Genomic DNA, 101,442 nt, shown 5'->3' with positions numbered 1-101,442 from the left:
CGACGAAGGCGATGACCTCGCCGCGTTTGATCTCGATCGAGACCTCGCGCAGGGCGGGCGCCTCGGCGCCGGGGTAGGTGAAGGTGATGTCCGTGGCCGTGATGCGTTCGAAGTTCTCGGGCACCGACGCCTCGCGCGCGGCGGGGACGCGGCGTTCGGCGTCGGCGCAGAACTCCAGGAAGTCGGTGAAGTACAGGCCCTCTTCGTACAGGCGGTTGGTGGCGTACATCAGGTTGGCCAGCGAGGACTGGGCGGACCTGATCGCCAGGACCGCGGTGCCAGCCACCGCCAGCGGGATCGCGGCCAGGGCCAGGAGCACGCCGAGGGCCACGTAGACGAGGGCGGAGCCGAGGCCGCCGAGGGCCTCGCCGACCAGACGGGCGAAGGTCTGGCGCCGGGCGAGCTTGAGCAGGACGTCCTGCTCGGCCCTGGCCACCGCGTCGTACATGCGCAGCAGGAAGCCGCGCATGGTGAACGAGCGCACCTCGGCCGCCGGCTCGCGGTTGGCCAGCAGTTCGGCGATGATCCACTTGCGGCGGTTGGCGGGGATGAGGGCGTAGAGCGTGGTGTAGCGCATCTTGGCGCTGCGGACCGCCGCCCAGGCGTCGGGCAGCACCGCCAGCAGGAGGAGCGGGAGCAGCACCGGATGGAGCACGCCCAGGACGCCGGCCACGGCCGCGATGCCGACCGCGGCCGTGACCACGTTGATGGCCGAGGTCACCACCGAGTCGGCCATGGCCACGCCGCGTAACCTGGCCCGCTGCAGCGCGTCGTGGAATTCGGGGTCGTCGTAGGCCACGAGCTCCACCCGGCTGGTCAGCCCGTACAGGCGCTCCTCGGTGAGCCGGCTCACCTGCGGGTCGAGGCGGGACTGCGCCCAGCCCGCGCCGGCCTGCACGCCGGTGCGGAGCGTCGCGGCCACCCCGACCAGCACGAGGCTGGGCAGCGCGGCCAGCACGCGGTCGGGGGTGGGGCCCTCGCTGAAGAGGGCGCTGAGGACACCGGTGGTCGCCAGCAGGCCGAAGGCCGTGAAGACGCCGCCGAGGAGGTTGAGCGTGATCGTGGCGAGGGTGTCGCGCCGGCCGGCCTGCCAGGCCATGCGCATCGCCTGTGTCACGAGTGACGGCAGCCGCCTGGCGATGGTCAGGAAACCGACCTCCGCCAGCTTGTCCTGATGGGCGTGCCAGTCGGAGAAGGAGATCTCACCGAGCTCGAGCGGCTCATCGACCATGACTTGAGTGTGCCCACGGGCACTGACAGATCTCCACCGATTATGTCTGGGCGCACGGCGTAGTTGGTGACACACTCACAGTGATGCTGCGATTCGCCGACTTCAGCGACCTGCCGGCCGAGCCGAACGCGTTCGTGGGCCGGGAGTCCGATCTAGATGAGCTCGCCCATCTGATGCGCGTCTCCCGGGCCGTGACCCTCTGCGGCGCGGGCGGCATCGGGAAGACCCGGCTGGCGATGCGGCTCGCGGCCAGGGTGGGCCCCGACCACCCGGGCGGCGTGTGGCTGATCGAGCTGGCCGACCTGGAGAAGGGCGAGCTGAGAGAGTACGTCGCCGCCGCGCTCGGCATCGCGGGCGACCTGGCCGAGTCGATCGCGGGCCGGCGCGCGCTCCTGGTGCTCGACAACTGCGAGCCGGTGATCGGGGAGTGCGCGGAGCTGTGCCGTGACCTGCTCTGCGCCTGCCCGGGGCTCACCGTGCTGGCCACCAGCAGGGAGCCGCTGCGCGTGCCCGGCGAGACCGTGTGGCGGGTGCCGCCCCTGTCGGTGGGTGGGGAGGACAGCGAGGCCGTGCGGCTGTTCGTGGCCAGGGCCACCGCCGCCCGGCCCGACTTCGAGCTGACCGACGAGAGCCGGCCGCTGGTCACGGAGCTGTGCCAGGCGCTCGACGGCCTGCCGCTGGCGATCGAGCTGGCCGCCGCCATGGTGCGGGTCCTGTCCGTCCGCCAGCTCGTCGAGCGGCTGGACGACCGGTTCAGGCTGCTGGCGGGCGGCGCGCGTACGGCTCCGGCCCGGCACCGCACGCTCAGGGCCGCGGTGGACTGGAGCTACCGGCTGCTCTCCCCGCAGGAGCGGCTGCTGCTGCGCCGCACGGCGGCCTTCCGCTCCTCGTGGACGCTCGACCTGGCCGAGGCGGTCTGCTCGGGGCCGGGGCTGCCCGAGGAGGACGTGCTGCTCCGGTTGTGCGATCTGGTGGACAAGTCGCTGGTCGCGCTCGACGGCGAGATCGCCGGTCAGGCGCGCTACCGGCTGCTGGAGACCGTACGGGATTATGCGCTGGAGCAGCTCGCCGAGTCCGGCGAGGAGACGGAGCTGCGGCGCAGGCACCTGACGGCGCTGGCCGCGATGGCGAGCGGGTTCAAGGAGGCGATCGCGCCGGGCGCGCGCACGTCGTGGCCGGTGATCGAGCGGTACGTGAACCTGTTCGACGCGCTCAAGGTCGAGGTCGGCTCGGCCTGCGAGTGGTCGATCGCCATCGGCCTGCCGGAGACCGCGTTGAGCCTGCTGACCGACCTGCGTTACCTGCTGGTCGGCAGCGGCAGGAAGCTCGACATGGCCGAGCGGCTCGACCGGCTGCTGGCCCTCGACGTCCCGCAGACGCGGCCGGCGCTGCGCGGCCAGGCCACGATCCTGCGCGGCGAGCTGGCGCTGGCGGCGGGCGATCTCGAGCTGGCCACGTGGTGCACCCGCGCCGGGCTCGATCTGTGCAGGTCCGTCGACGACGCGTACGGCGAGGCCGTCGGCACGATCGTGCTGGCCCAGCTCACCGGCGAGCCCGAGACCCTGACCCGCGCACTGGAGCTGGCCAGGCGCTCTGGCGACCTCATCCTGGAGTCGCTGGCCCAGGGCACCCGGGCGCAGTTCGGCCTGCACCACGGCCGCCTGCGGGAGGCGCAGCGCGGGTTCGAGGAGGTGCTGGCGATCAACGAGGGGCTCGACAACCACGTGGGCCGGTCCTTCGCCCACATCGGGCTCGCCCAGGTCGCCAGGCGCTCGGGCGACCTCCCGACGGCGAAGCGGCACTACGAGTCGGGGCTGAGCCTGCTGCGGCACGTGGACGCCAGGCAGCAGATCGTGAGCTGCCTGGCCGGGCTCGGCAAGGTGGCGCTCGACCAGGGTGACCTGGTGGAGGCCAGGGCCAGGTTCACCGAGGCGCTGGTGCTCAGCCGCGACGCGGGGCTGCGCGCGGGCATCGCCAGGCGGCTGGAGGAGTGGGCGGTCCTGGTCTCCGCCGAGGGCGACCACCGGCGCGCGGTCCTGCTGGCCGCCGCCTCGGTGGCGCTGCGCAGCCGCCAGCCGGACGCGCGTACGGAGGACGTCCTGCGACCGGCGCGGACCGGGCTGGGCGAGGCCGTGGTCGGCATGTTGTGGGCCGAGGGCGCGGGGATGACCGCCGAACAGGCCGTGGCGTGCGCCCTGGACGGCGCGCTGCCCGAACGCCCCACGGAGCCGGTCGTACCGGTCAGCCAGGACAGCAGGCTCACGGTCAGGGAGCGCGAGATCGCCGAGCTGATCGCCCGAGGGCTCAGCAACCGGGCCATCGCCGACGAACTGGTCATCAGTCCGGCGACCGCCGCCCGCCACGTGGCCAACATTCTGTCCAAGCTCGGCTTCTCCACACGTACACAGATCGCCGCATGGGTGATCGAGAGCCGCTGATCCGCGTACCTCTCTACACATCACGGAGCCTGCCGGTTTACATCGTCGAATGGCCATGTCAGCGCATGTGCGGCACCCATCTGCACACCTACCGTTGCTACGTGTGATCGGCCGCACCGACGTTCCACCCTTTGCGGTGCGGCCGATCCATCGGGGACGTCACGCGTCCGCGCGGAGCTGGGCCTCCTCGGAGGGGTGGAGGTCCGGTTCCGGGCGCGTGGCAGCGGGCTCGAGTCGCGCAGGGCTCGGGCCCGCCCGCGGGAATGCACATCTGCCTACATAGATCGGTGGATGCTGTGCATGCCCGGCGGCCGTACGTTGGCGGTCATGAAGCCTGCCGCCTCGACCACCGGGACCGTGATCCACGAGGTGTTCCGCCAGGCGTACGAGCGCGGGGAGCGGCCGGCGCTCGTCGATCTGCGCGGCGGCCACGTCTACGGCTACCGCAGGCTGGTGACCGAGGTGACCAGGGCGGCCTCGGGGCTCGTACGCAGGGGCGCGCGGCGCGACCAGGTGGTGGGCGTGCACGTCTCGACGGCCGGCGCGCAGACGCTGGCCGTGCACACCGTGCTCGCGGCGGGCGGCGTGGCGGCGCCGATCGATCCCGCGCTCGGCGCCGGGGAGATGGCCGCGTGGCTGCGCGAGTGCGACGCGCGCACCTTGATCACCACCCCCGACCTGGCGGAGACGGCGGTGCGGGCGGCCGACGAGTCCCGGGTGCGGCAGGTCGTCTCGCTGGGCACGGCGCTCGACACGATCGACTTCCGCTGCCTGCTCACGCTGGAGCCCACCCCGCTGCCCGCGCTCGACGCCAAGCGCCAGGACGCGCTGCTGACGGCGGACGGCCGCCGGATGTCCCACGCCGACCTGCTGTCCAGGATGGCGGAGCTCGACCTGCCCGTGGGCCTGGCCGAGTCCGACGTCGTGCTGACCACGTGGCCGCCCGACAGCCGGTGCGACCTGGTCGTCCTGGTCTGCCTGGGCGTGTCCAAGGGCGCGCTGGTGGTGGCCGCGGGCGGCGGCGATCCGCCCGGCACGAGCTACGACTTCAGCGTCACGGTGGTGACGAACCCCGACGGCGGGCTCGAGCGCGTCCGCTGAGTATGCGGAGCTGTTATCCGCCCATCCCTTGACGCCGCGCGGCGGGAAGTGGGTAGATGGCCGTTGGTTGACAACGTTGTCAAATCACCAACTTCGGGGGCTTCGAAGGGATGGTGTGCGATGCGACGGTGGTTAGCGACCGTCTCGATCTCGATCGTGAGCGCGTTGAGCCTGGTGGCCTGCGGTGGCGGCGGAGGCGGGCAGGCGTCCCAGTCTCCGGCTGCGAGTGGCGGCGGCGGAGAGAAGAAACAGGTTGAGGTCTTCTCCTGGTGGACGGGCCCCGGCGAGGCCGACGGCCTCCAGGCGATGAAGAAGATCTTCGAGCAGCAGAATCCGAACTACACATTCTTCGACGCCGCCGTGGCGGGCGGCTCCGGTGACAAGGCCAAGGCGCTGCTCCAGTCGAAGCTCCAGGCCAACACCCCGCCCGACACCTTCCAGGGGCACGCGGGCGCCGAATTGCAGGGCTACATCAAGGCCGGCAACCTTGAGGACCTGACCTTCCTGTACGACGAGCTGAAGCTGAAGGACGTCTTCCCCACGCAGCTCGTCGATCAGATCAGCGTCGACGGCAAGATCTACTCGGTGCCGGTGAACATCCACCGCTCCAACGTGCTGTGGTTCAACCCTGCGGTGCTCAAGGACGCCGGCGTTGCCGCCGCGCCCAAGACGATCGACGAGTTCATCGCGGACCTGGAGAAGGTCAAGGCCAAGGGCAAGATCCCGCTGTCGATCGGCTCCGAGTGGACCGTCACCCACCTGATGGAGAACGTCCTGCTCGGCTCGATGGGCACCGACGCCTACAACGCGCTGTTCAAGCCGGGCGCCGACTGGAACAGCCCGCAGGTGACCAAGGCGCTGGAGAGCTTCGCCAAGATCATGTCGTACGCGGGCGACCCGCAGGACGACTGGCAGCCGGCCGCCAAGCAGGTGGCCGACGGCGAGGCCGCGTTCAACATCATGGGCGACTGGGCGTACGGCTACTTCCACAACCCGCCGGAGGGTGGCCTGGGCAAGAAGTCGAAGACGGACTTCGACTGGGCGCCGGCTCCCGGGACCGAGGGCACGTACATGTGGCTGTCCGACAGCTTCACCCTCCCCAAGGGCGCGAAGAACCGTGACGGGGCCGTCGCCTGGCTGAAGGTCGCGGCCGGCAAGGAGGGCCAGGACGCCTTCAACCCCAAGAAGGGCTCCATCCCCGCCCGCAAGGACGCCGACCAGGCCCTCTACACCGACTACCTGGCCGACGCGCTGAAGGACTGGTCGAGCAACAAGCTCGCCGGGTCGATCCAGCACGGCGTCTCGGTCAACCAGCCGTGGCTGGCGGCGATCACCGAGTCGGTCGGCCTGTTCATCGGCAGCAAGGACGTCAAGGCCCTGCAGCAGGGGCTCGCCGACGCGGCCAAGTCCAACGCTCAGTAGCGAGGTCCGGCGGGCGCCGACCGGCGCCCGCCGGGTCCGTGGGAGGGAATGCTTGTGAGGCGGGCACGCACGTGGCTGCCCGGACTCCTCCTCGTCACGCCGTCGATCATCCTGATCGGCGTCTTCGTGTACGGCATGCTCGGCTGGAACTTCCGGCTGGCCATGACGGACAAGCACGATGAGGTGTCCGAGGGGAAGTTCGTGGGGCTGCGGAACTTCATCGACATCTGGGACCAGCCGCGATGGCACCTCTCGGTGAACCACGCGATCGTCTTCACGGTCGCGTTCGTGCTGGGCGCGCTCCTGCTCGGGTGGCTGCTGGCGTTCCTCATGGAGAAGGGGATCAGGGGCGAGGGGACGTTCCGGGCGATCTACCTGTTCCCGATGGCCATCTCGTTCGTCGCGACCGGCATCGTGTGGCGGTGGCTGATGAACTCGGGGACGGGGGAGCGGGCGGTCGGCCTGAACCGGCTGTTCGACTGGATCGGGCTGCCGCAGTGGCAGTGGTTCAGGGATCCGGACTGGGGGATGGCTGCGATGGCGATCCCCGCCATCTGGCAGATGTCCGGATATGTCATGGCACTGTTTTTGGCGGGCTTCCGCGGCGTGCCCGAGGAGCTGCGGGAGGCCGCGCGGGTGGACGGCTGCACCGAGTGGGGCGTCTACCGGCACGTGGTGCTGCCCCTGCTCCGGCCGGTCACCCTGTCCGCGCTGATCATCCTGGGGCACATCTCGCTCAAGGTGTTCGACCTGATCGTGGCGGTGTCGGGCAAGCAGATCATCACGGACGTGCCCGCGGTGTTCATGTGGGTGGCGGTGTTCGACTCGCACGACCCGGCCAAGGGCGCCACGATCGCGTCGTACATCGTGCTGAGCGTGGCGATCTTCGTGATCCCGTACCTGATCTGGTCCGTGCGTAAGGAGAGGCGCTCATGACGGCGGTGGCCACGCGCCGGGCGGCCTTCCCCTGGCTGCGCTTCGGGCTGCTGATCCTCTTCGTGGTGATCTTCCTGATCCCCATCTACGTGCTGCTGGTCACCAGCTTCAAGCCGCTCACGGAGGCCGACCCCGGCCAGGCATGGAACCTGCCGCGGACGTGGACGACCGAGGCGTGGCAGGTGGCGTGGGAGAAGCTGGCCCCCGGCCTGTGGAACAGCGTGCTGCTGGCCGTGCCGGGCTCGCTGCTGTCGTGCGCGCTCGGCTCCATGAACGGCTACGTGCTGTCCAAGTGGCGCTTCCCCGGGGCGGACGTGCTGTTCACGTTGTTCCTGTTCGGCATGTTCATCCCGTACCAGGGGGTCATGATCCCGCTGGTGCAGCTGCTCGTGGGGCTGAACGAGCTGACCGGGCTGCAGGGGGTCTTCTACGGCGGCATCCCCGGGCTGGTGCTGGCCCACGTCGTGTACGGCATCCCGATCTGCACGCTGATCTTCCGCAACTACTACGTCACGATCCCCGATGAGCTGATCGAGGCCTCCCGGGTGGACGGGGCGGGCATGCTGAGGGCGTACTGGTCGGTGGTGCTGCCGGTGTCGGCGCCCGCGATCGCGGTGGTCGTCATCTGGCAGTTCACCTCGCTCTGGAACGACTTCCTGTTCGCCGTCTTCCTGACCGGCCCGACGAGCTGGCCCACGACCGTGATGCTGAACAACATCGCCGGTGCGCAGGCCACTCCGTACAGCCAGCAGATGGCGGCGGCCATCCTGTCGTCGATCCCGACGATGCTGATCTACGTCCTGCTGGGCCGGTTCTTCATGCGCGGGCTGATGGCGGGGGCGCTCAAGGGGTAGCCACGTGGGACAGGGGCTCGCCGCGTACGTAGCGGGCCACGTCGGCGGCCACGATCGAGGCCGCCTTCATGGCCGTCTGCTTGCTGGCCCCGGCCAGGTGCGGAGTCATGATCAGGTTCGGGGTCGTGAGCAGGCGCGAGCCGGCCGGGATGGGCTCCTCCGGGAAGACGTCCATGGCGGCCCCGAACAGGTGGCCCGAGTCCAGCGCGTCGCACACGGCGTCGTAGTCGACCAGCGCGCCCCTGGCGCAGTTGACCAGGACCGAGCCGCGCGGCATGGCGGCGATCTCGGCCGCGCCGATCATGCCGTTGGTCTCGGGGGTGGCGCGGGCGTGCAGGGAGACGAAGTGGGAGCGCCGGAGCAGCTCGTCCAGCTCCACCCGGCCGGGCACGTCCACGTACGGGTCATAGACCAGGACCTCCGCGCCGAAGCCTTCGAGCATGCGGGCCACGCGGCGGCCGATGGCGCCGTAGCCGACCAGGCCGACCGTGTTGCCGTCTAGCTCGGGGCCGACGTTGTCGTACATGTAGTAGTCGCCCCGCCACACGCCCCCCGACAGGTCGCCGTGCGTCTGGGGGATCCTGCGGGTGGCGGCCAGCAGCATGGCCAGGGTGTGCTCGGCGGTGGCCACCGCGTTGCGGCCCGGCGCGAACGTCACCGCCACGCCCGCCGCCGTGGCCGCCTCCAGGTTGGCGTTGACGGGCCCGCCCCGGCTCACGCAGAACAGCCGCAGGTCGGGAGAAGCGTCCAGGACACGCTTGGTCAAAGGGGCCATCTGGGTCACGCAGACCTCGACGCCGCGTAGCGCCTCGATCAGCTCGTCCTCCACGTCCGAGGCCTCGTCCACCTCACCCACCCGGCCGAACGGCTCGACCGGCCACGGCAGCGTCAGCTCGCTGATGTCCAACTCGCCGGGGACCTCGCGCCTGAGCGCGTCGATGAGCAGGCGGTTCTGGACGAAGTGGTCGCCCGCGGCAAGCACACGGATGGTCAACGAACGGCTCCAATCGGGGAGTTGTACTGCAGCATCGCGGCCCGCCGCCCGGTGCGCAGGCGCAGCTCGGTCAGGGCACAGTTGTCCAGGCGCGGGAACAGCCGCCGGTACTCGCCGAGTGGCACCCCGATCAGGCGGCACAGGGCGAGCCTGATGGCGGTCGTGTGCGCGACCACCAGCACGCGCGCGTCGGGGTGGGCGGCGGCGATGTCGTCGAGGGCGGCCACGAACCGGTCGGCGGCCAGGCTCGGGTCCTCACCGCCGGGCAGCGGGTGCGCGGCGGGGTCGGACTCGAACGCGGCGCGGGCCTCGGGGAAGCGGGCCGCCATCTCGGCCGAGGTCAGACCCTCGCCCTCGCCGAAGTTCAGCTCGCGCAGCCTCGGGTCGGTCCGGAGCTCCACCTTCGCCTGGTCGGCGGCGGACGCGGCGGTGATCCGGGCCCGGCTGAGGGTGGAGGCCCACACGGCCGCCAGGCCCGCCTGACCGGCCCACTCGGCCAGCTGGGCGGCCTGGGCGTGGCCGCGCGGGGTCAGCTCGATGTCGCTGATCCCCGCGTAGCGGTTCTCGGCGTGCCAGACGGTCTCGCCGTGGCGGACCAGGACGAGGTCGGTCATCGGGCGGTCCTCTCGCGTGCGTGCCGGGCGGCGGCCGGGTCGAGCCAGCCGCGCCCTTCCAGCTCGGTGACGAAGCGCAGGTAGGGCTCCGTGAAGTCGGCTCCCGACGGGTCGACGACCGCGCGGGTCCTGATCATCCGGCCGGGGTCGCCGCCCGCCAGGACGGCCATGCCCAGGGCGGGCTCGGCGTTCTCCCGCAGCGTCACCGGACGTCCCAGGACGTCCGCCCTGAGCCGGGTCCAGTACGCGCTGCGGGTGGCGCCGCCGGTCAGGATGATCTCGCCGTCCACGGGCGCGCCGAGAAGGTCGAGGTAGTCGAAGCAGAGGCGCTCGACGAAGGCCGCGCCGAGCAGGATCGCCGTGTAGCGCTCGACGTCGTCGGCCGGGCTGCCGAGCGTGAACCCCTCGGCGCCGGGCGCGTCGAACGGGAAGCGTTCGCCCCGCGAGACCAGCGGGTACGTGACGCTCGCGGGCGGGCCCGGGCGGGCGGCGGCCTGGGCGCTCAGCGCGTCGAGGTCGCGGCCGGGCAGGTCGCGGGAGAGCACGCCGGCGCCGGTGCTCGACGCGCCGCCCGGCAGCCACGAGCCGTCCGGTGCGCGGTGCGAGTAGACGACGCCGAGCGGGTCGTGGATCAGCTCCTTCGTCACACCCTTGAGCACCAGCGTCGTGCCGAGCACCGAGTTCCAGCTCCCGACCCGGGTGGCGCCCGCGCCGAGCTGGGCCGCGCACCCGTCGGTGGTCCCGGCGATCACGGGCGTGCCCGCGGGGATGCCGGTCTCCTCGGCGGCGGCCGCGCAGACCACGCCCAGGCGGGTGCCGGGCCGTACGACCTCGGGGAGCATTTCCGCGGGCACGTCCAGGGCGTCCAGCACCTCGGACGGCCAGCGCTCCTCGATGAGGTCCACGCCGGTCTTGAGCGCGTTGCTGAGGTCGGTGGCCACCTCGTGGCCGACGAGGCGCCGGTTGACGAAGTCGTTCTGGTGCGCCAGCCGCGCTCCGGTGGGCGCGTCCTGGAGCAGCCACAGGAGCTTGGGCAGCGCCCAGTTGGGCTGCATGCGCCGGTAGCCGAGCCGCTCCCAGACGCGGGCGCCCGCCTCGTTGGCGCGCCCGGCGTCGGCGCGCCGGTCGTCGTACATGAGCGCGGGCGTCAGCGCCCGGCCGTCAGGGCCGGTGAGCAGGATCGTTCCAGATGTGGCGGCCACGGCGACGCCCGCGACCTGCTCGGGAGGCACGTCGCGCAGCGCCTCGCGGGTGGCGGCGGCCAGCTCGCGCCACCACTGCTCGGGGTCCTGCTCGTGGCGGGGTCCGTCGCGGTGGCTGGTCAGCGGCCGGCCGGCCGTGCCGAGCACCTGCCCGTCCCCGGAGACGGCCATCGCCCGCACGCTCTGGGTCCCAAGGTCGATGCCGATCCAGACACTCATGTACGGCCCCTCATCTCGGCCAGCAGCGGCCAGGAGACCGCGTTCGCCTGGCGCAGGGTCAAGAAGTCGTCGAACAGCCGGTCGTACAACGCCTGGCGGGCGGGGTTGGGTTCGAGCGCGTCGCGCAGCCGTACATGCTCCGAGGCGGCCGCCGCGATGGACGGGGCGGCGGCGGTGGCGGCCAGCCCCACCAGGTACGCGCCCCGCGCGCCCACCTCGGTGTCGGCCGGGCGGCGCACGGGCAGGCCGGTGACATCGGCGATCAGCTGGAGCCAGGCGGTGCTGTTCGAACCGCCCCCGCACACGCGCAGCTCCGTGGGCGCGGCGCCGGTGGCGGCAAGGCAGTCGCGGATGACCATCGTCAGCCCCTCGAGCACCGCCCGCGCCACGTCCGGGCGGCCGTGCTCGAACGACATGCCCAGCAGCGACCCTCTGGCCAGCGGGTCCGAGAACGGCGCCCGCTCACCGGCGGGCGACATATACGGCAGGAATGTCAGCCCGCGCGCGCCCGGCTCGCTCAGCAGGGCCAGGTCGCCCAGCTCGGCCGGGCCGCTCAGCCCCATCATGCGGCATGTCCACTGCACCACCTCGGTGCCCGCGAACGTGGGGAAGGCCCGCAGGTAGCCGCCGGTCAGCGCGATCGTGATCCCGATCGGCTCGCCTTCCAGGTCGGCCGAGTCGACGATGACCTCGGTGCAGAGCGTGGTGCCGAGGATGCCGCACGCCTGCCCGGCCCGCACCGCGCCCGCGCCCAGCGCCGTGGCGGCGATGTCGTACGGGGCCATCACGACGGGTGTCCCGGCGGGCAGCCCCAGCGCGGAGGCCGCGTCCCCGGACAGCTCGGCGACGTGGCCGGAGCGGATCGGGGGCAGCAGCCGCTCGGCCCACTCCGTGCCGAAGAGGGCCAGCAGCGCGGGGGAGTACGCCCGCGCCCGCAGGTCCATGAACGGCGCGGAGGCGTCGGACTCGTCGGCTGCCAGCTCCCCGGTCATCCGCGCGAAGATCCAGCCGCCGCAGGTGAGCATGGCGCTCGACCGCTCCAGCCGCCCCGGGTCGTTCGCGCGCAGCCAGGTCAGGATCGCGTGCGGCAGCCCGGAGGCGGCCGACGAGCCGTTGAGCCGGAACGCCTCGGCCGCGGTCCCGGAGCGGGTCCAGCCGTCCACGGCCGAGGCCGCCCTGGCGTCGTTCCAGAGGATCGCGGGGCCGGTCGGCTCGCCGTCCGGGCCGACCAGCCAGCAGCCGTCGCCCTGGGCGGTCACGGCCACGAAGTCGACCCCGTCCACCTGGGCGGCGACCTCGCGCACGGTGGCGGCGACCGCGTCCCAGACGGCGTTCATGTCCTGCTCGGCGTGGCCGGGCAGGGGCCTGGAGACCACGGTCTCCCGCCGGGCGACGAACGCCTCCGCGCCTTCGGCGTCGTACCCGACCGCCTTGATGACCGTGGTGCCCGCGTCAACGCAGATGATCGCCATCAGGCCCTGCCGTGGGAGGTCCTCGACCGGCGCGACACGGAGTCGACGATCACGGCGAGCAGCAGCACCGCCCCGGTGACCACGAACCTGATCGACGAGTCGAGGTTGAGCAGGGTCAGGCCGCTGGAGATGGACTGGATGACGATGATCCCGAGCAGCGCGCCGAACGCGGTGCCGCGCCCGCCGAACAGGCTCGTCCCGCCGATCACGGCCGCCGCGATGGCGTTGAGGTTGACGTCGCCGCCGCCGCTGGACTGGTTGGCCGCCGCGAGCCTCGCCGCGGCCAGGATGCCGCCGACCGCGGCGAACGTCGAGCAGAGCACGAACACCGAGGTGTAGACGGCCCTGACGTTGATGCCGGCCCGGCGGGCGGCCTCCACGTTGCCGCCGACGGCGTAGACGGCCCGGCCCCACTTCGTCCGCGACAGCAGGTAGTGCATGATCAGCACGAGCGCCACGAAGAAGACGAACATCCAGCCCACGCCGCGCGTCTGGCCCAGGTACCAGACCACGAAGGCCAGCACGACCAGCAGCGCCGCGCTTCTGACGGCCAGCGTGGACACGTTCCTGGCCGACAGCCCGGCCTTGCGCCGCTCCTGCGCGTGCAGGTATCCGGTGACGAACAGCCAGACGGCCCCGACGACCGCGAACGTGTACGACAGCCAGGCCGGCACGAAGTCGAGCTGCGCGAAGTTCACCAGGCCCGAGTCGAAGGGCAGGTTGATCGACCCCTTGGTGCCCAGCACGTACAGCTGGAGCCCGAGGAAGGCGAGCAGGCCGGCCAGCGTGATCACGAAGCTCGGTACCCCGAACCGGTTGAACAGCTGGCCGTACAGCCAGCCGACGACCGCGCCCATGATCACCGCCGCGGCGATGGCCAGCCAGACCGGCAGCCCCTGGCCCACGAACAGCACCGCGAGCACCGCTCCCGACAGCCCGCTGACCGAGCCGACGGACAGGTCGATCTGGCCCACCAGCAGCACGCAGACGATGCCGAGCGAGATGATGCCGACGGCGGCGGACTCCAGGGTGAGGTTCACCAGGTTCGCGCTGGACAGGAAGATCGGGTTCAGGACCTGCAGGACCGTCCAGATGACCACGAGCCCGACCACGACGGGGATGACGCCCAGGTCGCCGCCGCGGGCCCGCTCGATCACGTCGGCGAGCGCGCCGCGCAGGCCGTCGCGGTCCTGCAGCCGCTCGTCCTGGCGGTCGGTCGTCACTGCGCTCATGAGCTGTTCCTCTTGTCCATGGCCTCACTCCGTGAGGCGGGCTCGGTCGCCTCCGATGCCGTCGCCTTCCCCCGCTCTGGTCGCTTCGCTCCCGCCGCTCCTCCAGGCGCCGGCGCTCCCTCGCGCTGCGCCCGCCTGGAGACCACGTTGTCGGTGGCGCCGGTGATGGCGGCGATGATGTCCTCGGTGGAGACCTGGTCCACGTCGAACACGCCGTTGTTGCGGCCGAGCCGCAGCACGGCGACGGTGTCGGCGACGGCCTTCACGTCGGCCATGTTGTGGCTGATCATGATGACGCCCAGGCCGTTCTCGCGCAGCCGCTCGACCAGGTTGAGCACCTCGGCCGTCTGCGCCACGCCCAGCGCGGCGGTGGGCTCGTCGAGGATGATGACCTTCGGGTCGCCGAGCAGCGACCGGGCGATGGCCACCGTCTGCCGCTGGCCGCCCGACAGCGCCGCGACCGGCACCCGTACGCTCGGGATCTTGGCGGACAGCTGGCGGAGCAGCTCCCACGAGCGGGTCTCCATGGCCACGTCGTTGAGGCGCAGCGGGCGGATCTCCTGGCCGAGGAACAGGTTCTGGATCACGTTGAGGTTCTCGCAGAGCGCCAGGTCCTGGAAGACCGTGGCGATACCGAGCTTGTGCGCGGCGGCCGGGGTGGGGATGTGGACCTCGTTCCCCTCGAACGTGATCGTGCCGCCGTCCGGCGGGTGCACGCCCGAGAGGATCTTGACCAGGGTCGACTTTCCCGCGCCGTTGTCTCCCACGACCGCGACGACCTGGCCGGCGGCGACGTCGAGCTCGATGTCGGTCAGCGCCGCCACCGCGCCGAAGGTCTTGCTGATCCCGCGCAGAGAGAGGACGCTCATCACTTGATTCCGAGCTCGCCGCAGCCCTTGGCGTACTCACCGGCGCAGGCCTCGGCGGCCTTCATGATGCCGCTGTCGAACAGCACTTCCTTGATGTTCTCCTTGGTCACCACCGTGGGCACGAACAGCTCCGACGGGGTGTTGTAGAGCGTGGCCTTGCCCGCGGGCTTCTTGCCCTGCATGAACTCCCACGCCACGTTCGCGGAGGCCTCGGCCACGATCTTGATCGGCTTGGAGATCGTGTTGTACTGGTCGCCCGCGATGATGCGCTGGGCGGCGGCCAGCTCGGCGTCGTTGCCGGTGATCGGCGGCACCTTCACGCCCGCGGCCTTGAACGCGGCGATCGAGCCGCCGCCGGTGCCGTCGTTGGCCGCGACCACGCCGACGATCTGGTCCTTGAACTGGGTGATCTGGCCGCTGACCCAGGTCTGGGCCTTCTCCGGCTGCCAGTCGGGGGTGTCGTACTCGGCCAGCACCTTGAACCCGCTCGGGTCGACCGCGCTGTGGATGCCCTTCTTGATCAGGCCGGCCGCCGCGTCCGTGGGCGAGCCGTTGACCTGGAGGATCCCGCCCTTGGCGTTCTCCTTCTTCAGGTGGTCGACCAGGGACTGGGCGATCATGGCGCCGATCTTCTCGTTGTCGAACGAGATGTAGTAGTCGGCGGGCGTGGCCGGGATCGGCCGGTCGTAGGCGATGACCGGCACCTGCTGCGCCTGGGCCGACTTGACGATGGTGGCTGCGGCGGCGGAGTCGACCGGGTCGATCACGATGGCCTTGACGCCCTGGGCGAGCGCGGAGTTGGCCTGTTGCTGCTGCTTGGCGGCGTCGGAGTCGGCGTTCTGGTAGATGACCTGGCAGGTCGGGCAGAGCTGCTTCATCTTGGCCTCGAACAGCGGCTTGTCCGCCAGCTCGTACCGGGTGGAGGCGAGGTCGGGCATGAGGAAGGCGACCTTGGCGTTCTGGACGGCGCCGCTGCCGCCGCCGCTGGTGTCCCCGCCGGTCGAGCCGGAGCCGGAGCCGCACGCGGCCAGCACCGAGCCTGCGAGCACTGCTGCTGCGGCGAACGCGGAGGTCCGCATCTTAGCTCTGTTCACGGGTTTCGTTCCTCACTTGCTACCGGGATCTATGACGCACTGCCCCCCGAAACAGGACAATGCCCCTCACAACCAGGCACATCCTGTGGTGCGGCTCACGGTAGCGCGGGTGCTGAAACTTTGTCCAGCAAAAATGTTCAGAGCTGGCGAGCGGCGGCCACCAGGCCCTCTGCCGTCGGGACATCCGTGACGAGCTGGTTGAAGTAGCCGCCCTTGGCGCCCGCGACGATGGACAGCACCTTCTCGGCGCCTACCGCGACCGCGATCGTGGCGGGGATGCGGCGCAGCTCCTCCGGCTTCGTGGCGACCAGGCGCTCGCTGCCCGGGTACGTGACGGGCTCGCCGTCGCGGTCGTAGACGCGCATGCACACGTCGCCCACGGCCTGGCGCAGGCTGTCGGCGTCGCGCGGCATGAGGGAGGGCGTCATCTGTCGCATCAGCGGGGCCGAGCCGACGCCGACGATGGCGCACTTGGCGTGCGCCCACAGGTCCATGACCCGGCGTACGGACGGCTCGTGCTGCAGCGAGTAGAACAGCTCGGGGCCGGGCAGCGCGGGCGCGTAGAGGTAGGCGGGCACGCCACCGGCGCGTTCGGCCAGGATGCGGGTGGTCTCGTTGGTCTGGAACCAGGGTTGCGGCTCCTCCTGGCCGCCCACGGCGGGCGCGATCGTGACGCCCGGGTACTGGCCGAGCCCTTCGCGGGCGCACTCGTAGACCGTGGTGCCGGACGAGACGAGCACGACGTCGCCGGACTCCAGCCCGACCGCCGCCAGCGCGCGGGTCACGGCGGGCGCCAGCCACGGGCCCAGGGTGGGGCCGCTGACCTTGGGGACCAGGTAGACGCGCTCCAGGTCGAGCGCCTCGGCCACCTCGGCGGCCAGCGGGCCGTCCGCGAGCGCGGCCGGCCGGTGCACCTTGATCTCGACGATGCCCTGCTTGCGGGCCTCGGTGAGCAGCCGGCTCACGGTCGCCCTGGAGACGCCGAGCCGCTGGGCGATGTCGCCCTGCGTGGCCTCCTCGATGTAGTACTGCTGGGCCGCCGCGTACATCAGCTCAAGCGGGAACCTGGCCTGCGTCTCGGGTGCGACGTCGGCGGCATTCATGCGCGCGCTCCTGTGAACATTTTTGCTGAACCGATGCGCAAACGACTATAGGCGGTGATGTCCCCGGGGGCCACTGCCGCGTCCTCCGCTGGAAAGGCTAGCCGCCATGAGGTTCTCCAGACAGGGCTACTACTCTGCGCTTACGATCGGCTGCGCACAGTAATGCGGGGGACAGGGGAGAGGCAATGTCCAAGGGGATGTACGTCGCGGTGGCCGTCGGCCTGGTGGTCGGGAACATGGCGCCGCCCGCCGTGGCGGCGGCCACGGTCCTGCGCTGCGACACCTACGTGCACGCGCAGGACCGAGACCTCGGCATCGCGTCCTGCACCAACCCCACGGGCCAGACCTGGAGGTTCCGGGCCGTGGTGGTCTGCGGCCGGGCGCCGGACGTCGTGGGCGAGTGGGTGACGCTCGCGCCCGGCGCGTCGGGGGAGTCCCGGGGATACTGCGGCGGCATCTTCACCAGCGGCGTGGGCGCCGTGGGCGTGGACGAGCGGGTCGCCTGACCGGTCAGTCCGGTGGGGGGAGCTCGCCGGAGCCGCGGGCGATGAGCCGTACCGGCAGCTCGATGTGCTCCGGCGGGCCCGTGTCGCCGCGCAGGCGGCGGAAGAGCAGCTCGGCCGCCACCCGCCCCATCCACGCGGGGTCCTGCGCCACCACGCTCACCCCGGGGGTCAGCAGGTCGGCCAGCTCGAAGTCGTCGAACCCCACCAGCGCCACCCGGCGCCCCGCCAGCGCGCGCAGCGCCGTCACGGTGTAGCGGCCGTTGCCGGTGAACAGCGCGGAGGGCGGATCGTCCAGGGCGAACATGCGGGCCAAGTCGGCGCGTACGCCCTCCAGTGAGGGCGGCCGCATCGACACCAGCCGCTCGTCGAACAACCCTCCGAGCGCCTGCCGGTAGCCGTTGAGCCGCTCGGCCGCGGTGAAGATCCCCGGGGCGTCCCCGAGGAAGGCGATCCTGCGGTGGCCGTGGCCCATGAGGTGGCGGATCGCCTCCCCGGTGCCGCCCAGGTTGTCGGCGAGCACCGTGTCCACGTCGATCCCCGCTCCCGGCGGCCGGTCGGCGAACACCACCGGCGTGCCGGCCTCCAGCTCGGGCCGCAGGTACGAGTGGTCCTCGCCGGCGGGCACCATGATCAGCCCGTCCACGCGGCGCGCGCAGAACGTCTCGACCAGCTCGCGCTCCCTGAGCGGCTCCTCGCTCGACGACCCGCTCAGCAGCAGGCAGCCGTGCTCGATGACGACGTCCTCGACGGCCCGGCTCAGACCCGAGTAGAACGGGTCCGCCACGTCCTCGATGACCAGCCCGACCGTGGCGGTCCTGCCCCTGCGCAGCACCGCCGCACTCTCGTTGCGGCTGTAGCCCAGCCGCTCGATGGCCGCGCGCACCCGCTCGGCGGTGGCCGGGTGGACGCCGGGCTCGCCGTTCACGACGCGCGAGACGGTCTTGAGCGCCACGCCCGCCGCCGAGGCGACGTCCTTCATCGTCGGTCTCACGCCAGGATCATTCCTCACCTGGACCAGGCAGACAACGTTGTCAGGGGTTATGCGAAAGTGGTTCCCTATGTCGTTGAGATCTGCCGTGCTGGTGACCGGGTTCGTACTGGCCGCGCTCAACCTGCGCCCCGCCATCGCGGGGGTCTCCCCGCTCCTCGACGAGATCATGAAGGACGTGGGCCTGTCGCCCGCCGGCGGCGGCGCCGTCACCACGGTCATGGTGGTCTGCCTCGGCGTGTTCGGGCCGGTCACGCCGCTGCTCGCGCGGCGCTTCGGGCTCGACCGCACGCTGCTGGCCGGACTGCTGGTCATCGCGGCGGGCGTGACGCTGCGCGGCCTCGGCGGCGCGCCCGTGCTCTACCTCGGCTCCGCCCTGGCCGCCACGGCGATCGCCGTCATGAACGTCTCCATGCCCGCCGTCGTCAAGGAGCACTTTCCCACCCGGGTCAACCTGCTGACCGGCGTCTACGTCGCCGCCGTGGTGGCCGGCGCCACCCTCGCCTCCGGGCTGGTCGTCCCCATCGAGCACGCCACCGGGTACGGCTGGCGCGGCGTCTCCGCGCTGCTCGCCGTGCCCGCCCTGCTGGCCGCGCTGCTCTGGCTACCCCAGGCGCTGCGCAAGCAGAGCGGGGCGCAGAACGGGCCCAGGCCGTTCGGAGCGGTGCTCAGGAGCCCCGTGACCTGGTCCGTGACCGCTCTCATGGGCCTGCAGTCGCTCACCTTCTACGTCATGCTGGCCTGGCTGCCGACGATCTTCCTGGAGGCCGGACTCCCTGCCGACCAGGCCGGCTACCTGCTCAGCCTGACGAACCTGGTCCAGGTCGGCACCTCGCTGGCGATCCCCGTGCTGGCGGGCCGGCGGGCCTCGCAGGTGCCGTACGTGGTCGGAGCGGGGGTGCTGACCGTGCTCGGCTACCTCGGCATGCTGCTGGCCCCCACGGCCGCGCCCTGGCTGTGGATGATCGTGCTGGGGATCGGCCAGGGCGCCTCGTTCGCGCTGGCACTGCTGATCATCGCGCTGCGGCCCGCCGATCCGGCCACCGTGACCGCGCTGTCGGCCGTGGCGCAGTCCGTGGGGTACGGGATCGCGGCGGTGGGGCCGTTGCTGTTCGGGTTCCTCAGGGAGGTCTCCGGCGGCTGGACGGTGCCGCTGCTGGCGGGGCTGGGGGTGCTCGTGGTGCAGATCACGGCTGGGTGGTTCGCGGGGCGGCCTGCTACCTTAGGTAAGGCTAACCTTTAGGGGGTTCAGGGTGCTGACCGAGACGCTCCAGCGGGTCGCCGACGCGCGTGGCGGGGTGCTGGGCGTCGAGCCGCGCCTGGTCATCGAGCCCGACGGCAGCTGGACGCCGGTCGCCGAGCTGCTGCGGGGGCCGTACGCGGCGCTGCTCGGGCTGATCGACGAGACGGCCGCGCGCTGGAACGCGCCACGCCACGTCGGCGCGGCGCTGTTCTGGAAGACCTACGGCTACTGGCACACCATGCCCATGGCGCTCGGCTGGGCGCTGGACGGGCAGGTGCCGATCATGCGGCCGGCGGACACGTACTTCAAGGTGTCGGACGCCGGGGTGACGATCGCGGCCACGCGGGTGAGCTGGTCCGAAGGGGCCGCCGCGATCCGCGAGGCGCTCGCCGAGTCGCAGGCGCCGCTAGTGCGGGCCGTCGGGGCGATCGCGAAGGTGGGCGAGCGGACGCTGTGGGGATCCACGGCCGAGGCGCTCGCCCATCCGCTGACGTCGATCGTGCCGGGCGACTACATGCGGCTGCTGAAGGAGATCGGCCCGCCGGTCGACGGGCTGATCGAGCCCGCCGGCGACGGCTACTTCCGCAGGACCTGCTGCCTGTGGATCACACTGCCCGATGTCGAGCCCTGCGGAAGCTGCTGCGTGCTCAGGCCACCACCGCGTCGTCCAGCGGCCTGAGCTCGTCGGCGTAGCTCACCGAGACGCGGCGCATGACGCCGGTGTCGTCGATGGAGTACTGGCCGAGCCGCCACAGCGGCGGCGAGTAGGCGTGGATGGAGACACTTTCGTCCACCGCGCCGTTGAGGCGGTGGATGTGATCGGGCCCGAACGAGAACGACTGCCCCTCCGTGACCACGGTCTCCAGATGCTCGCCGCCGATGCGCGGGTTGCACTCCAGGAGCGCGCCCCGCACCACGTGGACGGCGCCGGAGGAGATGTCGTGGTCGTGCCAGCCGGTGTCGTCCTCGGGGCGCCAGCAGAGCAGCCAGACGTCCACGTACGCGTCACGGTAGAGCGAGGCGTAGTGCCTGCCGCCGTCCTCGGGGAACTGCACCTGGTCCCGCCACTCCTCGGGGTGGGTTGCCAGCTCGTTCACCAGGTCGCGCAGTTCGCGCCGGTCGAGCGTGCGCTCGGGCAACCGGGCACAGGTGCCCCCGTCCTGGATTTGCTGAGTGCTCACGTACGAGTCTCCTTTCCGCTCAATAGACGACGGGGGTTGACGACCCGGATGGCGTGGCCGGCGGCCGCGCCGAGTCCGGGCTCGGGTGCGGTGGCGTAAGGGGCGTCGGAGCCGTTGACGACGACGTCGATGCCCAGCTCGCGGACGATCGCGTCGATCGCCCGCGGGCCGTAGGAGGAGGTCTCCACGAAGAAGTTCGGATCGACCAGGCCGCGGCTGCCGCCGCCCCTGGCGATCAGGCGCTCGGAGTGCAGCGGGGCCAGCCCCGCGAGGAGGGCGAAGCAGACGCGCAGTTCCGGGTGCCTGGGGCGGACGACGGCGTGGAAGTAGTGCCACGCGGCGTGCATCTGCTGGACGTACGGCACCACGGCGGGCCACCAGGGCGGCGTGCCCGGGGTCTTCGCGGCCGGGCCGGGGTGGACGAACAGCGGAAGGTCCAGGTCCGTCAGCACCTCGAGCAGGCCGTCGTCGGGCACGGCCGTCGCGGGGATCTGCAGCCCCGCGAAGCCGCGGCCGAGGTCCCGGGCCAGGCGCTCGGGGTCGGGCCGGCTGAGGCACGTCGACGCCCAGGCCCCGAACGGCTCGCCCAGCGCGAGCGCGCCGTCGTGGTAGGCGTCGATGACCGGCCAGGACTCCTCCGGCGGCAGGAACTCGATGCCGAGCGGGCTCGACGGCGACACCAACGCCAGCTCCAGGCCGGTGGTGTCGCGGTGCTCGAGGTCCTGGGGGTCGATCTCGTACGGGGGCTCGTCGTCGAGGAACAACGTCCAGCCGTCGACGTGGGGAGGGGAGGAACGGGCGCGCAGAGCGTCGACGAGCGGGCGCGTCCAGACGTGCTGATGGACGTCGATGCTCACGGCTTCCTCCTTCCCCTATTCCCTACTAACATTACAGGTAACCCGCGCCACCTTGCGACACTGAGCTGTGAAGCGTTTCAGTGATACGGTTCAGTGAACCGCTTCACAAGCCCGTTGTCAACGGGCCCGACGCCGCCGGAAACGCCGACAGGCCCGGCGTTCCGGGGCGGCGCACGCGCGGTGAGAAGCGCGAATCGTCTGACTGGAATCGGTTCTGTCGGCGCTAGCGAATAGGCTGGCTTAATGCCTCGCAAGAGAGCCACGATCCGGGAGGTGGCTCAGGCCACAGGCCTGTCACCGGCAGCCGTCTCGTATGCGCTGCGCGGCCTGCAGGTTTCCGAGGAGACCATGGAGCGCGTACGCGCGGCAGCCGCCGAGCTGGGCTACGAGGCCGACCCCATCGCCAGGGCCCTGGCCAGCGGGCGCACCGGCATGATCGGCCTGCTGTGCGGCTCGCTGGAGGACCTGTGGCAGCAGTCCCTGGCGGTCGGCATCAGCAGAGGGCTGCGGGAGAAAGACCGCTATGCCCTGATCCTTGACGCGGTGGGCGATCCCGCCCGCGAGCGGGCCTTCGCCCAGCGGCTGCGCGACCAGCGCGTCGATGGCCTGATCGTCCAGCCGATCGATCCGGTGGCGGCGTTCTGGCCCGAGCTGTGCGAGTCGCTGCCGGTGGTCGCGATCGGCGACTCGATCGCGGGCACGGCCGGGGAGGTCGTCTTCGACAACCGGCGCGGCGTGACGCTGGCGCTGGAGCACCTGCGCGCGCTGGGCCACCGCCGCATCGCCGTCCTCACCCCGACCCGGGCCAGCACTCCCGACCGGCCCGCCGACGTGCACGTCACCGCCGAGGCCGACCGGCTGGGGCTGGACATCGTGGTCGCCACCGCCCCGCACGGGCTGGCGGGGGCCACCGCCACGGCGCGGGAGCTGCTGGCGGGGCAGGGGCCGAGCGCGGTGTTCTGCTTCGCGGACTCGATCGCCTACGGGGTTTACGCCGCGGCTCAGGAGCTGGGGCTGGCCGTGCCCGACGACGTGTCGGTCATGGGGTATGACGATCACCCGATGTCCGGGCTGCTCACGCCTGGTCTCACGACCGTCGATTGGGACATCGACGGGATCGTCAAGGCCGCGGTCCGCCTCATCTCGGCGGCGACGGACGGGGGGACCCGGCGGCGGCGTGTCGTCCAGGAGCCCACCCTTCGAGAGCGGGGATCGGTCGCCCGCGTGTCGTGACGCCTTCCCCGGCCTCGGTGCGCATCCGTTGGGGGGCACCCGAGAGCGGGGCCCTCCGAAAGCGGGCAGCCTCGGGGGGTCAGAGGGGTGGGTGGAGGGTCAGGGCGTGGCGGGAGGTGGTGAGGTCGTCGGTGAGGGGGCGGTCCGCGGTGGGGGTGTTGAGGGCCCGGAGGGCGGCGGTGCGTTCGCAGGCCAGGACGATTTCCAGGGGCTCCAGGCAGCGCAGGGCGTTGCGGGCCGCCTGGGTGGCGAAGCCCGCGTGGTCCTCCGTGCCCAGGGAGATCACCGCCGTGCCAGTCGTCACCGGCGTCGCGAGGAGCCGGAGCTCGGCCAGGGCATCCTGGGCCACGTACTCCAGGATCAGCGCCCCCGACGACCCCGGGCGGTCGGCGAGAAAGGGGTGGTGGCCGGTGTAGGCGGGGTCCATGAGGGTGGCCAGGCGAGCGGCGCTGAGCTGGGCCGTCTGTACGAGCGCGGCACGCGACGCGTCGAGCGCCAGCGCCAGCGGGGCCGAGTGGAAGTTGCCGTTGTGCCAGGCCAGGGAGCCGGCGATGAGGGGGTTCTCGGCGGCGGCGTTGAGGTCGATCTCGACGGCGGCCGTGGCCCGGTCGAGGGCGTCCACGGCGGCCCCGTGCACCTGGGCGAAGGCCCGGTAGCCGTACGGGTCCTGCACGCGGGTCGCCAGCTCCTGGGTGAGCAGGCCGCGCAGGCGGGCGGCCACGGCGGCCTGGCCGGGGTGGGGGCGGGCCTCCTGTACGGCGGCCGCCAGCGGCTCCGCCGAGGCGCCCACGGCGGTGAACGACATCGCCGCCACGTCGATGACGGCTTCCAGGAGGAGACGGAGGCGGTGGCAGGCGATGGCGGCGTCGGCCAGCGTGGCGGCCCCCGAGCTGATGAACGGCAGCGCGTCCTCCGGGGCGAAGGGGAAGCGGGGCCCGGCCACGTCGATCGGGGGCGTCCCCGGAGGGAACGGGGGTGGGGGTTCGTGGTGCCACGGGAGTTCGCCGAGCAGGCACAGGGCCGTGGTGGCGAGGGCGGAGAGGTCGCCGGTGCCGATGGCGCCGTACGTCTGGATCGGCGGGGTGAAGCCGCCGTTGATCGCCTCGGCCAGCGCCGGCAGGACGGCCGGATCGATGCCGGAGCCGCCGACGAGGAGCTGGTTGAGCCGGACCACGAGCATGGCCCGGGCGCGGGCCGGCGGGATCATCGGGCCGGCGCCGCACACGTGGCTGCGGAGCAGGTCGAGGCCGGGCTTGTCGAGGATGACGCCTCTGTTGGCGCCCACGCCGGTGCTCCGCCCGTACACGGGGCCCGTGAGCTCCTGAGCGGTGGCCCACGCGGCCCGGGCCCGATCGAGGGAGGCGATCGTGACCCGGGCACCGTCGTACGCGGCCTCGTGGACCTGCGCGCAGGTCAGGCCGGCGCCGTCGAGCTCCACCGGCGGTTCAGTCGCCGTCGGGAATGAACAGGCCCAGCAGCCAGCTCACCACGCTGATGATGATCGCGCCCCAGAAGGCGGCCGGATAGAAGTTGTCGACGTGGAAGGGGATGTCGAGCTGAGTCGAGATCCAGCTCGTCAGCAGCAGCATGGCCGCGTTGATCACGAGGAGGAACAGGCCCAGTGTCAGAACGATGATCGCGCATCCGAGGGCCTTGACGATGGGCTTGACGATCGCGTTCACGATGCCGAAGATCAACGCCACGATCAGCAGCACGCCCCAGTATTTGGCGGAGTTGGGGGAGGTGCTGACCTCGATGCCGGGGACCAGTTGGATGGCCACCCAGAGGGCCGCCGCCGCGGCGATGGTTCTGATGATGAATCTCACGCTGCTTGATCCTCCCACTTGAGATCGGCACTTCGATAGTGGCGCGGCCACTACGATTCTCAGCGGCTACTGTGCGTAGTCGTCGGTTATGATTGGCCCAACTCGGGAAGAGGCGTCCAGGGGGAGGGAGCGAGATGGACGCGAACGGGCTCGAGTCGTTGCCGGCCGACGAGTTGCACGACCGTGCGGTGCGGTACGCCGTACGGCACGGGGACCTGGGGTTTCTCTGGGACCTGTTGAAGGTGATCCCGGCCGCCGAGGCCGCCAGCGGTCACGGGACGGAGGCCGCCAACGACCTCAGCAGGGTCTCCGCGCTGCTCAGCGATGCCATCGCCTCCGGCGAGGGGCAGTTGGGTGAGGCGCTGCGCCCGATCTACATAGAGTATTTGCGTAAACATCCCGACGCCTGACCGTGCTCCCAGGGCGCCGGGGGGTGACCTCGCAAGGCCGATACGGGCCACCCTCCGTAATCACACGGGCGCGCTCAGCCCGCCATGCGGGCCTCGCTGCCGCTGTATTCGGCGAAGCCGGGCGTGCTGACCTCCTGCCCGTCACGGGTGATGATCATCGTCTGGTACGGCCCCGCCGCCGCCAGGTCGGCCGCGAAGCGCCTGGACAGCATGGGCCCCATGGCGTAGATGGCGGTCGCGTACGCGTCGGCCTGGCCCAGGTCGGGACCGACCACGGTGACCGAGCCGAGCCCTTCCTCGACGGCCCCCGTGTGCGGGTTGACTATGGGCGCGCCGCCGGAGGTGGCGATGCCGAGGTCGTGGGCGAAGACGACCTTGCGGATCACGTCCTTGCGCGGATCGCGGATGCCGACCCGCCAGCGCTTGCCCGGGGCGGCCGAGCCGCGCACCCTGATGTCCTCGCCCGCGCTGATGCGGTGGTCGCCCGCGCCCGCGTTGACCAGAGCGCGGGAAAGGCGTTCGAGCGCCCAGCCCTTGATGTAGCCCGACGGGTCGGTGACGCCGTTGATGCGGGCCTCGAAGTAGCCGTCGGTGGCCTGGCTGATCTCGTCGCAGCGGTGGAGGACCTCGATGAGCTCGGGGATCTGCTTGATCGTCTGGCCGCGGTTGAGGCGGCCGATCTGGCTGTCCTCTCTTACCGGGCTGAAGGTGTCTTCCACCCACCTCAGCCAGGAGAACGCGTCATCCAGCAGGGGCGTCATCTCACGCACCGGGAGAGCGGTGCGGATGTCCACACTGACCGGCATGCCCATGACCATCTCGACACGGGCGCTTCCGGGGAAAGTCGTCACCTTGCCTCCTTGTCCGCAGCCCACCGTTGCAGATGGCGCGTAATGTGGAGCTAAACCTTTTACCGTGATTTGAAATGAATCTGTGATCTTGGGACAGCAAGGCGTGACAACGCGCCGCGTACGTACCTCTTGAACTGCCGCGGACCGGCCACCACCACGTCGCGCTCGGCGATGTCGGGAATCTGGCGGCTCAGGCCGGAGGCGCTCAGGCGCTCCTTGGCGCGCGGGTCGTGCTCGGCGCCCTCGACGAGGATGAGCCCGTATCGGGCCTCCAGTTCGCGCAGCTCGTCGGTGGCGCGCTCGGTGCGGTAGACGGCCACGGTGTCGGGCGTGCCGGCCAGCCGTTCGCGCAGGGCGGCCGCGTCGAGGCCGGTGGCGATCAGCAGGGTCGGCCTGGTCGCGTGGGAGAGCTGGTGACTCCAGACCGCCATGACGGCCGCCATCGTGTACAGGACGAGCGAGCCGGCGCGGCTGAGGTCGGTCACGTACGCCGTGGAGCTGAACTGGTGGGCCACCAGCAGCGCGCCGGCGAGATAGCTGCCGAGCCTCAGGCGCTGCCTGGCCTCCTCGGTGCGGAGGTAGTCGGCGGCCTTGACGGTGATCAGGCCGAACGCGACGAGCAGCGCCGCGGCGGCGTAGGCGCTGGGTCGCCACGGGTAGCCGAATCCCGGCTGGATCGCACCGAACTCGGCCACCGCGACCCCGCACCAGAAGAGGATGGGACCTTGGTTCGCATTCGCCTCGCTAGCCATGCCACTCACGATGCTGAATGAACATTAAAGGTTTCTGAGTAGGGTCTGAAACATGGCTAACGTGCGTGTCGAACGAACTGAGGACGGCGGATTCCGGGCCACGAACGCCCGCGGCGCCGAGGTGCGGATGGGCGGCGGGGACGAGGACGGGGTGTTCACCCCGGTGGAGTTGCTGCTGGCGGCCGTGGGCGGATGCAACATCGTGACGGTCGAGCCGCTGACCGCCAAGCGGGGTCACCGGCTGGTCCGCCTGGCGATGACGGTGCAGGCGGAGAAGGTCGAGCCCAGCAAGCTGGGCCCGGTCACCGTCACGTACGACGTCGAGCTGCCCTCGGAGGAGGCCGACGAGGTGTTCAGGGCGGTCGCGGAGCGGGTGCACGAGAAGTACTGCACGGTGAGCAGGTCGCTTCAGGAAGGTACGGAGGTTCGGTTGGAGCTTCCGTAGTCGGATTAAACAGATATTCGACCCCGTTATGACGCGACCGTTGCATTCGTCTCGGTAGCGTTGTAGCAGGTCAAGAGGCCAATAGACCTTCACCGAAGCGGACGCGGAGGGGGACCGCGGTTCGCCAGTGCGGGACCGCCGGCGTTTTGGGGGAAGCGCCGGCCTGGACCGCCGCCGATCGGGCCGGGCAGCTTTGGGGGAACTGCCCGGCCCGATCTATGCGTATCCTCCCCTTTCGTGAAGAAAGTGCTGATTGACTGCGACCCCGGCATCGACGACGCGCTCGCTCTGGCCCTCGCCGCCGGCTCCCCCTCCCTGGACGTGGTGGGCATTACCACCGTGGGGGGCAACGTTGACCTCTCCCTGACCACCGCGAACGCCCTTGCGCTGCGCGAGTTCCTGGAAATGGGGAATGTCCCCGTGACGCCGGGCAGCGCCGGCGCCCTCCTGCGCGAGACCGTGCGCGCCACCCGCGTGCACGGCACCACGGGTCTCGGCGGCGTGGTGCTCCCCGCCCCGCAGCTGGGGCCCTCGGACGGCCACGCGGTCGACTTCATCGTGGAGACCCTGAAGGCCGCTCCGGGCGAGATCACGCTGGTGGCCGTGGGCCCGCTGACGAACATCGCCCTCGCCGTACGCCGCGAGCCGCGCGTCGTGGAGTGGGCCCGCGAACTGGTGATCATGGGTGGCTCGTTCACGCGTGGCAACCACAATCCGGCGGCCGAGTTCAACATGCTGGCCGACCCGGAGGCGGCGGCCATCGTCTTCGGCGCCGGGTGGACGGTGCGGATGCTGGGGCTGGACGTCACCCTGTCCGCCACGGTCACCTCGGACGTCCTGGACCGGATGCGGCCGCTCGGCAAGCTGGCCGAGCTGCTGGTGCCCGCCGCGCAGTTCTACGGAGTGGTGACGGCCGACGGCGGGCCGGCCATCCATGACGCGTGCGCGGTGGCGTACGTGCTCGACCCCTCCCTCTTCACCTGCGTCCCCGCGATGGTGAACGTCGAGACCGCCGGGCTTTACACGCGGGGGATGACCGTGACGGACTTCAAGGTGAGCGAGCAGGACTCGAACGCGCTCGTGGCCACGTCGATCGACGTCAGGGGATTCTGGGAGCTGGTGCTGGGAGCGTACGAGAGGCTGGCGGGGCGGCTCGGATGATGTGCGGTCAGGGCTCGGCGGCTGATACAGTTACACCTGTTGCGCCGCTAGCTCAGTTGGTCAGAGCAGCTGACTCTTAATCAGCGGGTCCGGGGTTCGAGTCCCTGGCGGCGCACAGCGAAAAGCCCAGGTCACTCAGGTGGCCTGGGCTTTTTTGATCAGGCGGGCGCCGGGCATCGGCGCGTCAGGATCGGGAAGGTCTCGGCGCACACCCGGCCGAGGCGCCCGCGGTGGAAGACGAGCGGGTCGTCGTCGGAGTCGTTCACGGTGAGCGACACCACCTTGGCGAGGATCAGCTCGTGGTCGCCCACCACGTGGCTCAGATCGAGGACGCAGTCGATCCACGCGACCGCATCCGTGATCGCCGGATGCCCGCTCTCCCGCACCGACCAGCCGACCCCCGAGAACTTGTCGCTCCCCTTGGCCGCGAACGACCGGCACACCTGCTCCTGCCCGGCCCCCAGCACGCTGATCGTGAAGGCGCCCGCGGCCTTGATGCGGGGCCAGGTGGCCGAGGTGTGGGCGGCGCAGAAGCTCACGATGGGCGGGTCGAGGGAGACGGAGGTGAAGGAGTTGACCGTGAAACCGTGCGGTTCGCCGTCCTCCAGCGCCGCGATCACGACGACCCCCGTCGGGTAGTGGCCGAGCACGCGCCTCAGCCTCAGGCTGTCGATCATCGTGTGCTCCAGCGCCGCTTGAGCTCGTCGAGGTGGCGCAGCCCGTCGAGGACGGTGTCCGTGTCCGGGACGAAGTCGATGAGACAGGCGACCTCGTCCACGCCGATCTCCTGGAGCGAGTTCAGCACCGCCATGCCGTCGTCGACCGTGCCGAACAGGCCGCCCGTGTCGAAATAGCGGTCGAACGAGACCTCCAGGAGGAACTCGATGTCCTCCGGGTCCATCGAGTCCGGGTCGATGCCGGGCATCAGGTCCTCGGCCGCCTTCAGCACCAGGCCGAGAGAGCTGCGCAGGTAGTCGGTGAAGGGCTGGTGGACGATCTCGCGCACGCGGGCGCGGTCCTCGCCGATGAAGGTGTGCAGCATCAGCGCGACGTGGCCGGTGCCACTGTGCGCCCTGGCGTAGTGCTCGCGGTAGTCGGCGACCTTGCGTACGAGGTCGTCCAGGCTCTGGCCGAGCAGGTGCGTCAGGATGCCGTAGCCGAGATCGCCCGCCTGGCGGAACGTCTCCGGGTTGCCCGAGCTGGTGAGCCACGTGGGCAGCTCCGGCTGGACCGGCGCCGGGTAGGCGCGCAGCTTGACCGACTCGCCGGCCCCGTCGACCAGCTCCACCTCCTCCTGCCGCCACAGCCGCCGCACCGTGTCGATGGTGTCCGTCGTCACCTGCCGGCGGCCGGCGTAGTTCTCGGGCCGCAACGCGAAGTCGACCACATGCCAGCCCGGGGCGAAGGACACGCCGACCCGGCCGCCGGACAGGTTGTCCACCATGGCCCATTCCTCGGCGATGCGAACCGGGTGGTGCAGCGGCGCCACGACGCTTCCCGCGCGGATGGCGACCCGCTCGGTCACGGCGGCGACGGCCGCGGCGCTCACGGCGGGATTGGGATATCGGCCGCCGAATTCATGAAAATGCCGCTCCGGTGTCCACACCGCGGAGAATCCATGGGTGTCGGCGAACCTGGCCCCTTCCAGCAGCAGCCGGTACTGGTCGGTTCCCGCCCTGACATCGTCCGCGAAATAGAATAGACCAAAGTCCATCGTTTCTCCTTGCGTGCCGCGTTGATGCGCCCGGTCCGGGTGTCACAAGTATTTGTGAGCGGAGAAAACGGGGTAACCCCTAGCGCCCACTAGGCGTGCCGGCCGTCGGGCGTCCGCCCTGCTGAGCACGGCCTGACGCGCTCGGGCAACCCTTATCGCCCCTTATTTCGACGCGGCTTCACCACGCGCCGGACCGTCGGCGGATTCGTTAGGGGAATACCCCCGGACATTAGGGGGCGAATCCCGTGGCTACGCCGCGGCCGCATGGGCTGGAATGAACGGTGATATCCCGCGGCGTGGTGCCGAATTCCCTGTCGGCAGAGGAAGGAATGTTCAGTGATCACCGAAACCGGAGCGTGGGTACGGCGGTTCTTCGCCGCGCCGGCATCCGCCACCCGTCTGATCTGCTTCCCGCACGCGGGCGGCTCCGCTTCCTATTTCCACCCGGTCGCCAAACAGCTCGCACCGCGGCTCGACGTCCTGGCGATCCAGTATCCGGGTCGGCAGGAACGCCGTCTGGAGCCGTGCATCGACGACATAGGCACCCTCGCCGATCGCCTCACCGGGGAGATCCTGCCCCTGGCGGACCGGCCGATGGCCTTCTTCGGGCACAGCATGGGCGCGGTGGTCGCGTTCGAGGTGGCCAAGAGGCTGATGGGCGACGGCGTCTCGCCGCTGGTGCTCTTCGCGTCCGGCCGGCGCGCGCCGTCGAGCGTACGCGTCGAGACCGTGCACAAGGAGGGCGACCGGGCGCTCATCGCCGAGGTACGGCGGCTCGGCGGCACCGACACGCGGATGCTGGACGACCCCGAGCTCGTGAACATGATCCTTCCGTCGCTGCGCGGCGACTACACGGCGATCATGACCTACCGCTGCCCGCCCGGCATCAAGATCGACGCGCCGATCATCACCCTGGTCGGCGACTCCGACCCGCACGTGTCGCTGGACGAGGCCGAGCGCTGGAAAGAGCACACCAGCGGCCCGTTCGACATGCACGTCTTCCGCGGCGGCCACTTCTACCTGAACTCACATGCGGCAGCGGTCATGCGGAAGATCACCGAGAACATCCCCGCCGTCCAGGCGTAGGTCCCCCTTTCGGTTGCAGGAAGAGTACGAGGCGAGAATGGCTGCGAACGACACCAAGCTCATCGAGGCCCTGCGTTCCTCATTGAAAGAGACGGAACGGCTGCGTGCGCAGAACCGTTCTCTCGCCGAGGCGGCGCGCGAGCCGATCGCGATCGTCGGAATGGCCTGCCGCTACCCGGGCGAGGTCCTGTCACCGGAGGACCTGTGGGACCTGGTGGCCACGGGCGGGGACGCGATCGGGGAGTTCCCCGCCGATCGCGGCTGGGACCTCGACAAGCTGTACGACCCGGACCCCGACAGCCGTGGGACGTCTTACTCGCGGCACGGCGGTTTCCTGTACGGCGCGGGGGAGTTCGACCCCGGGTTCTTCGGGATCTCGCCGCGTGAGGCGTTGGCGATGGATCCGCAGCAGCGGTTGCTGCTGGAGGCGTCGTGGGAGGCGATCGAGCGGGCGGGCGTCGATCCGGCCGGGCTGCGTGGCAGCCGCACCGGCGTGTTCGCCGGGGTGATGTACCACGACTACGCCCCTCAGGTGTCCTCCGTGCCCCAGGAGTTGGAGGGCCTGGTCGGGACCGGTAACTCGGGCAGCATCGCCTCGGGCCGGGTGTCGTACACGTTCGGGTTCGAGGGCCCGGCGGTGACCGTGGACACGGCGTGCTCGTCGTCGCTGGTGGCGCTGCACCTGGCGGTGCAGGCGCTGCGGTCGGGTGAGTGCGACCTGGCGCTGGCCGGCGGTGTGACGGTGATGGCCACGCCGGGCACGTTCGTGGAGTTCTCGCGGCAGCGCGGGCTGTCCCCTGATGGGCGGTGCAAGGCGTTCTCGGCTTCGGCGGACGGCACCGGCTGGGCCGAGGGTGTCGGCATGCTGCTGGTGGAGCGGCTGTCTGACGCGCGGCGTAATGGCCACCGGGTGCTGGCGGTCGTCAAGGGGTCGGCGATCAACCAGGACGGTGCCAGTAACGGTCTGACCGCGCCGAACGGTCCCTCCCAGCAGCGGGTGATCCGGCAGGCGCTGGCCAACGCCGGGCTCGCGGCCGGAGACGTGGACGTGGTCGAGGCGCACGGGACCGGGACCACCCTGGGCGACCCGATCGAGGCGCAGGCGTTGATCGCGGCTTATGGCCAGGAGCGGGATCGGCCGTTGTGGCTGGGGTCGCTGAAGTCGAACATCGGTCACTCCCAGGCTGCGGCCGGGGTGGGTGGCGTGATCAAGATGGTCATGGCGATGCGGCACGGGGTGCTGCCGCAGACGTTGCACGTGGACGAGCCTTCGCCGCACGTGGACTGGTCGGCGGGTGCTGTTGAGCTGCTGACCGAGGCTCGGTCGTGGGACGTTCAGGATCATCCGCGCCGTGCCGCCGTCTCGTCGTTCGGGGTGAGCGGCACCAACGCGCATGTGATCATCGAGCAGGGTGAGGAGACCGACGCGGTCGCCGGCGACGACACGGGGCTGCCGGTGGTGCCGTGGCTGATCTCGGCGAAGACGCCCGAGGCGCTGGCGGGGCAGGCCGAGCGGCTCGCGTCATGGGTGGAGGAACGCCCGGAGCCGGACGCCGCCGGGGTCGCGTGGACGCTGGCGACCGGTCGTACCGTGCTGGAGCAGCGTGCGGTCGTGGTGGGTGCTGATCGTGATGAGCTGCTGGCTGGGTTGCGGGCGCTGGCCTCGGATGGGGTTTCCGGGAGTGGTTCTGGCGGAAAGCTGGCGTTGCTGTTCGCCGGCCAGGGGAGCCAGCGGGTCGGGATGGGTCGGCAGCTGGCTGAGGCGTTTCCGGTGTTCGCCGAGGCGCTGGAGGAGATCGACCAGTTTCTGCCGGTTCGTGAGGTGATGTTCGACGACCCGGATGGGGTGTTGAACGAGACGGGGATGACCCAGCCGGCGTTGTTCGCCTTCGAGGTGGCCCTGTATCGGCTGTTGGAATCCTTCGGGGTCCGGGCAGGTGTGCTGGTCGGGCATTCGATCGGGGAGATCGCCGCCGCGCACGTGGCGGGGGTGTTCTCGCTGGCTGATGCGTGTGCGTTGGTGGCGGCTCGGGCGCGGTTGATGCAGGCCCTGCCGACCGGCGGTGCGATGTTGGCGATCGCCGCGTCCGAGGCGGATGTTCTGCCGCTGTTGGGGGACCGGGTCGGGATCGCGGCGGTCAACGGTCCGGCTGCGGTGGTGATCTCCGGAGATGCCGAGGCGATCGCTGAGATCGAGGAGCGGGTCAGCGTTCGGACGCGTAGGTTGCGGGTCTCGCACGCTTTCCATTCGCCGCTGATGGAGCCGATGCTCGCCGACTTCGAGCAGGCCATCGCCGGGTTGACCTACCACGAGCCCACTCTTGCGATCGTTTCCAACGTGACCGGCCGGCTTGTTGAGCCGGGGCAGCTGACCACCCCTGGTTACTGGGTTGAGCACGTGCGGCAGGCTGTGCGGTTCGCCGACGGGGTGACGGCTTCAGGGGCGAGCCACTTCCTGGAGGTCGGCCCGGATGGGGTGCTGACCGGGCTGGCTCAGCAGAGCATCGCCGACGGTGAGTTCATCCCTGCCAGCCGCAAGGACCGCGACGAGGTCCGCTCTCTGATCGAGGCGCTCGGCCGGCTGCACACCCACAACATCGCCGTGGACTGGACCGCGGTACTGGCACCGGCCAGGCAGGTCGATCTGCCCACCTACGCCTTCCAGCATCAGCGGTACTGGATGTCGGCGCGGGCCGACGCCGGGGACATGGCCGGGGCCGGGCTCGCGGCAGTCGATCACCCGCTGCTGAGCGCGGTGACCGAGATCGCCGGCGGCGAGTCCGTGATCCTCAGCGGCCGGCTCTCCGTGGCCGCGCAGCCGTGGCTGGCCGACCACGCCGTCAACGGCACGATTCTCCTGCCCGGCACGGCGTTCCTGGAGTTGGCGCTGCAGGCCGGGGACGAGGTCGGCTGCCCGGTCGTACAGGAGCTCACCCTGCAGGCGCCGCTGCTGCTGCCCGCCGACGGCGGGCGCCAGCTGCAGGTGCTGGTCGGCAGCGGTGACGACGCCGGAGTGAGGCCGGTCTCGATCCACTCCCGCGCCGACGGCGACGCCCCCTGGGTGCTGCACGCCGACGGCACGCTGGCCGATGCCGCGCCCGCGCAGGTGGAGGGGCTGGAGCAGTGGCCGCCGTCCGGCGCCGCCGTGATCGACGTGTCCGACGCCTACGACCTCCTCCTGGACATGGGATACGAGTACGGGCCCGTCTTCCAGGGCCTGCAGGCGGCCTGGTCCCGAGATCGCGACGTGTTCGCCGAGGTCGCGCTGCCCGAGCAGGCGCACCCCGACGCGGCCAGGTCGGGACTGCATCCCGCCCTGCTGGACGCCGCCATGCACGCGCAGCTGATCGCCGGGGACGGGCAGACCGTCCTGCCGTTCTCCTGGGGCGGAGCGCGGCTGCACGCGGCCGGTGCGAGCAGCGTCCGGGTGCGGATCTCCCGCATCCGGGACACCTCCATCGCCCTGACCATCGCCGACGCCGACGGCGCGCCGGTGCTGTCGGTCGAGTCGCTGGCCGTGCGGCCCGTCTCGGCCGGTCAGCTCACCGCCGCTCGCGGCGACCACGCCGACGCGCTGTTCCGCGTGGACTGGACACCGCTCTCGCTCGCCCCCGCCGGGGCCGAGGAGCTGCCCGAGCTGGCGGCCGTCGCCGAGGATGCCGCCGTGCCCGAGGCGGTGACGTACGTGGTGTCCGCGCCGGAGGGCGAAGTCCTCGACGCCGTCCACGAGATCACCGCCGAGGCCCTGGGCGTGATCCAGGAGTGGCTGGCCGACGAGCGGTTCACGTCGTCGCGGCTGGTCGTGGTGACGCGTGGTGCGGTGGCCGTTCAGGCCGCCGAGGGTCTGGACGTCGGCACGGCCCCGGTGTGGGGCCTGGTACGGGCGGCCGAGGCGGAGAATCCGGGCCGGTTCGTGCTGGTGGACGTGGACGGCAGCGCGGAGTCGTGGCGTGCCCTGGGTTCGGTGGTCGCTTCGGGGGAGCCGGAGGCGGCTGTTCGCGACGGGCAGGTGCGGGTTCCCCGGCTGGTGAAGGCGCAGGCGTCGGCCGGCGAGCCGGTGTTCGGCCCGGACGGCACGGTGCTGGTGACCGGTGGCACGGGCGGGCTGGGTGCCCTGGTGGCCCGGCACCTGGTGACGGCGCATGGAGTGCGCAGGCTGGTGCTGGTGAGCCGGCGTGGCCTGGAGGCGCCCGGTGCCGCTGACCTCGTGGCGGAGCTGGCCGAGCTGGGAGCCGAGGTCGCGGTCGAGGCCTGCGACGTGGCCGACCGGGAGGCGCTGGCCCGGGTTGTCGCTTCGGTGGCGGACTCGTTGACCGGGGTGGTGCACGCGGCCGGGGTGAGTGACAACGGCCTGGTGGGGTCGCTGTCGGTGGAGCGGCTCGGGCGGGTGCTGGGGGCCAAGGCGGCAGCGGCGTGGCATCTGCATGATCTGACGGCGGGTTTGGATCTGTCGGCGTTCGTGCTGTTCTCGTCGGCCGGTGGCCTGGTGCTGGCGGCGGGACAGGCCAATTACGCGGCGGCGAACGTGTTCCTGGACGCCCTGGCGTCGTACCGGCGGTCGATGGGGTTGGTGGCGACGTCGCTGGCCTTCGGCCTGTGGGATACCGACGCGGGCATGGGCGGCGCGCTGAGCGAGGCCGACTTCGAGCGCATGCGGCGCCAGGGCCTGCCGGCGCTGTCGGTGGAGGAGGGGCTGGCGCTGTTCGACGCCGGGTCGGCCGGCGACACGGCGGTGCTGGTGCCGTTGCGGGTGGACGCGACGGCCCTGCGGAACCGCGGTGAAGGGCTTCCGGCGCTGTTGCGCGGGCTCGTACGCGGTCCCGCGCGGCAGGTGGCGCGTGCGGCGGGAACGGGGCTGGCACGGCGGCTGGCAGGGATGGAGGCCGACCAGCGGGACCGGGCGCTGCTGGAGCTGGTCCGGCAGCAGGTCGCCAAGGTGCTCGGACACGCTTCGATGGACGCGGTCCAGCCGGATCGCGCCTTCCAGGAGCTGGGCTTCGACTCGCTGACCGCCGTGGAGTTCCGCAACCAGCTGATCGCCGCCACCGGGCTGCGGTTGCCGGCGACGTTGGTGTTCGACTTCCCGACGGCTGAGGCGGTGGCCGGGTATCTGGCGGGTGAGCTGGTCGGCGGGCGGTCGTCGGAGGCTGTGGCGGCCACCACGACGGCGACGGACGAGCCGATCGCGATCGTCGGCATGGCGTGCCGGTACCCGGGTGGTGTGACCTCGCCGGAGGGCCTGTGGGAGCTGGTGTTCTCGGGTCGGGATGCGGTGGGGGAGTTCCCCGCCGATCGCGGCTGGGACCTCGAGAAGCTGTACGACCCGGACCCCGACAGCCGTGGGACGTCGTATGCGCGGCATGGCGGGTTCTTGTATGACGCGGCGGAGTTCGATTCGGGATTTTTCGGGATTTCGCCGCGTGAGGCGTTGGCGATGGATCCGCAGCAGCGGTTGCTCCTCGAAACGTCGTGGGAGGCGGTTGAGCGGGCGGGGATCGATCCGACGGGGTTGCGGGGGAGCCGGACGGGTGTGTTCGCCGGGGTCATGTACCACGACTACGGGCTGGGCACTCCGGCGAACACCAGCGGTGGGAGTTTGGTGTCGGGTCGGGTCTCTTACACGTTGGGGCTGGAGGGCCCGGCGGTGACCGTGGACACCGCCTGCTCGTCGTCGTTGGTGGCGTTGCATTGGGCTGCTCAGGCGTTGCGGTCGGGGGAGTGTGATCTGGCGCTGGCCGGTGGTGTGACGGTGATGTCGACGCCGGGGATGTTCATCGAGTTTTCGCGGCAGCGGGGCCTGGCGGCCGACGGGCGGTGCAAGGCGTTCTCGGCCTCGGCTGATGGTACGGGCTGGGGTGAGGGTGTCGGTGTGCTGCTGGTGGAGCGGCTGTCGGACGCCCGCCGCAACGGTCACCAGGTGCTGGCGGTCCTCAAGGGATCGGCGATCAACCAGGATGGTGCGAGCAACGGGATCACGGCCCCGAACGGTCCTTCCCAGCAGCGGGTGATCCGCCAGGCGCTGGCGAACGCCGGGTTGTCGGCCGCCGATGTGGACGTGGTCGAGGCGCACGGGACTGGTACGACGCTGGGTGACCCGATCGAGGCTCAGGCTTTGCTCGCGACGTATGGCCAGGAGCGGGACCAGCCGCTGTGGCTGGGGTCGCTGAAGTCCAACTTCGGTCACACGCAGGCCGCCTCTGGTGTGGGCGGCGTGATCAAGATGGTCATGGCGATGCAGAACGGCTTCATGCCCCGGACCTTGCACGTGGATGAGCCTTCGCCGCACGTGGACTGGTCGGCCGGTGCCGTTGAGCTGCTGACCGAGGCGCAGCCGTGGGAGCAGAACGGGCATGCCCGTCGTGCGGCGGTCTCCTCGTTCGGGATCAGCGGCACCAATGCGCATGTGATCATCGAGCAGGGGCCGGGGGCAGAGGAGCAGCCGGAGTCTGTTGACGAGCCGCCGGTGGTGCCATGGTTGGTGTCGGCCAAGGACACGCAGGCGCTTCAGGCTCAGGCGTCTCGACTGGCGTCGTGGCTGGAGGAGCGGCCGGAGCTGAAGACGGCCGATGCCGCGTGGTCGTTGGCCACGGGGCGGGCCGTGTTGGATCAGCGTGCGGTCGTGGTGGGTGCTGATCGTGACGAGCTGCTGGCCGGGTTGCGGGCGCTGGCCGAGGGCTCCCCGGAGGTGGTTGCTGGGGGCAGGCTGGCGTTGCTGTTCGCCGGTCAAGGAAGTCAGCGGGTCGGGATGGGCCGTCAGCTCGCCGAGGCGTTCCCGGTGTTCGCCGAGACGCTGGAGGAGATCAACCAGCTCCTGCCAGTCCGTGAGGTGATGTTCGACGACCCGGATGGGGTGTTGAACGAGACCGGTATGACCCAGCCGGCGCTGTTCGCCTTCGAGGTGGCGCTGTATCGGCTGCTGGAGTCCTTCGGCATCCGCGCCGATGTGCTGGTCGGGCACTCGATCGGCGAGATCGCCGCCGCGCACGTGGCCGGAGTCTTCTCGCTGGCCGACGCATGCGCCTTGGTGGCGGCTCGGGCCCGGTTGATGCAGGCCCTGCCGACTGGCGGCGCGATGCTCGCGATTGCGGCACCCGAGGCGGAGGTTCTCCCGATGCTGGAGGGCCAGGTCGGGATCGCGGCGGTCAACGGCCCCGCGTCGGTGGTGATCTCCGGAGACGCCCAGACGATCGCCGAGATCGAGGAGCGGGTCAGCGCTCGGACACGAAGGCTGCGGGTCTCGCACGCCTTCCACTCGCCGCTGATGGAGCCGATGCTGGCTTCCTTCGAGGAGGCCATTGCCGGGTTGACCTACCACGAGCCCACTCTTGCGATCGTCTCCAACCTCACCGGCCAGTTGGCCGAGCCGGGCCAGCTGACCACCCCTGGTTACTGGGTGGAGCACGTGCGTCAGGCCGTGCGGTTCGCCGACGGAGTAGCGGCTGCGGAGGCCGGTTGCTTCCTGGAGGTCGGCCCGGACGGGGTGCTGACCGGGCTGGCTCAGCAGAGCATCGCTGACGGGGTGTTCATCCCCGCCACCCGCAAGGACCGCGACGAGGTCCGATCGCTGATCGAGGCGCTTGGCCGGTTGCACACCCACGGCATTGCCGTGGACTGGACGGCGGTGCTGACCCCGGCCAAGCATGTCGATCTGCCCACCTACGCCTTCCAGCGGGAGCGGTACTGGGTCAACGCGCAGGTCGAGGCCCGTGAGATGAGTTCCGTCGGGCTGGCGGACGTGGACCATCCGCTGCTGGGCGCCATGACCGAAGTGGCCGCCGGAGAGTCCGTGGTCTTCAGCGGCCGGTTGTCGGTGGCCACGCAGCCCTGGCTGGCCGATCACATGGTCAACGACACCATCCTGCTCCCCGGCACGGCGTTCCTGGAGCTGGCGCTGCACGCCGGGAACGAAGTGGGCTGCTCACGCCTGCAGGAGCTCACTCTTCAGGCACCTTTGCTGCTGCCTGCGGATGCCAGTTGTCAGCTGCAGGTCGTGGTGGGCGCGAGCGACGAGTCCGGGACGAGGCCGGTCTCGATCCACTCCCGTGTCGAGACCGACGCCGCGGGCGCGTGGACGGGGCATGCCGAAGGCGCGCTGACCACGGCTCCGTCGGTGTCGGTGTCGGCGTCCAGGCTGGAGCAGTGGCCGCCGTCCGATGCCGTCGGGATCGACGTGGCAGACGCCTACGACATGCTGCTGGACCGAGGTTACGAGTACGGGCCGGTCTTCCAGGGTCTGCAGGCGGCCTGGCGGCGCGGCGAAGAGATATTCGCCGAGGTCGCGCTGCCGGAGCAGGCATTCGCCGACGCGGGACGCTTCGGGATCCACCCGGCTCTGCTGGACGCCACGCTGCACGCGCAGCTGGTCGCCGGGGACGGGCCGACGGTCCTCCCGTTCTCCTGGGCCGGAGTGGATCTGCACGCGGCCGGCGCGACCAGCGTACGGGTGCGGATCTCCCCCTTGCGCGACAACGCCATCGCTCTGACCATCGCCGATCCCACCGGGGCTCCGGTCCTGTCGGTGGAGTCGCTTGCCGTACGCCCGATCTCGGCTGACCAGCTCGCCGCGGCCAAGAGGAACAGCCTCGAGTCGCTGCACCACCTCGAGTGGAGCACGGTTCCGGCCGATCCCGCGGCGCAGGTACCCACATGGGCATTGCTTGAGGGATTCGCCGAAACCGAGACAGTTCCGGAGTGCGTGCTGGTGGCGGCCCCGGCCGGACGGGGAGCAGTACATGAGGTGCTGGGCCTGCTGCAGGAGTGGCTGGCCGACGAGCGGTTCGCGTCGTCGCGGCTGGTCGTCGTCACGCGTGGCGCGGTGGCGGCGAGTCCGGAGGATGTGCCGGATCCGGCACAGGCGGCGGTGTGGGGTCTGGTACGGGCCGCGCAAGGCGAGCAGCCGGGCCGGTTCGTCCTGCTCGACCTGGATGACGACACACCTGAGGACATGATCGGCCGGGCGCTGGCCTGTGGCGAGGCCCAGGTGGCGGTGCGGGCCGGTGAGGTGTGGGCGCCGCGTCTGGCCCGGGCGGCGGTGCCCGAGGGCCTGAGGCCGGTGTTCGAGCCGGAGTCGACGGTGCTGGTCACCGGCGGTACGAGCGGTCTGGGCGCCTTGGTGGCCCGGCATCTGGTCACGGCGTACCAGGTGGGGCATCTGGTGCTGGTCAGCAGGCGGGGCGGGGACGCTCCGGGGGCCGCAGAACTGGTGGCGGAGCTGTCCGCGCTGGGCGCCGAGGTGAGTGTGGCCGCCTGCGACGTGAGCGACCGTGAAGCCGTTGCCGAGCTGATCGCCTCCATGCAGCGTCCGCTGGCCGGTGTCGTGCACGCGGCCGGTGTCCTGGACGACGGCGTGATCACTTCCCTGACGTCCGAGCGTCTTGACACGGTCCTGCGGCCCAAGGCCGACGCCGCCTGGCACCTGCACGAGCTGACCCGGGATCTGGATCTGTCGGCGTTCGTCCTGTTCTCCTCGATCGCCGGGGTGCTGGGTGGCCCTGGCCAGGGCAACTACGCGGCGGCGAACGCGTACCTGGACGCCCTGGCGGAACACCGAAAAGCACAGGGGCTGCCCGCGATCTCGCTGGCCTGGGGCCTGTGGAACACGGGCGGCATGACCGAAGAGCTGACCGAGGCCGACCTGCGTCGCATGGAGCGCGTGGGGCTGAAGCCGCTGTCGGAGGCAGAAGGGCTGACGCTCTTCGACGCCGCGCTGTGCTCCGATCGGCCGGTGCTGGTCGCGGCGCGGTTCGCGCAGGCCAGGAGCGTTCGCACCCAGCCGCGGCGGGCTGCCGCGGTCAACGGGCTCGCCGACCGGCTGGCCGCGATGGAGCCGGCCGAACGCCAGTCGGCACTGTCCAACCTGGTGCGCCAGGAGGTGGCGACCGTCCTGGGCCACGCCTCGGCCGACGCGGTACAGCCCGGTCGGACGTTCCAGGATCTCGGCTTCGACTCCCTCACCGCGGTCGAGTTCCGCAACCGGCTCACCACGGTCACCGGGCTGCGCCTGCCCGCAACGCTGATCTTCGACTACCCGACCGCCGCCGCGGTCGCCGATTACGTGGACTCGGAGCTGACGGGTGCCGCGTCCGCGGCGTCCGTCGCCGTGGCCCGGACGGTGATCGACGACGAGCCGATCGCGATCGTGGGGATGGCCTGCCGCTACCCGGGTGGCGTGGTGTCTCCCGAAGGGCTGTGGGAGCTCGTCTCCTCCGGTACGGACGCGATCGGGGAGTTCCCCACCGACCGTGGCTGGGACCTCGGCAGGGTGTACGACCCCGACCCGGAGAGCAAGGGCACCTCCTACGTACGCCACGGCGGGTTCTTGTACGAGGCCGCCGAGTTCGACCCCGGGTTCTTCGGGATCTCGCCGCGTGAGGCGTTGACCATGGATCCGCAGCAGCGACTGCTGCTGGAGACCTCGTGGGAGGCGCTTGAGCGCGCCGGGGTCAGTCCTGTCGCGCTGCGCGGCAGCCGGACCGGTGTGTTCGCCGGGGTCATGTATCACGACTACGGGCTGGGCACTCCGGCGTCGACCAGCGGCGGCAGCCTGGTGTCCGGGCGGGTGTCGTACACGTTCGGGTTCGAGGGCCCGGCGGTGACCGTGGACACGGCGTGCTCGTCGTCCCTGGTCGCGCTGCACCTGGCGGCGCAGGCGCTGCGGTCCGGTGAGTGCGACCTCGCGCTGGCCGGTGGTGTGACGGTGATGTCGACGCCGGGCACGTTCATCGAGTTCTCCCGCCAGCGTGGCCTGGCCACGGACGGCCGGTGCAAGTCCTTCGCCGCCGCGGCGGATGGTACCGGTTGGGGCGAGGGCGCCGGCGTGCTGCTGGTGGAGCGGCTGTCGGACGCCCGCCGCAACGGGCACCAGGTGCTGGCGGTCGTCAAGGGGTCGGCGATCAACCAGGACGGTGCGAGCAACGGGATCACGGCCCCGAACGGTCCCTCCCAGCAGCGGGTGATCCGGCAGGCGCTGGCCAACGCCGGGTTGTCGGCCGGGGACGTGGATGTGGTCGAGGCGCACGGCACGGGCACCAAGCTCGGCGACCCGATCGAGGCCCAGGCGCTCCTCGCGACCTACGGCCAGGAGCGGGACAGGCCGTTGTGGCTGGGTTCGCTGAAGTCGAACTTCGGTCACACGCAGGCCGCGGCCGGTGTGGCCGGGGTCATCAAGATGGTGATGGCCATGCGGCACGGGCTCATGCCTCAGACCTTGCACGTGGACGAGCCGTCGCCGCACGTGGACTGGTCGGCCGGGGCTGTTGAGCTGCTGACCGAGGCCCGCCCGTGGGAGCGGCAGGACCGGCCGCGGCGGGCGGCGGTCTCCTCGTTCGGGATCAGCGGCACGAACGCCCACGTGATCATCGAGCAGGTTGACGCCGAGGTCGCGAGTGATGACGCGGTTCTGCCCATGGTGCCGTGGCTGATCTCGGCCAGGACCACCGAAGCGCTGCGGGCCCAGGTCCGGCGTCTGGAGTCGTGGGTCTCGGAGGAGACCTCGATCGCCGGTACGGGTGCGGCGCTGGCGTTGAACCGGGCGGTGCTGGAGGAGCGTGCGGTCGTGGTGGGCGCCGACCGTGACGAGCTGCTGGCTGGGTTGCGGGCGCTGGCCTCGGATGGGGTTTCCGAGAGCGGCTCGGGTGGCAGGCTGGCGCTGCTGTTCGCCGGCCAAGGAAGCCAGCGGGTCGGCATGGGCCGCGAGCTCGCTGAGGCGTTCCCGGTGTTCGCCGAGACCTTGGAGGAGATCAACCAGCTGCTGCCGGTCCGTGAGGTCATGTTCGACGACCCGGATGGGGTGTTGAACGAGACCGGGATGACCCAGCCGGCGTTGTTCGCCTTCGAGGTGGCTCTCTATCGGCTGCTGGAGTCCTTCGGCATCCGCGCGGATGTGCTGGTCGGTCACTCGATCGGGGAGATCGCCGCCGCGCACGTGGCCGGAGTCTTCTCGCTGGCCGATGCGTGCGCCCTGGTAGCGGCCCGAGCCCGGCTGATGCAGGCCCTGCCGACTGGCGGCGCGATGCTCGCGATTGCGGCACCGGAGGCGGAGGTTCTCCCGATGCTGGAGGGCCAGGTCGGGATCGCGGCGGTCAACGGCCCCGCAGCGGTGGTGATCTCCGGCGACGAAGCAGCGATCGCGGAGATCGAGGAGCGGGTCAGCGCTCGGACGCGCAGGCTGCGGGTCTCCCATGCTTTCCACTCGCCGTTGATGGAGCCGATGCTGGCCGACTTCGAGGAGGCCATCTCCGGTCTGACCTACCATGAGCCCACATTGGCGATCGTTTCCAACCTCACCGGCCAGATCGCTGAACCGGGCCAGCTGACCACCCCGAGCTATTGGGTGGAGCACGTGCGCCAGGCCGTGCGGTTCGCCGACGGAGTGACGGCCGCCGGGGCGAGCCACTTCCTGGAGGTCGGCCCGGATGGAGTACTGACCGGGCTGGCCCAGCAGAGCATCGCCGACGGCGTGTTCATCCCCGCCACCCGCAAGGACCGCGACGAGGTCCGTACCCTGGTCGAAGCCCTGGGACGGATGCACGCCTGTGGTCTGACCGTCGATTGGGAGGCGTTCTTCGCCCCCGTGGGGGCGCAGCGGGTGGATCTGCCCACCTACGCCTTCCAGCGGGAGCGGTACTGGGTGCCCGCCGCGCAGGGCAGCGGCGATGTGGACGCGGCCGGGCTGGGCGCCGTCGATCATCCGTTGCTGAGCGCGGTGACCGAGGTGGCCGGCGGCGAGTCGGTGGTCTTCAGCGGCCGGTTGTCGCTGGCCACGCAGCCCTGGCTGGCCGATCACCTGGTCAACGGCACGGTCCTGCTTCCCGGCGCGGGCCTGGTGGAGCTGGCGGTTCGCGTCGGTGACGAGGTGGGCTGCTCGTGCCTGCAGGAGCTGACCCTGCAGGCCCCGCTGGTGGTGTCCGCCGAGGGCGGCGTACAGCTGCAGGTGGTGGTCGGCGCGGTGGAGGAGTCCGGTCAGCGGTCGGTGAGCATTCATTCCCGGTCCGGTGACGGGGACGAGTGGGTCCGGCACGCCGAGGGCGTGCTGGCGGCCACGGCCGCGGAGCCGGGCTTCGACGTGGCGCAGTGGCCGCCGGCGGACGCGGTGCCGGTCGATGTCGAGGACCTGTACGAGAACCTGGCGGGGATCGGCCTGGAGTACGGCCCGCTCTTCCAGGGCCTGACGAGCGCGTGGACCCGGCCGGGCGAGGTGTTCGCCGAGATCACGCTGCCGGACCAGGCGCACGCCGAGGCGGCGCGGTTCGGGATGCATCCGGCCCTGCTGGACGCCGCGCTGCACGCCAGCGCACTGGGCGATCTGCTGCCGACGCCCGAGCCGGGTCAGCCGTTCCTGCCCTTCGCCTGGTCAGGAGTGTCGCTGCACGCGACCGGAGCGACCGGCCTGCGCGTAAAGGCCACCAAGAACACCGCCGCCGGCAGCACCTCCGTCTCGCTGACCATCGCGGACGGCACCGGCGCGCCGGTGGCCGACATCGACGCGCTCACCGTCCGGCCGCTGTCCACCGGCCAGCTGCAAACGGGTCAGAACCCCCTCTACCAGGTGACCTGGACGAAGCCGGCCGAGGTTCCGGCAGCGCCCGTCGAAGTGGGCGAGTACCCGGACCTAGCGGCTCTAGGGGACGTGGTGCCTGAGTGGGCGTTCCTGGAGTGCCCGGCCACCGACCCCGCGACGGACGTCCCCACCGCCGTACGGCAGGCCATCCGTCCCGTCCTGGAATCGGTGCGGGGGTGGCTGGCGGACGAGCGGTTCGCGTCGTCGCGGCTGGTCATCGTCACGCGTGGCGCGGCGGCGGTGCGGCCCGACGAGTCCGTGGACGTCGGCGTGGCCCCGGTATGGGGGCTGGTGCGGGCGGCCGAGGCCGAGAACCCGGGCCGGTTCGTCCTGGTGGACGTGGACGGCAGCGAGGAGTCCTGGCGCGCTCTGGGCGCGGTGGTCGCTTCCGGGGAGCCCGAGGCCGCTGTGCGCGAGGGCGAGGTGTGGGTGCCGCGGCTCGCGCGGGCCGCGAGCGCGGAAGGCGGGTCACCGGCGTTCGGGCCGGACGGCACGGTGCTGGTGACCGGTGGCACCGGCGGGCTCGGCGCGCTGGTCGCCCGGCACCTGGTGGTCACCCACGGAGTGCGGCACCTGCTTCTGGCCAGCCGCAGCGGGCCGACGGCCGCAGGCGCGGCCGATCTGGTGGCCGAGCTGGGCGAGCTCGGGGCCGAGGTGTCGGTGGCGGCCTGCGATGTCGCCGACCGGGACGCGCTGGCCGAGGCGATCGCCTCCGTCCCTCAGCAGCATCCGCTGGTCGGCGTGGTGCACGCGGCGGGCGTGGCCGACAACGGGCTGGTGGGTTCGCTGTCGGCCGAGCGGATCGACGGGGTGCTGGGGGCGAAGGCCGACGGAGCCTGGCACCTGCACGAACTGACCCGGGATCTGGACCTGTCGGCGTTCGTGCTGTTCTCGTCGGCCGGCGGGTTGGTGCTGGCGGCCGGGCAGGCGGCGTACGCGTCGGCCAACGTGTTCCTGGACGCGCTGGCGGTGCACCGTCGCTCGCTGGGGCTGCCGGCGACGTCCCTGGCGTACGGGCTCTGGGATGCCGAGACGGGGTTGAGCGCCTGGCTGAGCGAGGCCGACCTGGAGCGGATGCGGCGTCAGGGGCTGCCGGCGCTGTCGGTGGACGAGGGCCTGGCGTCGTTCGACGCGGGCGTGGCCGCGGAGGCGGCGGTGCTGGTGCCGTTGCGGGTCGACGCGCAGGCGCTGCGTTCGCGGGGCGACGGCCTTCCGGCGCTGCTGCGCGGGCTGGTACGCGGCTCGGCCCGGCGGGTGGCGCGCTCGGATGCGTCGGCGCTGGGGCGGCGGCTGGCCGGTCTGGAGCCGGCGGAGCGCCGGCAGGTGCTGCTGGAGCTGGTACGGCAGGAAGTGGCGACCGTCCTGGGCCACGCCTCAGGGGACGCGGTGCAGCCCGATCGCGCCTTCCAGGAGCTGGGCTTCGACTCGCTGACCGCCGTGGAGTTGCGTAACCGGCTGAACGCCGTTTCCGGGCTGCGCCTGCCCGCCACCCTCGTCTTCGACTACCCGACCGCCGCCGCGGTCGCCGATTACCTGGACTCGGAGCTGACGGGTGCCGCGTCCGCGGCGTCCGTCGCCGTGGCCCGGACGGTGATCGACGACGAGCCGATCGCGATCGTGGGGATGGCCTGCCGGTATCCCGGTGGCGTGGTGTCTCCCGAAGGTCTGTGGGAGCTCGTACTCTCCGGTACGGACGCGATCGGGGAGTTCCCCACCGACCGCGGCTGGGACCTGGACAAACTGTACGATCCCGACCCCGACACCAGGGGCACCTCCTACGTACGCCACGGCGGGTTCCTGTACGACGCGGGGGAGTTCGACCCCGGGTTCTTCGGGATCTCGCCGCGTGAGGCGCTGGCGATGGACCCGCAGCAGCGGCTGCTCCTCGAAACCTCGTGGGAGGCCCTGGAGCGGGCCGGAATGGACCCGCATGGGCTGCGTGGCAGCAGGACCGGCGTGTTCTCCGGCGTCATGTACCACGACTACGCCTCTCAGCTCACTTCGGTGCCGGAGGAGCTGGAAGGGCTGATCGGCACCGGCAACTCGGGCAGCGTCGCCTCCGGCCGGGTGTCGTACACCTTCGGTTTCGAGGGCCCCGCGGTGACCGTGGACACGGCCTGCTCGTCGTCGCTGGTGGCGCTGCACCTGGCGGTGCAGGCGCTGCGGTCCGGCGAGTGCGACCTGGCCCTCGCCGGCGGCGTGACCGTGATGGCGACGCCGGGCACGTTCATCGAGTTCTGCCGGCAGCGCGGCCTGTCCACAGACGGCCGCTGCAAGGCGTTCTCGGCCGAGGCGGACGGCGCCGGCTGGAGCGAAGGCATCGGGGTTCTGCTGGTGGAGCGCCTGTCGGACGCGCAGCGCGACGGCCACCAGGTGCTGGCGGTCATTCGCGGTACGGCGGTCAACCAGGACGGCGCCAGCAACGGCCTGACCGCCCCGAACGGCCCCTCCCAGCAGCGGGTGATCCGCCAGGCCCTGGCCAACGCCGGGCTGTCGGCCACCGACGTGGACGTGGTCGAGGCGCACGGCACGGGGACCCCGCTGGGTGACCCGATCGAGGCCCAGGCGCTGCTCGCGACCTATGGCCAGGAAAGGGACCAGCCGGTGTGGCTGGGGTCGATCAAGTCGAACATCGGCCACACGCAGGCCGCCGCCGGCGCGGCGGGCGTCATCAAGATGGTCATGGCGATGCGCAACGGCGTGCTTCCCAGGACCTTGCACGCGGACGAGCCCAGCCCGCACGTGGACTGGTCGGCGGGCGCGCTGGAACTGCTGAACGAGCGCCAGCCGTGGGACCGGCAGGACCGCCCGCGCCGGGCAGCGGTCTCCTCCTTCGGCGTCAGCGGCACGAACGCGCACGTGGTGCTGGAGGAGCCGCCGATCCAGGCCCCGGTGGAGCCCGAGCCCGTTGACGAGCCGCCGGTGGTGCCGTGGGTGCTGTCGGGCCGCAGCGCTGAGGCGTTGCGGGCCCAGGCGGGCCGGTTGGCCGATGCGGTGACCGGGATCCGACCGGCAGATGTCGGCTGGTCGTTGCTCGGCCGCTCGGCGTTCGACCACCGCGCGGTGGTGATCGGCGCCGACCAGGAGGAACTGCTGGCCCGGCTGGAAAGGCTGGACGAAGGCGCGGTGCGGGGCGTGGCCGGGCCGGGTGGCAAGACGGCGTTCGTCTTCCCCGGTCAGGGATCGCAGTGGCTCGGCATGGGCGTCGAGCTGCTGGACGACTCGCCGGTGTTCGCGGCGCGGATGGCGGAGTGCGAGGCGGCGCTGTCGGAGTTCGTGGACTGGTCCCTCACAGAGGTGCTGCGCAGCGGGGAAGGTCTGGACCGGGTCGATGTGGTGCAGCCGGTGCTCTGGGCCGTGATGGTGTCCCTGGCCGAGGTGTGGCGCTCGCTCGGGGTGACACCGGCCGCCGTGGTCGGTCACTCCCAAGGGGAGATCGCCGCCGCCGTGGTGGCGGGTGCGTTGTCGCTTGAAGATGGCGCGCGGGTGGTCGCGTTGCGGAGCCAGGCCATCGTGGCACTGGCCGGACAGGGCGGCATGGCATCGATCCCGCTACCGGCTGCAGAAGTGACCGCAGACGACCGGATCTCGATCGCGGCCGTGAACGGACCTTCTTCGACGGTGGTGTCAGGAGACGCGGACGCCATTGACGAATTGATCGCCGGCTATGAGGCCCAGGGAGTGCGGGCGCGGCGGATCGAGGTGGACTACGCCTCGCATTCGGCCCATGTCGAGGCGATCGAGGACGAACTGGCGAGACTGCTGGCCCCGGTAACCCCGCAAACGAGCGAAGTGCCGTGGTATTCGACCGTGCGGCAGTGCTGGCTGACCGGGACCGAGGTGGATGCCGCGTACTGGTACGAGAACCTGCGGCAGACGGTGTGGTTCGCCCCGGCGGTGAGTGAGCTGGCGGGTTCGGGCTTCCGGTTCTTCGTGGAGGTCAGCGCGCATCCGGTGGTGCAGATCGGGATGCGCGAGGCGGTCGAGGAGGCCGGCGCCGAGGCGGTCGTCGTGGGTACGCTGCGCCGCGACGACGGCGGCCTGCGCAGGCTGTGGACCAGCGCCGCCGAGCTGTGGGTACGCGGCGCGGAGATCGACTGGGCCGGTGTGTACGAGCCCGCCCGCCCGAACCAGGTCGAACTGCCCACCTACGCCTTCCAGCACCAGCGCTTCTGGCTGCTGGAGTCGGCCGGTGCCGGCGACGCGGAGAGCCTCGGCCTGTGGGCCACGGGACACCCGCTGCTCGGCGCGGTCACGGGCCTCGCCGACGGCGGAGCAGTGGTCCTCACCGGCCGCGTGTCGATCGCCACCCACCCGTGGCTGGCCGACCACGCCGTCAACGGGCAGGTGTTCCTCCCCGGCACGGGCTTCGTGGAGCTGGCCATCAGGGCCGGCGACGAGGCCGGCTGCGACCTGCTCGAAGAGCTCACCCTGCAGGCGCCGCTCGTCGTGCCCGAGCGCGGCGCGGTCCAGCTCCAGGTCGCCGTCAGCGCCCCGGACGAGGACGGCCGCCGGCGGCTGGGGATCTACTCCCGCCTCCACGGCGCGCAGGACGAGCCCTGGACCCAGCACGCCGCCGGAACGCTGACGCGAGCCGGCGTGACGGCGCCGGAGCCCGAGAGCGTCTGGCCACCGGAACGAGCAGAGGCAGTGGCGCTGGACGGCCTGTACGACCAGTTCGCCGCCATGGGCCTCGGCTACGGCCCCGCCTTCCGCGGGCTCCGGGCCGCATGGCGCAAGGGCGACGAGGTCTTCGCCGAGCTGGCGTTGCCGGAGGAGATGGCGCGCGACGCGGCCCGGTTCGGGCTGCACCCGGCGCTGTTCGACGTGGCGCTGCACGCCACCGCGCTCGGCGGGTTCGCGCCGGACGCGGAGCCCGGCCGCCCGTCCCTGCCGTTCGCCTGGAGCGGCGTGGCGCTGCACGCCTCCGGCGCCACGAAGCTCCGCGTACGGATCTCCTTGCGGGCACAGGGCGCGGTTTCCGTGACATTAACGGACACGGGCGGCCTGCCCGTGGCCACCGTCGCCTCGCTGGCGGTACGTCCGGTGTCCACCGGCCAGCTGGAGACCACCCCGGCGGCCAGGAGCAGGAACAAGCTGTTCCAGGTCGACTGGGTGCCGGTGGAGTTGAGCGCGACGGGCGACCCGCAAGAGATCCTGGCAGGGCTCGCCGAGGTCGGGACGGTTCCGGAATGCGTGCCGGTGGCGGCCCCGGCCGGTGTGCACGAGACGCTGGACCTGCTGCAGGAGTGGCTGGCGGACGAGCGGTTCACGTCGTCGCGGCTGGCGGTCGTCACGCGTGGCGCGGTGGCGGCAGGTCCGGCGGACGTGCCGGATCCGGCACAGGCGGCGATCTGGGGCCTGGTACGGGCCGCGCAGGCCGAACAGCCGGGCCGCTTCGTCCTGCTCGACCTGGACGACGACACGCCCGAGGACGTGATCGGCCGGGCACTGGCCGGCGACGAGGCCCAGGTGGCCGTGCGGGCCGGTGAGGCGCGGGTCCCGCGCCTGGCGCGGGCGGCGGTGCCGGAGGGCAGGGAGCCGGTGTTCGGGCCGGAGTCGACGGTGCTGGTCACCGGCGGTACGAGCGGTCTGGGCGCGCTGGTGGCCCGGCACCTGGTCACCACCTATCAGGTGGGGCATCTGGTGCTGGTCAGCAGGCGCGGGCCGGATGCTCCGGGGGCCGCGGACCTGGTGGCCGAGCTGTCCGCGCTGGGCGCGGAGGTGAGCGTCGCCGCCTGCGACGTGGCCGACCGTGAGGCGCTGGCGGCGTTGGTGACCTCGGTGGCGGACTCGCTGACCGGCGTCGTGCACGCGGCCGGCGTCCTGGACGACGGCGTGATCACCTCCCTCACGTCCGAACGGCTCGACACGGTCATGCGACCCAAGGCCGACGCCGCCTGGCACCTGCACGAGCTCACCCGCGATCTGAACCTGTCCGCGTTCATCCTGTTCTCCTCCCTGGCAGGCGTGATGGGAGGCGCGGGCCAGGGCAACTACGCGGCGGCGAACGCGTACCTGGACGCCCTGGCGGAGCACCGCAGAGCACAGGGGCTGCCCGCGATCTCGCTGGCCTGGGGCCTGTGGAGGGAAGGCGGGCTCGCGGAGCTCGACGACGCCGCCCTGCGGCGGCTCGCACGCTCCGGCGTCGACCCGTTGTCGGCCGAGGACGGGCTGGCCCTCCTCGACGCCGCGCTCGGCACCGACCGGGCCACGCTGGTCCCCGCCCAGCTGAACCTCAAGGTCCTCGGAGCCCACGCGGACATGCTGCCCCCGCTGCTGCGCGGGCTCGTGTCCGGTCCCGCCAGGCGCGTGGTGACGGCCGCGTCGGAGGCCGCCGCCACGCTGAAGCAGCAGCTGGCGAGCATGCCGGCGGCCGGACAGCAGTCCGTGCTGGAAGACCTGGTACGCGATCAGCTGGCCGTGGTGCTCGGCTTCGCCGACCGGTCGGCCCTCGACGAGGGCATGTCGTTCCAGGAGCTGGGCTTCGACTCGCTGATGGCGGTGGAGTTCCGCAACCGGCTCAGCGAGGTCACGGGCATCCGGCTGCCGGCGACACTGGTCTTCGACTATCCCACCCAGGCGGCGCTCGTCAGGTTCCTGTCCGGCGAGCTGCTGGGCACGCGTGAGGTCGCGGTCACGGCACGGACGTCGGCGGCCGACGACGAGCCCATCGCGATCGTCGGCATGGCCTGCCGCTACCCCGGCGGGGTCACCTCGCCCGAGGACCTGTGGCGGCTGGTGGCGCAGGCCGGGGACGCCGTGGGTGAGTTCCCGGCGGACCGCGGCTGGGATCTGGACAGGCTCTACGACCCGGACCCCGGCAACCGGGGCACCTCGTACGCCCGGCACGGCGGCTTCCTGTACGACGCCGCCGAGTTCGACCCCGGCTTCTTCGGGATCTCGCCGCGTGAGGCGCTGGCCATGGACCCGCAGCAGCGGCTGCTGCTCGAAACCTCATGGGAAGCGCTCGAACGCGCCGGAATCGATCCCCACGGGCTGCGGGGCAGCCGGACGGGTGTGTTCGCCGGTGTGATGTACCACGACTACGCGTCCCAGCTGTCCTCGGTGCCGGAAGAGCTGGAAGGCCTGATCGGCACCGGCAACTCGGGCAGCGTCGCCTCCGGCCGGGTGTCGTACACCTTCGGTTTCGAGGGCCCCGCGATGACCGTGGACACCGCGTGCTCGTCGTCCCTGGTCGCGCTGCACCTGGCGGTTCAGGCGCTGCGGTCGGGGGACTGCGACCTGGCGCTGGCAGGCGGCGTGACCGTGATGGCCACCCCGTGGACGTTCATCGAGTTCGCCCGGCAGCGCAACCTCTCCGTGGACGGCCGGTGCAGGGCGTTCGGCGAGGCCGAGGGCGGCGTCGGGCTGTCGGAGGGCGCGGGCATGCTGCTGGTGGAGCGGCTGTCGGACGCGCGCCGCAACGGCCACCAGGTGCTGGCGGTCGTCCGCGGATCCGCGGTCAACCAGGACGGTGCCAGCAACGGCCTGACCGCCCCGAACGGCCCCTCCCAGCAGCGGGTGATCCGCCAGGCCCTGGCCAACGCCGGACTGTCGGCCGCGGACGTGGACGCGGTCGAGGCGCACGGCACGGGCACGGTGCTCGGCGACCCGATCGAGGCCCAGGCGCTGATCGCGACCTACGGCCAGGAGCGGGACCAGCCCCTGTGGCTCGGCTCGATCAAGTCGAACATCGGCCACTCCCAGGCCGCCGCGGGCGTCGCGGGCGTGATCAAGATGGTGATGGCCCTGCGGAACGAGACGCTGCCGCAGACCCTGCACGCGGACGAGCCGTCCACGCACGTGGACTGGACGGCAGGCGCGGTGCGGCTGCTCACCGACGCGCAGCCGTGGCAGCGGAACGGGCACGCTCGCCGCGCCGGCATCTCCTCCTTCGGGATCAGCGGCACGAACGCCCACGTCGTCCTGGAGGAGTCCCCGGTCGCGCCCGAGCCGGAGCCCGCCGGCGAGCTGCCCATGCTTCCGTGGGTGCTGTCGGGACGCAGCGAGCAGGCGCTGTCGGCGCAGGCCGGACGGCTCCGCTCCTGGATCGAGTCGCGGCCCGAGCTGGACGTGGCCGACGTCGGCTGGTCGCTGGCGGCAGGCCGGTCGGTGCTGGAGCACCGCACGGTGATCACCGGCGCGGACCGCGCCGAACTGCTCGAAGCACTGGCGGCGCTGGCCGACGGCAGCCCGGACGAGCCGAGGACCCAGACGGGCCTGGTGCGCTCGCGGGCCAAGCTGGCACTGCTGTTCGCCGGTCAGGGCAGCCAGCGGGTCGGGATGGGCCGTCAGCTCGCCGAGACGTTCCCGGTGTTCGCCGAGACCCTGGAAGAGATCGACCAGCTCCTGCCGATCCGTGAGGTGATGTTCAACGACCCCGATGGGGTGTTGAACGAGACAGGCATGACCCAGCCCGCGTTGTTCGCCTTCGAGGTCGCGCTGTACCGGCTGCTGGAGTCCTTCGGTATCCGCGCGGATGTGCTGGTCGGGCATTCGATCGGGGAGATCGCCGCCGCGCACGTGGCCGGAGTGTTCTCGCTGGCCGATGCATGCGCCCTGGTGGCGGCCCGGGCCCGGCTGATGCAGGCCCTGCCGACCGGCGGGGCGATGCTGGCGATCGCCGCACCCGAGGCGGATGTTCTGCCCTTGCTGGAAGGCCAGGTCGGGATCGCGGCGGTCAACGGCCCCGCAGCCGTGGTGATCTCCGGCGACGCCCAAGCAATCGCTGAGATCGAGGAGCGAGTCAGCGCTCGGACGCGCAGGTTGCGGGTCTCGCACGCCTTCCACTCGCCGTTGATGGAGCCGATGCTCGCCGACTTCGAGGAGGCCATCTCCGGTCTGACCTACCACGAGCCGACGGTCGCGATCGTTTCCAACCTCACCGGCCAGTTGGCCGAGCCGGGCCAGCTGACCACCCCGAGCTACTGGGTGGAGCACGTGCGCCAGGCCGTGCGGTTCGCCGACGGGGTCGGTGCCGCTCGTGCCGCCGGGGCGAAGGTGTGGGTGGAGGTCGGTCCGGACACCACTCTGACCGCGCTGGCCCAGCAGAGCCTGGAGGACGGCGCCTTCGTACCGGCCGCGCGCAAGGACCGCGACGAGACCCGTACGTTCGTCGAGGCCCTGGGCCGGATGCACACGAACGGCGTCGCCGTCGACTGGGAAGCGTTCTTCGCGCCGGCCCGCCCGTCCCGGGTGGACCTGCCCACGTACGCCTTCCAGCACGAGCGCTACTGGCTCCAGCCCGGTCCCGACACCGGCGACGTCACCACCGCGGGCCTGGGCGCCGTCGAGCACCCGCTGCTCAGCGCGGCGACCGAGGTGGCCGGCGGCGAGACGGTGATCTTCAGCGGGCGGCTGTCGGTCGCCACGCACCCCTGGCTGGCCGACCACGTCGTGGGCGGCAGCGTGATCGTGCCGGGCACCGCGCTCGTCGAGCTGGCCGTCCGGGCCGGGGACGAGAGCGGCTGCCCGCACCTCCAGGAGCTCACCCTGCAGGCCCCCCTGGTCCTGCCCGAGGGCGGCGGCGTCCAGCTCCAGCTGGTGTCCACCGCCACCGAGGAGCCGGGCCGCAGGTCGCTGGCGATCCACTCCCGTACGCAGGACGCGACCGAGTGGACCCAGCACGCCCAGGCCACGCTCACCGCGACCGTGCCCGAGCCGGACATCGACCTGCGGCAGTGGCCGCCCGCGGGCGCGGAGCCGGTCCCGGTCCAGGACCTCTACGACGACATGCTCGCGATCGGACTGGACTACGGGCCGACGTTCCAGGGGCTGACAAGCGCCTGGGAGCGGGGCGGCGAGGTGTTCGCCGAGATCGTCCTGCCAGAGGAGGCGCACGCGGACGCCGGCCGGTTCGTGTTGCACCCCGCCCTGCTGGACGCCGCGCTGCACGCCACCGCCCTGGGTGGCCTGCTGCCGCGGCCCGAGCCGGGGCGGCCGTACCTGCCGTTCGCGTGGTCGGGCGTGTCCCTGCTCGCGGCGGGAGCGACCAGCCTGCGCGTCAAGATCGCCAACGTCGGCGGCGCTGCCATCACGCTGAGCATCGCCGACGAGCTCGGCGCGCCGGTCGCCGCCGTCGAGACCCTCACCCTGCGCCCGATGGTCGGCGGCCGGCAAGGCGGCGGGAACCAGGGCACCCTGCACCAGATCGAGTGGACCCGGCTCCCCGACGCGCCCGCGTCCGAGACGCCGCGCTGGGCGCTGCTCGGTGCCGACGACCTCGGCACCGGCCGCGTCACCTATCCGGACCTGGCCACTCTGGTCTCGCTGCACGACCCCGCCGATCTCCCGGAGGCGGTCCTGACCGGCCCCTCCGCCGGGCAGGACCATCACGCGGCGACGCACGGCGTCCTCGAACTGCTGCAGAGCTGGCTGGCGGAGGAGCACCTCGCGTCGTCCCGGCTCGTCATCCTCACGCGCGGCGCTCTCGCCACCACCGCCGGCGAGAGCCCGGACCTCGCCCAGGCGGCGGTCGGCGGCCTCGTGCGGGCCGCGCAGGCCGAGCAGCCCGGCAGGTTCGTGCTGCTGGACCTGGACGGGGACACGTCCGAGGACGTGATCGGCCGGGCGCTGGCGTCGGGTGAGTCGCAGCTCGCGGTGCGGGCGGGCGAGCTGTGGGTGCCGCGGCTGGGCCGGGCCACGGATCTGGAGGATCAGGGTCCGGTGTTCGGGCCGGAGGGCACAGTGCTGATCACCGGTGGCACGGGCGGGCTGGGTGCGTTGGTGGCCCGCCACCTCGTCACCGAGCACGAGGTCAGGCGGTTGGTGCTGGTCAGCCGTCGCGGCCTGGGGGCGCCGGGCGCGGCCGAGCTGGTGGCCGAGCTCTCGGAGCTGGGTGCCGAGGTGGAGGTGGCGGCCTGCGACGTGGCCGACCGTGAGTCGCTGGCGGCGACGGTCGCCTGGGTGGCGGACTCGCTCACCGGTGTCGTGCACACGGCCGGTGTCCTGGACGACGGGGTGATCACGTCCCTGACGTCCGAGCGTCTCGACACGGTCCTGAGGCCCAAGGCCGATGCCGCCTGGCACCTGCACGAGTTGACGCGAGGGCTCGACCTGACCGCGTTCGTGCTGTTCTCCTCGATGTCGGGAGTGCTGGGAGGAGCGGGCCAGGGCAACTACGCCGCGGCGAACGCGTTCCTCGACGCGCTGGCCCAGCTGCGCGCCGCCGAAGGGCTGGCGGGCACGTCCCTGGCCTGGGGCTTGTGGGAGCAGGGCGGCATGGCCGGCGAGCTGACCGAGGCCGACCTGCGCCGCCTGGCGCGCATGGGCGTGGCGCCGCTGTCCGCGGCCGACGGGCTGGAGCTGTTCGACACCGCGGTCACATCCGGCCGGCCACTGCTCATCCCGGCCCGATTCGTCCAGGCCCGCGCCAGTGCGCGGACCTCCATGCGGCGGGCGGGAACCACCGACGGGCTCGCCGAGCGGCTGTCCGCGATGGAACCGGCCGAGCGCCGGTCGGCGCTGTCGGACACCGTCCGCGGCCAGGTGGCGGCCGTCCTCGGGTTCTCCGACGGATCCGCCATCGACCCGCAGCGCCCGTTCCAGGACCTCGGGTTCGACTCCCTGACCGCGGTCGAGTTCCGCAACCAGCTCGGCCGGGCCACGGGCCTGCGGCTGCCCGCCACCCTCGTCTTCGACTACCCCACCCCGGTGGCCCTGACCGACCACCTCATGGGGTACTTCGGCGAAGCCGGGGCGGAGAACGAGGAGGCCGGCATCCTGCGGATCTTCGCGGAGCTGGACCAGATCCAGGATTCACTGACCACACTCGCCGAGGACAGCACGGTGCGCGCCAGGCTCACCGCGCGCCTCAAAGAGCTCCTGTCGGGCCTGAACGGCACGGGCGAGTCGGACGTCGCGGACCAGCTCGAGTCCGCCAGCGACGACGAGATGTTCGCCTTCATCGACAACGAGCTCGAGATCTCTTGACAGTTGCAGCGGCTCAGAAGGGCTACGTTCGATGGCAAACGAAGACAAGCTCCGGGGCTACCTGAAGCGGGTCACGGCCGACCTGCACCAAACCAGGCAGCAACTGCGGGAGATCCAGGGCCGGGAGCACGAGCCGATCGCGATCGTCGGCATGGCCTGCCGCTACCCGGGCGGGGTCACCTCGCCCGAGGAGCTGTGGCGGCTCGTCGCCGACGGCGTCGACGCGATCTCCGAGTTCCCCACCGACCGCGGCTGGGACGAGAACCTCTACCACCCCGACCCGGACAACCCGGGCACGACCACGGCCCGGACGGGCGGCTTCGTCTACGACGCGGCCGACTTCGACGCCGGCTTCTTCGCGATCTCTCCACGTGAGGCATTCGGGACCGACCCGCAGCAGCGGATGTTCCTGGAGTCGTGCTGGGAGGCGTTCGAGCGCGCCGGCATCGACGCGAACTCCGTGCGCGGCAGCCGGACCGGCGTCTACGCCGGCGTCATGTACCACGACTACTTCCGCGCCGAGGCGCTCGGCAGCGTGGTCTCCGGCCGGGTGGCGTACGCGCTCGGCCTCGAGGGCCCGGCGATCTCGGTCGACACGGCCTGCTCGTCGTCGCTGGTGGCGCTGCACCTGGCGGCGCAGGCGCTGCGGCGCGGCGAGTGCTCGCTGGCGCTGGCCGGCGGCGTGACGGTGATGGCGACCCCGAACACCTTCATCGAGTTCTCCCAGCAACGGGGCCTGTCGGCCGACGGCCGCTGCAAGTCCTTCGCCGACGCGGCGAACGGCACCGGCTGGAGCGAGGGCGTGGGGGTGCTGCTCCTCGAACGCCTGTCGGACGCCCGGGAGAACGGGCACCACGTCCTCGCGGTCATCCGCGGCAGCGCGGTCAACCAGGACGGCGCCAGCAACGGGCTGTCCGCGCCGAACGGCCCCTCCCAGATCCGCGTGATCAGGGAGGCGCTGGCCGACGCGGGCCTGTCGCCCTCGCAGGTGGACGCGGTGGAGGGGCACGGCACCGGCACCACCCTGGGCGACCCGATCGAGGCCCAGGCGCTCATCACCGCGTACGGGCAGGACCGGGACCAGCCTCTGTGGCTGGGCTCGCTGAAGTCGAACATCGGCCACGCCCAGGCCGCCGCCGGCGTCGGCGGCGTGATCAAGATGGTGATGGCGCTGCGCAACGAGACGCTGCCGCGCACCCTGCACGTGGACGAGCCGTCCACGCACGTGGACTGGTCGGCCGGCGCCGTCGAGCTGCTCACCGAGCCCCGGCCGTGGGAGTCCGGCGAGGCGCCCCGCCGCGCCGCCGTCTCGGCCTTCGGCTTCAGCGGCACCAACGCCCACCTGATCCTCGAAGAGACGCCGGCGGAGCAGGACGACACCGCCGAGCAGGCCGGGCTGAACCTGCCGCTGGTGCCCTGGACGATCTCCGCCAGGGACGCGCAGGCGCTGGCCGCGCAGGCCGACCGGCTCGGTACGTGGGCGGCCACGCGGCCGGATCTGCGCGTCGAGGACGTCGGCTGGTCGCTCGCGACCGGCCGGGCGGCGCTCGACCAGCGCGCCGTGATCGTGGGGGAGACCCGGGACGAGCTCCTGGCCGGTCTCCGGTCGCTCGCCGACGGCGCCACCGCCGTCACGGGTTCCGGGGCGGGAGGCAGGATCGCCTTCCTGTTCGCCGGCCAGGGCAGCCAGCGGGTGGGCATGGGCGCCGCGCTCGCCCAGGCGTTCCCGGTGTTCGCGGCCGCGCTCGAAGACGTCTGCAAGGTGCTGGACCCGCTGCTGCCGCACCCCATCAGGGACGTCATGTTCACCGACCCCGACGGGGTGCTGGACGAGACGGGCATGACCCAGCCCGCCCTGTTCGCCTTCGAGGTCGCCCTGTACCGGCTGCTGACCTCGCTGGGCATCGAGGCCGACGTGCTCGCCGGGCACTCGGTCGGCGAGCTCGCCGCCGCCCACGTCGCCGGGGTGCTCTCGCTCGGCGACGCCTGCGCGCTGGTCGCCGCGCGGGCCCGGCTGATGCAGGCGCTGCCCGCGGGCGGCGCCATGCTCGCCGTCGCCGCCCCGGAGGAGCAGGTCCTCCCGCTGCTGGCCGGCCGCGCGGACCGGGCCGGGATCGCCGCGGTCAACGCGCCGGGCGCGGTCGTCGTCTCCGGCGCCGCCGGCGACATCGACGAGATCGCGCAGGCACTCGAGGCGCAGCAGGTACGCACCCGCCGGCTGCGCGTCTCCCACGCGTTCCACTCGCCGCTCGTCGAGCCGATGCTGGAGGAGTTCCGGCAGGTCGCGGAGTCCTTGACGTACGGCGAGCCCGCCATTCCGATCATCTCTGACGTGACCGGGCAGAAGGCGCACTCCGGGCAGCTCACCGACCCCGGCTACTGGGTGGACCACGTCCGCCGGGCGGTGCGCTTCGGCGACGCCGTCACCACTGCCAGGGCCGGCGGCGCCACCGTGTTCGTGGAGATCGGCCCGGACGGGGTGCTGACCAGCCTGGCCAGGCAGACGCTCGACGGCGACGACGCCGCGTTCTTCGTCAGCGCCACGCGCAAGGACCGCGACGAGGCCCGCGCCTTCGTCGAGGCCGTCGGCCGGCTGCACTGCCGGGGCGTCACCGTCGACTGGGACGCGTACTTCGCCGACGCCGTCCCCCAGCGCGTCGACCTGCCCACGTACGCCTTCCAGCGCAAGCGCTTCTGGTTCATGCCCGGCGCGACCCCGGCCGAGCAGGCGCCCGACGGCTCCGTCGACCCCGAGTTCTGGGCCGCGGTCGAACGCGAGGACGTGGCCGCGCTCGCTGCCACCCTCGGCATCGACGACGGCTCCCCGCTGGCGGCCATCCTGCCGGCGCTGTCGTCCTGGCGGCGCCGGCGGCGCGACCAGGACGTGCTCGACTCCTGGAGGTACCGCGTCACCTGGACGCCCGTCGGCACATCCGGCGGGAAGCCGCCCGCGCTGTCGGGCACCTGGCGCGTCGTCGTCCCGGCGGACCGGGCCGGCGGAGACGCGGCGGCCTCCGTCGCCGGGGCGCTCGAACGGCACGGAGCCCGGTGTGAGCTCCTGGAGGTCACCGGCGACTCCGGAAGGGACGACCTCGCCGCGCTGCTGGGCGGGGACGAGGCGCCGGCCGGCGTGCTCGCCCTCCACTGCGACCTGGCCCGGACGGTCACGCTGATCCAGGCCATGGACGACGCCGGCGTGGCGGCCCCGCTCTGGATCGCCACCGACGGCGCCGAGAGCGTCAGCCGGGCCGACCCGGTCCGCGACCCGGAGCAGACCGCGGTCTCCGGGCTCGGCCGGGTCTTCGGCCTGGAGCACCCCGCCCGCTGGGGCGGTCTCGTCGACCTGCCGGAGACGCTCGACCAGCGCGTCCTGACCCGCCTGGTCACCGTGCTCGCCGGGATCGGGGAAGAGGACCAGCTCGCCGTCCGCGCCTCGGGGATCTTCGCCCGCCGCCTGTCCAGGGCGCCAAGGGCGCGGACCGACTCGGCCGAGCACTGGCGGGCCCGCGGCACCGTACTGATCACCGGCGGCACCGGCGGCCTGGGCGCGAACGTCGCACGGTGGCTGGCCCGCGACGGCGCCGAGCACCTCGTGCTCACCAGCCGGCGCGGCGCCGACGCCCCCGGCGCCGCCACGCTCGTGGCCGAACTCCAGGAGCTCGGCGCGCGGGTGACGGTGTCCAAGTGCGACGTGGCCGACCGCGACGCGCTCGCGGCCCTGGTCCGCGAGATCGAGGCGGACGCCCCCGTTCGATCGGTCTTCCACACCGCGGGCGTGCCCCACATGCAGCCCCTCACCCGGCTCGGACGGGACGAGCTGGCCGAGGCCACCCAAGCCAAGATCGTCGGAGCCGCCAACCTGGACGCGGCCTTCGACGGGCCGCTCGACGCGTTCGTGCTGTTCTCGTCCGGCGCCGGTGTCTGGGGCGGCGCCCTGAACGGCGCGTACGCCGCCGGCAACGCCTACCTCGACGCGCTGGCCGCGCACCGCCGCGCCCGCGGCCTCGCCGCCACGGCCGTCGCCTGGGGCTTCTGGGACGCCGCGGGCGGCGGCATGACCACGCTCCTCGACGAGGAGGACGCCCGCAGGACCGGCGTCCGCTACATGGACGCCGGCCTGGCCATCGACGCCCTGCGGCAGGCCCTGGACGACGGCGAGACCAACCTGGTCGTCGCCGACGTCGACTGGGAACGGTTCTTCCCCATCTTCACCGCCGCCCGGCGGCGGCCCCTTCTCGACGGCGTCCCCGAGGCCGTGGCGGTGTCCCAGAAGGAGGCGGTAGCCGACTCCGAGTCCTCCGAGCTGCGCGCGAAGCTCCTCCCGCTGAGCGAGGACGAGCAGGACCGGCTGCTGGTCGCGCAGGTGCGCGAGCAGGTGGCCGCCGTGCTCGGGTACGCCCCCGGCGAGGTGGAGGTGGACCGGGCCTTCAGAGACCTCGGCTTCGACTCGGTCACCGCGGTCGAGCTGCGCGGCAGGCTCAACGCCGCGCTGGGCGTGCGGCTCCCGGCGACCGTGGTCTTCGACTACCCGAACGTCAAGGCGCTCGCGGGCCTGGTCCGCGGCGAGATTCTGGGCACCCGGACGGAGGCCGGGCCCACCGGCGAGAGCCGCGGGCCGGTCTCCGACGACCCGATCGTGATCGTCGGGATGAGCTGCCGGATGCCCGGCGGCGTGACCAACGCCGACGACCTCTGGCGGCTGGTCGCCGAGGGCGGGGACGCGATCTCGGCCCTCCCGGACGATCGCGGCTGGGACGTCGAGGGGATCTACGATCCGGACCCCGAGGCGCAGCTCGCCTCGTACGTTCGGGACGGCGGCTTCCTGCGTGACGCGGCCGAGTTCGACCCCGAGTTCTTCGGCATCAGCCCGCGCGAGGCCCTGGCCATGGATCCGCAGCAGCGGGTCCTGCTCGAAGCCTCGTGGGAGGCGATCGAGCACGGCCGGATCGAGCCCGGCTCGCTGCGCGGCACCCGTACCGGCGTCTTCGTCGGCGCGGCCTACGAGGAGTACGGCCGCCACTCCGACCAGGTCCCGCTGGAATCCGTGGGGCACCTGGTCACCGGCACGCTGAGCAGCATCGCGTCCGGCCGGGTCGCGTACGCGCTGGGGCTCGAAGGGCCCGCGGTCACGGTGGACACGGCGTGCTCGTCGTCGCTGGTGGCGCTGCACCTGGCGGCGCAGGCGCTGCGGAACGGCGACTGTGACCTGGCCCTGGCCGGCGGCGTCACGGTGATGTGCACCCCGCTCGGCTTCATCGGCTTCAGCCTCCAGGGCGCGCTCGCCCGGGACGGCAGGTGCAAGCCCTTCGCCGGCGCGGCGGACGGGTTCGCGCTGTCGGAGGGCGTCGGCATGCTGCTGGTGGAGCGGCTGTCGGACGCCCGCCGCAACGGTCACCCGGTGCTGGCGGTCGTCAAGGGTTCAGCCATCAACCAGGACGGTGCCAGCAACGGCCTGACCGCGCCGAACGGCCCTTCCCAGCAGCGGGTGATCCGCCAGGCCCTGGCCAACGCCGGGCTGTCGGGCGCCGAAGTGGACGTGGTCGAGGCGCACGGGACGGGCACGACGCTGGGCGACCCGATCGAGGCCCAGGCGCTGATCGCCACCTATGGCCAGGACCGGGACCAGCCGCTGTGGCTCGGCTCGGTCAAGTCGAACATCGGCCACACCCAGGCCGCCGCCGGTGTCGCCGGGGTCATCAAGATGATCATGGCGATGCGACACGGGATGCTGCCGCAGACGCTGCACGTGGACGAGCCGTCGCCGCACGTGGACTGGTCGGCCGGGGCCGTCGAGCTGCTCACCGAGGCCCGGCCGTGGGACGTTCAGGATCATCCGCGCCGCGCCGCCGTCTCCTCCTTCGGCATCAGCGGCACCAACGCCCACGTGATCATCGAGCAGGTGCCGGGCACGGACGAGGAGCCCGAGCCCGTCGACGAGCCGCCGGTGGTGCCGTGGGTGCTGTCGGGCCGTAGCGCGGAGGCGTTGCGGGCTCAGGCGGGCCGGTTGGCCGATGCGGTGGCCGGGGTCCGGCCGGTGGATGTGGCGCATTCGCTGGTGGCTTCGCGGTCGGCGTTCGACCACCGTGCGGTGGTGATCGGTGCGGACCGGGAGGAGTTGCTGGCCGGTCTGGACGAGGGCGCGGTGCGGGGTGTGGCCGGGCCGTGCGGCAAGACGGTGTTCGTCTTCCCCGGTCAGGGGTCGCAGTGGCTCGGCATGGGCGTCGAGTTGCTGGATGATTCGCCGGTGTTCGCGGCGCGGATGGTGGAGTGTGAGGCGGCGCTGTCGGAGTTCGTGGACTGGTCCCTCACAGAGGTGCTGCGCAGCGGGGAGGGCTTGGACCGGGTTGATGTGGTGCAGCCGGTGCTCTGGGCCGTGATGGTGTCGCTGGCCGAGGTGTGGCGCTCGCTCGGAGTGGTCCCGGCCGCCGTGGTGGGCCATTCCCAGGGTGAGATCGCCGCCGCCGTGGTGGCGGGTGCGTTGTCGCTTGAGGACGGCGCCCGGGTGGTGGCGCTGCGGAGCCAGGCGATCGTGGCGCTGGCCGGTCGGGGCGGTATGGCGTCGATTCCGCTGCCCGCTTCGGAGGTGGCGGTGGACGACCGGATCTCCATCGCGGCCGTGAATGGGCCTGCCTCGACGGTGGTGTCCGGCGATGCGGATGCCATTGAGGAATTCCTGGCTCGGCACGACGCGGTGCGGGCGCGGCGGATCGACGTGGATTACGCCTCGCATTCGGCGCATGTCGAGGCGATCGAGGACGAGCTGGCGAGGCTGCTGGCCCCGGTGACCCCGCAAACGGGCGAGGTGCCGTGGTACTCGACCGTGCGGCAGTGCTGGCTGAGCGGGACCGAGGTGGATGCCGCGTACTGGTACGAGAACCTGCGGCGGACGGTGTGGTTGGAGCCGTCGGTGCGGGCGCTGGCCGAGCAGGGGCATGGGGTGTTCGTTGAGGTCAGTGCTCACCCGGTGTTGACGATGGCGGTGCAGGAGACGGTCGAGGACGTGGTGGCCTGTGGCACGCTGCGCCGCGACGACGGCGGCCTGCGCAGGTTGTGGACGAGCGCCGCCGAGCTGTGGGTACGCGGCGTGAACGTCGATTGGGCCCAGGCCCTGGAGCCCGCCGCCCCCCGGATGGTCGACCTGCCCACCTACGCCTTCCAGCACCAGCACTTCTGGCTGGAGGAGCGCACCGCGAGCGCGGGTGACGTCGGAGCCGCCGGGCTCGGGGCGGCCGGGCATCCCCTCCTGGCCGCCGCTGTCTCGCTGGCCGACTCCGACGGCGTGCTGCTGACCGGCAGGCTCTCGCTGAAGACCCACCCGTGGCTGGCCGACCACCAGGTCAACGGCCAGGTGCTGCTGCCCGGCACGGCGTTCGTGGAGCTGGCCGTCAGGGCCGGCGACGAGGCCGGCTGCGACCTGCTCGAAGAGCTCACCCTGCAGGCCCCGCTCATCGTGCCGGAACGCGGCGCGATCCAGCTCCAGCTGGCCGTCGGCGCCCCCTACGAGGACGGGCGGCGGCAGCTCACCGTCCACACCCGGCCCGACGGCGGAGCCGCCGACGACCCGTGGACCTGCCACGCCACCGGCGTGCTCGCGCCGGAGGCCGCCGCGCCGCCCGCCCAGGAGACGGCCGCCTGGCCGCCCGAGGGCGCGCAGCCGCTCCCGATGACCGGCCTGTACGACTGGCTCGGCGCCGTCGGCCTGGGCTACGGGCCCACGTTCCAGGGCCTGAAGGCGGCCTGGCGGCGCGACCAGGAGCTGTTCGCCGAGGTGGCGCTGCCGGAAGGGACCGAGACCGGCGGCTTCGGGCTGCACCCGGCGCTGCTCGACGCCGCGCTGCACAGCGTCGCGCTCAACGCGGCCACCGCCGAGGACGGGCCGCGGATGCCGTTCGCCTGGACCGGCGTACGGCTGCACGCGACCGGCGCGACCTCGATCCGCGTCCGGCTCACCCCACGCGGCACCGACGACGTGACGCTCGCCGTCACCGACACGACCGGCGTGCCCGTCGCGCACGTGGACTCGCTGATCCTGCGCCCGCTGCCCGCCGACCTCGGCGCCGAGCAGCGCGCCACCGGAGAGGACTCGCTCTACACGCTCGAATGGGCGCCGGTGCCCGCCGGCGAACCCGCGGGCGAGCAGCGATGGGCGGTCATCGGCGACCCGTCCGACCTGGCGGCCGCCGGGATCGACGCGGCCGCGCACGCCGGCCTGGCCGAACTCGTGGCCACCGGATCGGTGCCCGAATGGGTGGTCGTCCCGCTGGACGGCGAACCGGAACCCGATCTGGCCGCGGCGGTCGCCGACCGGACCTGCCAGGTGCTGGAGCTGCTGCAGACCTGGCTGGCCGAGGAGGGCTTCCCCGCCTCCAAGCTCGTCCTCCTCACCCGGGGCGCGGTCGCGACCACGGCGGAAGAGGAGGTGCCGGACCTGGTCAACGCCGGGGTCTGGGGCCTCGTCAGGTCCGCGCAGTCGGAGAGCCCCGAACGGGTCGTCGTCCTCGACCTCGACCGTGACGCGGACTCCTGCCGGGCGCTGCCCGCCGCGCTCGCGACAGGCGAGGCGCAGCTCGCGATCAGGAAGGGCACGGCGTACGCGCCCCGCCTGGCCCGGCCCGGAGCCGGCGGCGCGCTGACCCCGCCGGCCGATGCCGAGAACTGGCGGCTTGACGTCACCGCCCGCGGCACGCTCGACGACCTCGCGCTGCTCCCCACCCCGTCGGCGCCGCTCGCACCCGGTGAGGTCCGCATCGGCACCAAGGCCATGGGCCTGAACTTCCGCGACGTGCTGATCGCCCTGGACATGTACCCGGGCGACGCGCCGATGGGCGGCGAGGGCGCCGGCGTCGTCATCGAGGTGGCCGACGACGTCACCACGCTCGCGCCCGGCGACCGGGTGATGGGCATCGTCGACGGCTTCGCCCGGGAGGCGGTCACCGACCACCGGCTGCTCGCCCGCATCCCGGACGACTGGACGTTCGCCCAGGCGGCGTCCGTGCCGATCGCCTTCGTCACCGCCTACCACGCCCTGGTGGACCTCGCCGGGCTCCAGGCAGGCGAGGCGCTGCTCGTGCACGCCGCCGCGGGCGGCGTGGGCACGGCCGCCGTGCAGCTCGCGCACCACCTGGGCGCCGAGGTCTACGGCACCGCCAGCGAGAGCAAATGGGACGCGGTACGCGAGCTGGGCGTCCCCGCCGAGCACATCGCCTCGTCCCGGACGCTGGAGTTCGCGCAGACCTTCGCCCCGGGCGTGGACGTCGTGCTCAACTCCCTCGCGGGCGAGTTCGTGGACGCCTCGCTGGGCCTGCTGCGACCGGGCGGACGCTTCATCGAGATGGGCAAGACGGACGTACGGGACCCGGCCGAGCTGCCCTCGGTCCGCTACCAGAACTTCGACCTCACCCTGCTCGGCCCGGCCCGCACCGGCGAGATCCTGGCCGAGATCGCCGCCCTGTTCGCGCGCGGCGCGCTCCGGCTCCCGCCGATCAGCACGTGGGACGTCCGCCGCGCCCCCGACGCGTTCCGGTACGTCGCCCAGGCCCGCCACATCGGCAAGGTCGTCCTGACCGCGCCGCCCGCCCTCGACCCCGAGGGCACCGTGCTCGTCACCGGCGGCACCGGCGCGCTCGGCGCCCTCGCCGCCAGGCGCCTGGTCAGTGAGCACGGCGTGCGGCACCTGGTCCTGGCCAGCCGACGCGGCCCCGCCGCCGACGGCGCGGCGGCGCTGGAGGCGGAGCTGACCGGGCTCGGCGCCACCGTGACGGTCGCCGCCTGCGACGCCGCCGACCGCGACGCCCTCGCCGCGCTGCTCGCGAGCATCTCCGCCGAGCACCCGCTGACCGGGGTCGTCAGCACGGCGGGCGTGCTCGACGACGGGATGATCTCCTCGCTCACCCCGGAACGCGTCGAGGCCGTCATGCGCCCGAAGGTGACCGCTGCCGCCAACCTGCACGAGCTGACCGCCGATCTCGACCTGGCGCAGTTCATCCTGTATTCGGGCGCCGCGGGCATCCTCGGCAGCCCCGGCCAGGGCAACTACGCCGCGGCGAACACGTTCCTGGACGCGCTCGCCCAGCACCGCCGAGCCCGCGGGCTGGCGGCGACCTCCCTGGCCTGGGGCCTGTGGTCGCCGCAGAGCGGCAGCGGCATGACCGGTCACCTGGACGAGGCCGACCTGAGCAGGCTGAGCCGGTCCGGCATGGGCGCGCTCGGCCTCGACGAGGGCCTCGGCCTGTTCGACCGGGCGCTGAGCGTGGACGAGGCGGCGCTCGTGCCGATCCACCTGGATCTCGCCACGCTGCGCGCGGGTGCGGCCAAGGGGTTCGGCCACCCGCTCTTCCGCGGCCTGGTACGCATCTCCACGCGCCGCGTGCTGGCGGCGGAGACGCCCCTGGGCGAGTCGCTCACCGACCGGCTGGCCGCCCTGCCGGAGGCGGAGCGGGCTCCGATGCTCCTCGACCTGGTACGCGGCCACGTGGCCGCCGTGCTCGGCTTCGCCGGGCCGGAGTCCGTCGAACCGGGACGGGCGTTCAAGGACCTCGGCTTCGACTCGCTGACCGCCGTGGAGCTGCGCAACCGGCTCAAAGCGGTCACGGGACTGCGGCTGCCCGTCTCCCTGATCTTCGACTACCCCAACGCCGCCGCGCTGGCCGGGCACCTGCTGGAGGAGCTGGCGCCACCCGCGCACAGCGCCGAACAGCAGGTCCTGGCCGAGCTCGACCGGATCGAGGCCAGGCTGGCCGTCATGGCGGCCGAATGCGCCACCGCCGGGGAGATCACCGCCCGGCTCGAACAGCTGGTCTTCTCCTGGAAGGAACGGCACCAAGAATCCGGAGCCACCGTCGAGGACGTGGCCGGCCAGCTCAGCTCGGCCACGGCCGACGAGATCATCAGTTTCATCGACAGCGAGTTCGGACTCTCCTGAGCAGGCGTCACCGAAGGCTAGGAAGGCAGCACACATGGCGACAGAAGAGCAGCTCGTCGAATACCTCAAGCGCGTGACGACCGAGCTCCACGACAGCAAGAAGCGGCTGCAGGCGGCCGAGGACAAGGACCACGAGCCCATCGCCATCATCGGCATCGGCTGCCGCTACCCCGGCGACATCGCGAGCCCCGAGGACCTGTGGCGGGTCGTGTCCGGCCGTACCGACGCCATCGCCGGGATGCCGGACGACCGCGGCTGGGACCTGGAGTCGATGTACAACCCCGATCCCGACGCGGTCGGCACCTCGTACGTCCGGGACGGCGGCTTCATGCGGGACGCCACCGCCTTCGACGCCGCGTTCTTCGGCGTCTCGCCGCGCGAGGCCGTGGCCATGGACCCGCAGCAGCGGCTGCTGCTCGAAACCTCGTGGGAGGCGATCGAGCGGGCCGGCATCGACCCGGACGCGCTGCGCGGCAGCCGGACCGGCGTCTTCGTGGGCGCCAACAGCCCCGAATTCCTCACGATGATGATGCAGGCGCCGCCGGAGCTGCAGGGTTACCTGATGACCGGCGTCGCCCCGAGCGTGGTGTCGGGCCGCGTCTCCTACACCCTGGGCCTGGAAGGACCGGCCGTCACGATCGACACGGCCTGCTCCTCGTCCCTGGTGGCGCTGCACCTGGCGGTACGGGCGCTGCGCAACGGGGACTGCTCGCTGGCGCTGGCCGGGGCCGTGACCGTCCTGTCCACGCCCGGCACCTTCATCGGCTTCAGCCGGGTACGCGGGCTGGCCAGGGACGGCCGCTCCAAGGCGTTCTCCGCCGAGGCGGACGGTATGGGGCTCGCCGAGGGAGTCGGCATCCTCCTGGTGGAGCGGCTGTCGGACGCCCGCCGCAACGGCCACCCGGTGCTGGCGGTCGTCCGCGGCTCGGCGGTCAACCAGGACGGCGCCAGCAACGGCCTGACGGCGCCGAACGGCCCTTCCCAGCAGCGGGTGATCCGCCAGGCGCTCGCCGATGCCAGGCTCGCGCCCGTCCAGGTCGACGCCGTCGAGGCGCACGGCACGGGAACCCCGCTGGGGGATCCGATCGAGGCCCAGGCGCTGCTCGCGACCTATGGCCAGGAGCGGGACCAGCCGCTGTGGCTGGGGTCGGTCAAGTCGAACATCGGCCACGCCCAGGCGGCCGCCGGCGCGGCGGGCGTCATCAAGATGGTCATGGCCATGCGCAACGGCGTCCTGCCCGCGACGCTGCACGCCGAGGAGCGCTCGCCGCACATCGACTGGTCGGCGGGCGCGGTCGAGCTGCTCACCGAGGCCCGCCCCTGGCCCGCGGGCGGCGAGCCGCGCCGGGCCGGCGTGTCGTCGTTCGGCATGAGCGGCACGAACGCGCACGTGGTGCTGGAGGAGGCGCCCGCCGAGACCCCGGCGGAGCCCGGCGGGGAGCTGCCCGTCGTGCCGTGGACGCTCTCGGCCAGGACGGGCGAGGCGCTGGAGCGCCAGGCCGGACGGCTGGCCTCGTGGACCCGGTCGCATCCCGAGCAGGGTGCGGTGGACGTCGGCTGGTCGTTGCTCGGCCGCTCGGCGTTCGACCACCGTGCGGTGGTGATCGGTGCGGACCGGGAGGAGTTGCTGGCCGGTCTGGACGAGGGCGCGGTGCGGGGTGTGGCCGGGCCGTGCGGCAAGACGGTGTTCGTCTTCCCCGGTCAGGGGTCGCAGTGGCTCGGCATGGGCGTCGAGTTGCTGGATGATTCGCCGGTGTTCGCGGCGCGGATGGTGGAGTGTGAGGCGGCGCTGTCGGAGTTCGTGGACTGGTCTCTCACAGAGGTGCTGCGCAGCGGGGAGGGCTTGGACCGGGTTGATGTGGTGCAGCCGGTGCTCTGGGCCGTGATGGTGTCGCTGGCCGAGGTGTGGCGCTCGCTCGGAGTGACACCATCCGCCGTGGTCGGTCACTCCCAGGGCGAGATCGCCGCCGCAGTCGTGTCGGGTGCGTTGTCGCTTGAGGACGGTGCCCGGGTGGTGGCGTTGCGGAGTCAGGCGATCGTGGCGCTGGCTGGTCGGGGCGGTATGGCGTCGATCCCGCTACCGGCTTCAGAAGTGATCTCAGGTGACCGGATCTCGATCGCGGCGGTGAACGGGCCTGCCTCGACGGTGGTGTCCGGCGATGCGGATGCCATTGAGGAATTGATTGTCGGTTATGAGGCCCAGGGAGTGCGGGCGCGGCGGATCGAGGTGGATTACGCCTCGCATTCGGCGCATGTCGAGGCGATCGAGGACGAACTGGCGCGACTGCTGGCCCCGGTCACCCCGCAAACGAGCGACGTGCCGTGGTACTCGACCGTGCGGCAGTGCTGGCTGACCGGGGCCGAGGTGGATGCCGCGTACTGGTACGAGAACTTGCGGCGGACGGTGTGGTTGGAGCCGTCGGTGCGGGCGCTGGCCGAGCAGGGGCATGGGGTGTTCGTTGAGGTCAGTGCTCACCCGGTGTTGACGATGGCGGTGCAGGAGACGGTCGAGGACGTGGTGGCGTGCGGCACGCTGCGCCGCGACGACGGCGGCCTGCGCAGGCTGTGGACGAGCGCCGCCGAGCTGTGGGTACGCGGCGTGGAGATCGACTGGGCCGGTGTGTACGAGCCCGCCCGCCCGAACCGGGTCGAACTGCCCACCTACGCCTTCGAGCGCGAGCCGTACTGGCCCAAGACCGTCCAGTCCAACGGCGACCTCACCCAGGTCGGCATGGGCCCCGCCGGGCACCCGCTGCTGGCGGCGGCGGTGTCGCTCGCGGACGGCGAAGGTGTGCTGCTGACCGGCAGGCTCTCGCTGAAGACCCACCCGTGGCTGGCCGACCACCAGGTCAACGGCCAGGTGCTGCTGCCCGGCACGGCGTTCGTGGAGCTGGCCGTCAGGGCCGGTGACGAGGCCGGCTGCGACCTGCTCGAAGAGCTGACTCTGCAGGCCCCGCTGATCCTGCCCGAGCGCGGCGGCGTCCAGGTGCAGGTGGCCGTGGGGGCGCCCGAGGAGGACGGCCGGCGGGCGCTGACCATTCACGCCCGGCTCGACGACGAGCCCTGGACCAGGCACGCCACCGGCTTCCTCGCCAAGGACACCGGCGCCGTGGCGTTCGGCGAGCCGTCGTGGCCGCCCGCGGGCGCGACCGCCGTCGGCGCCGACGACGTCTACGAGCTGCTTGCGGGCATCGGCGTCGGCTACGGCGCGGCCTTCCGCGGCTTGCGGGCGGTCTGGCGGCGCGACCGGGAGCTGTTCGCCGAGGTCGCCCTGCCCGAGGAGGCCACCGCGGACCTGGTCGGATTCGGGCTGCACCCGGCGCTGCTCGACGCGGCCATCCAGCCGCTCGCGGTGGGCGACTTCTTCCCCGCCCAGGACGGCGCCGGGCCCGTCCTGCCCTTCGCCTGGACCGGCGTGCGGCTGGCCGCCACCGGCGCGGCCACCTTACGGGTCCGGCTGGCGCCCGCGGGAGCGAACGCGGTCCGCATCGAGGTGGCCGACGCCACCGGCGCGCCCGTCGCCTCCGTGGACTCGCTGGTCGTGCGCGCGATGGCCGCCGCCGACCTCAAGGCCGCCGCGGACCCGCTGCGGGACGCGCTGTTCGCCCTCGAATGGGTGCCCGCGCAGCCCGCCCCCGCCCGGGATGGCATCCGATACGCGCTCGCCGGCGGCGACGCCACCCGGCTCGGCCTGCCGGTGGACGCCCTCGACCCGGACGGCCCCGTGCCGGACCTGGCGATCCTGGTCTGCACCCCGTACGCGGGCGACGACCCGGCCGCCGGCGCCCGCGCCGCGACCGGCGAGGTGCTGGCCGCCGCCCAGACCTGGCTCGAACAGGAGCGGTACGCCGACGTGCCCCTCGTCGTCCTCACCCAGGGAGCCACCGGCGACGACCTGCCGAGCGCCGCCGTATGGGGGCTGATCCGCTCGGCCCAGTCGGAGAACCCCGGCCGGTTCGTCCTCCTCGACGTGGACGGCACGGACGCGTCCTGGCAGGCGGTCCCCGCCGCCCTCGCCTCGGGCGAACCCCAGCTCGCGCTGGTCGAAGGCGAGGCCCTGGTCCCGCGGCTGGCCCGGCACCGCGCCGCGGAACCCGCCGGCCACGGCACGTGGACCCCCGACGGGACCGTACTGATCACCGGCGGCACCGGCACCCTGGGCGGGATCGTCGCCCGTCACCTGGTGACCGAGCACGGGGTCCGTCGGCTGGTGCTGATCAGCCGGCGCGGCCCCAACGCCGACGGCGCGGCCGACCTGATGACCGAGCTGACCGGGCTGGGCGCGGACGTGACCGTCACCGCCTGCGACGCCGCCGACCGGCAGGCGCTGGCGGACGTGCTGGCCGCCATCCCGGACGAGCACCCGCTCACCGGCGTCGTCCACACGGCCGGCGCGCTGGACGACGGCGTCCTGGCCGCGCTGACGCCCGAGCGGATCGACAACGTGCTGCGGGCCAAGGCCGACGCCGTCCTGAACCTGCACGAGCTGACCAAGGACCTGCCGCTGACCGCGTTCGTGCTGTTCTCGTCGGCCGCCGGCGTCTTCGGCGGCCCCGGCCAGGGCAACTATGCCGCCGCCAACGCGTTCGTGGACGCCCTCGCGCAGTGGCGCGGACGGCTCGGCCTGCCGGCCCTGTCCCTGGCCTGGGGCCTGTGGGAGCAGGACAGCGGGCTGACCGGCACCCTCAGCGAGACCGACCGGGCGCGGCTGGCCCGCACCGGGGTCGCGCCGCTGTCCACCGCCGACGGGCTCGCGCTGCTGGACGCGGCCTGCGCCGCGGACCGGGCGGCGCTGGTGCCGATCCGGCTGGAGTTCGCCGCGCTGCGGATGGCGGCCCAGTTCGGGGCGCTGCCCACGATCCTTCAGGAGCTCGTCCCCACCTCCAAGCGGCGGGTGGTGGGCAACGACCCGGCCGCCGCGTCGGAGCTGCGCGAGCGCCTGGCCCGCATGCCCGAGGCCGAGCACGCCAGGGTGCTGCTCGACCTGGTGCTCGGCCAGGTGGCGACCGTGCTCGGCTACCGCGACGCCGGCGCCGTGGAGCAGGACCGCCCGTTCAACGAGGCCGGGTTCGACTCGCTGACCGCCGTCGAGTTCCGCAACAGGATGAACGCGGCCACCGGGCTGCGGCTGCCCGCCACGCTGATCTTCGACTACCCGACGCCCGTCCAGCTGGTCCAGTATCTCCGGGGCCGCCTGCTCGACGGCCCCCAGACGGCCGTCTCCGCCACGACCCGGGCCGGTGAGGAGGAGCCGATCGTCATCGTCGGCATGAGCTGCCGCCTCCCCGGCGGCGTCACCAACCCCGACGAGCTGTGGAACCTGGTGGCCGAGGGCGGCGACGCGATGTCGATGTTCCCCTCCGACCGCAACTGGAACCTGGACGAGCTCTACCACCCGGACCCCGAGCACCCCGGCACCACGTACGCCCGCGAGGGCGGCTTCGTCTACGACGCCACCGCGTTCGACCCGGCGTTCTTCAGCATCTCGCCCAGGGAGGCCGTGGCCATGGACCCCCAGCAGCGCCTGCTGCTGGAGAGCTCGTGGGAGGCGCTGGAGCACGCCGGCATCGACCCGGCCGGGCTGCGCGGCAGCAAGACCGGCGTGTACGTCGGCCTGATGTACCACGACTACGGGATGCACCTGCAGCAACCGGCGAGCGACCTCGAGGGCCTGGTCGGCACCGGCATCTCGGCCGGCGTCGCCTCCGGGCGGGTGTCGTACACCTTCGGGTTCGAGGGCCCGTCGGTCACCCTCGACACCGCCTGCTCCTCCTCGCTGGTGGCGCTGCACATGGCGATCCAGGCACTGCGGCGCGGTGAGTGCTCGCTGGCCCTGGCCGGCGGCGTCACCGTGCTGTCCACCCCCTCCGTGTTCGTCGACTTCAGCCGCCAGCGCGGCCTTGCCTCCAATGGCCGCTGCAAGTCGTTCGCCGCGGCCGCCGACGGCACCGGCTGGGCGGAAGGCGTGGGCATGCTGCTCGTCGAGCGGCTCTCCGACGCGCGCCGCAACGGCCACCCCATCCTGGCCGTCGTACGCGGCAGCGCGATCAACCAGGACGGCGCCAGCTACGGGCTCACCGCGCCCAACGGCCCCTCCCAGCAGCGGCTCATCGAGCAGACGCTGGCCGACGCGGGGCTGGGCGCCGCCGACGTCGACGCCGTCGAGGGTCACGGCACCGGCACCACCCTCGGCGACCCGATCGAGGCGCAGGCCATCGTCGCCACCTACGGCCAGGACCGGCCGCAGGACCGGCCGCTCTATCTGGGCTCGGTGAAGTCGAACCTCGGCCACACCCAGGCCGCGGCCGGAGTGGCGGGCGTCATCAAGATGGTGATGGCCATGCGGCACGGCGTGCTGCCGAAGACCCTGCACGTGGACGAGCCGACGACGCACGTCGCGTGGGACGCCGGCGCCGTCAGGCTGCTCACCGAGGCCACCCCGTGGCCGGAGACCGGCCGGCCGCGCCGCGCGGGCGTCTCGTCCTTCGGCATCAGCGGCACCAACGCGCACGTCATCGTGGAGCAGGTCCAGGAGGAGCCCGCCGCGCCGCCTGCGGAGACCGGGCGGCCGGTGATCCCCTGGGTGCTGTCGGCCAAGACGCAGGACGCGCTGAAGGCCCAGGCCCGCCGGCTGCGCGAGCACCTGGCGGCCCGGCCCGCCCGCCCGGCGGCGGACCTGGCCTGGTCGCTCGCCACCACGCGGTCCTCGTTCAAGCGGCGGCTGGTCGTCCTGGGCGCCACCCGTGACGAGCTCGCCGCCGGGCTGGAGGCGGCGATCGAGGGGACCGCGGCGGACAACGTGATCACCGGATCGGCGGCCCGCGGCAGGACGGCGTACCTCTTCACCGGCCAGGGCAGCCAGCGCCCGGCCATGGGGGAGGAGCTGTACGCGGCCTACCCCGAGTACGCCGAGGCCTTCGACGCGGTCTGCGCCAGGTTCGACCGGCACCTCGACCGGCCGCTGCGCGAGGTCATCGCCGGCGACGCCGAGCTGCTCAGGCAGACGCGATACACGCAGGCGGCGCTGTTCGCCGTCGAGGTCGCCCTGTTCCGGGTCCTGGAGGCGTGGGGCGTGCGGCCCGACTACCTGGCCGGCCACTCCATCGGCGAGATCGCCGCCGCGCACGTCGCCGGCGTGCTGTCGCTGGACGACGCGGTGACGCTCGTCGCCGCCAGGGGCAGGCTCATGCAGGCGCTGCCGCCCGGCGGCGCGATGGTCTCGGTGCGCGGCGCCACCGAGGAGGAGGTCCTGCCGCTGCTCGCCGGGTACGAGGAGCGCGTCGGCATCGCCTCGCTCAACGGACCGGCGTCCCTGGTCCTGTCCGGCGACGAGACGAGCGTGCTGGAGCTGGCCGAACGGCTGGCCCGGCGCGGCTGCAAGACCAAGCGGCTGACCGTCAGCCACGCGTTCCACTCGCCGCTGATGGAGCCCGCGCTGGAGGAGTTCGTGAACGTGGCGCGGGGGCTGGCCTTCCGGCCGCCGGCCATCCCCATCGTCTCCAACGTCACCGGCGAGCTCGCCACCACCGACGAGCTGACCTCGCCCGAATACTGGGCCCGCCACCTGCGGCAGGCCGTGCGCTTCTGCGACGGCGTGCGGACCCTGCGGGACCAGGGCGTGTCCACGTTCCTGGAGCTCGGCCCGGACGCCGTGCTGTCGGCCATGGTCGAGGACTGCCTGGACGGCTGGAACGGCGTCGCCGCGCCGGTGCTGCGCCGCGACCGGGCCGAAGCCGCCACGCTGGTCGAGGCCCTGGCCCGGGCGCACGCGAACGGCGTCGGCGTCGACTGGGGCGCGGTGATCGGCACGGGCACGCCCGTACCGCTGCCGACCTATCCCTTCCAGCGGCAGCGCTACTGGCCGGACGCGCCCCGGCACGAGGAGGCCGCGGGGCCCGACCAGGAGTTGTGGGACGCCGTTGCCCGAGGCGACCGCGACGGCCTGCTCGCGGTGCTCGGCCTGCGGGGCGGGGCGACGCTCGACGAGCTGCTGCCCGCGCTGGCCAGATTGCGTGGCCAGGACGGCGCCCACCACGCCGACGTGCGCTACCAGCTCGGCTGGCAGCCCCTGACGGATCTGCCCGCACCCGCGCTCCGCGGCACCTGGCTGGTGGTCGCGCCCGACGGCGCCGGCCCGGACGGGACGCCGGTCGGCACCGCATCGGGCCAGGCGCTGGTGGCCGGGCTCGCGGCGCACGGAGCGGACACCGTACGGCTGTCCGCGATGCCGGACTCCGACGGCGGCGTGGCGGGCGTCGTGTGCCTGCTGCCGGAAGGCGCGACCGCTCCGGACCTTCCGGCGGGATCGGCGCCGGTCTGGTTCCTCACGCGGGGAGCGATCCAGGTGGCGCCGTCCGACCCGCTGGCCGGGCCGCAGGCCGCCCGCGACTGGGGCGACCTGCGGGCCACGGCCGGTCAGGGGCGCGGCGGGCTGATCGACCTTCCGGACCGGCTGGACGAGCAGGTCATGCGCCGGCTGTGCGGGGTGCTGTCCGGGCGGACCGGCGAGAACGAGGTGGCGGTGCGCTCCGGCGGGGCCTTCGCCCGCAGGCTGCGCCCGGCACCGCCGCGCGGCGCCCCGGCCGGCCGCGAATGGCGTCCCGGCGGCACGGTCCTGGTGGCCGGTCCGCTCGACGAGACCGCCGCCGAGCTGGCCAGATGGGCCGCGCGCAACGGCGCGGACGAGGTCGTCCTGACCCAGCCGCACGCCGAGCTCGAAAGCGAGCCGGGCGTGGTGGTCCGGGCCGTCGGCGGGCGGCTGCCCGCGGGCCGGGTGACCGCCGTCGTCTGCACGACCGCCGAGGCGGCGTACGCGCTCGACAAGCCCGCCCGCGCCGCGGACGTGCCCGTCTTCCTCATGCTTGCCCCGGCGCACGCCGCCTGGGGCGGGGACGGCGCCGGCACGTACGAGTACTTCACGGCGCTCGCCGACGAGCGGCTCGCGTCCGGGCAGCCCGCGCTGGCCGTCGCGGCGGGCCTCAAGGAGCCCGCGGACGCGGTCTCCGCCGTCCGCCAGGCCCTGCGCCAGGGGGACAGGGCGCTCGTCGTCGCCGACCCGGACTGGGCCGCGCTCGCCGCGGCCGGGCCCGCCCGGCTGCTGGGGGAGATCCCGCAGGCGGCGGCCCGGCAGGACGGGCCGGACGACGTGGTGGACGGCATCGCCGCCTTCCGCCGCCTGCTGTCCGACAGCCCGGCCGACGAGCACCACGGCATCGTGCTCGACGTGGTACGCGGCCAGGCCGCCGCGATCCTGCAGCTGCCACTGCCCGACGCGGTGGAGCGGGACGCGGAGTTCTTCGAGCTGGGCTTCTCCTCGATGGCCGCGGTGGAGCTGCGCAACAGGCTCGTCGAGCTGACCGGCATCGAGGTGGCGGCCGACGCGATCTACGACTACCCGACCCCCGCCGAGCTGGCCGAGCACCTGCTCGCGGAGGCCGTGAGCTGAGCTCGCGGACCCCACCTCCCGCGGCCCCACCCCTCGCGGACCCCACCTGAGAAAGGACGCACCCATGCTGGATGGCTGCACGCCCTGGCCGGAGGAGTTCGCCGAGCGCTACCGCTCGGCCGGTCACTGGCGCGACGAGACGTTGGGCGAGCTCCTCGGCGCGCGGGCGCGCTCCCACCCGGACAAGCTCGCTCTCGTGGCGGGCGACCACCGGTGGAGCTACGCCGAGCTGGACAGCCGGGCCGACCGCATGGCGGCGCGGCTGAGCGAGATCGGCATCGGCCCGGGGGACCGGGTCGTCGTGCAGCTCCCCAACGTCCCGGAGCTCGTCGCGCTGCTGTTCGCCCTGTTCAGGATCGGCGCTCTTCCGGTCATGGCGCTGCCGGCCCACCGCGGCAGCGAGATCACGTACTTCTGCGAGTTCACGGAGGCGGCCGCGTACGTCATCCCGGACGTGCACGCCGGATTCGACTACCGGGACCTGGCCGCCGACGTGGTCGCGCGGGTGCCCACGCTCAAGCACGTGCTCGTCGCGGGCGACCCGGGCGGCTTCACCCGGCTGGACTACGCGGACGCCGGGGCGACCGGCCTGCCCCGGCCCGACCCCGCCGGCGTGGCGCTCTTCCTGCTGTCGGGCGGTACGACCGGCGTGCCCAAGCTCGTGCCCCGCGCGCACCAGGAGTGGGCCTACAGCGGGCGCGCGGTCGCCGAGGCGTGCGACTACGGCGAGGAGACCGTCCACCTGGTGAGCCTGCCGCTGTGCCACAACTGGCCGCTGACCCACGGGCTGCTGGCCACCTTCCACGCCGCCGGCACGCTCGTGCTGGCGCCCGTCCCCAGCCCGGACGAGACCTTCCCGCTCATCGAGCGGGAAGGGGTGACCGAGACCGGCCTGATCCCCGGCGCGGCCCTGCTGTGGATGGAGGCCGCCGAGTGGGACGAATACGACCTGTCCAGCCTGCGCCGCGTCACGATCGGCGGGTCGAAGCTCCAGAACGAGCTGGCCCGCCGGGTCCAGCCCGCGCTCGGCTGCCGGCTCCAGCAGGCCTTCGGCATGGCCGAGGGATTGTGCGGGTTCCACCGGTGGGACGACCCGGAGGACGTGGTCCTGGTCAGCCAGGGGCTCCCCGTCTCCCCGGACGACGAGGTGCGGGTCGTCGACGAGGACGACCGCGACGTCGCGCCGGGCGAGGTGGGGCAGCTCCTGGCGCGCGGGCCGTACACGGTGCGCGGCTACTACCGGGCGCCCGAGCACAACGCCAGGACGTTCACCGCCGACGGCTACTACCGGACCGGCGACCTCGTACGGCTGCTGCCGGCCGGGCACGTCGTCTTCGAGGGCAGGGTCAAGGACCAGATCAACCGGGGCGCCGAGAAGATCGCGGCCGAGGAGGTGGAGAACCATCTGCTCGCGCACCCGGGCGTCAGGGAGGTCGCCCTGGTGGGCCTGCCCGACGAGGTGCTCGGCGAGCGGGCGTGCGCGTGCGTCGTGCCCCGCGGCACGCCGCCGGCGCTCGGCGACCTCACCGCGTTCCTGCGAGAGCGCGGGGTGGCGGCCTTCAAGTTCCCCGACCGCCTGGAGATCGTCCAGGAGCTCCCGGTCACCCCGCTCGGCAAGGTCAGCAAGAAGGCGCTCGCCGGGATGTTCAGCTAACCCACGCTCGCAGAGGATGTACCCGATGCACGTCGCAGACATCGACTTGCCCGGCTTCCTGGAAGTGCACGCCAAGGCCACCATCGAGGCGCGCAACAACGCCTGCCCGGCGCTGGCGACCTGGCGCCAGGAGATCCCGCCCGTGGACCCGGTCGGGCTGCTGAGACCGCTGTTCGAGCGGTCCACGCGGACCTTCGCCTGGATGTCGCCGCACGCCAGCGTCATAGCGATGGGCAGCGCGACGGACTTCACGCACACCGGCCACGACAGGTTCGCCGGCATCCGGCGAGGCTGGGAGCGGGCGGCCGGGACCGCGGTCGTCGGCGGGCCGGGGCCGCGCGCCATGCCGTCGCTGGTCGGCGGGTTCGCCTTCGCGCCGCGCCCCGGGCCGCTGCCCGAGGCGCTGATGTGGGTGCCCAGGGTGCTGATCTCGCGGGACCCCGACGGCACGACCTCGCTCGCGCTCAGCGTCAGCGTCGACCCCCGGCCCACCACGACGGACGGGCCCGCGCGCACGGTCGCGGACGCCTTCGCCCTGATCTCGTCCGGCGGGATCCGTCCCTGCCCCAGCCCGCTGCTCCCGGGCACGACCATGATCGAGGTCCCCTCCGCGTCGGAGTGGAAGGCGCTGGTCGCGCACACCACCGAGCAGATCGCCCGCGGCAGGTTCGACAAGGCCGTGCTGGCCCGCCAGCTGCGGATCACCTCCCCGTGGGGGTACGACCTGGCCTCCGTGCTGGGCTCCCTGCGCGACACGCAACCGGGGAGCACCGTCTTCGCCGTGGCCGCGTACGGGCACGCCTTCGTGGGCGCCACCCCGGAGCGGCTGGTCGGCCTGCGCGGCGGGAGGGCCGAGTCGATGAGCCTGGCGGCGTCCATGCCGCGCGGCGCGACGCCCGCCGAGGACGCGTGCCTGCGCGCCGCCCTGCTGCAGGACGACAAGAGCCGGCGCGAGCAGCGGATCGTCACCGCGACGCTGCGGCACGCGTTCGATCAGGTGTGCCGTACGGTCACGGTGCCGGACGAGCCGCACGTGCTCGACCTGCCGAACCTGCGGCACCTGCACACCCGCATCGTCGGCGAGATCGCCGACCCGGAGACCGCCAGCGTCCTCGACCTGGTGGAGCGGCTGCACCCGTCACCCGCCGTCGGCGGCCATCCGCGCCGGGCCGCGCTCGAGTGGGTGCGCGACGCCGAGCCCTTCGACCGCGGCTGGTACGCGGGCCCCGTCGGGTGGATGAACGACGAGCAGGAGGGCGAGTTCGCGGTGGCGATCCGCTCGGCGCACGTGCAGGACGAGACCGCGACCCTGTACGCCGGATGCGGCATCGTGGCGGGCTCCGACCCGGAGGCCGAGCTGGAGGAGACCCGGCTCAAGTTCCGGCCCATGCTAAATGCGCTGGCGATTCCGTTGTCGGAAAGGGCACCATATAGACAGTCCCGATGAGAAGATCTTGGAAACGACCGGTCTCTGGAGGGGCTGGAAATGATTGAAATAACCGGCTTGACGAAACGCTACGGCAATAAAACCGCGGTCGACGGATTGACGTTCAGCGTCCACCCCGGGCGGGTCACCGGATTTCTCGGCCCCAACGGCGCGGGCAAATCCACCACGATGAGGGCCATTCTCGGCCTCGACCGCCTCGACGGGGGAAGCGTGACGGTCAACGGGCGCGCCTACGCGGGCCTGCCCCGGCCGATGCGCGAGGTGGGCGCCCTGCTCGACGCCCGCGCCGTGCACCCCAGGCGCACGGCCCGCAACCACCTGCTCTGCATCGCCCAGACCAACGCCATCCCCGCCCGTCGGGTGGACGAGGTCCTGCGCCTGGTCGGGCTGGAGTCGGTGGCGGGCAAGCGCGCCGGCGGCTTCTCGCTGGGCATGGGGCAGCGGCTCGGCATCGCGGTGGCGCTGCTCGGCGACCCGAAGGTGCTGTTATTCGACGAGCCCGTCAACGGCCTCGACCCCGAGGGCATCAAGTGGATCCGCGAGCTGATGCGGGGGCTGGCCGCGGAAGGCCGTACCGTGCTGGTCTCCAGCCACCTGATGAGCGAGATGGCGCAGACCGCCGACCATCTCATCGTGATCGGCAGGGGAAAGCTGATCGCGGACATCGGCATCAGCGAGTTCGTCCGGCAGGGCTCCAACGTGCTGGTGCGGGCCGAGGAGCACGAGCTGCTCGTCCCGCTCCTGACCGAGGCCGGCGCCACCGTGCACCCGGGCGCCGACGGCGCCCTCATCGTCACCGGGCTGGAGCCCAGGGAGATCGGCAAGGCGGCGCTGGCCGCCGGGGTGGTGCTGACGGAGCTGACGCCGCAGCGCTCCCTGGAGCAGGCCTACATGGATCTGACCCGTGACAGCATCGAGTTCCAGGCGAGTGTGGCATGAGCGTGGCCATAGCGGACACGATCCGCTCCGAGTGGACCAAGTTCCGCACGATACCGTCCAACATCCCCACGATCCTCACCGCCGTGGCGCTCATGGTCGGCCTGGGCGCGGCCACCGCCAACGGCGCGGCCGAGGGCTACCTGGCGGCCTCCGCGACCGGCCGGGCGATGTTCGACCCCACCTACATCAGCATGTACGGCGGGTTCCTGTTCGCCCAGATCACCGTGGGCGCGCTGGGCGTGCTCGTGGTGACCCACGAGTACGCCACCGGCCTGATCCGCACCAGCGTGACCGTGGTCCCGCGGCGCGGCCGGCTGCTGGCCGCCAAGGTGGCCACATTCGGGCTGATCGCCCTGCTGATGGGCCTGGTGGCGGGCTTCGGCGCGTACTTCCTCGGGCAGCGGGTGATCGGGGCGGCCGGCGCGCCCACCGCCTCGCTCGGCCAGCCGGGCGTGCTGCGCGCCATCGTCGGCATGGGCCTGATCTGGGCGCTGGTCGGCCTGGTCGGCGTGGCGGTCGGCGGCCTGCTGCGGGCCACGATGAGCGCCACGACCGTGGTGGTGGCGATCAACTTCATCATCCCCGTCATCACGCCCAGGCTGCTGCCGGACGCGGTCGGCGACTGGGTGACGACGTACTGGCCGATCTCGGCGGGCCTCCAGATCACCACCACCGTGCAACTGCCGGATCGGATGCTCCCGTGGTCCGGGCTCGGCGTGATGGCCGCGTTCACCGCGGTCCTGCTGTTCGTGGCGTTCGCGCTGTTCCGCTCCCGCGACACCTGAGATGTTCCCCCGCTCCCGGCGCGCGTCACGCGCGCCGGGAATTCGGCGTGCCGTCCGGCCCCGAAGTGGGGCTTGAGCGGCCTCTTTAATGGGCGCTAGGGGTTACCCGCCTTATCCCGGCTCGCGAATACTGATGACGCTTGACCGGGAAATTCTGGCGGGGAGGGGCGTTCAACAATGGCGTCGAGTTTCGCGAACGGCCAGTGCCGTTCCTTCCGCGGCGACGGGCGGCCGGACCTGTTGGTGCGCAACACGGAAACCGGCGAATTGTTCGTCCATCCGCACAGCGGCGAGTTCAACGGGACCGAAACCTACGGCGACCCGGTGAAGATCGGTGACGGGTTCGGCTGGTGGCGGTTCTTCTTCGTCCGCGCCGTCGACGCGACCGGCGACGGGCACGCCGACATCTGCGCGTTCAGCGCCAGCGAGTACGGCATCAACCCCGGCGAGAACGGCGAGCACGGCTTCTTCCTGCTGCGCAACCTGGGCGGCCCCGGCGAGATCGGCCCGTTCGCCGAGCCGATCCGCGTGTCCGGCAAGCGCGACGACGGCCGGGAATGGGAGACGATCGGGTTCGCCGACGTGACCGGCACCGGCCCCGACGACACGTTCGGCAAGGGCAAGGATGCCGGCAACGTGGACGTCTTCCCCCACCGCGACCTGGGGGTCGTGCGGAACGACACCTACGACAAGGACCCGGTGCGGCTCACCGAGGTCGGCGTCGACGACCTTCCCGTCGCCATGGCCGACTTCACCGGCAACGGCAACCTGGACCTGCTGGTCCGCCGCGCGAACGGCGACCTCGACCTGTACGAGTTCGCGGCCCCGCCCGGCACCCCGGCCGCCGCGACCACCGAGGGCACCTGGTACACCGTCGCCCACGGCTGGCAGGACATGCGCCTGGTGACGCTCACCGACATCGACCTGGACGGCCGGCCCGACCTGCTGGGCCTGCGCCCCGACGGAACGCTCGAGGCGTATCTGCACTCCGGGAAGTTCAGGCCCGAGGACCCGCTCGACCTTTTCCGCGAGCCGGTCACCGTCGGCACCGGATTCGGCAAGTACGACGTCATCAGCTGATGGCCCAAGAGCGTTTCCCTGCCCTCTGCTCGCTCCGTCGGAAACTGGATTGGTTCAATGTCCTACGAACGCTCCTCTCGTAGTTTTTCCGACGACGCGGTGGCGATCGTCGGCATATCCTGCCGCCTTCCTCAGGCCCCGGACCCGGACTCCTTCTGGCGGCTGCTGCGCGACGGGGGCGACGCCGTCACCGACGTTCCCAGCGGCCGGTGGAACTCCCCGGAGACCGAATCGCTCCGCGGCGGTTTCCTCACCGGCATAGCCGAGTTCGACGCCGAGTTCTTCGGGATCTCGCCGAACGAGGCCGCGATGATGGACCCCCAGCAGCGGCTGCTCATGGAGCTGAGCTGGGAGGCGCTCGAAGACGCCGGCATCGTCCCGGACAGCCTGCGGGGCACCGGCACCAGCGTCTTCATCGGCGCCATGGCCGGCGACTACGCCCAGCTGCTGCAGGGCACCGGCCGCGCGGCGCTGACCCGGCACAGCCTCACGGGCATCAGCCGGGCGCTGCTCGCCAACCGGATCTCGTACACGCTCGGGCTGAACGGCCCCAGCATGACCGTGGACTCCGCCCAGTCGGCCTCCCTCACCGCCGTGCACCTGGCCTGCGAGAGCCTGCGCAGCGGCGAGTCGGGCCTGGCCATCGTCGGCGGCGTGAACCTCAACCTGACCCCCGACAGCACGCTCGCCGCGCTCCGGTTCGGCGCCCTGTCGCCCGACGGCAGGTGCTTCACCTTCGACGCCCGCGCCAACGGCTACGTCCGCGGCGAGGGCGGCGGCATCGTCGTGCTCAAGCCGCTGGCCCGCGCGCTCGCCGACGGCGACCACGTCCACTGCGTGATCGCCGGCAGCGCCGTGAACAACGACGGCGGCGGCGACGGGCTCACCGTCCCCGACCAGGACGCCCAGGAAGAGGTCATCCGGCTGGCCTGCGAGCGGGCCGGCGTGCCGGCGGCCGACGTCCAGTACGTCGAGCTGCACGGCACCGGAACCCGGGTCGGCGACCCCATCGAGGCACGCGCCCTCGGCGCCGCCATCGGCACCGCCAAGGACGCGGGCACGCCGCTGCTCGTCGGCTCGGCCAAGACCAACATCGGCCACCTGGAAGGCGCCGCCGGAATCGTCGGCCTGCTCAAGACCGTGCTGGCCATCCGGCACCGCGAGCTGCCGGCGTCACTCAACTTCGAGACGCCCAGCCCGCTGATCCCGTTCGACGAGTTGAACCTGCGCGTCAACACCGCGCTGTCCGCCTGGCCGCGCGCCGGCGAACCGCTGGTCGCCGGGGTCAGCTCGTTCGGCATGGGGGGCGCCAACTGCCACGTGGTGCTCGCCGAGCACCCGCGGGAGACGCCGCGACCGGCGCCCGGCCCCGCCGGGCCGGTGATCCTGCCGCTGGCCGGGCAGAGCGAGGCCGCGCTCCGCGCCCAGGCGGGCCGGCTGCGCGACCACCTGCTCGCCGAGCCCGCCGCCGACGCCGTGTCCGACGCCGTGTCCGACGCCGTGGACACGGCCTACTCGCTGGCCACGACGCGCACGGCCTTCGACCGCCGCGCCGCGATCGTCGTCGACGAGCCGTCCGGACTGGCCGCCGCGCTCGACCGGCTCGCCAGGGGAGAGGCCGCCGCCGAGATCGTGACCGGGCGGCCGAGCGCCGGCGACGTCGCCTTCCTCTACTCGGGCCAGGGCAGCCAGCGCCCGGGCATGGGCCGCGAGCTCTACGCCGCGTACCCGGCCTTCGCGCGGGCCCTCGACGAGATCGCCGCCTGCTTCGACGGCGAGCTCGCCAGGCCGCTGCTCGAGGTGATGTTCGACGATCCCGACGGGGTGTTGGCCGAGACCGGGATGACCCAGCCCGCGCTCTTCGCCTTCGAGGTCGCGCTCACCCGCCTGTACGAGCACTGGGGCATCCGCCCCGACCGGCTGATCGGCCACTCCATCGGCGAGATCTCGGCCGCGCACGTCGCCGGAGTGCTGTCCCTGGCCGACGCCTGCACCCTGGTCGCCGCGCGCGGCAGGCTGATGCAGGCCCTGCCCGCCGGCGGCGCGATGATCGCCGTCCAGGCCACCGAGGCGGAGCTCCGCCCCCATCTCGACGACTCGGTCAGCATCGCCGCGATCAACGGCCCCGACTCCGTCGTGGTCTCCGGCGCGGAGGAGCGCGTCACGGAGATCGCCGAGGCGTTCCGCGCCCACGGCCGCAAGACCCGCCGGCTGCGCGTGAGCCACGCCTTCCACTCGCCGCTGATGGACCCGATGCTCGCGGAGTTCCGGCAGGTGGCCGAGTCGCTCACCTACCGCGAGCCGGCCGTCCCGATCGTCTCCAACCTCACCGGGGCCGTCGCGTCCGGTGAGGACCTGTGCTCGCCCGGCCACTGGGTGTGGCACGTCCGCGAGGCCGTGCGCTTCAGCGACGGCATCCGCGCGCTGGCCGACACGGGCGTGACCACGTTCGTCGAGGTCGGCCCCGGCTCGGTGCTGGCCGCCATGGGCCAGCACTGCCTGCCCGCCGACCCCGGCACCCGGTTCGTCGCCACGCTGCGGGACAACCGGGACGAATGCCACAGCGCCGCCCTGGCCCTGGCCGAGCTGCAGGTACGCGGCACCGCGCCCGCCTGGGACGCCCTCTACCCGGGCGCGCGGCGCGTCCCGCTGCCCACCTACGCCTTCCAGCGCACGTACCACTGGCTTCCCGAGTCGGACGGCGCGGCGCCGCCCCCACCCGCGCCCCCGGAGCCGGCGGCCACCGGCGACGGGACCCAGCCGCTCGCCGACCGGCTGCACGGCCTGCCGGGGCCGGAGCAGGAGCAACTGCTCCTGGAGCTCGTACGGACCTGCATCGCGCTCGTCCTCGGCCACGCCAACGCCGCGACCGTGGACACCGCCACCGCCTTCAAGGCGCTCGGCTTCGACTCCTTCAGCGCCGTCGAGCTCAGGAACCGGCTCAACGCCGCCACCGGGCTCCAGCTGCCCAGCTCGCTGCTGTTCGACTACCCCTCGCCGCAGGCGCTGGCCGCGTTCCTGCGCGCGGAGCTGACGGGCGGGCAGGCCGCCCAGGCCGTGGTGACCGCCGCCTCGGTGGCGGACGAGCCGATCGCGATCGTGGGCATGGCCTGCCGCTTCCCCGGCGGGGTGCGCTCCCCGGACGACCTGTGGAACCTGGTGATCTCCGGTACGGACGCGATCGGGGAGTTCCCCGTCGATCGCGGCTGGGATCTGGCGGCCCTGTACGACCCGGATCCGGACAGCCGTGGGACGTCGTATGCGCGGCACGGCGGCTTCCTGTATGACGCGGGGGAGTTCGATCCCGGATTTTTCGGGATTTCGCCGCGTGAGGCGTTGGCGATGGATCCGCAGCAGCGGCTGCTGCTGGAGGCGTCGTGGGAGGCGATCGAGCGGGCGGGTGTCGACCCGGGCGGGCTGCGCGGCAGCCGTACCGGCGTGTTCGCGGGCGCGATGGCCCAGGACTACGGCCCGCGCCTGCACGAGGCGACCGGCGCCGCGGAAGGCTACGTGCTGACCGGCACCTCCGCCAGCGTGATCTCCGGCCGGGTCGCGTTCTCGTTCGGGTTCGAGGGCCCGGCGGTGACGGTGGACACGGCGTGCTCGTCGTCGCTGGTGGCCCTGCACCTGGCCGCGCAGTCGCTGAGATCGGGGGAGTGCGACCTGGCGCTGGCCGGTGGCGCGACCGTGATGGCGTCCCCCGGCATGTTCGTGGAGTTCTCGCGGCAGCGCGGGCTGTCGCCGGACGGGCGGTGCAAGGCGTTCTCGGCCTCGGCCGACGGCACCGGCTGGGCCGAGGGTGCCGGCATGCTGCTGGTGGAGCGGCTCTCGGACGCGCGGCGCAACGGCCACAAGGTGCTGGCCGTCATCAAGGGCTCGGCGATCAACCAGGACGGGGCCAGCAACGGCCTGACCGCGCCGAACGGCCCCTCGCAGCAGCGGGTGATCCGCCAGGCGCTGGCGAACGCCGGGTTGTCGGCCGGGGACGTGGACGCGGTCGAGGCACACGGCACGGGCACCGTGCTCGGCGACCCGATCGAGGCGCAGGCGCTTCTCGCGACCTACGGCCAGGAGCGGGACCAGCCGCTGTGGCTGGGCTCGCTGAAGTCGAACATCGGCCACTCCCAGGCCGCCGCCGGCGTGGGCGGCGTGATCAAGATGGTCATGGCCATGCGCCACGAGGTGCTGCCGCAGACCCTGCACGCGGACGAGCCGTCGCCGCACGTGGACTGGTCGGCCGGGGCCGTCGAGCTGCTCACCGAGGCCCGGCCGTGGGACGTTCAGGATCATCCGCGCCGCGCCGCCGTCTCCTCCTTCGGCATCAGCGGCACCAACGCCCACGTCATCATCGAGCAGGGCGACCCGGCCGTCCCGGCCCACCGCGACGACGCGAACCTCCCCGCCGTCCCCTGGCTCATCTCGGCGAGGACGCCCGAGGCGCTGGCCGGGCAGGCCGAGCGGCTCGCGTCCTGGGCTTCCGGGGCGACGCCCGAGATCCCCGTCGCCGCCGCCGGCGCCGCGCTGGCGGCCGAGCGGTCCGTGCTCGAACACCGCGCGGTGATCGTCGGCCGCGAGCGTGACGACCTGCTGGCCGGCCTGCGGGCACTGGCCGGCGGCCCCGCCGCGCCCGGCGTGCTGACCGGCAGCGGACCGGCGGGCCGGCTCGCCCTGCTGTTCACCGGGCAGGGCAGCCAGCGGCTCGGCATGGGCCGCGAGCTGGCCGCCGCCTTCCCCGTCTTCGACGAGGCGCTGGAGGAGATCTGCGCGCTGCTGGACCCCCACCTGCCGCACTCGCTGCGCGAGGTGATGTTCAGCGACCCCGACGGGGTGCTCAACGAGACCGGAATGACCCAGCCGGCGCTGTTCGCCTTCGAGGTCGCCCTGTACCGGCTGCTCGAATCCCTCGGTGTACGGGCGGGCGTGGTGGTCGGGCACTCCGTCGGCGAGATCGCCGCCGCCCACGTGGCCGGGGTGTTCTCCCTCGCCGACGCCTGCACCCTGATCGCCGTACGGGCCCGGCTCATGCACATGCTGCCCCCGGGCGGCGCGATGCTCGCCATCGCCGCGTCCGAGGCCGACGTCCTGCCGCTGCTCGACGGGTACGAGGACCGGGTCGCCATCGCGGCCGTCAACACCCCGACCTCGGTGGTCATCTCCGGCGCGGAGGCCGCCATCGAGGAGATCGCGGGGAACGTCACGGCACGCAAGCGCCGGCTGCGGATCTCCCAGGCCGCGCACTCACCGCTGATGGAGCCGATGCTGGCGCCCTTCGAGGAGGCCATCGCGGGGCTGACCTACCACGAGCCCACGATCCCGGTGATCTCCAACGTCACCGGCAGGCTCGCCGAGCCCGGCCTGCTCACCAGCCCCCGCTACTGGGTCGACCACGTACGGCGGCCCGTCCGTTTCGCGGACGGCATCGCCGCCGCGGACGCCGCGCTCTTCCTGGAGGTAGGGCCCGACGGCGTCCTCACCGGGCTGGCCCAGCAGATGCTCTCGGACGGCGTCTTCGTCCCCGCCGTACGCAAGGACCGCGACGAGATCGACACCTTCGTCCAGGCCCTCGGACAGCTCCACGCCTGCGGCGTCACCGTCGACTGGAACGCCTACTTCGGGCCCGCCCCCGCGCTCCACGTCGACCTGCCCACCTACGCCTTCCAACGTCAGCGGTTCTGGCTGGAGGCACGCGGTCCCGTGGACCTGCCCACCGAGCACGTCGGGCTGTTCGAGGTGGACTGGATGCCCGTACCCGCCACGGGCGATGCCACCATCGCGCCCGGCGACGTGCTCCTGCCCTGGCACGAAGAGGACGAAGGGGACGGGCCGGACCGGGCGCGCGCGGCCGTGCTCCGCGTGCTCTCCGCCGTCCAGGACTGGCTCGACGGCGAGCAGCCCGCGTCGGCCCGGCTGGTGATCGTCACCAGGGGAGCGACCGACGAGATGCCCGACCTGGCCGGGGCCGCCGTGTGGGGCCTGGTCCGGTCGGCGCAGACGGAGTACCCGGACCGGTTCGTGCTGCTCGACGACGACGGCAGCGCCGAGGACGCCGTCGCCGCCGCCCTCGCCTACGACGAGCCCCAGCTGGCGCTCAGGTCCGGCAAGATCTACGTCCCGAGACTGGCGCGGCGCGGCCGGCCGGCGGCGGACCGGCCCTGGGATCCCGAGGGGACCGTGCTGGTCACCGGCGGCACCGGCGCGCTGGGACGCACGGTCACCCGGCACCTCGCCACCCGGCACGGCGTGCGGAACCTCGTCCTCGTCACCCGTGACCCGCACTCGGCCGGGGCCGTCGCGCTCGCGGCCGAGCTGGCCGAGCTCGGCGCGCACGCCGAACTGGTCGCCTGCGACGTCACCGACCGCGAAGCGCTGGCCGGGCTCATCGACTCCTGCCGCGACCTGGCCGGCGTCGTGCACATCGCCGGCGTGCTCGACGACGGCGTCGTCCCGGCGCTGACCCCCGCGCGGCTCGACACCGTGTGGCGGACCAAGGCCGAGACCGCCTGGCTCCTGCACGAGCTGACCCGCGAGCGCGAACTGTCGGCGTTCGTGCTGTTCTCGTCGTGCGCGGCCACGCTCGGCAGCGCCGGCCAGGCCAACTACGCCGCCGCCAACGCCTTCCTCGACGCCCTCGCCCGCCACCGCCACTCGCTCGGCCTGCCCGCCACGGCCCTGGACTGGGGCCTGTGGGACAACTCCGCCGAATTCGGCGGCATGGCGGGCACGCTCGCCACGGCCGACCTGGCGCGCTGGGCCCGGCTCGGCGTCGCCCCGCTGCCGCGGGACGAGGCGCTGGAGCTCTTTGACTCCGCGCTCGCGGGTGGCGCCGTGACGACGCTGCCCGCCAGGCTGAGCCTGGCCAAGGTCGCGGACCCCGTACCGGCGATGCTGCGCGGGATGCTGCGCAAGCCCGTCGAGCGCCGCGCGGCCGGCGGCTCGGGCTCCGGCTCCGCTTCCGGCGAGGCATCGCTGGCGCAGTCCCTGCGCGGGCTGAGCCCGGACGAGCAGGAACGCGCCCTGCTCGACCTGGTACGCGGCCAGGCCGCCCTCGTGCTCGGGCACGTGACGCCGAACGTCATCAGCGCCACCGGAGCGTTCAAGGACGCCGGGTTCGACTCGCTCACCGCGGTCGAGCTCAGGAACCGGCTCAACGCCGCCACCGGGCTGCAACTGCCCAGCTCGCTGCTGTTCGACTACCCGTCGCCCAAGGCGCTGACCGACCACCTGCGTACCGAACTGCTCGGCGGCTCCGCCACGCCTGCCACCGCGGTGCGGTCGGCCGGCCACGACGAGCCGATCGCGATCGTGGGCATGGCCTGCCGCTTCCCCGGCGGCGTGCTGTCGCCGGACGACCTGTGGGAACTGGTCGCGCAGGGCCGGGACGCGGTGGGCGAGTTCCCCACCGACCGCGGCTGGGACCTGGACCGGCTGTTCGACCCCGACCCCGGCAACCGGGGCACCTCCTACACCCGGCAGGGCGGCTTCCTGTATGACGCCGCCGACTTCGACGCGGCCTTCTTCGGCATCTCGCCGCGCGAGGCCCTGGGCATGGACCCGCAGCAGCGGCTGCTCCTGGAGGCCTCGTGGGAGGTCTTCGAACACGCCAACATCGACTCGGCCACGCTGCACGGCAGCCAGACCGGGGTCTTCACCGGCATCGCGCCGATGGAGTACGGGCCACGGCGCTCCGAGGGCTCCGACGCGGTCGAGGGATACCTCCTCACCGGCCAGTTGGCCAGCGTGGCGTCCGGGCGGGTGTCGTACACGTTCGGGTTCGAGGGCCCGGCGGTGACCGTGGACACGGCGTGCTCGTCGTCGCTGGTGGCGCTGCACCTGGCCGCGCAGGCCCTCCGGACGGGCGAGTGCGACATGGCCCTGGCGGGCGGCGCGATGGTGATGGCGTCGCCCGGCACGTTCGTGGAGTTCTCCCGGCAGCGGGGGTTGTCGGCGGACGGGCGGTGCAAGGCGTTCTCGGCCTCCGCCGACGGCACGGGGTGGAGTGAGGGTGTCGGCGTGCTGCTGGTGGAGCGGCTGTCGGACGCCCGCCGCAACGGGCACCAGGTGCTGGGGGTCATCAAGGGCTCGGCGATCAACCAGGACGGGGCGAGCAACGGCCTCGCGGCGCCGAACGGGCCTTCCCAGCAGCGGGTGATCCGGCAGGCGCTGGCGAACGCCGGGTTGTCGGCCGCTGAGGTGGACGTGGTCGAGGCGCACGGGACCGGGACCAGCTTGGGTGACCCGATCGAGGCGCAGGCGCTTCTCGCGACCTACGGCCAGGAGCGGGAACGGCCGCTGTGGCTGGGGTCGCTGAAGTCCAACATCGGTCACACGCAGGCCGCCGCCGGCGTGGCCGGGGTCATCAAGATGGTGATGGCCATGCGGCACGGGCTCATGCCCCGGACCTTGCACGTGGACGAGCCTTCGCCGCACGTGGACTGGTCTGCCGGTGCTGTTGAGCTGTTGACCGAGGCTCGGTCGTGGGACGTTCAGGATCATCCGCGTCGCGCTGCCGTCTCGTCCTTCGGGGTCAGCGGCACCAACGCCCACGTGGTCCTTGAGCAGGGGGATCCGGCCGAACCGGCTTCTGACGAGGTCGTGGGCTCGCCGGTGGTGCCATGGGTGCTCTCGGCGAAGAGCCGCGAGGCGCTGGTGGAGCAGGCCGGGCGGTTGGCGGCGTGGGTGTCGGCGCGGCCGTCGCTCTCGGTGCCGGACGCCGCTTGGTCGTTGGCGACGGGGCGTTCTGCGCTGGAGCAGCGTGCGGTCGTGGTGGGTGCTGATCGTGATGAGCTGCTGGCTGGGTTGCGGGCGCTGGCCTCGGATGGGGTTTCCGGGAGTGGTTCTGGCGGAAAGCTGGCGTTGCTGTTCGCCGGCCAGGGGAGCCAGCGGGTCGGGATGGGTCGGCAGCTGGCTGAGGCGTTTCCGGTGTTCGCCGAGGCGCTGGAGGAGATCAACCAGTTTCTGCCGGTTCGTGAGGTGATGTTCGACGACCCGGATGGGGTGTTGAACGAGACGGGCATGACGCAGCCCGCGTTGTTCGCCTTCGAGGTTGCGCTGTATCGGCTGCTGGAGTCCTTCGGGGTCCGGGCGGATGTGCTGGTCGGGCATTCGATCGGCGAGATCGCCGCCGCGCACGTGGCCGGAGTCTTCTCGCTGGCCGATGCGTGCGCCTTGGTGGCGGCCCGGGCCCGGTTGATGCAGGCTCTCCCGACCGGCGGGGCGATGCTCGCGATCGCGGCACCCGAGGCGGAGGTTCTGCCGCTGTTGGGGGACCGGGTGGGGATCGCGGCGGTCAACGGCCCGGCTGCGGTGGTGGTCTCCGGCGACGAAGCAGCGATCGCGGAGATCGAGGGGCGGGTGAGTGTTCGGACGCGCAGGTTGCGGGTCTCGCACGCTTTCCACTCGCCGTTGATGGAGCCGATGCTGGCTTCCTTCGAGGAGGCCATCTCCGGGTTGACCTACCACGAGCCCACTCTTGCGATCGTCTCCAACCTCACGGGCCGGCTGTCCGAGCCGGGGCAGCTCACCCGTCCCGGTTACTGGGTGGAGCACGTGCGGCAGGCCGTGCGGTTCGCCGACGGGGTGACGGCTGCGGAGGCTGGCTGCTTCCTGGAAGTAGGTCCGGACGGGGTGCTGACCGGGCTGGCTCAGCAGAGCATCGCCGATGGGGTGTTCGTTCCCGCAACTCGTAAGGACCGGGATGAAGTCCGCGCCTTGATGGAGGCGCTTGGCCGGCTGCACGCCCAGGGGATCGCCGTGGACTGGACGGCGGTGCTGGCCCCGGCCAGGCATGTCGATCTGCCCACCTATGCCTTCCAGCACCAGCGGTACTGGCTGGAGTCGGGCAGAGCCGTCAGCGACGTGACCGCCGCCGGGCTGAGCGCCGTTGAGCACCCGATACTCAGCGCGGCCGTGCCCGCCCCCGACTCCGACACCCTCACGCTCACCGGGCGGCTGTCCCTGGCCACGCTGCCCTGGCTCGCCGACCACGCGGTCAACGGCACCGTGATCCTTCCCGGCACGGGCTTCCTCGAGATCGCGCTGCGGGCCGCGGCGGAGACCGAGGACTGCGAGGCGGTCTCCGAACTGGCCATCCAAGCTCCTCTCGTGATCACGCACGAGCACCCCGTACAGCTCCAGGTGGTCATCGACGGGCCGGACGACGGCGGCCGGCGTGGCATCGCCGTGTACTCCCGCCCCGAAGGCGGCGACTCCTGGCAGCGGCACGCCCAGGGCACGCTCGGCCCCGCCGCCGCCGAACCCGGCTTCGACCTCGCGCAATGGCCGCCGCTCGGGGCGCAGCCCATCGACATCGACCACCTGTACGACGACCTGGCCGTCTCGGGCCTGGAGTACGGCGAAGCCTTCCAGGGTCTGGTGAGCGCCTGGCAGCGCGACGGCGCGGTCTACGCCGAGATCGTGCTGCCCGACCAGGCGCTGACGGGCGCGGAGCGGTTCGGGTTCCACCCCGCTCTCCTGGACGCGGTGCTGCACTCCATCACGCTCGGCGATCTCCTGCCGCGTACCGAGCCGGGGCAGCCGTTCCTGCCCTTCGCCTGGTCCGGCATCTCGCCGCACGCGGTGGGCGGGACCATGGCGCGGGTCCGTACGACGGCGAAGGGCCAGGGTGAGCTGTCGCTGAGCGTCGCGGACGACACCGGCGCGCCGATCCTCACCGTGGACTCCCTGGTGGTCAGGCCCGTGACGGCCGAGCTGTCGCCCGGGAGCACGCCGTACGCGCTGGACTGGGTGACCGCGCCCGCCACCGCCGGGCCGGAGCCCGAGCGCGTGGTGGAGCTCGACGGCCTGGCCTCGCTGGGTGACGTGGAGGCGGTCCCGGACCTGGTGCTTGCCCGGGTCCCGGCCGGTGAGGGACGTATCAGGACGTACGAGGTGCTGGCGCTCGTCCAGCAGTGGCTCGCGGACGAGCGGTTCGCACAGGCCAAGCTGGCGCTGGTGACCGGTGGGGCGGTCAGCGCCGTCGAGGGCGAGGTGCCGGATCTGTCCACCGCGCCCGTCTGGGGTCTGATGCGGTCCGCCCAGTCCGAGCATGCCGGGCGGTTCGTCATCGTCGACACCGACGACCATCCCGACTCCGCGGCCGCGCTGCTGCGCGCCTGCGCGTCCGGCGAGCCGCAGGTCGCCCTGCGGCAGGGCGAGCTCCGCGTGCCGCGCATCGTTCCCGTGACCCAGACCGCGCCCGCGACCGCGTCGATGACGGTGGACGGGACCGTGCTGCTGACCGGTGGCACGGGCGAGTTGGGGGCCCTGGCCGCGCGGCGGCTCGTCACCGGGCACGGCGTACGGCACCTGCTGCTGGCGGGCCGTCGCGGTGCCGCGGCGCCCGGCGCGCAGGCGCTGGCGGACGAGCTGACCTCGCTGGGCGCGCAGGTCACCGTGGCGGCCTGTGACGTCGCCGACCGCGCCGAACTGGCCGCCCTGCTGGCCGGCATCCCAGCGGACCGGCCGCTGCAGGGTGTCGTGCACCTGGCCGGGGTCGTGGACGACGGCGCCGTGACCTCGCTGACCCCCGAGCGGATCGACCGCGTCTTCGGCCCGAAGGCGGACGCCGCCTGGCATCTGCACGAGCTCACCGATGACCTGTCGTTCTTCGTGATGTACTCGTCCGTCGCGGCCACGGTCGGCAGCGCCGGCCAGGCGAACTACGCCGCCGCGAACACGTACCTGGACGCCCTGGCCCTGCACCGGCGGGCGCAGGGTCTGCCCGCCGCCTCCTTCCAGTGGGGGCTGTGGGAGTCGGACAGCGGCATGGCCGGCGCGCTGAGCCAGGTCGACGTCGCCCGCCTCAACAGGGTCGGGCTCGCGCCGCTGCCCGTGGCCGAGGGCATGGCCCTGTTCGACGCGGGGCTCGCGCTCGACAGGGGAGTGCAGATACTCGCCCGCCTCGACACAACCGCCCTGCGCCGCCAGGACGAGATCCCCGCCGTCTTCCGTTCCCTGGTCAAGGCCCCGGCGCGCAAGCCTGCGGCCCCCAGGCAGGCGAGGGCGCGGGCCGACAAGGGCGCGCTGCTGTCGCTCATCCGTACGAGCGTCGCGCAGGTGCTCGGCCACGCCGACGCCGACTCCGTGGACATCGGGACCGCGTTCAAGGACCTCGGGTTCGACTCGCTGAGCTCCATCGAGCTGCGTAACCGGCTCAACGCCGCCACCGGGCTGAGACTGCCCGCCACGCTCCTGTTCAACTTCCCCACCCCCGACGAACTCGCCGAGCACCTGCGCGCCGAGCTCACCGGATCCTCGCGGGCCGACCAGGTGGCCGCCCAGACCGGGACCGCCGACGAGCCCATCGCGATCGTCGGCATGGCCTGCCGCTACCCCGGCGACGTGGTCTCGCCCGAGGACCTCTGGCGGCTCCTCACCCAGGGCGCCGACGCGATCACCACTTTCCCCGGCAACCGGGGCTGGGACCTGGAACGGCTGTACGACCCCGACCCCGCTCACGCGGGCACCAGCTACGCCCGAGAGGGCGGGTTCTTGCACGACGCCGACCTCTTCGACCCCGCGCTCTTCGGGATCTCGCCGCGCGAGGCCACCGCGATGGATCCGCAGCAGCGGCTGCTCCTCGAAACCTCGTGGGAGGCGATCGAGCGGGCCGGGATCAGCCCCAAGGCGATGCGCGGGAGCCGTACCGGCGTGTTCGCGGGCGTGATGTACCACGACTACGGCACGCGCCTGCCGCAGGCGCCCGAGGGGTTCGAGGGGTTCGTGCTCAACGGCAGCGCGGGCAGCATCGCCTCGGGCCGGGTCGCCTACACGTTCGGGCTGGAAGGCCCGGCCGTGACGGTGGACACGGCGTGCTCGTCGTCGCTGGTGGCGCTGCACCTGGCGGCCCAGTCCCTGCGGTCCGGCGAGTGCGATCTCGCCCTGGCCGGCGGGGTGACGGTGATGGCCACGCCCAACGTCTTCATCGAGTTCTCCCGGCAGCGCGGGCTCGCCGCGGACGGCCGGTGCAAGGCGTTCTCCGCCTCCGCCGACGGCACCGGCTGGGCCGAGGGCGCGGGCATGCTGCTGGTGGAGCGGTTGTCGGACGCCCAGCGCAACGGCCACCAGATCCTCGCCCTCGTCCGGGGCACCGCGATCAACCAGGACGGCGCCAGCAACGGCCTGACCGCCCCGAACGGCCCCTCCCAGGAGCGCGTGATCCGCCAGGCCCTGGCCAACGCCGGTCTGACGACCTCGGACGTGGACGTGGTCGAGGCCCACGGCACCGGTACGACGCTGGGCGACCCGATCGAGGCGCAGGCCATCATCGCGACCTATGGGCAGGAGCGGGACCGGCCGTTGTGGCTGGGGTCGCTGAAGTCGAACATCGGTCACACGCAGGCCGCCGCCGGGGTGGGTGGCGTGATCAAGATGGTCATGGCGATGCGGCACGGCCTCATGCCCCGGACCCTGCACGTGGACGAGCCGTCACCGCACGTGGACTGGTCGGCGGGGGCGGTCGAACTGCTGACCTCGGACCGCCCGTGGGACCTCCAGGACCGCCCGCGCCGGGCCGGAGTCTCGTCCTTCGGCGTCAGCGGCACCAACGCCCACGTGATCGTCGAGCAGGGCCCGGCCGCCGTCGAGCCCGTCAGCGAGGACGACCCGTCGATGCCCGCCGTGCCCTGGCTCATCTCGGCCAACGACCCCGCAGCGCTACGGGAGCAGGCGGGGAGGCTCGCGGACTGGGCATCGAGGGATGACGTATCGCTTGCCGAGGTCGGTAAGGCGCTTGTCTCCACGAGAGCGGTGCTGGAGCGGCGTGCGGTCGTGGTGGGTGCTGATCGTGACGAGCTGCTGGCGGGGTTGCGGGCGCTGGCCGAGGGTTCCCCGGAGGTGGCAGCTGGAGGCAGGCTGGCGTTGTTGTTCGCCGGTCAGGGAAGCCAGCGGGTCGGGATGGGCCGTCAGCTTGCTGAGGCGTTCCCGGTGTTCGCCGAGACCCTGGAGGAGATCAACCAGCTGCTGCCGATCCGAGAGGTGATGTTCAACGACCCCGATGGGGTGCTGAACGAGACCGGGATGACCCAGCCGGCGTTGTTCGCCTTCGAGGTCGCGCTGTATCGGCTGCTGGAGTCCTTCGGCATTCACGCGGATGTGCTGGTCGGGCACTCGATCGGGGAGATCGCCGCCGCGCACGTGGCCGGAGTGTTCTCGCTGGCCGATGCGTGTGCGCTGGTGGCGGCCCGGGCGCGGTTGATGCAGGCCCTGCCGACCGGCGGCGCGATGCTCGCGATCGCCGCACCCGAGGCGGAGGTTCTGCCCCTGCTGGAAGGCCAGGTCGGGATCGCGGCGGTCAACGGCCCCGCAGCCGTGGTGATCTCCGGCGACGCCGAGGCGATCACGCAGATCGAGGGGCGGGTGAGTGTTCGGACGCGCAGGTTGCGGGTCTCGCACGCTTTCCACTCGCCGTTGATGGAGCCGATGCTGGCTTCCTTCGAGGAGGCCATCTCCGGTCTGACTTTCCACGAGCCCACATTGGCGATCGTTTCCAACCTCACGGGCCGGCTGGCCGAGCCGGGGCAGCTGACCACCCCGAGCTACTGGGTGGAGCACGTGCGCCAGGCCGTGCGGTTCGCCGACGGGGTGACGGCTGCGGAGGCCGGTTGCTTCCTGGAGGTCGGCCCGGATGGAGTGCTGACGGGGCTGGCTCAGCAGAGCATCGCCGATGGTGTGTTCATCCCCGCCACGCGCAAGGACCGGGACGAGGTTCGCGCGCTGGTCGAAGCGCTCGGGCGGTTGCACACCCACGGCATCATCGTGGACTGGGACGCCTACTTCGCCTCCGTCCCCGCCCGGCACGTCGACCTGCCCACCTACGCCTTCCAGCGCCAGCGGTACTGGCTCGACGCCGGATACGCCACCGGTGACGTCGCCTCGGGCGGTGGGCTGGCGGCCGTCGAGCACCCGCTCCTGACCGCGACCGTCCCCTCTCCGGGGACCGACACCCTCACCCTCATCGGCCGCCTGTCACCGGCCACGCAGCCGTGGCTGGCCGACCACATGGTCGGCGGCCGGGTGGTCGTGCCTGGCTCGGCACAGGTGGAGCTGGCGGTACGGGCCGGGGACGAGGCCGGTTGCCCGGTGCTCGACGAGCTCACCCACCAGACCCCGATGGTCCTGCCCGAGCGGGGCACCCTCCATCTCCAGGTGGTGGTCGGAGCCGCCGACGAGTCGGGACGCCGGCCGGTGACGATCTACTCGAGGGCCGAGGACACCACGGACTGGAGCCAGAACGCCCAGGGCGTGCTGGCCCCGGCCGCCGCCGTACCCGGCTTCGATCTCACGCAGTGGCCGCCGCCCGGCGCGCAGTCCCTCGACGTGGGCACCGTCTATGAAGACCTCGCCGCGACCGGCATGGAGTACGGCGGCGCCTTCCAATGCCTCAGGGCCGCCTGGAAGAGCGACGACGCCGTCTACGCCGAGATCGCGCTGCCGGAGCACACCGAGACCCGGCGGTTCGGCCTGCACCCGGCGCTGCTCGATGCCTCCCTGCACGCCATCCCCATGTCCGGGCTGCTGCCGCAGGCCGAACCGGGACGGCCGTACATCCCCTTCGCCTGGAGCCAGGTGGCGCTGCACGCCGACGGCGCGACGGTGCTACGGGTCAGGATCGCGCCCACGGCCGGCCCCGGTGTGGTCGCCCTGACCATGGCGGACGCCGCCGGCGTGCCCGTCATGGAGGTCGGCTCGCTCACGCTGCGCCCGAGCTCCGCCGACCAGCGGACGACCGGTTCCAACAGCCTGTTCCAGATCGACTGGGTGCCGGCCGGTGGCCGTACCGCGCAGAACGACCTCCAGTACGAGATCTTCGACGTACCCGTGACCGAGGCGGGAACCCCGGAGGCGATCAGGCACGCCACCCATGCCGTGCTGGCGGCGGTGCAGGAGACGCCCGCGCGTCTGGTGATCGTCACGCACGGCGCGGTCGCGGCGACCCCGGACGACGTGCCGGACCCGGCGCAGGCGGCGGTATGGGGTCTGGTACGCGCCGCGCAGGCCGAGCAGCCGGACCGGTTCCTGCTCCTGGACGTGGACGACGACTCGACGGAGCCGGTCTCCCAGGCGCTGGCCACCGGTGAGCCCCAGGTGGCGGTACGGGCCGGCCGGCTGCTGACCCCGCGCCTCAAGCGGGCAGCAGGGCCGGTTTCGGGGCCGCTTTCGGGACCAGAGCAGTTCGGGTCCGAGGGGACCGTGCTGGTCACCGGCGGCACCGGCGGGTTGGGCGCGTTGGTGGCCCGGCATCTGGTGGTGGCGCACGAGGTCAGGCACCTGCTGCTGGTCAGCCGTCGCGGTCCGGAGGCGCCGGGCGCGGCCGAGCTGGTGTCCGAGCTCTCCGACCTGGGCGCCGAGGTGGACGTGGCCGCCTGCGACGTGGCGGACCGTGACGCTCTCGCCCGTCTGATCGCGTCTATCCCCGCCGACCGCCCGCTGACGGGTGTCGTCCACACAGCAGGTGTTCTGGATGACGGTGTCATCGCCTCCCTCACGCCGGAGCGCATCGACGCCGTCCTGTGGCCCAAGGCCGACGCGGCCTGGCACCTGCACGAGCTCACGCAGGATCTCGATCTGACCGCTTTCGTGCTGTTCTCCTCCCTGTCCGGGGTGCTGGGCAGCGCGGGCCAGGGCAACTACGCCGCCGCGAACACGTACCTGGACGTCCTGGCCCAGCGGCGCAGAGCGCAGGGCCTTCCGGCGACCTCGCTGGCCTGGGGCCTGTGGGCCACCGGCGGCATGGCGGGCGAACTGGACGAGTCCGACCTGCGCCGCCTCGAACGCGGCGGCATCACACCCCTGCCCATCGCCGACGGGCTGGCTCTGTTCGACGTCGCGGTCAACGGCGATCGCGCCGATCTGGTCCCGGCCGCGCTGAGCATGCCGGCGCTGCAGGCCCAGGCGCAGGCGGGCACGCTGCCCGCGCTCCTTCACGGGCTGGTCCGCGTGCCTGCCCGCCGTACCAGCACGACCACCACCAGCGCGAACCCGGCCGATCTCCTGCAACTGGTCCGAAGCCAGGTGGCCACGGCGCTCGGGTTCCAGAGCGGCGACGCGGTGGAGCCGACCAAACGGTTCCAGGAGTTGGGCTTCGACTCGCTGACTGCGGTGGAGTTCCGCAACCAGCTCAACGCCGCGACCGGGCTGCGGTTGCCGGCGACGTTGGTGTTCGACTTCCCGACGGCTGAGGCGGTGGCGGAGTTCCTGGCGAGTGAGTTGGGCGGTGGGCAGACCTCGCAGGCCCTGGTGACCGCCGCCTCGGTGGTGGATGAGCCGATCGCGATTGTGGGGATGGCGTGCCGGTATCCGGGGGGTGTGGTCTCGCCGGAGGGTCTGTGGGAGCTGGTGTTCTCGGGTCAGGATGCGGTTGGGGAGTTCCCGGTTGATCGGGGTTGGGATCTGGAGAGGTTGTATGACCCGGATCCGGACAGCCGTGGGACGTCGTATGCGCGGCATGGCGGGTTCTTGTATGACGCGGCGGAGTTCGATTCGGGATTTTTCGGGATTTCGCCGCGTGAGGCGTTGGCGATGGATCCGCAGCAGCGGTTGCTGCTGGAGACCTCGTGGGAGGCGGTTGAGCGGGCGGGGATCGATCCGACGGGGTTGCGGGGGAGTCGGACGGGTGTGTTCGCCGGGGTCATGTACCACGACTACGCGCCCCAGCTCTCGGCCGTGCCCGGCGAGCTGGAAGGGCTCATCGGCACCGGCAGCTCCGGCAGCATCGCCTCCGGCCGGGTGAGCTACACCATGGGCCTGGAAGGTCCGGCCGTGACCGTGGACACGGCATGCTCGTCCTCCCTGGTGGCGCTGCACCTGGCGGTACAGGCCCTGCGATCGGGCGAATGCGACCTGGCGCTGGCCGGCGGCGTCACCGTGATGGCCACACCGAGCACCTTCATCGAGTTCTCCCGGCAACGGGGCCTGTCGCCGGACGGGCGCTGCAAGGCGTTCTCGGCCGCCGCTGATGGCACCGGCTGGGGTGAAGGTGCCGGCATGCTGCTGGTGGAGCGGCTGTCGGACGCCCAGCGCAACGGTCATCGGGTGTTGGCGATGGTTCGGGGCTCGGCGATCAACCAGGACGGCGCCAGCAACGGCCTGACCGCGCCGAACGGCCCTTCCCAGCAGCGGGTGATCCGCCAGGCGCTGGCGAACGCCGGGCTGTCGACCGGGGACGTGGACGTGGTCGAGGCACATGGCACCGGGACCGCTCTGGGTGACCCGATCGAGGCCCAGGCGCTCCTTGCGACGTACGGCCAGGACCGGGACCAGCCGCTCTGGCTGGGGTCGATCAAGTCGAACATCGGCCACGCGCAGGCCGCGGCGGGCGTCGCGGGCGTGATCAAGATGGTCATGGCGATGCGGAACGGGGTTCTGCCGCAGACGTTGCACGTGGACGAGCCGTCGCCGCATGTGGATTGGTCGGCCGGTGCCGTTGAGCTGCTGACCGAGGCGCAGCCGTGGCAGGAGAACGGGCATGCGCGTCGTGCGGCAATCTCTTCGTTCGGGATCAGCGGTACGAACGCCCATGTCGTGCTGGAGGAGCCTCCCGCTTCGACAACCGAGACCGGTGGCGCGGAGTTGCCGGTGGTGCCGTGGCTGGTGTCCGCCAAGGACCCGCAGGCGCTTCAGGCTCAGGCGGCTCAACTGGAGTCGTGG

40 protein-coding genes and 1 tRNA gene (1 of these 41 only partly in view) are annotated in these 101,442 nt (G+C 72.4%); 23 read left to right on the top strand and 18 right to left on the bottom strand.

All coding sequences use genetic code 11. From position 1 onward, the window contains the following. Window positions 1–1,231 (bottom strand): ABC transporter ATP-binding protein (locus tag ACIHFD_RS06460; protein WP_397365879.1); only part of this gene is annotated, 1,231 nt, incomplete at its 3' end. Between the two features lie 83 nt (window positions 1,232–1,314). Between ACIHFD_RS06460 and ACIHFD_RS06455 the strand changes: the two genes are divergently transcribed. From ACIHFD_RS06455 to ACIHFD_RS06435, 5 genes are all read left to right on the top strand, one after another. Further along, the gene (locus ACIHFD_RS06455) at window positions 1,315–3,669 is read left to right on the top strand and encodes an ATP-binding protein (protein WP_397365878.1); all 2,355 of its coding nucleotides are present in this window, start codon (window positions 1,315–1,317) and stop codon (window positions 3,667–3,669) included. A 327-nt stretch (window positions 3,670–3,996) separates the two neighbouring features. Then, window positions 3,997–4,770 (top strand): AMP-binding protein, encoded by a 774-nt coding sequence (locus ACIHFD_RS06450; RefSeq protein WP_397365877.1) that lies wholly within the window; start codon window positions 3,997–3,999, stop codon window positions 4,768–4,770. A gap of 120 nt (window positions 4,771–4,890) precedes the next feature. After that, on the top strand, window positions 4,891–6,192 hold the full coding sequence (locus ACIHFD_RS06445) for an ABC transporter substrate-binding protein (protein WP_397365876.1): 1,302 nt from the start codon (window positions 4,891–4,893) through the stop codon (window positions 6,190–6,192). A gap of 48 nt (window positions 6,193–6,240) precedes the next feature. Next, complete coding sequence (locus ACIHFD_RS06440; RefSeq protein WP_363979311.1) at window positions 6,241–7,128, top strand: sugar ABC transporter permease; 888 nt, start codon at window positions 6,241–6,243, stop codon at window positions 7,126–7,128. Then, on the top strand, window positions 7,125–7,982 hold the full coding sequence (locus ACIHFD_RS06435; RefSeq protein ID WP_350741634.1) for a carbohydrate ABC transporter permease: 858 nt from the start codon (window positions 7,125–7,127) through the stop codon (window positions 7,980–7,982). The genes ACIHFD_RS06440 and ACIHFD_RS06435 overlap by 4 nt, the downstream gene beginning before the upstream one ends. Here ACIHFD_RS06435 and ACIHFD_RS06430 read toward each other — a convergent pair. The 8 genes from ACIHFD_RS06430 to ACIHFD_RS06395 form a co-directional block, all read right to left on the bottom strand. After that, window positions 7,972–8,976, bottom strand: a complete 1,005-nt coding sequence (locus ACIHFD_RS06430; protein ID WP_397365874.1) for a 2-hydroxyacid dehydrogenase — start codon at window positions 8,974–8,976, stop codon at window positions 7,972–7,974. The genes ACIHFD_RS06435 and ACIHFD_RS06430 overlap by 11 nt on opposite strands. Continuing rightward, window positions 8,973–9,590 (bottom strand): histidine phosphatase family protein, encoded by a 618-nt coding sequence (locus ACIHFD_RS06425; RefSeq protein WP_397365873.1) that lies wholly within the window; start codon window positions 9,588–9,590, stop codon window positions 8,973–8,975. Before ACIHFD_RS06425 ends, ACIHFD_RS06430 begins: the two co-directional genes overlap by 4 nt. Further along, complete coding sequence (locus ACIHFD_RS06420) at window positions 9,587–11,011, bottom strand: FGGY-family carbohydrate kinase (protein ID WP_397365872.1); 1,425 nt, start codon at window positions 11,009–11,011, stop codon at window positions 9,587–9,589. Before ACIHFD_RS06420 ends, ACIHFD_RS06425 begins: the two co-directional genes overlap by 4 nt. Continuing rightward, window positions 11,008–12,483 (bottom strand): FGGY-family carbohydrate kinase, encoded by a 1,476-nt coding sequence (locus tag ACIHFD_RS06415; RefSeq protein ID WP_350741626.1) that lies wholly within the window; start codon window positions 12,481–12,483, stop codon window positions 11,008–11,010. Before ACIHFD_RS06415 ends, ACIHFD_RS06420 begins: the two co-directional genes overlap by 4 nt. Continuing rightward, window positions 12,483–13,715 (bottom strand): sugar ABC transporter permease, encoded by a 1,233-nt coding sequence (locus tag ACIHFD_RS06410; protein ID WP_397365870.1) that lies wholly within the window; start codon window positions 13,713–13,715, stop codon window positions 12,483–12,485. The genes ACIHFD_RS06415 and ACIHFD_RS06410 overlap by 1 nt, the downstream gene beginning before the upstream one ends. Further along, a complete protein-coding gene (locus tag ACIHFD_RS06405; protein WP_397365869.1) occupies window positions 13,712–14,584 on the bottom strand; it encodes an ATP-binding cassette domain-containing protein in 873 nt (290 codons plus the stop codon). The genes ACIHFD_RS06410 and ACIHFD_RS06405 overlap by 4 nt, the downstream gene beginning before the upstream one ends. After that, window positions 14,584–15,678, bottom strand: coding sequence for a sugar ABC transporter substrate-binding protein (locus ACIHFD_RS06400; protein ID WP_397365868.1), 1,095 nt, complete (start codon window positions 15,676–15,678; stop codon window positions 14,584–14,586). Before ACIHFD_RS06400 ends, ACIHFD_RS06405 begins: the two co-directional genes overlap by 1 nt. Before the next feature lie 137 nt (window positions 15,679–15,815). Beyond that, complete coding sequence (locus ACIHFD_RS06395; RefSeq protein WP_350741618.1) at window positions 15,816–16,781, bottom strand: sugar-binding domain-containing protein; 966 nt, start codon at window positions 16,779–16,781, stop codon at window positions 15,816–15,818. Window positions 16,782–16,966: 185 nt separating this feature from the next. Between ACIHFD_RS06395 and ACIHFD_RS06390 the strand changes: the two genes are divergently transcribed. After that, complete coding sequence (locus tag ACIHFD_RS06390; protein WP_350741616.1) at window positions 16,967–17,287, top strand: hypothetical protein; 321 nt, start codon at window positions 16,967–16,969, stop codon at window positions 17,285–17,287. A 4-nt stretch (window positions 17,288–17,291) separates the two neighbouring features. On the opposite strand, the gene ACIHFD_RS06385 is transcribed toward ACIHFD_RS06390, so the two are convergent. Then, a complete protein-coding gene (locus tag ACIHFD_RS06385) occupies window positions 17,292–18,278 on the bottom strand; it encodes a LacI family DNA-binding transcriptional regulator (RefSeq protein WP_397365867.1) in 987 nt (328 codons plus the stop codon). Between the two features lie 67 nt (window positions 18,279–18,345). Between ACIHFD_RS06385 and ACIHFD_RS06380 the strand changes: the two genes are divergently transcribed. Next, a complete protein-coding gene (locus tag ACIHFD_RS06380) occupies window positions 18,346–19,518 on the top strand; it encodes a CynX/NimT family MFS transporter (RefSeq protein ID WP_397365866.1) in 1,173 nt (390 codons plus the stop codon). A gap of 10 nt (window positions 19,519–19,528) precedes the next feature. Further along, window positions 19,529–20,197, top strand: coding sequence for a hypothetical protein (locus ACIHFD_RS06375; RefSeq protein ID WP_397365865.1), 669 nt, complete (start codon window positions 19,529–19,531; stop codon window positions 20,195–20,197). Here the strand turns inward: ACIHFD_RS06375 and ACIHFD_RS06370 are convergent. After that, entirely contained in the window at window positions 20,166–20,699 is a 534-nt protein-coding gene (locus ACIHFD_RS06370) for a cysteine dioxygenase (RefSeq protein WP_397365864.1), read from the bottom strand. The two genes, ACIHFD_RS06375 and ACIHFD_RS06370, sit on opposite strands and share 32 nt — an antisense overlap. Further along, window positions 20,696–21,556 (bottom strand): amidohydrolase family protein, encoded by an 861-nt coding sequence (locus ACIHFD_RS06365; protein WP_397365863.1) that lies wholly within the window; start codon window positions 21,554–21,556, stop codon window positions 20,696–20,698. Before ACIHFD_RS06365 ends, ACIHFD_RS06370 begins: the two co-directional genes overlap by 4 nt. A gap of 243 nt (window positions 21,557–21,799) precedes the next feature. Between ACIHFD_RS06365 and ACIHFD_RS06360 the strand changes: the two genes are divergently transcribed. Next, entirely contained in the window at window positions 21,800–22,789 is a 990-nt protein-coding gene (locus ACIHFD_RS06360; protein ID WP_397365862.1) for a LacI family DNA-binding transcriptional regulator, read from the top strand. A 79-nt stretch (window positions 22,790–22,868) separates the two neighbouring features. On the opposite strand, the gene ACIHFD_RS06355 is transcribed toward ACIHFD_RS06360, so the two are convergent. Then, window positions 22,869–24,227 (bottom strand): aromatic amino acid lyase, encoded by a 1,359-nt coding sequence (locus tag ACIHFD_RS06355; RefSeq protein WP_397365861.1) that lies wholly within the window; start codon window positions 24,225–24,227, stop codon window positions 22,869–22,871. A gap of 7 nt (window positions 24,228–24,234) precedes the next feature. Beyond that, window positions 24,235–24,615 (bottom strand): phage holin family protein, encoded by a 381-nt coding sequence (locus tag ACIHFD_RS06350; protein ID WP_185068013.1) that lies wholly within the window; start codon window positions 24,613–24,615, stop codon window positions 24,235–24,237. A 134-nt stretch (window positions 24,616–24,749) separates the two neighbouring features. Between ACIHFD_RS06350 and ACIHFD_RS06345 the strand changes: the two genes are divergently transcribed. Continuing rightward, on the top strand, window positions 24,750–25,025 hold the full coding sequence (locus ACIHFD_RS06345) for a hypothetical protein (RefSeq protein WP_185068012.1): 276 nt from the start codon (window positions 24,750–24,752) through the stop codon (window positions 25,023–25,025). Between the two features lie 74 nt (window positions 25,026–25,099). Here ACIHFD_RS06345 and ACIHFD_RS06340 read toward each other — a convergent pair whose 3' ends face one another. Continuing rightward, window positions 25,100–25,876: an FAD:protein FMN transferase gene (locus tag ACIHFD_RS06340; protein WP_397365860.1), complete on the bottom strand. Its 777-nt coding sequence runs from the start codon at window positions 25,874–25,876 to the stop codon at window positions 25,100–25,102. 59 nt (window positions 25,877–25,935) lie between these two features. Next, window positions 25,936–26,628, bottom strand: a complete 693-nt coding sequence (locus ACIHFD_RS06335; RefSeq protein WP_397365859.1) for a hypothetical protein — start codon at window positions 26,626–26,628, stop codon at window positions 25,936–25,938. A gap of 52 nt (window positions 26,629–26,680) precedes the next feature. Between ACIHFD_RS06335 and ACIHFD_RS06330 the strand changes: the two genes are divergently transcribed. The 3 genes from ACIHFD_RS06330 (at window position 26,681) to ACIHFD_RS06320 (ending at window position 28,349) form a co-directional block, all read left to right on the top strand. After that, window positions 26,681–27,073 (top strand): OsmC family protein, encoded by a 393-nt coding sequence (locus tag ACIHFD_RS06330; protein WP_185068009.1) that lies wholly within the window; start codon window positions 26,681–26,683, stop codon window positions 27,071–27,073. Window positions 27,074–27,310: 237 nt separating this feature from the next. Further along, window positions 27,311–28,234, top strand: a complete 924-nt coding sequence (locus ACIHFD_RS06325) for a nucleoside hydrolase (protein WP_397365858.1) — start codon at window positions 27,311–27,313, stop codon at window positions 28,232–28,234. A 41-nt stretch (window positions 28,235–28,275) separates the two neighbouring features. Then, a tRNA-Lys gene (locus ACIHFD_RS06320) sits at window positions 28,276–28,349 on the top strand. Between the two features lie 43 nt (window positions 28,350–28,392). On the opposite strand, the gene ACIHFD_RS06315 is transcribed toward ACIHFD_RS06320, so the two are convergent. Together ACIHFD_RS06315 and ACIHFD_RS06310 are read right to left on the bottom strand one after the other, a co-directional pair. Then, window positions 28,393–28,911 carry a flavin reductase family protein gene (locus ACIHFD_RS06315; RefSeq protein ID WP_364266269.1) on the bottom strand — a complete coding sequence of 173 codons (519 nt, stop codon included), beginning with the start codon at window positions 28,909–28,911 and terminating at the stop codon, window positions 28,393–28,395. Continuing rightward, window positions 28,908–29,948, bottom strand: a complete 1,041-nt coding sequence (locus ACIHFD_RS06310; RefSeq protein WP_397365857.1) for a MupA/Atu3671 family FMN-dependent luciferase-like monooxygenase — start codon at window positions 29,946–29,948, stop codon at window positions 28,908–28,910. Before ACIHFD_RS06310 ends, ACIHFD_RS06315 begins: the two co-directional genes overlap by 4 nt. 336 nt (window positions 29,949–30,284) lie before the next feature. On the opposite strand from ACIHFD_RS06310, the gene ACIHFD_RS06305 reads away from it, so the two are divergent. The 10 genes from ACIHFD_RS06305 to ACIHFD_RS06260 all read left to right on the top strand — a co-directional run. Then, window positions 30,285–31,034 (top strand): thioesterase II family protein, encoded by a 750-nt coding sequence (locus ACIHFD_RS06305; RefSeq protein ID WP_397365856.1) that lies wholly within the window; start codon window positions 30,285–30,287, stop codon window positions 31,032–31,034. 37 nt (window positions 31,035–31,071) lie between these two features. Continuing rightward, on the top strand, window positions 31,072–56,526 hold the full coding sequence (locus ACIHFD_RS06300) for an SDR family NAD(P)-dependent oxidoreductase (RefSeq protein ID WP_397365855.1): 25,455 nt from the start codon (window positions 31,072–31,074) through the stop codon (window positions 56,524–56,526). A 31-nt stretch (window positions 56,527–56,557) separates the two neighbouring features. Beyond that, the gene (locus ACIHFD_RS06295) at window positions 56,558–67,447 is read left to right on the top strand and encodes a type I polyketide synthase (protein WP_397365854.1); all 10,890 of its coding nucleotides are present in this window, start codon (window positions 56,558–56,560) and stop codon (window positions 67,445–67,447) included. A gap of 34 nt (window positions 67,448–67,481) precedes the next feature. Continuing rightward, a complete protein-coding gene (locus tag ACIHFD_RS06290) occupies window positions 67,482–76,892 on the top strand; it encodes an SDR family NAD(P)-dependent oxidoreductase (RefSeq protein ID WP_397365853.1) in 9,411 nt (3,136 codons plus the stop codon). 64 nt (window positions 76,893–76,956) lie between these two features. Further along, the gene (locus ACIHFD_RS06285; protein WP_397365852.1) at window positions 76,957–78,546 is read left to right on the top strand and encodes a (2,3-dihydroxybenzoyl)adenylate synthase; all 1,590 of its coding nucleotides are present in this window, start codon (window positions 76,957–76,959) and stop codon (window positions 78,544–78,546) included. Window positions 78,547–78,571: 25 nt separating this feature from the next. Further along, the gene (locus tag ACIHFD_RS06280) at window positions 78,572–79,993 is read left to right on the top strand and encodes an isochorismate synthase MenF (RefSeq protein ID WP_397365851.1); all 1,422 of its coding nucleotides are present in this window, start codon (window positions 78,572–78,574) and stop codon (window positions 79,991–79,993) included. A gap of 39 nt (window positions 79,994–80,032) precedes the next feature. Further along, entirely contained in the window at window positions 80,033–80,932 is a 900-nt protein-coding gene (locus tag ACIHFD_RS06275) for an ABC transporter ATP-binding protein (protein WP_397365850.1), read from the top strand. Next, window positions 80,929–81,717 (top strand): hypothetical protein, encoded by a 789-nt coding sequence (locus ACIHFD_RS06270; RefSeq protein WP_350742342.1) that lies wholly within the window; start codon window positions 80,929–80,931, stop codon window positions 81,715–81,717. The genes ACIHFD_RS06275 and ACIHFD_RS06270 overlap by 4 nt, the downstream gene beginning before the upstream one ends. A 177-nt stretch (window positions 81,718–81,894) precedes the next feature. Further along, complete coding sequence (locus ACIHFD_RS06265) at window positions 81,895–82,797, top strand: VCBS repeat-containing protein (RefSeq protein WP_350742344.1); 903 nt, start codon at window positions 81,895–81,897, stop codon at window positions 82,795–82,797. Window positions 82,798–82,854: 57 nt separating this feature from the next. Continuing rightward, a protein-coding gene (locus tag ACIHFD_RS06260) for an SDR family NAD(P)-dependent oxidoreductase (protein WP_397365849.1) crosses the window boundary here: on the top strand, window positions 82,855–101,442 show its 5' portion. 8,814 nt of this gene lie beyond the right edge of the window; the window shows 18,588 of its 27,402 coding nt (coding positions 1–18,588); its start codon is at window positions 82,855–82,857; the stop codon falls past the right edge of the window.

This window comes from Nonomuraea sp. NPDC051941, from assembly GCF_044593615.1.
Note: the sequence above shows the minus strand (reverse complement) of the source record. Positions and strands in the feature narration are given on the sequence as shown.

Excerpts from the sequence above, each read along its gene's own strand:
- ACIHFD_RS06420 (WP_397365872.1), bottom strand. The coding sequence starts at position 11,011 with ATGAGTGTCTGGATCGGCATCGACCTTGGGACCCAGAGCGTGCGGGCG.
- ACIHFD_RS06455 (WP_397365878.1), top strand. The coding sequence starts at position 1,315 with ATGCTGCGATTCGCCGACTTCAGCGACCTGCCGGCCGAGCCGAACGCG.
- ACIHFD_RS06445 (WP_397365876.1), top strand. The coding sequence starts at position 4,891 with ATGCGACGGTGGTTAGCGACCGTCTCGATCTCGATCGTGAGCGCGTTG.
- ACIHFD_RS06425 (WP_397365873.1), bottom strand. The coding sequence starts at position 9,590 with ATGACCGACCTCGTCCTGGTCCGCCACGGCGAGACCGTCTGGCACGCC.
- ACIHFD_RS06295 (WP_397365854.1), top strand. The coding sequence starts at position 56,558 with ATGGCAAACGAAGACAAGCTCCGGGGCTACCTGAAGCGGGTCACGGCC.
- ACIHFD_RS06395 (WP_350741618.1), bottom strand. The coding sequence starts at position 16,781 with ATGAATGCCGCCGACGTCGCACCCGAGACGCAGGCCAGGTTCCCGCTT.
- ACIHFD_RS06360 (WP_397365862.1), top strand. The coding sequence starts at position 21,800 with ATGCCTCGCAAGAGAGCCACGATCCGGGAGGTGGCTCAGGCCACAGGC.
- ACIHFD_RS06265 (WP_350742344.1), top strand. The coding sequence starts at position 81,895 with ATGGCGTCGAGTTTCGCGAACGGCCAGTGCCGTTCCTTCCGCGGCGAC.
- ACIHFD_RS06275 (WP_397365850.1), top strand. The coding sequence starts at position 80,033 with ATGATTGAAATAACCGGCTTGACGAAACGCTACGGCAATAAAACCGCG.
- ACIHFD_RS06300 (WP_397365855.1), top strand. The coding sequence starts at position 31,072 with ATGGCTGCGAACGACACCAAGCTCATCGAGGCCCTGCGTTCCTCATTG.
- ACIHFD_RS06330 (WP_185068009.1), top strand. The coding sequence starts at position 26,681 with ATGGCTAACGTGCGTGTCGAACGAACTGAGGACGGCGGATTCCGGGCC.
- ACIHFD_RS06315 (WP_364266269.1), bottom strand. The coding sequence starts at position 28,911 with ATGATCGACAGCCTGAGGCTGAGGCGCGTGCTCGGCCACTACCCGACG.
- ACIHFD_RS06450 (WP_397365877.1), top strand. The coding sequence starts at position 3,997 with ATGAAGCCTGCCGCCTCGACCACCGGGACCGTGATCCACGAGGTGTTC.
- ACIHFD_RS06280 (WP_397365851.1), top strand. The coding sequence starts at position 78,572 with ATGCACGTCGCAGACATCGACTTGCCCGGCTTCCTGGAAGTGCACGCC.
- ACIHFD_RS06405 (WP_397365869.1), bottom strand. The coding sequence starts at position 14,584 with ATGAGCGTCCTCTCTCTGCGCGGGATCAGCAAGACCTTCGGCGCGGTG.
- ACIHFD_RS06285 (WP_397365852.1), top strand. The coding sequence starts at position 76,957 with ATGCTGGATGGCTGCACGCCCTGGCCGGAGGAGTTCGCCGAGCGCTAC.
- ACIHFD_RS06290 (WP_397365853.1), top strand. The coding sequence starts at position 67,482 with ATGGCGACAGAAGAGCAGCTCGTCGAATACCTCAAGCGCGTGACGACC.
- ACIHFD_RS06270 (WP_350742342.1), top strand. The coding sequence starts at position 80,929 with ATGAGCGTGGCCATAGCGGACACGATCCGCTCCGAGTGGACCAAGTTC.
- ACIHFD_RS06310 (WP_397365857.1), bottom strand. The coding sequence starts at position 29,948 with ATGGACTTTGGTCTATTCTATTTCGCGGACGATGTCAGGGCGGGAACC.
- ACIHFD_RS06435 (WP_350741634.1), top strand. The coding sequence starts at position 7,125 with ATGACGGCGGTGGCCACGCGCCGGGCGGCCTTCCCCTGGCTGCGCTTC.
- ACIHFD_RS06335 (WP_397365859.1), bottom strand. The coding sequence starts at position 26,628 with ATGGCTAGCGAGGCGAATGCGAACCAAGGTCCCATCCTCTTCTGGTGC.
- ACIHFD_RS06440 (WP_363979311.1), top strand. The coding sequence starts at position 6,241 with ATGCTTGTGAGGCGGGCACGCACGTGGCTGCCCGGACTCCTCCTCGTC.
- ACIHFD_RS06410 (WP_397365870.1), bottom strand. The coding sequence starts at position 13,715 with ATGAGCGCAGTGACGACCGACCGCCAGGACGAGCGGCTGCAGGACCGC.
- ACIHFD_RS06380 (WP_397365866.1), top strand. The coding sequence starts at position 18,346 with ATGTCGTTGAGATCTGCCGTGCTGGTGACCGGGTTCGTACTGGCCGCG.
- ACIHFD_RS06390 (WP_350741616.1), top strand. The coding sequence starts at position 16,967 with ATGTCCAAGGGGATGTACGTCGCGGTGGCCGTCGGCCTGGTGGTCGGG.
- ACIHFD_RS06415 (WP_350741626.1), bottom strand. The coding sequence starts at position 12,483 with ATGGCGATCATCTGCGTTGACGCGGGCACCACGGTCATCAAGGCGGTC.
- ACIHFD_RS06345 (WP_185068012.1), top strand. The coding sequence starts at position 24,750 with ATGGACGCGAACGGGCTCGAGTCGTTGCCGGCCGACGAGTTGCACGAC.